The sequence below is a fragment of the Nocardioides sp. genome (assembly GCF_030019515.1).
GTDB lineage: Bacteria > Actinomycetota > Actinomycetes > Propionibacteriales > Nocardioidaceae > Nocardioides.
Map to the genome: position 1 here is coordinate 57,672 of NZ_JASEEQ010000007.1, position 113,060 is coordinate 170,731.

The 113,060-nt window shown below is 70.8% G+C and carries 111 protein-coding genes, 2 tRNA genes and 1 other RNA gene (2 of these 114 cut by a window edge); 70 read left to right on the forward strand and 44 right to left on the reverse strand.

Features of this window, described 5'->3' with window-relative positions:
- The 9 genes from QMC84_RS11475 to QMC84_RS11515 all read left to right on the forward strand — a co-directional run.
- Positions 1–1,944: the 3' portion of a LysM peptidoglycan-binding domain-containing protein gene (locus tag QMC84_RS11475; RefSeq protein ID WP_300374929.1), read on the forward strand. 1,155 nt of this gene lie to the left of the window's left edge; the window shows 1,944 of its 3,099 coding nt (coding positions 1,156–3,099); the start codon falls outside the window, past its left edge; the stop codon is at positions 1,942–1,944.
- 131 nt (positions 1,945–2,075) lie between these two features.
- A complete protein-coding gene (locus QMC84_RS11480; protein ID WP_300374930.1) occupies positions 2,076–2,681 on the forward strand; it encodes a hypothetical protein in 606 nt (201 codons plus the stop codon).
- Positions 2,682–2,706: 25 nt separating this feature from the next.
- Positions 2,707–3,834, forward strand: a complete 1,128-nt coding sequence (locus QMC84_RS11485) for a CHAT domain-containing protein (protein ID WP_300374931.1) — start codon at positions 2,707–2,709, stop codon at positions 3,832–3,834.
- A gap of 231 nt (positions 3,835–4,065) precedes the next feature.
- A complete protein-coding gene (locus tag QMC84_RS11490) occupies positions 4,066–4,971 on the forward strand; it encodes a bifunctional DNA primase/polymerase (protein ID WP_300374932.1) in 906 nt (301 codons plus the stop codon).
- Positions 4,968–5,321: a hypothetical protein gene (locus QMC84_RS11495; protein ID WP_300374933.1), complete on the forward strand. Its 354-nt coding sequence runs from the start codon at positions 4,968–4,970 to the stop codon at positions 5,319–5,321. The genes QMC84_RS11490 and QMC84_RS11495 overlap by 4 nt, the downstream gene beginning before the upstream one ends.
- Positions 5,318–6,175 (forward strand): hypothetical protein, encoded by an 858-nt coding sequence (locus QMC84_RS11500; RefSeq protein ID WP_300374934.1) that lies wholly within the window; start codon positions 5,318–5,320, stop codon positions 6,173–6,175. Before QMC84_RS11495 ends, QMC84_RS11500 begins: the two co-directional genes overlap by 4 nt.
- The gene (locus QMC84_RS11505; RefSeq protein ID WP_300374935.1) at positions 6,168–7,154 is read left to right on the forward strand and encodes a ParB/RepB/Spo0J family partition protein; all 987 of its coding nucleotides are present in this window, start codon (positions 6,168–6,170) and stop codon (positions 7,152–7,154) included. Before QMC84_RS11500 ends, QMC84_RS11505 begins: the two co-directional genes overlap by 8 nt.
- Positions 7,155–7,263: 109 nt before the next feature.
- The gene (locus QMC84_RS11510) at positions 7,264–7,845 is read left to right on the forward strand and encodes a hypothetical protein (protein WP_300374936.1); all 582 of its coding nucleotides are present in this window, start codon (positions 7,264–7,266) and stop codon (positions 7,843–7,845) included.
- Between the two features lie 6 nt (positions 7,846–7,851).
- On the forward strand, positions 7,852–8,940 hold the full coding sequence (locus QMC84_RS11515) for a M23 family metallopeptidase (protein ID WP_300374937.1): 1,089 nt from the start codon (positions 7,852–7,854) through the stop codon (positions 8,938–8,940).
- A 19-nt stretch (positions 8,941–8,959) separates the two neighbouring features.
- Here QMC84_RS11515 and QMC84_RS11520 read toward each other — a convergent pair whose 3' ends face one another.
- Positions 8,960–9,367 carry a hypothetical protein gene (locus tag QMC84_RS11520; RefSeq protein ID WP_300374938.1) on the reverse strand — a complete coding sequence of 136 codons (408 nt, stop codon included), beginning with the start codon at positions 9,365–9,367 and terminating at the stop codon, positions 8,960–8,962.
- Between the two features lie 11 nt (positions 9,368–9,378).
- Here QMC84_RS11520 and QMC84_RS11525 point away from each other — a divergent pair, with 11 nt between their 5' ends.
- The 5 genes from QMC84_RS11525 (at position 9,379) to QMC84_RS11545 (ending at position 13,602) form a co-directional block, all read left to right on the forward strand.
- Positions 9,379–9,717, forward strand: a complete 339-nt coding sequence (locus QMC84_RS11525; RefSeq protein ID WP_300374939.1) for a DUF6112 family protein — start codon at positions 9,379–9,381, stop codon at positions 9,715–9,717.
- Positions 9,714–10,445 carry a DUF6349 family protein gene (locus QMC84_RS11530; protein ID WP_300374940.1) on the forward strand — a complete coding sequence of 244 codons (732 nt, stop codon included), beginning with the start codon at positions 9,714–9,716 and terminating at the stop codon, positions 10,443–10,445. Before QMC84_RS11525 ends, QMC84_RS11530 begins: the two co-directional genes overlap by 4 nt.
- A 97-nt stretch (positions 10,446–10,542) precedes the next feature.
- Complete coding sequence (locus QMC84_RS11535) at positions 10,543–10,815, forward strand: DUF6112 family protein (RefSeq protein WP_067431206.1); 273 nt, start codon at positions 10,543–10,545, stop codon at positions 10,813–10,815.
- Between the two features lie 28 nt (positions 10,816–10,843).
- Positions 10,844–12,133 carry a conjugal transfer protein TrbL gene (locus QMC84_RS11540; protein WP_300374941.1) on the forward strand — a complete coding sequence of 430 codons (1,290 nt, stop codon included), beginning with the start codon at positions 10,844–10,846 and terminating at the stop codon, positions 12,131–12,133.
- A gap of 2 nt (positions 12,134–12,135) precedes the next feature.
- Positions 12,136–13,602, forward strand: coding sequence for an SCO6880 family protein (locus QMC84_RS11545; RefSeq protein WP_300374942.1), 1,467 nt, complete (start codon positions 12,136–12,138; stop codon positions 13,600–13,602).
- Between the two features lie 3 nt (positions 13,603–13,605).
- Here QMC84_RS11545 and QMC84_RS11550 read toward each other — a convergent pair whose 3' ends face one another.
- The 3 genes from QMC84_RS11550 to QMC84_RS11560 are packed head-to-tail and all read right to left on the reverse strand — an operon-like array spanning position 13,606 to position 15,042.
- Positions 13,606–14,145, reverse strand: coding sequence for a dual specificity protein phosphatase (locus QMC84_RS11550; protein WP_366145747.1), 540 nt, complete (start codon positions 14,143–14,145; stop codon positions 13,606–13,608).
- Positions 14,146–14,194: 49 nt separating this feature from the next.
- Entirely contained in the window at positions 14,195–14,548 is a 354-nt protein-coding gene (locus QMC84_RS11555; protein WP_300374943.1) for a hypothetical protein, read from the reverse strand.
- Positions 14,545–15,042 (reverse strand): EVE domain-containing protein, encoded by a 498-nt coding sequence (locus tag QMC84_RS11560; protein WP_300374944.1) that lies wholly within the window; start codon positions 15,040–15,042, stop codon positions 14,545–14,547. The genes QMC84_RS11555 and QMC84_RS11560 overlap by 4 nt, the downstream gene beginning before the upstream one ends.
- A 134-nt stretch (positions 15,043–15,176) precedes the next feature.
- Between QMC84_RS11560 and QMC84_RS11565 the strand changes: the two genes are divergently transcribed.
- From QMC84_RS11565 to QMC84_RS11610, 10 genes are all read left to right on the forward strand, one after another.
- The gene (locus QMC84_RS11565) at positions 15,177–15,800 is read left to right on the forward strand and encodes a sigma-70 family RNA polymerase sigma factor (protein WP_300374945.1); all 624 of its coding nucleotides are present in this window, start codon (positions 15,177–15,179) and stop codon (positions 15,798–15,800) included.
- A 59-nt stretch (positions 15,801–15,859) separates the two neighbouring features.
- Positions 15,860–16,264: a hypothetical protein gene (locus QMC84_RS11570; RefSeq protein WP_300374946.1), complete on the forward strand. Its 405-nt coding sequence runs from the start codon at positions 15,860–15,862 to the stop codon at positions 16,262–16,264.
- The gene (locus QMC84_RS11575) at positions 16,261–17,793 is read left to right on the forward strand and encodes an ATP-binding protein (RefSeq protein WP_300374947.1); all 1,533 of its coding nucleotides are present in this window, start codon (positions 16,261–16,263) and stop codon (positions 17,791–17,793) included. The genes QMC84_RS11570 and QMC84_RS11575 overlap by 4 nt, the downstream gene beginning before the upstream one ends.
- Complete coding sequence (locus tag QMC84_RS11580; RefSeq protein ID WP_300374948.1) at positions 17,793–18,848, forward strand: ArdC-like ssDNA-binding domain-containing protein; 1,056 nt, start codon at positions 17,793–17,795, stop codon at positions 18,846–18,848. Before QMC84_RS11575 ends, QMC84_RS11580 begins: the two co-directional genes overlap by 1 nt.
- Before the next feature lie 2 nt (positions 18,849–18,850).
- On the forward strand, positions 18,851–19,339 hold the full coding sequence (locus tag QMC84_RS11585) for a hypothetical protein (protein WP_300374949.1): 489 nt from the start codon (positions 18,851–18,853) through the stop codon (positions 19,337–19,339).
- Positions 19,336–21,099 (forward strand): TraM recognition domain-containing protein, encoded by a 1,764-nt coding sequence (locus QMC84_RS11590; protein ID WP_300374950.1) that lies wholly within the window; start codon positions 19,336–19,338, stop codon positions 21,097–21,099. The genes QMC84_RS11585 and QMC84_RS11590 overlap by 4 nt, the downstream gene beginning before the upstream one ends.
- Positions 21,100–21,501: 402 nt before the next feature.
- Entirely contained in the window at positions 21,502–21,930 is a 429-nt protein-coding gene (locus QMC84_RS11595) for a single-stranded DNA-binding protein (protein ID WP_300374951.1), read from the forward strand.
- A gap of 79 nt (positions 21,931–22,009) precedes the next feature.
- Positions 22,010–22,525 (forward strand): hypothetical protein, encoded by a 516-nt coding sequence (locus QMC84_RS11600; RefSeq protein ID WP_300375139.1) that lies wholly within the window; start codon positions 22,010–22,012, stop codon positions 22,523–22,525.
- Between the two features lie 118 nt (positions 22,526–22,643).
- Positions 22,644–22,940, forward strand: a complete 297-nt coding sequence (locus QMC84_RS11605) for a hypothetical protein (RefSeq protein ID WP_300374952.1) — start codon at positions 22,644–22,646, stop codon at positions 22,938–22,940.
- Positions 22,940–24,256, forward strand: coding sequence for a hypothetical protein (locus QMC84_RS11610; protein WP_300374953.1), 1,317 nt, complete (start codon positions 22,940–22,942; stop codon positions 24,254–24,256). Before QMC84_RS11605 ends, QMC84_RS11610 begins: the two co-directional genes overlap by 1 nt.
- Here QMC84_RS11610 and QMC84_RS11615 read toward each other — a convergent pair whose 3' ends face one another.
- The 7 genes from QMC84_RS11615 to QMC84_RS11645 all read right to left on the reverse strand — a co-directional run bounded on the left by QMC84_RS11615 (position 24,257) and on the right by QMC84_RS11645 (position 33,010).
- A complete protein-coding gene (locus QMC84_RS11615; protein WP_300374954.1) occupies positions 24,257–24,574 on the reverse strand; it encodes an XRE family transcriptional regulator in 318 nt (105 codons plus the stop codon).
- Complete coding sequence (locus tag QMC84_RS11620; protein WP_366145748.1) at positions 24,564–24,905, reverse strand: type II toxin-antitoxin system RelE/ParE family toxin; 342 nt, start codon at positions 24,903–24,905, stop codon at positions 24,564–24,566. The genes QMC84_RS11615 and QMC84_RS11620 overlap by 11 nt, the downstream gene beginning before the upstream one ends.
- 83 nt (positions 24,906–24,988) lie before the next feature.
- On the reverse strand, positions 24,989–26,182 hold the full coding sequence (locus QMC84_RS11625; RefSeq protein ID WP_300374956.1) for a site-specific integrase: 1,194 nt from the start codon (positions 26,180–26,182) through the stop codon (positions 24,989–24,991).
- A gap of 6 nt (positions 26,183–26,188) precedes the next feature.
- Positions 26,189–26,419, reverse strand: a complete 231-nt coding sequence (locus QMC84_RS11630; protein ID WP_300374957.1) for a helix-turn-helix domain-containing protein — start codon at positions 26,417–26,419, stop codon at positions 26,189–26,191.
- Between the two features lie 363 nt (positions 26,420–26,782).
- Entirely contained in the window at positions 26,783–27,562 is a 780-nt protein-coding gene (istB, locus tag QMC84_RS11635; RefSeq protein ID WP_300374958.1) for an IS21-like element helper ATPase IstB, read from the reverse strand.
- The gene (istA, locus tag QMC84_RS11640; protein ID WP_300374959.1) at positions 27,559–29,088 is read right to left on the reverse strand and encodes an IS21 family transposase; all 1,530 of its coding nucleotides are present in this window, start codon (positions 29,086–29,088) and stop codon (positions 27,559–27,561) included. Before istA ends, istB begins: the two co-directional genes overlap by 4 nt.
- Before the next feature lie 850 nt (positions 29,089–29,938).
- Positions 29,939–33,010, reverse strand: coding sequence for an N-6 DNA methylase (locus tag QMC84_RS11645; protein ID WP_300374960.1), 3,072 nt, complete (start codon positions 33,008–33,010; stop codon positions 29,939–29,941).
- Positions 33,011–33,132: 122 nt separating this feature from the next.
- On the opposite strand from QMC84_RS11645, the gene QMC84_RS11650 reads away from it, so the two are divergent.
- Together QMC84_RS11650 and QMC84_RS11655 are read left to right on the forward strand one after the other, a co-directional pair.
- Positions 33,133–34,266: a hypothetical protein gene (locus QMC84_RS11650; protein WP_300374961.1), complete on the forward strand. Its 1,134-nt coding sequence runs from the start codon at positions 33,133–33,135 to the stop codon at positions 34,264–34,266.
- A gap of 128 nt (positions 34,267–34,394) precedes the next feature.
- A complete protein-coding gene (locus QMC84_RS11655; protein ID WP_300374962.1) occupies positions 34,395–34,622 on the forward strand; it encodes a hypothetical protein in 228 nt (75 codons plus the stop codon).
- Positions 34,623–35,159: 537 nt separating this feature from the next.
- Here QMC84_RS11655 and QMC84_RS11660 read toward each other — a convergent pair.
- The 4 genes from QMC84_RS11660 to QMC84_RS11675 all read right to left on the reverse strand — a co-directional run bounded on the left by QMC84_RS11660 (position 35,160) and on the right by QMC84_RS11675 (position 39,164).
- Positions 35,160–35,597: a toxin-antitoxin system HicB family antitoxin gene (locus tag QMC84_RS11660; RefSeq protein WP_300374963.1), complete on the reverse strand. Its 438-nt coding sequence runs from the start codon at positions 35,595–35,597 to the stop codon at positions 35,160–35,162.
- A 140-nt stretch (positions 35,598–35,737) separates the two neighbouring features.
- A complete protein-coding gene (locus tag QMC84_RS11665) occupies positions 35,738–36,787 on the reverse strand; it encodes a helix-turn-helix domain-containing protein (protein ID WP_300374964.1) in 1,050 nt (349 codons plus the stop codon).
- A 670-nt stretch (positions 36,788–37,457) separates the two neighbouring features.
- Complete coding sequence (locus QMC84_RS11670) at positions 37,458–37,670, reverse strand: helix-turn-helix domain-containing protein (RefSeq protein ID WP_300374965.1); 213 nt, start codon at positions 37,668–37,670, stop codon at positions 37,458–37,460.
- Positions 37,671–37,883: 213 nt separating this feature from the next.
- Positions 37,884–39,164: a site-specific integrase gene (locus QMC84_RS11675; RefSeq protein WP_300374966.1), complete on the reverse strand. Its 1,281-nt coding sequence runs from the start codon at positions 39,162–39,164 to the stop codon at positions 37,884–37,886.
- A 447-nt stretch (positions 39,165–39,611) separates the two neighbouring features.
- On the opposite strand from QMC84_RS11675, the gene QMC84_RS11680 reads away from it, so the two are divergent.
- Entirely contained in the window at positions 39,612–39,881 is a 270-nt protein-coding gene (locus QMC84_RS11680; protein WP_300374967.1) for a DUF1876 domain-containing protein, read from the forward strand.
- Between the two features lie 54 nt (positions 39,882–39,935).
- On the opposite strand, the gene QMC84_RS11685 is transcribed toward QMC84_RS11680, so the two are convergent.
- Complete coding sequence (locus QMC84_RS11685; RefSeq protein WP_300374968.1) at positions 39,936–40,142, reverse strand: DUF1918 domain-containing protein; 207 nt, start codon at positions 40,140–40,142, stop codon at positions 39,936–39,938.
- 201 nt (positions 40,143–40,343) lie between these two features.
- Entirely contained in the window at positions 40,344–40,550 is a 207-nt protein-coding gene (locus tag QMC84_RS11690; protein ID WP_300374969.1) for a DUF1918 domain-containing protein, read from the reverse strand.
- Between the two features lie 323 nt (positions 40,551–40,873).
- Here QMC84_RS11690 and QMC84_RS11695 point away from each other — a divergent pair, with 323 nt between their 5' ends.
- From QMC84_RS11695 to QMC84_RS11705, 3 genes are read left to right on the forward strand one after another with little or no spacing between them, the layout of a single operon-like run.
- Positions 40,874–41,314 (forward strand): hypothetical protein, encoded by a 441-nt coding sequence (locus QMC84_RS11695; protein WP_300374970.1) that lies wholly within the window; start codon positions 40,874–40,876, stop codon positions 41,312–41,314.
- A gap of 52 nt (positions 41,315–41,366) precedes the next feature.
- The gene (locus QMC84_RS11700) at positions 41,367–41,927 is read left to right on the forward strand and encodes a gamma carbonic anhydrase family protein (RefSeq protein WP_300374971.1); all 561 of its coding nucleotides are present in this window, start codon (positions 41,367–41,369) and stop codon (positions 41,925–41,927) included.
- Positions 41,924–42,691, forward strand: a complete 768-nt coding sequence (locus tag QMC84_RS11705; protein WP_300374972.1) for a crotonase/enoyl-CoA hydratase family protein — start codon at positions 41,924–41,926, stop codon at positions 42,689–42,691. The genes QMC84_RS11700 and QMC84_RS11705 overlap by 4 nt, the downstream gene beginning before the upstream one ends.
- Here QMC84_RS11705 and QMC84_RS11710 read toward each other — a convergent pair.
- Positions 42,676–43,059, reverse strand: coding sequence for a hypothetical protein (locus QMC84_RS11710; RefSeq protein ID WP_300374973.1), 384 nt, complete (start codon positions 43,057–43,059; stop codon positions 42,676–42,678). The two genes, QMC84_RS11705 and QMC84_RS11710, sit on opposite strands and share 16 nt — an antisense overlap.
- A 136-nt stretch (positions 43,060–43,195) precedes the next feature.
- Positions 43,196–43,570 carry a hypothetical protein gene (locus QMC84_RS11715; protein WP_300374974.1) on the reverse strand — a complete coding sequence of 125 codons (375 nt, stop codon included), beginning with the start codon at positions 43,568–43,570 and terminating at the stop codon, positions 43,196–43,198.
- A gap of 156 nt (positions 43,571–43,726) precedes the next feature.
- Between QMC84_RS11715 and QMC84_RS11720 the strand changes: the two genes are divergently transcribed.
- Complete coding sequence (locus tag QMC84_RS11720; RefSeq protein WP_300374975.1) at positions 43,727–44,626, forward strand: MoxR family ATPase; 900 nt, start codon at positions 43,727–43,729, stop codon at positions 44,624–44,626.
- Positions 44,627–44,636: 10 nt separating this feature from the next.
- On the forward strand, positions 44,637–46,013 hold the full coding sequence (locus QMC84_RS11725) for a VWA domain-containing protein (RefSeq protein ID WP_300374976.1): 1,377 nt from the start codon (positions 44,637–44,639) through the stop codon (positions 46,011–46,013).
- 15 nt (positions 46,014–46,028) lie between these two features.
- On the opposite strand, the gene QMC84_RS11730 is transcribed toward QMC84_RS11725, so the two are convergent.
- The 4 genes from QMC84_RS11730 to QMC84_RS11745 form a co-directional block, all read right to left on the reverse strand.
- The gene (locus QMC84_RS11730; protein ID WP_300374977.1) at positions 46,029–47,459 is read right to left on the reverse strand and encodes a hypothetical protein; all 1,431 of its coding nucleotides are present in this window, start codon (positions 47,457–47,459) and stop codon (positions 46,029–46,031) included.
- Complete coding sequence (locus QMC84_RS11735) at positions 47,459–47,863, reverse strand: hypothetical protein (RefSeq protein WP_300374978.1); 405 nt, start codon at positions 47,861–47,863, stop codon at positions 47,459–47,461. The genes QMC84_RS11730 and QMC84_RS11735 overlap by 1 nt, the downstream gene beginning before the upstream one ends.
- Before the next feature lie 78 nt (positions 47,864–47,941).
- Positions 47,942–49,120 (reverse strand): pyridoxal phosphate-dependent aminotransferase, encoded by a 1,179-nt coding sequence (locus tag QMC84_RS11740; protein WP_300374979.1) that lies wholly within the window; start codon positions 49,118–49,120, stop codon positions 47,942–47,944.
- Positions 49,121–49,164: 44 nt separating this feature from the next.
- The gene (locus QMC84_RS11745; protein WP_300374980.1) at positions 49,165–50,625 is read right to left on the reverse strand and encodes an FAD-binding protein; all 1,461 of its coding nucleotides are present in this window, start codon (positions 50,623–50,625) and stop codon (positions 49,165–49,167) included.
- Positions 50,626–50,671: 46 nt separating this feature from the next.
- Between QMC84_RS11745 and QMC84_RS11750 the strand changes: the two genes are divergently transcribed.
- Together QMC84_RS11750 and QMC84_RS11755 are read left to right on the forward strand one after the other, a co-directional pair.
- A complete protein-coding gene (locus QMC84_RS11750; RefSeq protein ID WP_300374981.1) occupies positions 50,672–51,649 on the forward strand; it encodes a TlpA disulfide reductase family protein in 978 nt (325 codons plus the stop codon).
- Between the two features lie 65 nt (positions 51,650–51,714).
- Positions 51,715–53,259 (forward strand): potassium/proton antiporter, encoded by a 1,545-nt coding sequence (locus QMC84_RS11755; protein WP_300374982.1) that lies wholly within the window; start codon positions 51,715–51,717, stop codon positions 53,257–53,259.
- Positions 53,260–53,271: 12 nt separating this feature from the next.
- Here the strand turns inward: QMC84_RS11755 and QMC84_RS11760 are convergent, their stop codons facing one another.
- The 3 genes from QMC84_RS11760 to QMC84_RS11770 all read right to left on the reverse strand — a co-directional run bounded on the left by QMC84_RS11760 (position 53,272) and on the right by QMC84_RS11770 (position 54,370).
- Complete coding sequence (locus QMC84_RS11760; protein WP_300374983.1) at positions 53,272–53,772, reverse strand: LytR C-terminal domain-containing protein; 501 nt, start codon at positions 53,770–53,772, stop codon at positions 53,272–53,274.
- Positions 53,772–54,068, reverse strand: a complete 297-nt coding sequence (locus tag QMC84_RS11765) for a type II toxin-antitoxin system VapB family antitoxin (protein ID WP_300374984.1) — start codon at positions 54,066–54,068, stop codon at positions 53,772–53,774. The genes QMC84_RS11760 and QMC84_RS11765 overlap by 1 nt, the downstream gene beginning before the upstream one ends.
- A 62-nt stretch (positions 54,069–54,130) precedes the next feature.
- The gene (locus tag QMC84_RS11770) at positions 54,131–54,370 is read right to left on the reverse strand and encodes a hypothetical protein (protein ID WP_300374985.1); all 240 of its coding nucleotides are present in this window, start codon (positions 54,368–54,370) and stop codon (positions 54,131–54,133) included.
- A 152-nt stretch (positions 54,371–54,522) separates the two neighbouring features.
- On the opposite strand from QMC84_RS11770, the gene QMC84_RS11775 reads away from it, so the two are divergent.
- Positions 54,523–54,972, forward strand: a complete 450-nt coding sequence (locus QMC84_RS11775) for a nuclear transport factor 2 family protein (protein WP_300374986.1) — start codon at positions 54,523–54,525, stop codon at positions 54,970–54,972.
- A gap of 119 nt (positions 54,973–55,091) precedes the next feature.
- Here the strand turns inward: QMC84_RS11775 and eccCa are convergent, their stop codons facing one another.
- On the reverse strand, positions 55,092–59,108 hold the full coding sequence (gene eccCa, locus QMC84_RS11780) for a type VII secretion protein EccCa (protein ID WP_300374987.1): 4,017 nt from the start codon (positions 59,106–59,108) through the stop codon (positions 55,092–55,094).
- 222 nt (positions 59,109–59,330) lie between these two features.
- Between eccCa and QMC84_RS11785 the strand changes: the two genes are divergently transcribed.
- The 5 genes from QMC84_RS11785 (at position 59,331) to QMC84_RS11805 (ending at position 63,617) form a co-directional block, all read left to right on the forward strand.
- On the forward strand, positions 59,331–59,648 hold the full coding sequence (locus QMC84_RS11785) for a WXG100 family type VII secretion target (RefSeq protein ID WP_300374988.1): 318 nt from the start codon (positions 59,331–59,333) through the stop codon (positions 59,646–59,648).
- A gap of 70 nt (positions 59,649–59,718) precedes the next feature.
- A complete protein-coding gene (locus QMC84_RS11790; RefSeq protein ID WP_300374989.1) occupies positions 59,719–60,015 on the forward strand; it encodes a WXG100 family type VII secretion target in 297 nt (98 codons plus the stop codon).
- A gap of 70 nt (positions 60,016–60,085) precedes the next feature.
- A complete protein-coding gene (eccD, locus tag QMC84_RS11795) occupies positions 60,086–61,402 on the forward strand; it encodes a type VII secretion integral membrane protein EccD (RefSeq protein WP_300374990.1) in 1,317 nt (438 codons plus the stop codon).
- A 9-nt stretch (positions 61,403–61,411) separates the two neighbouring features.
- Entirely contained in the window at positions 61,412–62,860 is a 1,449-nt protein-coding gene (locus tag QMC84_RS11800) for a type VII secretion protein EccB (protein WP_300374991.1), read from the forward strand.
- 145 nt (positions 62,861–63,005) lie between these two features.
- Positions 63,006–63,617: a S8 family serine peptidase gene (locus tag QMC84_RS11805; protein ID WP_300374992.1), complete on the forward strand. Its 612-nt coding sequence runs from the start codon at positions 63,006–63,008 to the stop codon at positions 63,615–63,617.
- On the opposite strand, the gene QMC84_RS11810 is transcribed toward QMC84_RS11805, so the two are convergent.
- The gene (locus QMC84_RS11810) at positions 63,590–63,892 is read right to left on the reverse strand and encodes an SHOCT domain-containing protein (RefSeq protein ID WP_300374993.1); all 303 of its coding nucleotides are present in this window, start codon (positions 63,890–63,892) and stop codon (positions 63,590–63,592) included. The two genes, QMC84_RS11805 and QMC84_RS11810, sit on opposite strands and share 28 nt — an antisense overlap.
- Before the next feature lie 130 nt (positions 63,893–64,022).
- On the opposite strand from QMC84_RS11810, the gene QMC84_RS11815 reads away from it, so the two are divergent.
- From QMC84_RS11815 to QMC84_RS11830, 4 genes are all read left to right on the forward strand, one after another.
- Positions 64,023–64,802: a response regulator transcription factor gene (locus QMC84_RS11815; RefSeq protein WP_300374994.1), complete on the forward strand. Its 780-nt coding sequence runs from the start codon at positions 64,023–64,025 to the stop codon at positions 64,800–64,802.
- Positions 64,799–65,941: an ATP-binding protein gene (locus tag QMC84_RS11820; protein ID WP_300374995.1), complete on the forward strand. Its 1,143-nt coding sequence runs from the start codon at positions 64,799–64,801 to the stop codon at positions 65,939–65,941. The genes QMC84_RS11815 and QMC84_RS11820 overlap by 4 nt, the downstream gene beginning before the upstream one ends.
- Before the next feature lie 111 nt (positions 65,942–66,052).
- Positions 66,053–68,503, forward strand: a complete 2,451-nt coding sequence (locus QMC84_RS11825; RefSeq protein ID WP_300374996.1) for a heavy metal translocating P-type ATPase — start codon at positions 66,053–66,055, stop codon at positions 68,501–68,503.
- A gap of 77 nt (positions 68,504–68,580) precedes the next feature.
- On the forward strand, positions 68,581–69,177 hold the full coding sequence (locus QMC84_RS11830; protein WP_300374997.1) for a DUF305 domain-containing protein: 597 nt from the start codon (positions 68,581–68,583) through the stop codon (positions 69,175–69,177).
- A 60-nt stretch (positions 69,178–69,237) separates the two neighbouring features.
- Here QMC84_RS11830 and QMC84_RS11835 read toward each other — a convergent pair whose 3' ends face one another.
- Positions 69,238–70,785, reverse strand: coding sequence for a molybdopterin-dependent oxidoreductase (locus QMC84_RS11835; protein ID WP_300374998.1), 1,548 nt, complete (start codon positions 70,783–70,785; stop codon positions 69,238–69,240).
- A gap of 232 nt (positions 70,786–71,017) precedes the next feature.
- A tRNA-Ser gene (locus tag QMC84_RS11840) sits at positions 71,018–71,106 on the reverse strand.
- 170 nt (positions 71,107–71,276) lie between these two features.
- On the opposite strand from QMC84_RS11840, the gene ffs reads away from it, so the two are divergent.
- From ffs to QMC84_RS11875, 7 genes are all read left to right on the forward strand, one after another.
- Positions 71,277–71,366, forward strand: an RNA gene (gene ffs, locus QMC84_RS11845) — signal recognition particle sRNA small type.
- A 192-nt stretch (positions 71,367–71,558) separates the two neighbouring features.
- Positions 71,559–73,631 (forward strand): DNA polymerase III subunit gamma and tau, encoded by a 2,073-nt coding sequence (locus QMC84_RS11850; protein ID WP_300374999.1) that lies wholly within the window; start codon positions 71,559–71,561, stop codon positions 73,629–73,631.
- Between the two features lie 45 nt (positions 73,632–73,676).
- On the forward strand, positions 73,677–74,051 hold the full coding sequence (locus QMC84_RS11855; RefSeq protein WP_300375000.1) for a YbaB/EbfC family nucleoid-associated protein: 375 nt from the start codon (positions 73,677–73,679) through the stop codon (positions 74,049–74,051).
- Positions 74,052–74,651, forward strand: coding sequence for a recombination mediator RecR (gene recR / locus QMC84_RS11860; protein WP_300375001.1), 600 nt, complete (start codon positions 74,052–74,054; stop codon positions 74,649–74,651). It begins immediately after the preceding gene.
- Positions 74,644–75,225, forward strand: a complete 582-nt coding sequence (locus tag QMC84_RS11865; RefSeq protein ID WP_300375002.1) for a DUF5063 domain-containing protein — start codon at positions 74,644–74,646, stop codon at positions 75,223–75,225. Before recR ends, QMC84_RS11865 begins: the two co-directional genes overlap by 8 nt.
- 50 nt (positions 75,226–75,275) lie before the next feature.
- The gene (locus QMC84_RS11870) at positions 75,276–76,550 is read left to right on the forward strand and encodes an aspartate kinase (RefSeq protein WP_300375003.1); all 1,275 of its coding nucleotides are present in this window, start codon (positions 75,276–75,278) and stop codon (positions 76,548–76,550) included.
- A complete protein-coding gene (locus tag QMC84_RS11875; protein WP_300375004.1) occupies positions 76,547–77,596 on the forward strand; it encodes an aspartate-semialdehyde dehydrogenase in 1,050 nt (349 codons plus the stop codon). The genes QMC84_RS11870 and QMC84_RS11875 overlap by 4 nt, the downstream gene beginning before the upstream one ends.
- A gap of 53 nt (positions 77,597–77,649) precedes the next feature.
- Here QMC84_RS11875 and QMC84_RS11880 read toward each other — a convergent pair whose 3' ends face one another.
- The 3 genes from QMC84_RS11880 to QMC84_RS11890 form a co-directional block, all read right to left on the reverse strand.
- Positions 77,650–78,291: a hypothetical protein gene (locus QMC84_RS11880; protein ID WP_300375005.1), complete on the reverse strand. Its 642-nt coding sequence runs from the start codon at positions 78,289–78,291 to the stop codon at positions 77,650–77,652.
- Positions 78,292–78,383: 92 nt separating this feature from the next.
- A tRNA-Pro gene (locus QMC84_RS11885) sits at positions 78,384–78,457 on the reverse strand.
- 102 nt (positions 78,458–78,559) lie between these two features.
- Positions 78,560–79,507: a metallophosphoesterase gene (locus QMC84_RS11890; RefSeq protein WP_300375006.1), complete on the reverse strand. Its 948-nt coding sequence runs from the start codon at positions 79,505–79,507 to the stop codon at positions 78,560–78,562.
- 106 nt (positions 79,508–79,613) lie between these two features.
- Here QMC84_RS11890 and QMC84_RS11895 point away from each other — a divergent pair, with 106 nt between their 5' ends.
- Positions 79,614–80,078: a GatB/YqeY domain-containing protein gene (locus QMC84_RS11895; protein ID WP_300375007.1), complete on the forward strand. Its 465-nt coding sequence runs from the start codon at positions 79,614–79,616 to the stop codon at positions 80,076–80,078.
- Positions 80,079–80,096: 18 nt separating this feature from the next.
- Here QMC84_RS11895 and QMC84_RS11900 read toward each other — a convergent pair whose 3' ends face one another.
- The gene (locus tag QMC84_RS11900; RefSeq protein ID WP_300375008.1) at positions 80,097–82,526 is read right to left on the reverse strand and encodes a transglycosylase domain-containing protein; all 2,430 of its coding nucleotides are present in this window, start codon (positions 82,524–82,526) and stop codon (positions 80,097–80,099) included.
- A 194-nt stretch (positions 82,527–82,720) separates the two neighbouring features.
- Between QMC84_RS11900 and QMC84_RS11905 the strand changes: the two genes are divergently transcribed.
- Complete coding sequence (locus tag QMC84_RS11905; RefSeq protein ID WP_300375141.1) at positions 82,721–83,035, forward strand: WhiB family transcriptional regulator; 315 nt, start codon at positions 82,721–82,723, stop codon at positions 83,033–83,035.
- A 92-nt stretch (positions 83,036–83,127) separates the two neighbouring features.
- On the opposite strand, the gene QMC84_RS11910 is transcribed toward QMC84_RS11905, so the two are convergent.
- Together QMC84_RS11910 and QMC84_RS11915 are read right to left on the reverse strand one after the other, a co-directional pair.
- Positions 83,128–84,339 carry an ArsA-related P-loop ATPase gene (locus tag QMC84_RS11910; protein ID WP_300375010.1) on the reverse strand — a complete coding sequence of 404 codons (1,212 nt, stop codon included), beginning with the start codon at positions 84,337–84,339 and terminating at the stop codon, positions 83,128–83,130.
- On the reverse strand, positions 84,336–85,352 hold the full coding sequence (locus QMC84_RS11915; RefSeq protein WP_300375012.1) for an ArsA-related P-loop ATPase: 1,017 nt from the start codon (positions 85,350–85,352) through the stop codon (positions 84,336–84,338). Before QMC84_RS11915 ends, QMC84_RS11910 begins: the two co-directional genes overlap by 4 nt.
- 162 nt (positions 85,353–85,514) lie before the next feature.
- Here QMC84_RS11915 and QMC84_RS11920 point away from each other — a divergent pair, with 162 nt between their 5' ends.
- Complete coding sequence (locus QMC84_RS11920; RefSeq protein ID WP_300375014.1) at positions 85,515–86,297, forward strand: CoA transferase subunit A; 783 nt, start codon at positions 85,515–85,517, stop codon at positions 86,295–86,297.
- Positions 86,297–86,938, forward strand: coding sequence for a CoA transferase subunit B (locus tag QMC84_RS11925; protein ID WP_300375016.1), 642 nt, complete (start codon positions 86,297–86,299; stop codon positions 86,936–86,938). Before QMC84_RS11920 ends, QMC84_RS11925 begins: the two co-directional genes overlap by 1 nt.
- 82 nt (positions 86,939–87,020) lie before the next feature.
- Here QMC84_RS11925 and QMC84_RS11930 read toward each other — a convergent pair whose 3' ends face one another.
- Complete coding sequence (locus QMC84_RS11930; protein WP_300375018.1) at positions 87,021–87,881, reverse strand: sigma-70 family RNA polymerase sigma factor; 861 nt, start codon at positions 87,879–87,881, stop codon at positions 87,021–87,023.
- A 722-nt stretch (positions 87,882–88,603) separates the two neighbouring features.
- Between QMC84_RS11930 and QMC84_RS11935 the strand changes: the two genes are divergently transcribed.
- From QMC84_RS11935 to QMC84_RS11955, 5 genes are all read left to right on the forward strand, one after another.
- Complete coding sequence (locus tag QMC84_RS11935) at positions 88,604–89,506, forward strand: sigma-70 family RNA polymerase sigma factor (protein WP_300375020.1); 903 nt, start codon at positions 88,604–88,606, stop codon at positions 89,504–89,506.
- Between the two features lie 94 nt (positions 89,507–89,600).
- Positions 89,601–89,756, forward strand: a complete 156-nt coding sequence (locus tag QMC84_RS11940; protein ID WP_011753830.1) for a hypothetical protein — start codon at positions 89,601–89,603, stop codon at positions 89,754–89,756.
- Positions 89,753–90,217 carry a RidA family protein gene (locus QMC84_RS11945; protein ID WP_300375024.1) on the forward strand — a complete coding sequence of 155 codons (465 nt, stop codon included), beginning with the start codon at positions 89,753–89,755 and terminating at the stop codon, positions 90,215–90,217. Before QMC84_RS11940 ends, QMC84_RS11945 begins: the two co-directional genes overlap by 4 nt.
- Before the next feature lie 10 nt (positions 90,218–90,227).
- On the forward strand, positions 90,228–91,100 hold the full coding sequence (locus QMC84_RS11950; RefSeq protein WP_300375025.1) for an NUDIX hydrolase: 873 nt from the start codon (positions 90,228–90,230) through the stop codon (positions 91,098–91,100).
- A gap of 43 nt (positions 91,101–91,143) precedes the next feature.
- Positions 91,144–91,911, forward strand: a complete 768-nt coding sequence (locus QMC84_RS11955) for an MBL fold metallo-hydrolase (RefSeq protein WP_300375026.1) — start codon at positions 91,144–91,146, stop codon at positions 91,909–91,911.
- A 165-nt stretch (positions 91,912–92,076) separates the two neighbouring features.
- Here QMC84_RS11955 and QMC84_RS11960 read toward each other — a convergent pair whose 3' ends face one another.
- Positions 92,077–92,754 (reverse strand): Crp/Fnr family transcriptional regulator, encoded by a 678-nt coding sequence (locus tag QMC84_RS11960; RefSeq protein ID WP_300375027.1) that lies wholly within the window; start codon positions 92,752–92,754, stop codon positions 92,077–92,079.
- 153 nt (positions 92,755–92,907) lie between these two features.
- On the opposite strand from QMC84_RS11960, the gene nth reads away from it, so the two are divergent.
- Genes nth through QMC84_RS11980 form a run of 4 tightly spaced genes read left to right on the forward strand, consistent with a single transcriptional unit; the run spans position 92,908 to position 96,128 of the window.
- Complete coding sequence (gene nth / locus QMC84_RS11965; RefSeq protein ID WP_300375028.1) at positions 92,908–93,615, forward strand: endonuclease III; 708 nt, start codon at positions 92,908–92,910, stop codon at positions 93,613–93,615.
- Between the two features lie 28 nt (positions 93,616–93,643).
- Positions 93,644–94,255: a TlpA disulfide reductase family protein gene (locus QMC84_RS11970; protein ID WP_300375029.1), complete on the forward strand. Its 612-nt coding sequence runs from the start codon at positions 93,644–93,646 to the stop codon at positions 94,253–94,255.
- Positions 94,252–94,956: a CoA pyrophosphatase gene (locus tag QMC84_RS11975; RefSeq protein ID WP_300375030.1), complete on the forward strand. Its 705-nt coding sequence runs from the start codon at positions 94,252–94,254 to the stop codon at positions 94,954–94,956. Before QMC84_RS11970 ends, QMC84_RS11975 begins: the two co-directional genes overlap by 4 nt.
- On the forward strand, positions 94,953–96,128 hold the full coding sequence (locus QMC84_RS11980; protein ID WP_300375031.1) for a MarP family serine protease: 1,176 nt from the start codon (positions 94,953–94,955) through the stop codon (positions 96,126–96,128). The genes QMC84_RS11975 and QMC84_RS11980 overlap by 4 nt, the downstream gene beginning before the upstream one ends.
- A 120-nt stretch (positions 96,129–96,248) precedes the next feature.
- Here the strand turns inward: QMC84_RS11980 and QMC84_RS11985 are convergent, their stop codons facing one another.
- The 5 genes from QMC84_RS11985 to QMC84_RS12005 all read right to left on the reverse strand — a co-directional run bounded on the left by QMC84_RS11985 (position 96,249) and on the right by QMC84_RS12005 (position 102,226).
- A complete protein-coding gene (locus tag QMC84_RS11985; protein WP_300375032.1) occupies positions 96,249–96,668 on the reverse strand; it encodes a phage holin family protein in 420 nt (139 codons plus the stop codon).
- 21 nt (positions 96,669–96,689) lie between these two features.
- Positions 96,690–97,994: a Na+/H+ antiporter NhaA gene (gene nhaA, locus QMC84_RS11990; RefSeq protein WP_300375033.1), complete on the reverse strand. Its 1,305-nt coding sequence runs from the start codon at positions 97,992–97,994 to the stop codon at positions 96,690–96,692.
- A 153-nt stretch (positions 97,995–98,147) separates the two neighbouring features.
- The gene (gene acs / locus QMC84_RS11995) at positions 98,148–100,127 is read right to left on the reverse strand and encodes an acetate--CoA ligase (protein ID WP_300375034.1); all 1,980 of its coding nucleotides are present in this window, start codon (positions 100,125–100,127) and stop codon (positions 98,148–98,150) included.
- A 132-nt stretch (positions 100,128–100,259) separates the two neighbouring features.
- Complete coding sequence (locus QMC84_RS12000) at positions 100,260–101,864, reverse strand: cation acetate symporter (protein WP_300375035.1); 1,605 nt, start codon at positions 101,862–101,864, stop codon at positions 100,260–100,262.
- The gene (locus QMC84_RS12005) at positions 101,861–102,226 is read right to left on the reverse strand and encodes a DUF485 domain-containing protein (protein ID WP_300375036.1); all 366 of its coding nucleotides are present in this window, start codon (positions 102,224–102,226) and stop codon (positions 101,861–101,863) included. The genes QMC84_RS12000 and QMC84_RS12005 overlap by 4 nt, the downstream gene beginning before the upstream one ends.
- 254 nt (positions 102,227–102,480) lie before the next feature.
- Here QMC84_RS12005 and QMC84_RS12010 point away from each other — a divergent pair, with 254 nt between their 5' ends.
- The 6 genes from QMC84_RS12010 to QMC84_RS12035 are packed head-to-tail and all read left to right on the forward strand — an operon-like array spanning position 102,481 to position 111,472.
- Positions 102,481–103,989 carry an MFS transporter gene (locus QMC84_RS12010; protein ID WP_300375037.1) on the forward strand — a complete coding sequence of 503 codons (1,509 nt, stop codon included), beginning with the start codon at positions 102,481–102,483 and terminating at the stop codon, positions 103,987–103,989.
- On the forward strand, positions 103,989–106,046 hold the full coding sequence (locus QMC84_RS12015; RefSeq protein ID WP_300375038.1) for a molybdopterin oxidoreductase family protein: 2,058 nt from the start codon (positions 103,989–103,991) through the stop codon (positions 106,044–106,046). Before QMC84_RS12010 ends, QMC84_RS12015 begins: the two co-directional genes overlap by 1 nt.
- Positions 106,043–107,440: an FAD-dependent oxidoreductase gene (locus QMC84_RS12020; protein ID WP_300375039.1), complete on the forward strand. Its 1,398-nt coding sequence runs from the start codon at positions 106,043–106,045 to the stop codon at positions 107,438–107,440. Before QMC84_RS12015 ends, QMC84_RS12020 begins: the two co-directional genes overlap by 4 nt.
- On the forward strand, positions 107,437–109,983 hold the full coding sequence (gene nirB / locus QMC84_RS12025) for a nitrite reductase large subunit NirB (RefSeq protein WP_300375040.1): 2,547 nt from the start codon (positions 107,437–107,439) through the stop codon (positions 109,981–109,983). Before QMC84_RS12020 ends, nirB begins: the two co-directional genes overlap by 4 nt.
- Positions 109,980–110,345: a nitrite reductase small subunit NirD gene (gene nirD / locus QMC84_RS12030; protein WP_300375041.1), complete on the forward strand. Its 366-nt coding sequence runs from the start codon at positions 109,980–109,982 to the stop codon at positions 110,343–110,345. The genes nirB and nirD overlap by 4 nt, the downstream gene beginning before the upstream one ends.
- Before the next feature lie 8 nt (positions 110,346–110,353).
- Complete coding sequence (locus QMC84_RS12035; RefSeq protein WP_300375042.1) at positions 110,354–111,472, forward strand: uroporphyrinogen-III synthase; 1,119 nt, start codon at positions 110,354–110,356, stop codon at positions 111,470–111,472.
- 94 nt (positions 111,473–111,566) lie between these two features.
- Here the strand turns inward: QMC84_RS12035 and QMC84_RS12040 are convergent, their stop codons facing one another.
- A protein-coding gene (locus QMC84_RS12040; RefSeq protein ID WP_300375043.1) for a cation acetate symporter crosses the window boundary here: on the reverse strand, positions 111,567–113,060 show its 3' portion. It continues 24 nt past the right edge of the window; only the last 1,494 of its 1,518 coding nucleotides appear in the window; the start codon falls outside the window, past its right edge; its stop codon occupies positions 111,567–111,569.

Below are 113,060 nucleotides of genomic sequence, written 5' to 3' on the forward strand. Positions count from 1 at the left end.
CCAAGTCCTCCCGAGCTGATCAAGATCGAGAAGACGGCGACAGCACACGGCGACCGATCGGCATACGACATCGAACGGCTCGACGCCGCGCTCAACCACATCGCCGCTCGGTCGCGCGACGTGGACATGCCACTCCCAGCCCTGACGTCCGTTTCGCTATCTCGTGGGGTCGCAACGTTCCAATTCGCAGAAAGCGTGGAACTCGCCGCGCCGTGGAAGGGCGAGGCACAGCACTGGCAGGTCGAACTCGGCACAGTCGAAGTCGACGACGACGTGCTGTCGCCGTACCCCATGCTCGTCAGCGTCGGTCGCGACCACAGCGGAGCGCTGTGGTTGGTGAACCTCGAGCCGCTGGGCTCCATCGCTCTCACCGGCGACGACGAACACGCTCTGGCGTTCGCCCGGCACGCGGCCGCCGAACTGGCCCTGAACCCGTGGTCGGTACTCGTGCAGACCGACACCTTCGGCATCGGCGAAGAGTTGGGCGACCTCGACACCCTGCGGCTGCGCACTCACGATGCCGACGACGCTGCCGTCGACTCGGTGACGGCCGAGATTCAGACTGCGAGCCGACGGGAGGGCGACGAGCCCGATCCGTGGCAGGTGGTCATCGCCGCCAACGTCGACCTGGCCTCTGTCATTGACGCCGCTCGCGCGCAGTCGGTCGGGCGATTCGGGGTTGCGGTCGTCACCGTGGCCGCGGCTGAACCGGAGGGTGCGGCTGTCTTCGAATTCACCCCTGCGGGACGCCTCACGACGCCGACCATCGGGATCGATGTTGCCGCTGCTGGGCTGACGGCCGAGGAAGCCACGCTCTGCGCCGCCATCGTCGACGTCACGCGAGTGACGCCGACCACCGACATCCTGAACTTCGCGCAAGCCGCCGACGGCTGGCGGTCGGTCGCCGATCAGGCCGGAGCACTGCGCACCCAGTTCACGCGGCCGCGTCTGGTCGGCGCAGCCGACTCCTCGTCACTGCTGCCGGAGCAAAACGATGTCTACGTGGACGTAGCGGCGGCGACGGAGGAGGACATCAACGAGCTTGCGCCCAGCGCTATCGAGGAAGTCGCTGAGGCTCTCGCTCACCTCGACCCAACGCTGGACAAAGACGTCGCGGCATGGCTTGACGAGGACTCACGCCTGCCCCGGCTTGCCCTCCTCGGCCCGGTTCGGGTCACGGCCCACGGCAAGCTGGTCGAGCAGATCGTTAAGCGTCGTCCGTACTACTCCGAACTGCTTGCCTTCGTGGCTCTCCACCCCGAGGGGGTGATGTCGCGAACGATCGCCGAGGCATTCCACATCGGCCAACCTCGCGCCCGAACGGACGTCGGCCACCTGCGCGAGTGGCTCGGGAAGGATCCACGTACCGGCGAGTGGCACATCCCGAAGCAAGGCGACCACCCGGAGGCGGAATGGCACGGGTATCAGGTCGACGACCTGCTCGTCGACGTCGACCTCTTTCGGCGCCTTCGTGCGCGGGGACAAGCCCGCGGCGCAGACGGGATCGCTGATCTCGTCCAGGCGCTGCACCTCGTCAGCGGCAAGCCGTTCGATCAGTTGCGCGACCAGGGCTGGAGCTGGCTGCTCGACGGGGATCGCCTCCAGGACCTGATCCCCTGCGCCGTCGTCGACACAGCCCACATTGTTGTTCTCGACGCCCTCCAGCGCGGTGACCTCAGCCTCGCCCGAGAGTCAGCGGAAATCGCGTGCACAGCCGCGCCGTACGACGAAGTCAGCCGGCTGGATCTCGCCAAGGTGCTCGAAGCCCAGGGTCATGTTGGTGCGTCCGAAGAGACGCTGCGCAAGGACGTCTTCGATCGGCGCGACGACTACGAACCTCCTGTCGATCTACCCACGCGCACCAAGGAGATCGTGAAGAACAACGGCTGGGGACAGCGCCGGGCGCCGTCGGCGCCGAGATCGCCGAAACGCCCCGCTTCATAGGCAGGCACCTCCACCGTCGTGCTTGGCCCGTTTGACGCCAGCGAAGAGTGGCTCGAAACCCGCCGGTTCCGTCGGGGCCGACACCTACAATCGGGCAAGCCGGAGTTCCTGCTCCGCAAGGGAGGAAACCAGTGTCCGTTCCGTACGTTCCAATCCAGCCGGTCGCCTTCTTCATCCCGCCAGACATTCAGCTGGGCTTGGACGCAGGGAAGCTGGTTCGCTATGGCGGCATCGTTCGCAACCAGCTGGGACACATCGTCACCCACCTGAAGGAGGTGCCGGTCCCCAGCAAGGAACCCGCCATGGCGCAGCGCGTGGTGTCTCTCCTGAAGGACCGCCGGGTCGTCACGGTCATCGTCCTCGGCACGGCTACCGGCGGCGTGGCCGCGGCGCTCGCGATAAGGACCCAAGTGCGGGCACGGAAGTGCGCCAGGACCCTGAACGACTCGCTGGTCGCCTATCTGAAGGCTGCTCGCGACGGCACGCTTGATGAGGCCACGATCAGTCGCCTCATCACCGACCTGGATGCGGCGGAGTCGTTCTCAACGAACGGGCAGGTCGCCGTGGCCTCCGAACTAGTTGCCTTGGTCATGGACTACACGGGCAAGCTCGCCGAGGCCAACTCTGTTGACGTGGGCGAACTGCAGGAGGCTACTCCGGCCCCAGATGACGCCACGGTGATTGACCTGCGGCGTCACCTTGAGGTTCAGCGGAGGATCTTCGCGGGCGCAGCATGAATCACTACCGGCATCGGACCGTGTAATGGCGCGCAGCGACACGCTCCGCCGGGAGCTCGCGACCCTCGGTGACAAGAAGGCTGGATTCGCGAAGGTTGTCGGCGCGCAGGAGAAGATCGCCGCTGGCGCCCGTGAAGCAGCGCGCAAGAAGCGGGATCAAGCCCATCGCTCCAATGCCGCATCATCGGCCCGGACCGCGCTCGCCGCAGCGGAGCGTGAGGAGAAGAAGGCGGCGGCGGCGGAGGCAAAGGCCGCGAAGGCACGGAAGGATATGGCGACCGCCGACAAGAGCATCGCCGCGAAGACAACCTCGCTGCGTGCAGCCGAAGCCGCGGAGCAGAAGGCCGCGAACAGCGCTCGACGACGAGACGACACCCGCCGTCGTCGGGACGAGATCACCCACGCGCGGGCCGTCGCGACGGCGAGCGCGCCGCTCCCGCAGATCCGCTACATCGAGGTCAGGCCCCCGCGACCGGAACCACTCCGAGTCCTGTACCTCACCGCTAATCCCGACGCGATCGAGACGACGGTGACCAGTCCGGATGGCTCTGTCGTTGAGCAGGGGACGTGGCTGCGCGTGGATCAGGAGGTTCGGCAGGTCAAGCAGGGACTGCGAGGATCGAAGTATCGCGACCTCGTTGTCGTCGAGCACGCGCCCGCCGCGACGTTCAACGATCTCCTGGACGGGCTCAACGACCACCGTCCGCACGTCGTGCATTTTTCGGGGCACGCTGACACGCTCGGCGTTTGGTTGGAGAACGAGGCGGGTGACTCGGACGGCCACGACGTCGAATTCACGCTCCTGGCTCGGCTTCTCGGGGCAACCGACGAACCACCCCGGCTTGTCGTTCTCAACGCATGCGAGAGCATCGAGGGCGCTGACGCCCTCCTGCAAACAGTCCCGCTCGTGATCGGCATGTCCGACACGATCGACGACACCGCCGCCATCGTGTTTGCGAGGTCGTTCTACGCAGCCCTGGCCTCCGCACAATCGGTTGCCACCGCACTTGAACAAGCCAAAGTGCAGATGCTTGCGACCTCGATGCTTGACGCAGATCAGGTGGACAACTCCGCTCTTCCGACCTTGCGCGCACGCGACGATGTCGATCCGACGACAGTTGTCTTGGTGACGCCCTCCGACGTTGCGCCGTAAGTATCAGCGCATAGCCGCCGGACCGCGGACGGGACACCCATGGCCGCGCTCACCCTGCTGCCGCAGGGCGGCGAGCCGCACAGGCGCCGCACCTGCGCCGAAACTTTTCAACTTTAGGACGGGCCCCCTCCTGACCTGCACAAACGCTTCCTGACGAGGGCGCCCGTCCTTGGGACGGGCGGGGTCAGGACGGGCGCAAGTTGGTGCCCCCCTGGGCGCAACGTGGTCGGCATGGACCACTCAACGGATACCAAGCTCTGGTCTCCTCAGCTTGTCCGCGACCTCGCCGCACCGGACTCATCGCTGGCGTCCGCTGCGCGTGACCTGGCTGCCCACGGCATCCCGGTCTTTCCTTGCGCACCGGGTGAGAAGCGGCCCCTGACGCCTCACGGATTCCACGACGCCACCGCCGAAGCAGGCACCGTGTCCCGATGGTGGTCGGCGTGGCCAACGGCAAACCTCGGGATCCCCACCGGCGTTGCGTCCGGCATCGATGTCGTGGACGTCGACGTCCACTCTGGCGGCTCGGGCTTCGGCGCCTTCGAGAGGGCCCAGCACGCCGGCCTCGTCTCTGACTGGGCGTGGCAGGTCCGAACGCCCTCGGGCGGCCTCCACGCCTACTTCCTGCGTTGGCACGGTGAGGAGCACAGGTCATGGCAACTGCCTGGGCATCATCTCGACTTCCGAGGAGACGGCGGGTACGTCATCGCGCCGCCCTCGCGAGTTGTCGTAGCCGACGGCAGCGAGCGCGGGTACGAACTGGTCGCTCTCGCGTCCCACCAGCCTCGCTCCATAGATGGCACAGCACTACGAGACTTCCTCGAACCACCTCGCCGTCACGCGCCGCCGCCTGATCTCCCCAGCCCGGGTGCCCGTCCGGACAAGCTCGCCGCCTGGGTCGCGTCTCGACCCGAGGGCGATCGCAACGGCGGCCTGTTCTGGGCCGCGTGCCGCATGGCCGAGTCCAACTACCCGTTCCAGACGACGGCTGGGGTTCTGGGCGAGGCAGCGCAGCAGGCCGGGCTGTCCGATCGGGAGGCCGCCGCGACCATCCATTCGGCGTACCGGATCGCCACGCGACTTGGGCCGGCGAACCCTGTGGGCCCTACCCGAGCGGTTGAGGCGGTGACGTTGTGAACACCGACCCCTACGAGCGCCACCTCGACCGCCCACTGGACGCCCCCGAGCAAACCGGCGAACCGGCCGAGTCCGAGTTAAACGCGCTCGCCAAGCACGCGGATCCCTCGGTTCGACTACCGGGCAGCTCTGCCGCGCAGGAACCAGCCTCCTCGTCCGTTGCGTGGGTCCGTCCGAGTGACCTTCCGACGGCTGTCGGCTCGAAGTTCATCCGTCGCGGCATCGACCTGCAGGCCGAACTGAACCGTCGAGCCCAGCGCGCACCACGCTCCGCCGCCCGCGTCACGCGGCGCGCGATCGCGCGCCCGCTGCCGAACACACCCACCACAGATAGAGGAGTCGAGCTATGAGCGACATCCACCCGTTCGATGACCCCGAGCGTCTACGCCTGCTCCTCGTCGACGTTCATTACGGAGGCGACCGCCCGTGGGAGCACGACCCCGACGTCGCCCAGTTGATGGCGCTGACCACCCGGAAGTACGCCGACCTCGCAGCGAAGCATCACCGCGACCCGGCCGAGGCCACCGCCGCCGCGTGGGACGTCATGCGGACTCGAGCCGCCCGGATCGCCGACGACCCCTGGGCAGTGATCACCCATGCCGTGGCGCTCCACATGTTCTACGAAGAGCGCGCACAAGGACTGCTCTGCGGGACGGACCAGGTCCGCACCGACGACGTCACCGACTTCCACGACGCCGACCGCATCAGCGACCACGAGACGAACCTCGCCGACTTTCATCCATCGTTCTGGTCGTTCGACGACCTGTCAGGCGTGGATGACCCTTTGGCGGTCGATCCCGACAGTGAGGAACCAGACGAAGAGCCGACGAACGCCTGGGTCGCGCTTGAGACTGCGGTCGAGTTTTTCGTGGATTCGGGATGGTCGCGACCTGCGGCCCAGATGGCCTTGGAATGCATCGCCGCCCGCCTGATCCGCACCGGCAACAAGCGCAGCACCTTCGAGTCGCTGCGCCGGGACCCGTCGATCCGCTGTCACCTGGATATCGATCAGGACCCGTGGATCGCGGTCCTCCATGCCGTGCTCGGACACGATCAGCCGAATCTCGAACACACGGCCGCCGGGCGGGGGATTCTCAAGCGCCTCCTGACCGGTGAACGCTACGACGAACTGTTCCACCTCACTGGCATTGCCGACGTCATCGCGAACGCAGCCCCCGTCGCACCGGGACGGGCACATGCCTGAGTCCCGCGGTCGCGCCGAGCTCCAGCGAAGCATCGAGTCCATTCGGGTCGGTGTGCGCCACCGGCGCGATCCCGGCGATCTCGATCAACTCAAGAAGTCTCTCGAACGCTTCGGCCTCCTGCAGCCGATCACGATCACCACTGACGGCTTCCTGATCTGCGGGTTCCGCCGGCTCGAAGCAGCCCGACAACTCGGATGGAGCAACGTGAGGGTCTGGGTGCGGTCGGGCCTCAGCGACGAGCTGACTCTCTTGCTCGCCGAGCGCGACGACAACCTGACCCACAAGCCGCTGACGACGTACGAAGCGGCGCAGCTCTACAAGGAGATGGTGGCCCTTCTCGAAGAGGACGCAGCCCGGCGGCAGGAGGCCACTCAGTTCGGTCGCACTTCGGAGAGTTCCCGCAGGTCAGACGGTGATGCCGATTCGGCATCACCGTCCGATCTCCCCAAGGGAGCATCGCGCCGTCAGGCTGCCGAACTGGTCACCGGCTCCGCCTCGTACACCCGACTGAACCAGATCCTCGCCATGGAACGCGTGGCCGCCGACCGGGACCTATCCGCTGGGCTACGTCAGGTGGCTGCCGATGAGCTTGAGCGGATTCGCAACGGCGGCCCTGTTGATCCCGGCTATCAGCGCGTTCGAGCCGTGGTCGAAGCCGCAGAGCGGAGCATGGACACCCGTCACGTGGACGTGGACGCCGAGGCCGAAGCGAAGCGCGCCCGGGACGACGCCGATCGGCTGCGACGGATGCGCGAGAACCGCGCGAGGCGAGCTGCCGCTGCAGCGAACGCCAAGCGGTCCGTGAAGTCGTTCGCGATGGTCTGGCGGGAGATGGACGGCTGGTCGAAGCACTACGACGCCCGCCAAGTCGCCACCGAGCTCTCCGCCGAGGACTGGGCGATGTTCAACCAGGTCCTGGAAGAGACGACGACCTTTGCGCAAACGGTCAAAGCCGAGCGCGCACTCGAGCCGGCCTGACTGTCGCCAGAGAGCGAGAGGACGAGGAATGCGGATCCAACTGCCCGATACGACCGGAACTCGGTGGCGCCGCCTACTCGTAGTCGCGGCCGGAGTTCTGGTCCTCCTGGTGGCCGTCGTCAGCTACGCGGCGTTCGCGAACCGCGATCCGTCCTCGGGGGCAGGTACGAGGGCCAAACCTCCTTCGTCAGAACCGATCGCGACCCCGACCTCGTCGCCGTCACTGGACGCAGCTGAACCGGGGGCCTTCGCGCGACAAGTCGCGACGGCATTGTTTGCCTGGGACACACGGACCACGAGCACTCCTCAGTCGGTAACCGAGCAACTGGTCGCCGTGGCGGACCCGACCGGCGAATCGTCCGCAGGACTGGTCTCTGACGTCGCCAACTACCTCCCGACCGACCAAGTCTGGATCGAGCTGCGGAAGTACGAGACCCGACAGTGGATCGAGGTCGGGTCGGTCGAGATTCCGGACCTGTGGGCGACTGCCGAAGCACAGGCCGGCGACGAACTCCTGCCAGGCACCACCGCATTCACGATCAGAGGTACGCGCCACCGCGAAGGTGTTTGGGAAGGCGAGGACGTCGCCAGCCAGCACGGCGTCGCGTTCACCGTGTTCATCGTCTGCGCACCCACGTATCCGGAGTGCCACCTGCTGCGCCTGTCCAAGCTCGACGACCCGCTGGAGTGACCGCGGATGCGCAAGGCGGTCCTCGGCGGCGCACTGGCATTGACTCTCGGTCCAGCCGCCTTCCTGCTGGCAGTCGGCGCCCTGCTCAATCCCGCTGCCCAGGCCTCGTGCCTGCCATCGACGAGCAGCGCTTTCAGCAACGTCGGGAACCCGGGTGCCCCGATCCCGGAGACCTCCCATGTGGTCATGCCCTTGCCGGCAGGCACGTGGGTCAGGACAAGTGGTTTCGGTATCCGGGTTCACCCGGTCACCGGGGAGACCAAGCTCCACACGGGTGTTGACCTCGCGGCGCCGACGGGAACGCATATCCTCGCCGCGGCCGATGGGCGCGTCGTGTTCGCAGGTGCGGCAAGTGGATACGGGAACCTGATCCTCATCGAGCACAACGTAAGCGGGCGGACCGTCGCCACCGGGTACGCGCACATGTACGCCGATGGGATCCACGTCGAGGCGGGCCAGTCTGTGACAGCTGGCGAGTACATCGCCGACGTCGGCGTGAGCGGCTACTCAACAGGTCCGCACCTCCACTTCGAGGTCAGGACCGGTGGCGCCGACGGCGCGCCGGTCAACCCGGAGCCCTGGCTCGCGAGCCACGGAGCGGTCGATATCGAAGCCGGCAGCGACCCTACCTCCGCCGGCTGCACAGCCGCTGCTGGCCCGGCATCGCCGTTCAACGGCGACCGCCCTGGAAACCTCGTCGACGACCCGACGACCGACGGCCAGGTCACCGAGCGAACCGCGCACATCCTCGCCCAGATCCGGTCCAAGTTCCCGGAGAGTTCGTGGGCCTGCTGGTCGCCGCGGCCAGGCCAGCCCTCGGAGCACTCGCTCGGCCGCGCTTGCGACGGCACCTTCGGCAACGCTCTCGGCACAGCCGCGACTGGTCACGCCCTCGACTACGGCTGGAAGGTCACCAACTGGGTGAAGGACAACGCCAGAACCCTCGGCGTCGAGTACGTGATCTGGCAGGGCCGGATCTGGTCAGTCGCTCGCGCCGACGAAGGCTGGAGGAAGTACGACGGCGGCGGGATGCACGACCCCAACAGCGTCACCGGCGGGCATTACGACCATTTGCATTGGACCGCTGAGCCCTGAGGCCGGCTCCCCTAGGTTCTCAGGCCTGCGGGTGATGCTTCCGCCAGTCCTCCAGGAAATCTTCGAGAGGCTCGGGCGACGTTTTGGCTGGCCGCCGGGGCAGGTCCTGCATCGAGTCCGGCATAAACGGAGCACGCTTGCGCCACTGGCTGAAGTACCGGTGCGCCACCGTGAGTTCCACCTGCGGGCCGCGGTCGACGAACGCGGTCAGCACCTCGTCGAGCGTGGCTCCGTGCGTCACCGTTGCAACAGCGAGGTCCCTGACGGTCTGGGCAATGAGCGATGGGTACAACTTTGCGGTGTCCTCGGGCGGCTCGCCGTTGGCGTGGAAGTAGTTGGGTCGCCAGAGGTCGAACGGTCCGCCGATGGGGCACCCCTGCGGCCCATCGATCCAGTAGCCGCTGCTTCCCGGCTCGCCATGTCCCATGAGAGCGATGGTTGCACGACCTGCCGACAGATTCGGTCGCTCCCGTCCGACACCTGATGGGCATGAAGCTTCATCTCCTGCTCCCGATCGTCGGACCCGACTTCGGGGCGGTTGGCGGCTCCAGCCAACTCCGCGCGATCGTCGGGGCTCTGCTCACCTACGGCTTGATCATCTCCGTGCTCATGGTCGTCACCTGTGGCGCGACCTGGGCGATCGCATCCTCGAACGGCAGTTGGCACGCGGCGAGCAAGGCGAAGACCGGGCTATTCGTAGCATTCGGGGGCGCCGCGCTGACAGGTGGTGCGCTCGCCTGGGCCAACTGGCTGCTCGACGTCGGTGCGCAGCTGTGACCGATGAACAACTCGCCTTCGACATCGAGGCGATGCTCCGCGAATCCGCCGTCGAGGCAGCGCCCGGGTGGTCCGGAGCTCCGTTGGGCTTCACGGCGGCGTACTGGCCGGCGGCAGACCTGGAAGCGGCACACGAGCACTGGCAGTTTCTGCACAAGCTCGACCAGTCGCGAATGCAAAGCCGGATGTGGCACCGGGCGATTGCCGTGCCCGGCGGCGTCGCCGTTGGTGAGCACGGATTTGATCTCTTCACGGCCGACCTGCGCTGCGAGCCATGGACCCATCGCGAGCCGCACAGCGGCTGCCAATGCGTCGGCGATCTGGTCTACCAAGCGATCTGTGAGCCGCACGACTGGCACCTGATCGCGGGCGACGAGAACTCCGCGGTCGAGGCCTGGCACGACCATGCCTTCACTGGCTGGCGTGACCTGCCGATCGTGCCTGCCCGGCTGCGTTCCGTTGACCAGCCCGGGTTGTCGAAAGCCGCAACGAAATGGATCGCGGAGCACTACCCACCGTCAATGCAGGTCGTCGGTGCGCCCGTCATCACCGAGCGCAGCAACGGCGGAACTCGACACGTCCCAGGCCGCTCCCCCTGGGCGGGCTACGACATCTCCCACACGGCCGTGGAGCCGAACCGGAAGATGCCGCAGCTTCGATCGCGAGCCGTCGTACGCGAACCAGTTCAGGCGCAGAGGACAAGCTCCGGCCCCGCTCTCGGGGATTGAGCGGACGACGACGAACACCTGACCGACGTAAGCCCTACCCAACCTTGGAGGAACCGTGAATCAGATCGGACTGTACTCAGTGGTGCCCCTGCTCCCGATGGACATCGAGATCGACCCCAACTCGAATGGCCTGCCCGGCATCGGCCAGTTGCGCGGCATCGTTGGCGCCTCGATGACCGTGGGCCTGATCCTTGCCGTACTCGCCCTGATCATCTCCGCGGTCGTGTGGGCGCTCGGCGCCAACTCGTCGAACCCGCACCTCGCGGGGCGCGGCAAGCTCGGCGTTCTCGTCGGCCTCGGCGCCGCGATCATCACCGGCGCGTCCGTCGCACTCGTGAACTTCTTCTGGAACGTCGGCCAGGCCGTCTGACCGGCATCTACGGATCAAGGAGGCCGTGATGGTCGACGTATGCGATGTGCCAGTGATTTCCGGGGTCTGCGACGTGGCTGGCGAAGCCGCTGGCGCGCTCGTGTCCGCTCCGTTCGACTGGCTCGCTCAGGCGATGGGCAACGCAGCGGCCTGGATGTTCGAGTCGGTGTGGACGGTCTTCGACTCGACCACGATGGTCGACATCACGAGCAGCCAGTACACGAAGGTCTACAACATCCTGTTCGGAGTCGCCGTCTTCGTCATGCTCGGCTTCTTCATGCTCCAGGTGATCGGCGGGATGGTGCGCCGAGAACCGGCCGCGTTGACACGCGCCGCGCTCGGTTTGGCGAAGTCGATCCTCGGATCGTTCGTCGCGCTCGCGCTGCTGGCGATCGCTCTGGAGATCACCGATCAGCTCTGCATCGGGATCGTAAACGCCGCAGGCACCAACATGACCGAGATGGGTGATCGCATCGCTCTCCTCACGGCCGGACTCGTCGGCATCAATGTGGCGGCGCCCGGCGCTGGCGCGATCCTCACGATCTTCCTCGCGGGGCTCGCGATCGGTGCGGCGGTCATCGTGTGGATCAGCCTGCTCGTCCGGAAGGCACTCCTCCTCGTTGCCATCGTCTTCGCACCGATCGCCCTCGCCGGCTCGAGCTGGGACCAGACTCGCGGCTGGCTCGGCAAATGGGCGCAGTTCGTGATCGCACTGATCCTGTCCAAGGTCGTCCTCGTCGTGATCTTCCTGCTCGCCACAGCCCAGGTCTCTGCGCCGATCGACGCAGACCTGCAGTCGGTCAGCGAACCCATCGCGGGCGTCGTGCTGATGCTCATAGCCGGCTTCGCGCCGTACATGACCTACAAGGCGATCAGCTTCATGGGCTTCGACATGTACCACGCGATGTCGGCCGAGCAGGAGGCGAAGTCCGCGCTGAACCGGCCGATGCCGATCCCGATGAGCCGACGCCCGATGTCCGAGCCCGCCCAGGTCCTTGGCGGCGGTTCGGGTGGTGGCGGCGGTACGCCGCCCACACCAGCGGTGGCGCCTTCAGGCGGCGGGAGCATGGGTGGGTCCAATGCTGCGTCGGGAGGCGGTGCAGCAGCGATCGGAGGTGCAGCGGCGGCAGGAGGAGCTGTGGTCGGTGGCGTGATGGTCGCGCGGGAGGCCGCCAGCACCGGACCGCGAGCAGGTGCTTCCGTCGCGGGCCACGCCGATCAGCAGACAGCGGCGGCATCGCAGTCTGCGCCGCCGTCGGCGCCGCTGCCGTCTACCGCTGATTCGGTGCCTGCGGGTGCTGGACACTCAGGGCGCTGACCGTGAGCACCGCAAGTACTGGTCCGCGCGACTACGAGCTCTCGACAGTCAAGTTCTCCCGGCTGACTCGTCGCGGCGTGCTTCTGGGGTTGTCCGCAAGCCAACTACTCGTGGTCGGCGTGGGCGCAGTGGTGTTCGTCTTCGCGCTGTATTCGGGTGGCGGTGCTGCTCTGGCCTACGCCCTTCCAATCATGGCCGTCTCTGCGGGACTTGCATGGATCGGTGTTGGCGGGCGAAAGCTCGTCGAGTGGTTCCCGATCGTCGCCCGATGGGTGTGGCGCTCCAGCGGCGGCCAACTGCTCTTCCGACGTCACGTAGTGAAGCCCCGGCCGGCGGGAACGCTGGCCCTACCGGGAGATGCCGCGCGACTGCGCCAGTGGCACGACCCTGAGACCGGCGCCGTCATGGTCCATGACCCGCACCGCTCGACGCTCACCGCGATCGTCGGCGTCACACACCCCGCGTTCATACTGCTCGACCCGATCGAACAGCAGCGGCGTGTGACGAGTTGGGGACGAGTGCTCGCGACTGCCTGCCGGTCGGGTCGCATGTCTTCGGTCCAGGTCATGGAGCGCACTCTCCCCGACTCGGGGAAGGGCCTCGCGGAGTGGTGGTCTCAGCACGGCGCGCACGATGAGTCGTTCACGTCGACGACCTACGCCGAATTGATCGAGCGCGCTGGGCCGGCTGGCGAGCGCCACGCGAGCACCGTCTCGATCTCGCTCGACATGAAGGCTGCCGCACGCGCCATCAAGGCTGCTGGTGGCGGCAACCGTGGGGCGGCTGCGGTGCTGCGCCAGGAGATGGCGACGGTGACAGCCGCGTTGCGCGCTGCAGACCTCTCACCCTCAGCATGGTTGGAACCGGGCGATCTCGCTGTGGTCCTTCGCTCGGCGTACGACCCCGTCGTTGCCGGGGCCCTGGAGCGTCACGGTGACATGGGACGCGACCTCGCGACCGCCGGCCCGGTGGCGGTGAGCGAGAACTGGTCCAGCGTTCGCAGCGACTCCGCACATCACTGTGTGCTGTGGATCAGCGAGTGGCCCCGGTCGCTCGTCTACCCAGGGTTCCTCGCGCCGGTTCTGCTCTCCTCTGGAGTCAGGCGCACCTTCACCCTGCTCTACACGCCACTGCGCACAGACCAAGCTGCCCGCGACATCCGCAAAAAGAAGACCGAGTACATCTCCGACGCCTCCCAGCGACAGCGCATCGGCCAGATCGAGGACGCACAGCAAAGCGCTGAGTTCAACGACGTCCTCCAGCAAGAAGCCGACCTGACAGCGGGCCACGGCATCCTTCGTACGACGGGACTCATCGCGGTCAGCGCGCAGAATCCCGACGAGCTCGAACGAGCGGTCGCCGACATCGAGCAGGCAGCAATCCAGGCATCCTGCGAGACCCGCCGACTCTGGGGCCAGCAGGCGCAGGCGCTCTCGGCGGCTGCCCTCCCGCTCTGTCGGGCCGTCTGACCATCATGCTCCCTCTTTGAGTCGGATCCTCCGGATCACGTTGGCGACGTCGAGGTGGTTCTCGCGCCGCCACCGACGGATCCGCTGCTGCCCACCCGACCGTTCGTCTCGGCTCGCCCCGTTCTTTCGAAGCCACCAATCGAGTGCGTCCTCGGCATATCCGACGTACGCGATCGGCCTGCATCGCCGGATTCTGTCGAGCGCCTCGATCGGATCCCAACCCAGGGCGAGCATCGCCGCGAAACCCATCGAGGGACCCCTGTTGATTCCCATGTGGCAGTGGACCAGAACAGTCCCGCCACCATCGAGAGCAGCGAGGACGTGATCCGTGCCGGTGTCGAACCAGAGATCAGGCATCCTCTGTCCGCCATCGTCGACACCGAGCCAGAGGTAGTCGATGTCTGGCTTTACCTCGGCGACCCAAGCCTGGTCGTTCCACTCCAGTCGGGCGTCGACAATGGCAGTGATTCCGGCACCCTCGAGTTCATTGAGCTGACTGTGAGCCAGCGTCGAGCTTCGAGACTCCAGGTCACCCCGACCCAGAGTTCAGGGGTGACCTGGCTGGCGTTGGCATGGCGAAGTTCGGCGCTCATCATCGAGCGCCCGTGTACATGGTCGTGGTGCGCGTGAAGCTGCTCTTCCATGACCACTGGTCCATGACGTACATCGCGAAGTCGTCTTCGCTGAGTTCGATTACGTCGTCGACCGACATTCGGGCCATCGTGAGGATGCGGTCGTAGTCATCGGTGTGATCCTCAGGCTCAGGCAAGCTGAAGTACTGGTTGATTTCGCGACCTCGTCGAACGTCATGGAGTCGACGTTCGAGTTCCCTGATCCAGCGGTCTCGGTAACCCTCCAGCGCCTCCTCGAACACAGACCGGTGGCTGTCGCGATTCTCCTGGACACTCGCAACGAACTCGTCACGGTTGAGCCGTACGGTCCTCATCGGCCCAGCACCTCCTCCAGGCGAGCGAAGATGACAGTCCACTGCTCTCGCGTCACCGCGAAGGCGTTTGGCCGGTTTGCCATTCGGAAGAGATCGAAGTCCGCGAAGGCGAGGTGCTCCTTCAGTTCGTCGCGAGTGATGATCGGAGTGTCGAAGACGGAGCAGAGGCTGACTTCCGCGGAGTCGCGAAGCGCTTTCGGGCCGTCGGGATCGTTGTAGTTCTTGGCGTGTTCGAGTTCCTCGATGTGGCCGGACGCGATGCCCCATCCGATGACGCCGGACTCTGTGCCCGGACCGGAGACCCAGAAAAGGACGATGTCGTCTTCGCGGATCTCATCAGTGTGCCGGTCGATGGCGGGGTACTCGAAGTCCTCGCCCTCGTTCCAGCTTCGCTGAAGGGCCTTCGCGCTCCGCGGGCTGTACTGGACAAGCCAGGCTGGCAGGGCGGTCAAGTCCGCGCGGTTGTCGGGTGTCTCGCAACTCAATGCGCTCATCAGGGTTTCCTTTCGATCCTTTGCGGCAGGCATTCTGCCGCTCAGGGAGGAGTACGCAGCCCGAAGCGAAGCGGGGACAGGAAGTCGAAGGCTTTTCTTCGCCGCACGTGGACGCACCGGTCTACGGTTGATGCGTGGCCGACCCCGACATCCCCTGGTGGCGTGGACAATTGACCGAGGTCCCGACGATCTCGGCCGTCCGCCAGGCCATCGAGCGCATCGTTTCGGGTAAGTACTCGGGCTGGCGTGAAGGCGATAGGGAAGACTTGGTGTCGATCGTCCTGGAGAAGTACCTCCAGGAGTTCGGCAAGAACGACGAGAAATGGCCCCAGGACGAGTCCGGCGATCGAACCCTGCCGAAAGCGTGGCTTCGCAAGGTGGCTACGAACGCAGCGACCGACCTGGATCGAAGGGCGAAGGCACGACCCGCAGATCTCGTCGACTTCGGTGACGAGGAACACGAGGTCGAGTGGGATGCCCGGGCTGCGCTTCGCGATCTCGCAACGCCGTCCCTGTTGAGCGCGCGTGGCATTGCTGCTCAGCACGCACTCGACGCACTCAACGACGGCGATCGTGAGCTAGTCCGGTGGGCGTTGGTCGACGATGTCGACCTCTCTGAAATCGCGACCCGGCTTGGCAAGACGTACGAGGCCACGAAGAAGGCAGTGCAACGGGCCACTGCCAAGCTCAAGAAAGTCGTCGCCGACGATCCGGATCTGCGCGAGGCGCTCCTCGACCGGCCCGAGTATCCGCTTTGAGCTGAGGTCCCGGTCCAACACCTCCTTGATGTCCATTTCGACATTCTGGAGGCCAGCAAATGCCCACCTTCGAGGATCCGGCCGCTGACGCCGACGAGGCGCAGCAGGCACTGCGTGGTCTCGCCCACGCCACGCGCTCCATCCACGATCCGACGGACATCTATTCGACGCTCGGATCCCTCTCACGTGCCGCCGCGTCAATGAGCCAGTCGCTCCACCAGTTGGCGTCGTTCCACGATGGCCCCTCCCGAAAGACGGGTTGGGCGCCGGAGGATTCCGCCGGGGCACGCTCGGCGGCGTACCGGGTCTCCTGGGAGCTCCACCGTGCGGCCGAGATGCTCCGGCAGGTCGGCGAGACCATCGATCACGCCCATGAGGCCGAGGCGATCCTCGCCTACCACCGCGAGTTCCCTGACCAATTTCAGTCGACCGCCCCGGTCGCGGAAAACAGGATCGGCTTGTGAGCGGCTGGCAGGACGGCCGGCTCCACAGCGCCGTGCTCGTCTCACCGCGGCGTGAGCGCAGGCGCGACCGCCGGCTGAGGCGCGCTGCCGCGAAGTCCCGAATGACCGAGGACCGCGACACCCGGCGGGCGGAGGCCCGCACGAAGTCTGAGGCGATCACGGCGGAGCGGAAAGCAACGGTCGTATTGCCGAAGTCTGGTGACCGCGGGCCGGCTGCGCTTCGTACGCCTGGGCGGCTGCGAATCCCGCGTCACCAGGACACGTCGGCGACGTTGGCAGGTGCCTACCCGTTCCTCGCGGAGGGCGGTCTGGGTAGCGACGGAGTATTCGTCGGCCAGGATCTCTACAGCGGCAGCTCGTTCGTCTACGACCCGTGGGTCCTCTACGCCCGTGGCCTGATCACCGCCCCCAACCTCGTGCTCGCCGGAATCGTCGGATCCGGCAAGTCGGCACTGGCGAAGAGCCTCTACACACGCTCCATTCCCTTCGGTCGGCGCGTGTACGTCCCGGGCGACCCGAAGGGCGAGCACACCGCGGTCGCCGAAGCGGTCGGCGGCCGGGCCATTGCCCTCGGGCACGGGATGGCCAACCGCCTGAATCCTCTCGACGAGGGCCACCGCCCAGAGTCGGTCGACGACGCCCAGTGGCTCGCCCAGGTCACGGCTCGACGTCGCGACCTTCTGGGAGCCCTGGCCGAGACAGTGCTTGACCGCCGGCTGAGTCCGCTGGAACACACCGCCATCGACGTCGCACTGTCCGACGCGGTTCACTCGTCAGACGTGCCAGTGCTACCCATGGTCGTCGACCGGTTGCTCGCACCGGATCGCTCGGCTGACACGGATGGTCGGCTCGCGGAGGACGGCCGACTCGTTGGGCACGCGCTGCGACGACTGGTCGCTGGCGACCTAGCCGGGCTGTTCGACGGCCCCAGCACGGTGCGCTTCGACCCGACGCTGCCGATGGTCTCCCTCGACCTGTCCCGAGTCACCGAGAACGCCACCCTGATCTCGGTTCTGATGACTTGCGCCTCGGCATGGATGGAGTCCGCCCTCCTCGACCCCGCGGGTGGACAACGGTGGGTCGTGTACGACGAAGCGTGGCGCCTGATGTCCCATCCCGCGCTGCTGCGCCGGATGGATGCCCACTGGCGGCTGGCCCGTCACTACGGGATCGCGAACATGCTGATCTTCCACAAGCTTTCCGACCTCGACAACGTCGGCGACCAGGGCAGCGCGATGCGGGCGCTCGCCTCGTCGCTCCTCGCGAACGCGGAGACTCGGATCGTCTACCGGCAGGAGTCGGACCAGCTCGGCTCGACCGCCACGGCTCTTGGATTGACCGGGACCGAGCAGTCGCTCTTGCCGACGCTTGGCACCGGCCAGGGGTTGTGGCGGATCAAGCACCGTTCGTTCGTTGTCCAACATCAGTTGCATCCGGCCGAGCTCGAATTGTTCGACACAACGGGGCGGATGAACGCGGCCACTCCCCCACACCTGCACTCCGAGACGACCTCGGACGGAGGAATGTGATGAGGACGCAAACTCGCGGCCTTGCCGAACGGGAAGCCAAGATCGACGCCCTGCATCAGAAGCTCACCGATGCCGTCGGCGCCCTCGTCACCGGCGACGACTGGCGTAGAGCTTTGGAGTTCGCTGCCCGATTCCGGTCCCGCTCCTTCAACAACACCCTGTTGATCTTCAGCCAGCACAACGCGGCGTACCAGGAAGGCCGCGTGCCCGGTCCAGTCCCGACGTACGTCGCCGGCTTCAAGCAGTGGCTGAGCCTGAACCGCCATGTCATGAAGGGGCAGGGCGGGTACGCGATCCTCGCGCCCGTGACGGCCAGGTTCGCCTCGACGACGCCGGAGAACCCAGATTCGTGGCGACGTCTCGGTCGTGGCGAGAAGCCGCAACGGGGCGAGTCCGTGCGCTCGCGGATGATTGGTCTCAAGCCCGCTCACGTCTGGGACATCTCGCAGACCGACGGTGAGCCGGTCCCTGAACCGCCGCGCCCGGAGTTGCTCGAAGGCGAGGCGCCTGAGGGCCTCTGGGACGGGCTCGCGGACCAGATCGTGGCTCGCGGGTTCGAACTGCGCCTGGTGTCGAACGCCCGATCCATCGGTGGGGCGAATGGGCTCACCGACTACCTCTCCCATGAGGTCTCGGTCCGGATGGACATGGACGATGCAGCCCAGGTCAAGACGCTCGCCCACGAACTGGGCCACGTGATGCTCCACGGCCCCGACAACGTCGACGCTGCCATGCACCGCGGAATCGCCGAGGTCGAAGCGGAGTCGATCGCGCTCATGGTCGGTGCCGCCCACGGGCTCGACACCACCACGTACACGGTTCCCTACGTCTCGACCTGGGCCAGTGACGTGCCCGGCAAGTCGCCCGTTGAGGTCGTGCAAGCGACGGCCGACCGCGTCCGGGCGGCGTCGCTGACCATCCTCGACAAGCTGCCGACCTCGAAGGTTGGCGACGGCAATCCGCCGGGACTGGACCGCGACGCACTGAGCGCGCAGCGCGCTCCACAGTCCGTCACGGGACCAACCCGAACCCACGTCGACGTTCTCGGTCGCTGACCATGCTCAACAACACGGCGCCGTACCGACGCGACGACCACGGCAGCCTCAAGGTGCCCGTGGTGATGCCGTTGATCGAGGTCGTCATCAATGACGACGGGTACCTCGACATCCGACTCGACCGCGAGCCGTACGCGCCCGAAGGCGCGGTGACGCGCCGCGAGCTGGGCTCGATCGTCGAGTCGGTCGCCACCGACCTCGGCGCGCCGGTACGCGTCGAGGTTCATGAGTCCGACGGCACCACCTACACCGACATCGTCATGCCCGACGGCCGCGCCAGCGGCCAGACCGCGGCCGGCCAGGTACCCGAGGCGTCGCCATCCGCCTTCCTACCCGATGAAGAGGTCTCAATCGCGGTCATTCTCGGCCGGCACCAGCGCGGCGGCGACTCCTTGGAGAGCCGGCTGCCCCCGGTTCTGCTGGCGGCCCACCGCGGCCATGTCGTCTTGCTCGGACGGACCTCAGGAACCGTGAGGGTGATCGGCGAATGAACCCGCGCGGGCAGAGCGTCGACAACGACCTGGTCAACTTCGGGCTCATCGGTATCGCGGCGCTCGGCTGTCTCGCTGCTGCCCTGCGGCTCGCTGGAACCCTGACCGCCTGGGCCACCGGTGCAGGGCAGCCGACGTACGGCTGGGCGTCGGGATTGCGCGTGCTTGCGGACCCCGATCGACCGGGGAACGCCCTTGGGGCGCCGGAGATGTCACCGTGGGTCTACTGGCTCGTGGTCGTTTCGCTGCTCGCAGGCGTCGTCTGCTCGGCCTTGGTGGTGTGGCGCCGGCTCAACGGGTGGCGTGAACACAGCACTCGGGACCCTCGTCGCCTCGCGGGGATCGCGTCCTCACGCGACGTGCGCACAACTGCTTCAAAGAAGGTGCTGCTGGCGCGCGGTCGAACGCTCCGCCCCTCGCTCGACCACCCGAATGCTCCTGACGTCGGATACCTCCTTGGCCGGGCCCGAGGCGCGGAAGTCTGGGCATCCGTCGAGGACTCGATCCTGCTGTTGGGTCCACCGCGCTCGGGCAAGGGCCTGCACGTCGTCATCAACGCCATCCTCGACGCTCCTGGCGCCGTCATCACCACTGCGACCCGTCCGGACAACATCGCGGCCACGATCACGGCTCGCAGACGTCGCGGGCCGGTGGCGGTCTTCGACCCCCAGCGCCTGGCGGATGGCCTCCCGTCCGGTCTGCGGTGGTCACCTGTGCGGGGCTGCGAAGACCCACTGACAGCGATGATCCGATCGACCGGCCTCGCGTCAGCCACTGGATTGTCGACCGGTGGGGTCGAGTCGGGCGGGTTCTGGGAGGGCAAGACGCGCACGGCACTTCAGTCGCTACTGCACGCTGCCGCTCTCGACCGGCGTAGCCCGGCGGAGCTGTTCGGTTGGACGCTCTCGCCCTCGGCAGCCGCCGACGCGGTGGCCATCCTGAGCAGTGACCCTCACGCCGCACCGGGCTGGGCCGACTCGCTCGAGTCGATGATCCACTCGGACCCGCGGACCAGGGACTCGATCTGGATGGGCGTTTCCCTCGCGCTGTCCTGCCTGGCCGACCCGCGTGTCCTCGACGCGGTCTCGCCGGGGCCGGGCGAAGAGTTCGACCCCGCGAACTTCCTGACCAGCAACGGCACCCTGTACTTGCTCGCGACCGGTGCCGGCGCTGGCGCCTCCTGGTCACTGGTCGCGGCATTCATCGAAGACCTCGTCGAGACCGCACGTCACCTCGCCGCGGCCTCGCCAGGCGCCCGGCTCGATCCGCCACTGCTGATGGCGCTGGACGAGATCGGCAACCTGTCACCACTGCCGTCCATGCCGGTCCTGATGGCCGAAGGTGGCGGCACCGGCATCACCACGATGCCCGTGTTGCAGTCCCTCTCGCAGGCACGCGACAAGTGGGGCGACCACGCTGCGGGCGCCATCTGGGATGCGTCCATCGTCAAGGTCGTGCTCGGCGGCACCTCGGCCGCGCGCGACCTGCAGGACCTCTCGGCGCTCATCGGCGAACGGGACGAGCGAACGGACACCATCTCCATCGGTGACTACGGGTCGCGGTCTCTCCAAAGCTCGATGCGCCGCGTGCCCGTCATGCCCCCCGAGGCCATCCGCACGCTGCCGTTTGGAACAGCACTGGTCCTACTTCGTAGCGCGCCGCCTGTGGTGACCGAACTGCGCCCGTGGACCGCGCGCCGCGACGCCTACGAACTACGTGTCGACCGGAGCGCCGTCGAGGCGGCACTCCGACGCAGGTGACCGGGCGCCCTGCGCCAAATCACCACTCGCGCTGCTTCTGACGCGTGATGTGCCAGCAACCCGGATGCCCAGAGAAGCACGGGTGGATGGATCGAACAGCTCGCCCCTGGCTACGCATTTTCGTCAACGCGCGGCGGGCGAGCCAGCGGTTCGCGTACGGGATTTTGGTGCACATGGCGACTCCACAGTTGTGACTGAGTGGAGTGACGCCTCGCCTCTATCGACGAACGGCACGGCGGCGGTGTGCGCTGATGCGCCCGGCTCACCCGCATTCCAAGGTCCGTGGAGCCGAAGGGACATTTCGAGGATAGCAAGTCAGGCACCGCGGCGCGGTCGGGCTTTCACACCTGATTCCTGAGAGCGGACGCCATCCGAAGCGCCGCGAGATGGCAGGAGTCAGAGATGACCATCCCGACCGATTTGAGCCTCCACGGCTTCATCGCTACCGCACCCGAGCTGAGCAAGCCCGACACCAAGGACGCCCGGTTCTACGCCCGCGTCGGCGTCGAGCACTGGCGCAAGGAGGCCGACGGGTCGTTCACCAAGCTCGACCCGACGTTCCACAACCTCGTGATGTACGGCGCGTCCGCCAAGCGCGCCTACGCCCGATTCCGGGTAGGCGACCAATTCGTCGCCTCCGGCTACATCACGGAGTACGAGAAGACTTGGAACGAGCAGCCCGTGCAGCGGGAGCAGTTCGTTGCCAAGCACATCGGCCACGACACGACTTGGACCCGCTACTCGGTGGACCGTACGCCGGCGAACCAGCCCGACCCGCCGGCCGACCAGTTGACTGCGGCGAGTGAGCCGCCGCGCGTCGTCGGCCTCTGATCGGGCACGGGTCATGCCGACTGTCGACGGCCAACAGGAATCACTGCTCGACCCCGACTACGACGCGAGCATCCATCCGATGTTCAACGGCGCCGCCGAATACACCGGACACGACGAACCCGTCGAGCCGCTCCGACCGCTGAACTGGAACCTGCTGTCCAGCGAAGAGGCTGAAGCCGAGTGGCTGGACCTCAACGCTTGGGTGGACTGGCTCCGCTCGACCTACGGGCTGCCGCCAGCCGTGATACCGCCGTACTGGCACCGCCACGACGAGTTGATCTGGGAACTCTCAGCCCTGCATCTGCACTGGCTGAACTCCTACGACCCCGACGGGTCACCGTCAGCGCCGATCATGTGGCACCGCGACTTCGCCGATGCCCGCCAGAGGCTGCGCGAATGGGTGGCCACCTGCGGGACCCGCCTCGATCGCGACCGGCCTACGCGACAGACGACCTGGCCAGGCGAAGACACCCAGCCATCCGGGGTCGAGGTCGTCATCGAGGACCGCGGTGCCGACTTCGTCGAGTTCGTCGTCCAGGACATCGCAGCCCGACGACGCATCGAGGAGCGGGTGCGCGCCGCCCGGGCTGGCTGATCCACAACCGCAGGCTGACATGCGCCGTCCACAGAACTCCACGCAGGCAGCGTCCGCAGGTCGTCCCAGCGGTGAAGTCATCAACCGGGACTCCGATCCCGACCGAAAGGAACCATCCATGTTGCTCTCTCACGCGATCACACTCGCCGAGGCCCGCTCGCACCTCGCAGCGCTCGCGAGGCGCGCGTACAACGACGAGGCATCTGCCGAATACGAGCGAGTCCTGCTCCATCTCGACGTCATTCACGGCGACTACATCCCCGGCATCAGCAACGTCGACGACGAGAGCGCCGACGTCCTCTACGGGATCGCCGAGCGGGCCATCGAAGACCTCGTGGCCCATGGCATCGACGCACTCCAGGTCGAACTGCTCCTCGACATGCTCGATGCGGCCAGGGCGAAAGACGTCCCCTGATGTACGCCGAGCACGGCGGCCAGCTGCGCGCCGAACTCAGCACGCTCCTGCGCCAACACCGCGTTCAACAACGCCTCGGCGGCGCCGGGAGTCACACCATCCCCGAGACGACGACAACCGACGAACGTCGACTGCTGGGAGAGCAAATCGGGCGCTACCGCCATTCAGCGCTTGTGTGGTGCGTTCAGGCGGTCCGCGCGGCGAACCCGCGGATGAACCTCCAAGGGACCAGCACCCGGACCCGCGGTCCGGCCGAGGAACTGCGCCACCGGCTCGACGTGGCGATCTCTAGCTCGAGCGGACTTCCAGGTCTCGACGAGCTGACCGCCGAGCAGCCGATCGCGATGGTCGAGTCTTGGCGGCAGGTCGCGCGGGCCGCAACGCTCGGCGAACACGACTTCGACGCCGGCCTCGGTTACGGCCGACTCTCGCAACTCCAGTGCATGACCCTTCTCAAGGATGCCTCCGACGTGGCCCGCGGTCTCGTCGGACTCGACCGTCGCTACTCCAACATCCCCGGCTGGCAGCCACTCAAGGAGGCCGGCTGGCTCGGTCGCGCTGCCGAGACGTGCGCGACCTTCGCCGGGTACGACGAGCCCGACTACACGATCGACCTTCGCGGGTGGCAACCCCGACGCACGCTCGTCGAGGGACCGGGACTGCCCGGGCTGGCGGGCGTGCTCCAGGCCCAGCACAACCTGCTTTTCCACCTCAGCGAGTTTCCTGACGCCCGAAGCCTGCGCCTCGTCCTCGACTCCCAGCGCATCGTCTCTCGTGACGCCGCCAACTTCGATCCACTCGCGGCGACGGCCTGGACCCGGCGAGCGTCGACCTACCTCCGCCTCATCCACGAAACCAACGACATCGGCGGGACGGTCGGCAACGGCGGCCCCGCCGCCGGCGAAGCAGCCCTCGCCGCAAGCCGGATTGAGCAGGTCACCCGCGCCGTCCAAGCCGGAACAGATGTCGCCGAGCCCGGGTCCCTCCGCCACCTCGCCCAACTCGGGCGCGAGATCGACGAGCGCATCACCCAGGTGATCCAGCAAGGCGCCCGAGAGCGGATCTACTTCGCCCGCGTGCCCTTCCCTCGTGTCGACAAGGACGCGGCTGGCCTTGTGAAGCCGCCGCGGCAGCGCTACGTGCCGATGACCGCCGACGTGTGCCAGGAACTCCTTAAACTGGTGCGCAATGAACTGCGCCCTGAGGCCGAGGTGCCCCGGGCACCGAAGAGGGCTGCTGCGAGTCGAGAAGAGCTTGCAACAGCCCTCGTGCATCGACCTGAGCCGCGCCGGGCGCACTCGGGCCCGGCGATGTGATCAGGCGATTTGATACGTCTCGTCGCCGACCTGGACCTCGACACGGAGCGTCCCGCCGAGCGCATCGGCGTACCGACGCAATGTGTCGACCTTGGTCCGGTCGACGTCTCCGCGCTCAATTTCCGACACACGCTTCTGGCTGATCGCCAGGGTCTCGGCCACGTCGGTCTGGGTCATCGCGAGCATCTCGCGAAGCTCACGAAGACGGTAGGCGCGGACCTCGGCGAGCATGCGCTCCTTGTGTCGTGCGCGCGCCTCGGAATTGCCCGGGCGCTCCTTGAGGAGTTCCTCGAAGGTCTTCGCCATCTCACTGCCCACCCTTCTCTTCTCGCAGCCGTGCCAAGTGTTCGTCGTACCTGTCGTCAGAAACGGGCACGTTCTTCCGGTACCACTTCGTCCACGCCCCCTGCTTGTCGCCGGCGAGCAGCATGATCGCCCGTCGCTTGGGGTCGAAGGCAAACAGGATCCGCACTTCGCTCCGGCCAGCCGAACCCGGCCGGAGCTCCTTCATGTTCTTGTGTCGCGACCCGACGATCGAGTCCACCAGCGGCCTACCCAGTCCCGGACCGTGCTCACCGAGGATCTCGATGGCCGCACCGATCTGGTCGTAGGTGTCGTCGTCGACCTCACGAAGCCACTCTTCGATCAGCTCGACGTCGACCTCCCACGTGCCATGAGCTCACGCTTTCCCTTCTATACCGTAAAGGGTATGCGGTTCGGGCTTATCTTCGTTCACAGCTCACCCTCCGATCGCTTGGGCGCCAGCGATTCGAGGATCTGCGCCGTCACCGGATCGACCGCCTCATCGGGCTGGATGTAGTGCTCCTTGGTGATCTTCGACGAGGTGTGCCCGAGCAACTCGGCAGCGAGATCCGCCCCACCGGCGCGGTCGATCACTGTTGCGACCGTTCGCCGGAAGGAGTGCGGCGTTACGCCCACGATGCCGGCCTCGTCCAGGACAGCCCGAAGCCGCCGCCGGATGTTGTTCGCCGTCAGCGGCGTCCCGTTGCGGCTGAAGAAGATCAGGTGCTCTGGATCCTCAGGCGCGATCTTCACAAGTCGATCGCGCAGGACCGCAGCCGTGAACGATGGGACCGACACCGTCCTGGTCGACTTCAACGTTTTCGGATGCGGTTGCCGATGCGTCGGCTTCCCAGCAGGCGAAACGATCGTGCCGGAGATCCGGATCGTGGCTGGCGAACTCGTCACGTCAACGTCGCACTTGCGAATGGCGAGAACCTCCCCGATCCGGGCGGAGGTGCCCAACATGACCTCGATGATCTGTTCCAGCTGCCCGTCTGGCGGCGGACCGGCGAAGCCGGGACCACGTCGCCAACTACGGACGGCGGCGCGGATAGCGTCGACCTGTCCCACGGACAGGGCCATCGCCTGCGACGGTGGCTTACGGAGGCGCGCTGTGTCACGCACCGGGTTCTTCTGAATCGCGTCGTACCGCACCGCCAGCCCGAAGGCGAGGCTGAGCACCGTTCTGGCCTGCTTGGCCATGCTGTAGCTCTTCGCCGTGGCGAGCTTCTTGATGAACTGGTCGACCTTGCTCACGGTTATCTCGCGCAGGGTGTAGCCCTCGAACACTGGCATGACCAGCTGGCGCATGTTGCGCTCGTAGAGCGCTCGGGTGCTCGGCGCCACCTTTCCCTCAAGGTCGAGGTCGGCCAGCCAGACGTCGACGAGGTTCGTGAAGGTGCTGTCGGCTGTCAGTTCGCCAGCCGACCTGTAGGACGAGCGGTCTGCCACGATCTTCTTGAGGTTGCGCTCGGCGTCCCGCTTTGTTGTGCCAGTCGCGGAGACTCGCCGCACCTTGCCGTCGTCATCTCGGAAACGCGTACGGGCTCGGAACTGGCCACCGCTCGCCTTGACGTAGGAGATGTCGCCGAAGGTTCCGATCGGGGTCCGTGGCCTAGCCATGAGCCATCACGCTCCCTCGGGCGAGTGCCCCGGCTCGCGCTCGCGCTGGCTGGCGAGCCACGCGTGAACGTCGCTGACGAAGTAGCGGAGTTGGCGGCCGACATGGACGGCGCAGGGGCCCTGGCCGCTGAGGCGCCAGTCGTAGAGCGTTCTGACCGGCACGTGGAGGTACTCCGAGAGTTCCTCGATGCTCAGAAGCGGCTCCAGGCCGCTCAGCGTGGTTGTGGTGGTCTCCATGCTCGTTAGGTGAGCAGCGGCGCCCGCACTGTTCGGCACGTACCGTGCCGGCTCCGCAGACCTTTCGGCTCTCAGGCTCCCAGTGGGTTCCTGGACCGAGTTTGTGGACCGTAAGTGGTACGAGAATCAAGTCTCTAAATGCTTTCAGGCTCGGAATCCGTAGATTCCGAGCCTGAACTTTGTAGCGGGGGCAGGATTTGAACCTGCGACCTCTGGCTACTAGGTCAAACCACAGCAAGGCCGATCACCGCACGTCAACGGAGATCGCGTCGTCGCCAAGGTGGTCCATGTGGGCCGAGTGTCAATGGCCAAGTTGCGGTCCCCGCTGGTGGCCAACTGAAAGTCCCCACCCTTCGCTGAGGTTCAGCTGGTCTTGAGTCGTGTTCCTCCCTTCGCTCGTGCCTGTCGCATTCGGTAGGAGTCGCCGTCGGTGACGACGGTGTGGCAGTGGTGCAGGAGCCGGTCGAGCATGCTGACCGCGGTGGTGTGCTCGGGCAGGAACCGTCCCCAGGACTCGAAGGGCCAGTGCGACGCGATCCCCAGCGAGCGGCGCTCGTAGGCGGCCGCGACGAACCGGAACAGCAGCTGTGCGCCGGTGTCGTCCAGCGGCGCGAACCCGAGCTCGTCGACGAGCACGACGTCGTTGCGCAGCAGGGTCTCGATGATGCGACCGACTGAGTTGTCGGCAAGCCCTCGGTAGAGGGTCTCGACCAGTTCGGCGGCGGTGAAGTACCGGACCCGGTGACCGGCCTCGACCGCGGCGATCCCCAACGCGATGAGGGTGTGGGACTTCCCGGTGCCGGCGGGTCCGATCAGGCAGACGTTCTCGCTAGCGCGGACCCACTCCAGGGACGCGAGGTAGTCGAACGTCGCGGGCGGGATCGACGAGGCGGCGACGTCGAACTCCTCGAGTCGCTTGGCGACGGGGAACGCGGCCTGTCGCATCCGGGTGCGGACGTTGGACTCATCACGCGAGGCGATCTCGGCCTCGACGAGGGTGCGGAGGAACTCCTCGGGCTTCCACCGTTGCGTCTTGGCGGTCACCAATAGCTCGGGTGCCAGCCTGCGCATCGCGGCCATCTTCAACCGCTTCAGACCCTCGTTGAGGTCCGCGGGCAGCGGCGGCGGCGTCGTCGCGGTCACGACACCTCACCCCCATCCGTGGTGTCGATCCGGTAAGCCTCCAGCGACCTGGTGGGCACCGTGGGCAGGGTCATGACCAGCGCCTGACCGGCCGGCGCCGGACGGGGTGCGTGACCGTTGGTGGCCAGGATCGACCTGACGTCATCAGCACGCCACCGACCGAACGCCACCGCCCGCTCCAACGCTGCCAACAGCGGATCCGTGCCGTGCGCGGCACCCAGCGTCAGGACCTCGGCGATCTCGGTGCCCAGCTTGGTCACCCCGGCTGCCGCAGCACCGGTCAGGAACTGCTCAGCGACCGGACCCAACGCGAGGAACTCCCGCTCGACGGTAGTGCGACCACGCGCCGCCCGGTTCGGACCGGCCGGCCGTGGGCGGTCGTAGTGGGCATCGTCGATGCTGACCTCGCCTGGCGCGACGAGGGCGTGTTCGGCGTGGACCTCCCCAGTGATCGGCTCGACCACTCGTAGGACACGGTCGCGTTCGTCGACCAGCAACGTGACGACTGTGCCGATCAGCCGGTTCGGGACCGAGTAGCGGGCCGATCCGAACCGGATGCAGGACAGCTTGTCGACCTTGCGGCTGATCGGCTTCGGACCGACCTCGAGCCGTAGTGACGGCAGCTCGCCCAGCAACTCGGCCTCGGTGGCCAACCGCTGCTCGGGAACGGCATGAATTTCCGAGTGCACCGCCGTGTTGACCTCTGCGCACCAACCCGCGGCACGCTCGTTCAGGCCTGCCAGGCCGTCGGCCCACGGGTCGTCGTCGAGCTCGAGTGGCACCAGGAGGTCGTCCTTGGCGTAGCCGACCAGGTTCTCCACGATGCCCTTGGACTCCGGGTCCGCGGCATGGCAGAAGTCAGGCCGGAACCGGTAGTGGGTCGCGAACCGGACATAGTCCGGGGACGGGACAACAACGTTCGCGACGACCCCGCCCTTCAAACAACCCATCCGATCAGCGAGCACCGTCTTCGGGACACCGCCGAGGACCTCGAAGCACTCCGCCAGCATGCCCAGGGTGGTGGCCTGCTGCTCATCGGCGGCGAACCGGACAAACCGGAACCGCGACCACGCGAGCACCGCGCAGAAGACGTGGACCTTGCGTCCGGCGACGATCTCCTCGCCCCAGTCGATGGCCAGCACCTCACCCGGCGACCAGATCGCCGGACGACGACCACTCGCACGCGCCTGGCCGTGGCGCCACTCCCGCTTCGCCGTCGCGACCAGACGCCGGAAGTTGCGGTCCGAACCCTCGTAGCCCGCCGCCCGCGCCGCCGGCAGCAGCCGCTTCGCGCTGATTTTTCCGAAGGTCTTGGCGACCGCCTCGGCGACCAGCTCGGCGACCTCGTCATAGTTCCGCGCCCGGACCGGCTTCGCCGGCACCTGGCCAGCCCCGAAAGCCTCGTGGGCCTCGATGATCCGTCGCACAGTCTTGTGTGTCGTGCCGCAGATCGCGGCCGCCCCTCGGTAAGTGCCTACATCTCGGTAGGCGGCAATCACGTCCATTCGTTCCTTCGCGTTCTTCAATGGAGGCCCCTGCGTGGTGCTCGATGGTCTGGTTGGCACCGCCACCGTCACCACGCAGGGCCCTCACCGTCGGTTACGACACGACGCGAAGGGTGGGGACTTCTATCTGGCCACCAGCGGGGACCTCGACTTGGCCACCAGTGGGGACTTTTTCATGGCCACGGACACTCGGTAGCGAATTGCATGCCAACGCCGCCCGATTGACTGCGGGGACAAATCCGAACGATTTCGTCGGCGCAGACGCCTTCGCCGTCGTGACTCGCCGGCTGTCCGACGCGCGCTACTTGGACCTCTCAGGCCCGTTCTCAACGTTCAGTTCTGCGCAAACCGTGGCGCTAGAGATTCAGGGTGAGTTCAGCGACGACGAGAGCGACGACTACTTCGTCGAGGTTCGCCCGCTCTTATTCGGCGAACCCTACTTGCGCATTGTCGGGCGGAGCAGGTAGATGCCGTCCGCAGACGGCGGTGTGGCGTCCCAGTGGCTGCAGGCAGAATGTGCTGTCGGTTCGTCGTAGAACGAGTCGAGCCTCGCGCGCCTGGTGACGGTCTTTGCGGGGCGGTCAGGACGCGGCGACTTCGGCGTGCCGTTCGAAACAGGACCCGTTGCCGATCCGCCTCCGTGAGCCTCCGCCTTGTGGTCCTCTGGCTCGGTCCCCCTGGCTGATGGGGCGGGCGTTGACGAGTTCTACTCGCACGATGGCAAGCGCCTCGCCATCGGGGATCAGCTTGACCGCATGCGCGTGATGCGCCCTTATGGTGATACCCAGAGTGAGTTGGAGATCTCTAATCAAGCCGATCGATTACGGAGGCGCGTCCATTGCAGGTGCCTGGTGGAGGGCGTCGGTGTGGTTCAGGACCCAACCGCGTCTAGCGGCTCAGGGACGAGGCCCAGGACGACCGAGTCGATCTCGTCCAGAATCGAACCCAGCCGATCCTTGATCATCGAACGCGCAGTCGTGAAGTGCTTTGCCCCAGCGATATCAACCTCGCTGGCAACGCGCTCGGCCTCGCGGGCAAGCTCGACCAAAGCCCTATGTTCCGCGTCTGCCGAGCTGTACACCGGAATTGGAATAGCGAACACGTACTTATCAAAGTGTCGCGCTCCGAACAGCCCAATCGTCTGGAGCGGCTTCACCCGTTCAAGTAAGGCTCGGGAGTTCAGGATCGCAGTTAGGTATAGCGCTTCGGACTCGCTGCTGGCCGCGCTCCAGTACAGCCCAAAATCGATGATCGCTCTCTCGTCAGTCACACGGGCCGCAGCCAAATTCGATCCAGCTTTTGTGTAGACGACCCGGTGGGTCGCGGCGGGGATCTGTGCAGACAGTTGGCCGTGAAAGTCGATCCGCTCCAGCAGGGCAGAGGAGTCCGACGCAGCCCTATTGGCCGCCCAGAGGGCTTCTGCAGCCCGCCACCACTGACGCAAGCCGTCGTGTTCCTCAACTTGGGCGGCAGTCATGATCGAGTCGTTGCGGATCGGCAGCACGGCGCGTCGAGGATCGCGAGTTCGGAACGGCAGCACGCTCTCGCCGAGGTAGACGTCGCGCAGGAAGGACCGCTCAACCGAGGCGTGGAGCGACTGCACCTCGCGCCATGGCTTCTTCTCGAGGTTGGTACGCAGCGACTCGACCGAGACGCGTCCGGCTCCGGGGCCTAGCGGGCCTGCAGGAGCATCCGTGGCGAATAGGAGGACAATCGGCGCCAACACCGCGCCCTGCCGGAACCGCTTCTTGTAAGCGGACGGCTCAGGTGCCGACTCGGAAGATTGCTGCAGAACTCGCCCGGGGGAAACCTGGAACTGGTCGGCTACGTCGCGCCAAGCACCTGTGCTAACGCGCAGGCGGGACCGCCACTCAAGCACGTTGGCCGACATGCGGCGCGCCGACGGGGCCCGACTCCCTCGGATGACGCACGACACCATGGGGAATCCGGTGGGCGCCTTTGAAAGGTCCCACGATTCGTCGAAGGCGACGCTGAGTGGACCGTATGACGGAGAGCCCCAGGACCCTGCTCGGAATCCGTCATGCGGTTGGCGGGTCATCGTGCCATGGGGCATCACAAGCGCGAAGTTTCCAGTTGGTCGCAAGTACAGCTCGATGGTCCGGACGGCAAATAGCGTCGAGAGGTCTCGCGAGGCTGCCCCGAGGCCACCGGACAGGAGCCCTCGAGCCTTTGAAAGGCGCTTGAAGCGAACCTGCATGGGCTTCGTCATCTTCGCGTAGCGGAGCCACGGCGGGTTGCCGACAATGACGTCCACTTGGTTCGCGGGGTCTGACAGCCAGAGCGGCCTGATCAGGTTCCGCACGTAGTAGCCCCAGATGTGATCACGCCCGCTGGCGTGTAAGCGCCTCATGGTGTCGAAAGTTTCGACCAACCGATCCGTGTCGTTCTCGTGAACGCCCAGTTGGAAGAGCACTGGCAGGATGAGGTCACGGCTATTCTTGGTGGACGCCTCCCGGGCACGCTCGGCCATGACGGTGACCAGTCGATCAAACTGAGACGCATCGCTCAACACCGATCGAGGGAAGACCAGGTCGTCGCCGAACAAGGCGCCGCCGCCGCCTTCCACGAGGTCGTCACCTGTAGTCGAAACCGAGATCTCGTCCAGCCCTCCGAGCAGATCAGAATGCTGTTCCCACTGGATCGAGTCACCGAGGTACACGGGGATGTTGATGGCCGAGCGGTCGTCGGCCGACAATCTGTCGCGCCCGATCGCAAGCAGGTACGTCACACGAGCGAGCGTGACCGCGACCGGGTGTACATCCATGCCGATAACGCGGTGTGTGACGGCCTCAACGGCCGCGGAAGGCGACATACCGGCGGCCTCCGCGGCAAGAAGGAACCGTCTGATCGCGTGGAACAGGAAGGTTCCAGATCCACAGGCAGGGTCGAGAACCCGCTGTTCTAACGGTTCGAGGATGGCCGACTCGACGACCCGATCAGCCAGCCAATCAGGTGTGTAGTACTCGCCGAGGCCGGCGCGCGAGGCCGCCGGAATTACGGACTCGTAGAGCGCCTTCAGCACGTCGTGATCGACGTGACTCCAGTCAAACCGTCCGATTCGGTCTGCGAGGACCGTGATGAAGCTCGCGCCACCCTCGACGTCAAGCACCCAATCAAAGAAGTCCGCTTCCACAACCCCGTAGATCAGTGAGTCTGCAAATGCGGTCCCCCGGGCCAGCGTGTGCGGTGTTAGCGAACCTCGCCGTGACACGTCGAAGCCCACCACTGCGTGCGCAATGATCTCTGCTGACAGGACAAGCAGGGTGTGATCGATGAACAGCTCTTCGTCATCCTCGAAGCCCTTTCCGAAGGCCGTCCGCAAGAGCTTGGCCCAGAGCTCACGCTTGAGAATCACCTCGTGCTGACCAGCCGACTTCTGATAGAGCGCCTTCAGTGTGGCGTGGTCTAGTAGGTGCGCCGGAGACTCGGCGCCTAGCCGGCGCCTGATCTCGATTGGCGAAGGGGAGATCTCGATATCGGTGGCGAGTACAGCCTCGAGCCAACCCCGCAGGCGTTCATCGTCAGGGTCTTGAGCGCTAAGGCTAAGTGTGGCCACTAGGCGGAGCTCACCACCCGCAAGGTGATACAGCCTCCAGTCCGTGCCATCGGTCAGGATCCCGACATATCGGGTGCCGAGCACGCTGGAGCGGGTAGCAACGTATCCGGCAAGCTGGACCTCTGAATCCTTCAGAACTCCGGGAGCGCGGAGGTCCTTCTTCACCTCGATCACCGCGTGGCCGATCTCTACGTCGAGCCGACGTCGCGTTCCGTCCGCTGCCGGAACCTCGAGCTTCGCCACATGGTCGGGAGCGATGTTTAACCCGCCGGAAGTGAGAAGCAGGTAGATGTCCGCCTGCAAGTCGGCTTCTGTGCGGTTGGCGTCTCTCGAAGCGAGCCGCGATACGACGTCGGCGGGCGTCACAGGCACTAGTACTCCCGGGTTCTTGATTCGGCGAGCGCGAGCCTAGTCGTCGGCGCCCCCACTACCGCTGAACGCCGCCGGTGTGAAGACTGAGGCCACCCAGCCGCGTCGAGGAGCCAGGTATGCCGTATGCAGCGCAGGTCCATCCACAGGATGTCAGTTCGGGTCGAGTGGGCGAGGTCCTGCGTGGCATCTCAGGGGCTGCTGCGTGCGCCCAGTACTCGGCGATTGACGCAGCCGTTGCCTACGCGTCAGATCGGGGTGTCGTTCTGCTTGAACAGGAGCTCGCGACCAATCAATGGTGGTTTCGAGCAAGCAAGCGTTTTCTGGTCAGCATCGACTACGGGATCACCGATCCGCGGGCACTCCGCCGCTTGTCTCGGATCGCGGGTGCTGAGGTCCGTGTGCCCAACGCGCGGGCGGTGCTCGGCTCTCGCTCGCTCAAGCCTCCCAGCACGTTTCATCCAAAGGCATACCTGTTCCGCGGGACGTCGTGGGGATCTCCATCAGCTCTCGTCGTGGGCTCGGCAAACCTGACCGTTAGTGCACTGGTGACAGGCTCGGAGGTCGCTACTAGCCAGAGCTGGTCGGGGACCCTGTCGCAGCCCAGCCGCGCACTGCTCGAGCAGGCTCGAGCCTTCTCTGAGTGGTTCGACGACGCATGGCACGCAGCCGACCCCCTCGACCAGGTGCTATCTGAGTATCTGGAGCGCTATAGGACGACCCCGAAGCCGCGCGGGTCTGCGGAGGACCGGACGCGAGCTGTCAAGGTCTACACGGCGCCCGCGGCGACTAACGTCGCCACGGGCACCTACGCCGTCCAGCTAATGGCGGCCCGTGCCTATTGGATTGAGACGGAAACGTTGTACAAGAACCTTCACCATGCCGGGAGTCAGCTCGATATGCCTCGAGGTACTCGGGTGTTCTTTGGGTTCGGTTCGGAAGCCAGTGCAGCGAGGGGGGTCCTAGGTTACGTTGCCCTGCAGGTCCCCGGATTCAGGGAGGTTGAGCGCTCCGTGAAGGCGGCAGGTAATCAGATGGATAAGGTGAACCTCCCCGTTCCTGGAACTGATGGACCGCCGAGCTACGAGCACTCGATCCTGATCTTCGAGCGCGACGGTACGGCCAACAGCGGGGTGCCGAAGTTCAAGCTGACTGTCACGGATGATGCTGGCCTGGCCCAGCGGAAAGCGTCAGCCGCGAACTTCGTGGACCTACAGATGAAGGGGAACCGACGGTACGGACTGCTCTTCTGAGACCCGGCGTCTGACGGGACGACCCGACGGGGGCGACTCGTAGCCGTAGTGCGCAGAAGCTCTGTCCCAGAGGGCCGCACAGACGGCGGTACGTTCGCTATCCCAGCAATCTCCGTTGGAGGCATCGCGTGAAGCTGCATCATCGTCACCCTTCCCTGGCCGCAGAGCGGCTGGCGGTGGCCCTCGAAACGGGGGTCGTGACGCCCGACGTCGCACCCCTCGTCGCGATCGCCAACGCACTGAGGATCCCCGAGCGTGGGCACGAGGAGCGTCACGCAGAGACGAAGGCTCGGATGCTGCGCGCCTACGACTTGGCGGCAACCGGCGGCGACGCCGGATCCCGCGACGGCTGCTAACTGGTCCACGCCAATCGGCCGTTAGCCGGCCTGACGGCCAGCGCGGGTCGCCGCCTGCCGAGCGAAGCTGGCTGAGTCAGTCGCCGCGTGGCTCTCAATCGAGACCAGCCGCGAATCAGCGTGAACTCAGCGCCGCTCTCGACACACTGACCGGCGCAGCGCCTGAGCTGAGACGACGTGTGCTCCACTTCGGCCGCCTGCCGAGGACAGGTGCGAGCGGTCGGTGCGGTCGCCGGTCCAAGATGACGGGTCGGTGGCAGATCGTTGGTGCACCCGGGGGTTGTGGTCATGGGGGGATGTGGCCGCCCCAGTCGCACCGCGATCGCTCTTGGCGTCGCCGGTGCCGCTCGGGAGGAACTGGACCGTCGGTGCCCGTCACGGTCAAGCGGGACGCCTCCGCGGCCGCCGTGGCCGGCCGCGGGGCTGGGAACCAGGGAGGAGCCGGCGCCAGCAGCACCCCCGCCGCTATCTGCCAGGCAGGCCTCGTCGAGGAGCACCTCAGCGTGGTTTGACCAGCTGGCGGAGAGCGAGCACGAGTCAGGAGTCTGCGAATCGATCGAGGACGTCTCGGCGCTCGGTGCGGGCCTCACTGATGAGGCGATCTCGAAGACTGGTTCGACCCTCGGCAGAGAGCCGCCCGATCGCGAGCTGGTTGACGCTGACGCCTTCCTCGGCCGCGTCGATGGTCAGGCTTCGGTGGAGAGACGACGGCATGCGAAGCAGGACCTTGCCGTTGTACGGGCGGTCCGCGAGCGACTCGGGGACCGGCTTGCCGTCCTCGCGGAGGTCGGCGACAGCCTGGTCGATCAGCGCGCGGAGCCCCCGAAGCGCCTCGCAAGGGTCGGCGCCGAGCCAGGAGAGACCTGGACCCCACTCGAGGGCGGTGGCGATGTACTCCTCGTCCTCGGGCGACCAAACGACTCGATAGGCGTAGTGCGGCACCGGGTCCGTGCTCTGCTCGCTCTCGACGCTCATTGGACTCCTCTTGCCCTGATCCATCAGCTGAATGGCCGCATGAGATGATAGCGCGGGAGTTATCATCCTGTTTGAAGCCCGGACGGCCGTCGGGCTACTGCCAATGGCGTCCGTCGGGCGCCAGTTATCAAGCCACACGTCTACGCGGCTTCGGCGAGGGCGTCTCGCACGATCTTCCAGACCCCGCCGATGCCGTCTGCGGCGATCCTGGTCAGGTACTGGCCCGGAAACTCTGCGCCAAGGTCTCGAAGGTGATCCCACACCACCGGTGCGGCGCTGGCAGGCTCGCATCGATAGCCGTCGGGGGTCACGGCGTACAGCTCGTCTGCGTGGTCTGCCAGTACTTGCTCGAGGATGTCGCGATCCTGTTGGTCGGTCAGGTGTCCACACACGTCGCTCCACCAGAGACTCCTGATGAAGGCGCACCTCTCTTTGTCAGTGCTTTTGCTCTTGAGGCAAGCGACCAGCCAGGACCGCGGCTTGGTGATGCGGTCTCGACCGCTCCGATAGCCCAGGGCGTCGAGCAGGTCGTCCAACTGGCGCTCGCCGAGTGCAACCTGGGCCTCTCGAAGCAGCGCGTCGTCGGCGCCGATCGTCGCGTCCGCCGACGGCGATAGCCCTGCATCAGTAGTCTGATGGTTCACCATGGTGGTCCCGCTGGTGGTTTGCCTGACGCCAGTGTCAGGTCGTGGTGCCAGAACTGTCAGGTCGTTGGAGTCAGAACTGTCAGGTCGCACGGTGTCTCCTGTCATCCCTGACGGGGTGCGCGTCGGTGACGGGCAGTCGGGCATCGATGCGGACCGGACAGCCTTCGCCATGACGCCCTTCCTGCCGGCGGCGCTCGCAGCGTCCCGACGACGATTCACACCGGCCGCGCCGGACGCAGCGGCCCACCTCTCACGTGTCTCCTCGGTCATCGCAAGCTGGTAGACGATGGGCCGCCGGTCGGCGGGGATCTTGGCGGCGAGGCGCTGGTCGCCCTCGCTCAGGTAGCCCTGATCCACGAGGTCGGCGATATGTCGGCGCACCGTGCGATCGGTGCAATTGAGGGCGCTGGCGATCCTAGGAATGCCGGGGTAGGCGTGAGCCGAGCCTTTGTCGGCGTGCTCGGCGAACGTGATCAGCACCAGCTTTCGCGTGCCGGTCAAGCGGGTCTCGTTGATCGCCCACTTGACCGCCGGGATGCTCATCGGCCCGCGGGGGTCGGGTAGATCGCGACGGTAGACGTGCAGGGTGACATGGTGCTCCAGGTTGGTTGAGATCGGTGGGTCGTCGTCGGATTGAGCGCCCGGCCAGGGGCGCCCCATAGGGCCGTGGGCTTGTCATGTGACGCACGGCGTCCGGGTGGCGGACGGTGCGACCGTTGCGGAAGCGCTGGGCCGGGCTCGCTCTGGCGCGGGGCCCGGGACTCCGTGGGGTCCCGGGCCTCACTCGCGTCCGCGGCGAGACCGGTTGGCTAAGCGGCACCTGCGACGGGGCTGTCGAGCGCGTCGTCGTCTGCGTCGGCGCCGACCCACCGGCGCATCTTGAAGGGGCGCCCGTCGTTTCGGGACCTGGAGCCTCTGCAGGGCTCCCACGACTCGGCATCCACCATCGACTTGCCGTCGCCCGTGTGGACCCCCCACATCGAGGAGTACCGGGACGGGTGGATCTGGACGGGTGACTCGTCGTGGCGAGCGCGGACTCGGTTCACCGATACGTATCCGTCGTTGACCTCGGCGTCGGCCCGGCACAGGGCCAGGAAGAGAGCGTGTGCGTCCTGACCGTCAACGTGTGCGCGGTGACCGACAAGAGCAAGAACCTCGGCCATCGGGGCCGGCTCCCACCGAGGGTCCGCCGTCCCACCTGCAGCAGCCGCCATCAGAGCATCGCCCCGACGGTGGGGATCTGCTGGAAGAGCGCGTCAACGTCGTCCAGATCGACCATGATCACACGCGAGCCGAGCCGGTACCCCGGCAGCGAGCCGTCGGCGATCCGACGCCTGAGCGTCTTCGTACAGGTGCCTGCGTACTCGGCGGCGGCCGGCAACTTGGCGCGCCGCGGCCGAGTGCATGTGACGGTTGGGTGCTTCATGGATTGACTCCGATCGCTTGACAGCCACGGTGTTGTGAATGTCGAGCCGGATCAGACCCGCGGGCTGCGGTTACTGTCTTGGCCTAAGGAGTCCGAGGGCGTCCGATGGCGTCCTCAACGGCCTGGTTTAGGGCGCTCGGGTCGGAGTTTCCCCAGGTCAGCGCGGGTCCGGACGTGCCCCAATGTGACTTCCGCCACTTTCAAGGAAACGTGTTACGTTCGGTCACGTGCGGCGGTGGCCGCCCGCTCCGCGCGAGCCGAAAGACGCCGACCGAGGTCACGGTCGCGTTCCAACCGGCTGTGCTGGTAGCGCATCGCCATGGACGGCGTGCTGTGGCCGAGGCGATGCATGAGCTCGGCGAGGCTCGCGCCCTCCTCGCCGGCCATGCTCGCGCCGGTGTGTCTGAGGTCGTGAAGGTCGAGGTCGGGCCTGCCTGCGCGGCGACGCGCCTCTCGCCAACCGAATCCTGCGCGCTCGATCTTGCCGTCGCGGCCGAGGACGGCGGTGCGCCCGTTCAGGGTGGCCTCCGACAGGTGGAGTTCCGGGTCTCGGGCCGAGGGGAAGAGCAGGCCGTCGTCACCCGGGGCGGTGTGCTCCAGCAGGTGCTGTCGGACTGCGGGCAACATGAACGCCGGGATGGACACCGTGCGAATTCCGGCGTCTGTCTTAGGCGCACCGACAACCGCGGCGGTTCGGCGTCCTCGCTCGGCTTCGCCGGTTCTGGCCCGGACAACGCCACGCCCGACCTTGACCCAACCGAACGCCTCGCCGTCGTCGTCACGGCCGAGGACGACGTCGGATCGGCGGAGTTCGCGCAGCTCACCTGAGCGGAGTGCGCACCAGGTAGCCAGCAGCAGCAGCAAGCGTAGGCGCTCGGGCATCGCCTCGACCATCAGCGCCAACTCGTCGAGGGTGGCGGGTTTCAGGTTCCTCCGGCTACTGCGCACCCCGGCACCTCGCAGCTGCGCTGGATTCTTCGCGAGCAGCTCGTCCTCGATGACCGCCGTGTTCAAGATGGTCCGCAGGGTCGTGTACGCGTGCGCCTTCGCTGCGGGCCCAGCGTCGAGGTCGTCGTACCACTCGCGGACGTCGGCCCTCGTGATCTGGTCCAGCGGGACGTCTCCGAACCGTGGGTACACGTGCACGCGCAGGGAGGAGCGGTACTTGTCGCGGGTCAGCGGACGGAGTGGCTGGCCCTGGCTGTTGCGCCTCGCCTCGATCCAGCGATCCGCGTAGGCCTCGAGAGTCGGCAGGCGCCTCGCCTCCGCCGCGCGAAGCTCATCCTCTAGCCGGATCTTTGGCGGCCGCCACGTCTCGGGGTGTTCGACTCGCTGCCGTTCGGCTGCCAACCAGGCCTCGGCGTCGATGCGCGCCGTGAACGTCATCGGCGCGGAGACCGTCTCGCCAGTGGGGCCGGTGTAGCGGGCTTGGTAGCGACCGCTAGCCAAGCCGCGGATGCTGCCGAAGGATCGCTTTCTGGCACGCCGCACCATGCTCGGCTGCTCCTCTCGTGCCATTAGTGTGCCAGTTGGGACGGTCCACCTGTCCGGGAGAGTCCAACAACGAGACTCGTTGGGGGCGTCTATCTGTGCAGGTCAACCACATTATGGTCGCGACCTGTCCAGATGGGTACAGATTCGAGATTTGGCATAACGGATTCTTCAAATCCCTCCGCCACCGCCAGCCATGTGAGTTGATCACGTCGGAACCCCCGTCGAGCGAGTGCTCGGCGGGGGTTGCTTCGTTCGAGGCCCGGAGCGGGACCTCCCCCCGTGCGACAAGTGCGGTGGCTCGGATGAACCAGGTTGATCCCAGCCACCGCACTCCGCCGGCCGTTGGTGACCTTGGCCTCTTGCCCGGTTCCGCGACCGGGTGCGTCGATGGAGTCCTGGGACGGCGGCGCCGTCGCCGCCCTCGACCGCGCAGGACGAGGAGGAGCCATGCACGCCAAGACCTGGTCGGTGGAGATCTTCATCGGGGAGCACGACGGTCAGACCCGGGCGGAGGCCCGGCTCGCCACCGAGCCGTCGGCGACCCGCCTGACCGGCTGGGGGATCGCGCGGCTCAACCCCGCCGACCCCGAGGTACCGGAGATCGGCGCCGAGCTCGCGACCGCGCGGGCGCTCGCCGACCTGGCCCACCAGCTGCTCGAGACCGCGGCCGTCGACATCGGCGCGGTGACCAGCAAGCCGGTGCACCTGGCCCACTGAGGTCCGCGGAGTCGTCCCGGCCGCTCGGCAGCGGCCGGGACGACGCCTGCGCTCTCAGCCCTCGTCGGCCCCGTGGTCGAGGTGCTGGACCTCGGCGTCCGGGCCCGGATAGGTGAGGGACTCGTGGCCGCTGTCGGCCCAGCGGACGACGTACGGCGGCGCGCCGTCGGAACCGCGGACCTCGACGATCTCGCCGTCGCGAAGTGCTTCACCGACGTGGGTGCCGTGGATGACGAGGTGGTCGCCCTTGGTCGCGTGCATGGTGACTCCTTCCCTGGTGCTCCTTGGTGCTCCTTGGCCGCGTCAGCGTGGAGGGAAGGTCGCCCGGTGGTGCGGGCGGCGCCCGGCGCACTGCACGACGGGTCGGTCCTGGCCCGACGGTAGAAGTGTCACCCCGGGGCCGAGCAGAGGCGAGTGGCCCGCGAACCGCGAGACCTTGGCCCCTGACGCTGGCAGTCCCGGTCAGCCCCTGCCAGGCGCGTGCACGAAGTGCTGGATCCAGGAGTCCGGTCCGGGATAGGTAAGCGAGACGTGGCCGTCGTCGGTCCAGCGGACGAGGTACGGCGGCGCCCCCTCGTCGCCGCGGACGGCGATGATCTCCCCGTCGCGCAGCGGCTCGCCGGAGCGGGCGCCCTGGACGAGCAGCCGGTCGCCCTTGATCGCATACATGGTCAGGTCCCCCTCGGGTCAGTCCTCCGCCGACGCTAGGGGCGGCTCGCGGCCGCGGGCAGGGCCGGCCGCCCCCGGTCTTCGAGACCTTTGCCTCTGCCCCCCGGGCGGAATGGCGAGGTGTCATGGGACTACGCGGTGAGAGGAGCCGAACTGGACTCGGGTCGCGGGAACCGGGTGCAAGCCCGGGCACCGGCCCCGACCGTCGCCGTGTCAAACGGCCTAGCTCCTCTCACCGCTTTCCGGTGCGGCCCGACGGATGATCGTCGCGGTCGCGACCCTGGACGTCGGAACCGTTGCGCTCCGCCGGCCGTCCCTTCCCCATGCGTCCCGCACTCGTACTGCTCCTCGCCGCCCTCCTCGGGCTGGCGGTGGCGCCGTACCCGCAGCCGCCGGCGGCCGCGTCCTGCGTGGCGCCGTACCTCCTCGAGGAGGGCCACCTCGTGCTGGACCGGGGCCGGCCGACCGAGGTGGTGGGCGAGGCCTTCGTGGACGGCTGCCGCGACACGATGAGCTGCTCGGGCGTTCCCGGGTGCGAGAGCTGCGAGTACGACGACCCCGAGCCGGTGCCGTACGACGACGTCGCGCTCCGGCTGCGCCAGGGCGGACGCACCTGGCTGCTCGGCAGCGTCGACGCCGACAGCGCCGAGGACGGTCGGGCCGGACGGGTGACCTGGCAGGTCGACCTGCCCCCCGGCGTACGTCCCGGACCCGCCAGGCTGGTCGCCGACCATGCCCGGCCCGTGACGGTGCGGGTCCGCTGAGCCCGTCGTCACCACCGACCGGTGGTGCGGCCGGTGGTGTGGAATGGCCCCCATGGTCTGCTTCGAGTTCGAGGGCAAGCGCCCCACGGTCCATCCCGAGGCGTTCGTCGCGCCGACCGCGACGCTGATCGGCGACGTGACCGTGGAGCGCGGCGCCAGCGTCTGGTACGGCGCGGTCCTGCGCGCCGACATCTGCACGATCGTGGTCCGGGAGGGCGCGAACGTGCAGGACAACTCGGTGCTCCACGCCGCGCCCGGCGAGACGCTGGTCATCGGCCGCGACGCGACGATCGGTCACGGGTGCGTCGTGCACTGCCGCGAGGTCGGCGAGCAGGCGCTGGTCGGCAACGGGTCGACGCTCCTCGACCGCGCGGTCGTCGGTCCGCGGACGCTGGTGGCGGCCGGCTCGGTCGTCACCCCCGGCACCGAGCTGCCGGGCGGGATGGTCGCGGCCGGCGTACCGGCGCGGCCGACCAAGCCGATCGAGGGGACGTCCTCGGAGTTCTGGGTCGAGCAGAACCCGCCGTACTACCGCGAGCTCGCGCAGCGGCACCGCACCGGCGTGGCCCCGGTGGAGGTGGTCGCGGAGGTGGTCGAGGAGGTGGAGCCGTGAGCGTCCGGGTCGAGGTCGAGGGCCCGGTGACGACCGTCGTGATCGACCGGCCCGAGGCGCGCAACGCGGTCGACGGGCCGACGGCGGCGGCGCTGGCCGCGGCGTTCCGGGCCTTCGACGAGGACGGCACGCAGAGTGTGGCGGTCCTTCACGGCGAGGGCGGCACGTTCTGCGCCGGCGCCGACCTCAAGGCGATCGGCACCGACCGCGGCAACCAGGTCACCGAGCCCGTCGACGCCACCGACGGGCCGATGGGCCCCACCCGGATGCGACTGGGCAAGCCGGTGATCGCGGCCATCGAGGGGTACGCCGTCGCCGGCGGGCTGGAGCTGGCGCTGTGGTGCGACCTGCGGGTCGCCGCCGACGACGCGGTGCTCGGCGTCTTCTGCCGCCGCTGGGGCGTGCCCCTGGTCGACGGCGGCACCGTGCGGCTACCGCGGCTGATCGGCACCAGCCGGGCCCTGGACCTGATCCTCACCGGTCGGGCCGTGGCGGCCGAGGAGGCCGAGCGGATCGGCCTGGTCAACCGGGTGGTGCCGGCCGGCCGGGCGCGCGCCGAGGCCGAGGCACTGGCCCGCTCGCTCGCCGTACTCCCTCAGGAGTGCCTGCGGCAGGACCGGCTCTCGGTGCTCGAGCAGGAGGGCCGCACCGAGCCGGAGGCGCTGGCCGGTGAGCTCCGGCACGGCCTGGTCTCCCTGGCGGCCGGAGCCCTCGACGGGGCCGCCCGGTTCGCCGCCGGGGAGGGGCGTCACGGACGCTTCTGAGTGACGCCCGGAGGGAGATCCTCGAGGCAGACCGCGACCAGCTCGGCCGCGCTCTCCTCGTCCTGGTGGACCTGCCAGCCGCGGTCGAAGGACACGAGCAGCAGGTCGCCCGTGCCGGTGCGGATGAGCGCCGAGGCCGGGATCGTTCCGTCGCCGAACCCGCTGGGCGAGCAGTGGTGCCGGTCGATCGCCTCGCGGGCCCGGTCCGTCCTCGCGCCGCTCGAGGGCTCCTGCGGGTCGGCGCCGAGGTCACCCATCCGACTGAGCAGAGCGACGGCGAGCATCACGCCCAACAGTGCGCCGACGAGCAGGCCGCTCACGGCTCGGCTGGTCAGCTGGAGACGGCCGGGGGCTCCTCTCGGGTTCATCCTCTCTCTCCTGCAGGCATGACGGAGGAAGGACCCGCTGGCCCCACTTCCGTGCGGACTCGGCTGATCGGCAACCGTCGGGTCGAGCACCATGCCCGGGCCCCGGGGTCGCGTGGGTCACGCGTCGGGGAGCGGATCACTGGTCAGGAGCATCCCGGGGGTGCTCGGGCGCCGGGTCGAGACAGACCGCAACGAGCTGCGCGGCCCCGTGCCGGGTGTAGACGGCCCAGCCCTCGTCGAACGAGACGTGCCGCAGCCGGCCGGCGCCGGTGCGGATGACGGCGGAGGCCGGCGTCTCCTCCTCGAACCCGGTCGTCGAGCAGTCGTGCTTCGCGAGGACCCGGGCGACCGGGGTGCTCGCGTCGGCGGCCGCGCCGATGCGGTGATCGGCGTACTCCGGGCCCGGCGGAGCCGGTGACGTGAACAGCCCGGCGACGAGGACCGAGGCGACCGCGGTCACCTTGACGATGGTGAGCCCGACCCGTGCGGGGCGCGGGATTCCATGCTGCACGGGTCCTCCTCATGGGCTGCGACGGGCACGGGCATGACGGATCAGGGCAGGTCTCATCGACGTGCCGTCCCCTCGGCCGGCGTACGTCCCCACCTGGAACATCCAACGAGCGGAGCCCCTGGGAGGTGACGGCCCGAATGGGTGAGGATGGTCGGCATGCCGCAGCCCAACTCGTGGTTCGCCACGCCCGCCGACGTCGCCACCCGCCTGGCGGCCGCCGGCTACCTCGCCGACCCGGCGACCGCCACGACCGCCTACCTCGCCGGCGCGCTCGAGAAGCCGCTGCTGGTCGAGGGGCCTGCGGGGGTCGGGAAGACCGAGCTCGCCAAGGCCGTCGCCCGGGTGACCGGCGCGGAGCTGGTGCGACTGCAGTGCTACGAGGGCCTGGACGAGGCGCGGGCGCTCTACGAGTGGAACTACAAGAAGCAGCTGCTGTCCATCCAGGCGGCGGCCGCGATCTCGTCCGCCACCGCATCCCCCACCTCGGCCAAGGACCTCCTGGACCACGAGATCTTCAGCGAGGAGTTCCTGCTGACCCGGCCGCTGCTGACGGCGATCCGTCGCGAGCAGCCGACCGTGCTGCTGATCGACGAGGTCGACAAGACCGACGTCGAGGTGGAGGGGCTGCTCCTCGAGGTGCTCTCGGACTTCCAGGTCACGATCCCCGAGCTGGGCACGGTGCGCGCCGTACGACGCCCGTTCGTCGTGCTGACCTCCAACGCCACCCGGGAGCTGTCCGAGGCGGTCAAGCGCCGCTGCCTCTACCTGCACCTCGACTATCCCGACGCGGAGCGGGAGCGGGAGATCGTCACCTCGCAGGTCCCCGACCTCGACGGGCGGATCGCGGCCCAGCTGGTCGCCACGATCGGCCGGCTGCGCGACCTGGATCTCAAGAAGGCGCCGTCGATCGCGGAGTCCGTCGACTGGGCCCGCACCCTGGTCGCCCTCGAGATCGGCGACCTGGACGACAAGGCCGTCGACGACACCCTGGGCGTCGTGCTCAAGCACGCCTCCGACCAGGAGCGTGCCGTCAAGGAGCTGCGGCTCCGGAAGTGAGTGCCCGCCGATGAGCCTGGTCGACCGCCACATCGCGTTCCTGGAGTCCCTGCGGGGCGCCGGGATGTCGGTCTCGCTCGCCGAGGACCTCGACGCCCTGCGCGCCCTGGGCGCCCTGGACTGGGACGACCGCGCGACGGTGCGGGCCGGGTACGCCGCCACGCTGGTCAAGAAGCAGTCCCAGCGGCCGACCTTCGACGCGCTGTTCGACGTCTACTTCCCGCGGATGGTCGGTGCCGGCGTCGGCACGGGCGACGTGCAGGACGAGGACGAGGAGTCCGGCGGCGTCCGCGACAACGCCGAGGCGCTGGCCCGGTTCCGCGACCGGCTCGCCGAGGCGCTGGCCGGCGGCGACCGGCAGGCGATGGTGGCGCTGGCCGCCGAGATGGTCGCCCGCTTCGGTGCGATGCCGGGCCGGGGACCGGGGCTGTCGTCGTGGTCGGCCTACACCGCGCTCCAGCGCGTCGCGCCGGGCGAGCTGGTCGACCGCCTGGTGCAGGCGCTGCTGGGGCAGGGTCGGCTCGAGGACGAGGCCCGCCGCGAGGCGGGGCGCCGGCTGGGGTCGTTGACGAGCCTGGTCGAGGGCGACGCTCGTCGCCGGATCGCCGAGGAGAAGGGTCCCGAGCACGTCGCGAACGTCACGGTCCGGCCGACCATCGACCGGCTCGACTTCACGGCGGCTCGCAAGGCGGACCTCGAGGAGATGCGGCGCGAGATCTACCCGCTGGCCCGGCGTCTCGCGACCCGGCTCACCCAGGAGCACCACGCCCGGCGGCGCGGTCCGCTCGACTTCCGGCGCACCATCCGCGCGGCCGTGTCGACCGGCGGGGTGCCCCTGACCACCCACCACCGGCCCAAGCGCCCGCACCGCACCGAGCTCGTCGTGCTCTGCGACGTGAGCGGCTCGGTGGCGAACTTCGCCCGGTTCACCCTGCTCCTGGTCCACGCCCTGCAGGACCAGTTCGGGTCGGTCCGCGCGTTCACGTTCATCGACCACGTCCACGAGGTGACCTCGCACTTCAAGCCGGGCGCCGACCCGGGCGAGGTGATGGCGGGCCTCGCCGCGAGCACCGCGCACGCCGCGCTGTGGGGCCGCACCAACTACGGCCGGGCGTTCACGAAGTTCGAGGAGCAGCACGCCGACGCGCTCGGCCCCAGGTCCGCGCTGCTGATCCTCGGCGACGCGCGCTCCAACTACAGCGACCTGCACCTGGACGTGCTGAAGCGGCTGGCCGGCTCGGCGCGGCACGCCTGGTGGCTGAACCCCGAGCACCGCCGGCACTGGGACACCGGCGACTCCGCCGCGACCAGGTACGGCGAGGTCGTGCCGATGGTGGAGTGCCGGAACCTCGCCCAGCTCGGCGAGTTCGTGCACGACATCCTCTGACCACGTGCCTCGGGGCTAGGGCCGCCGCACGATCTGGAAGATGTGGCTCTCGACGCTGGCGCCCGGCCCGCCGGCGGCGCCGAGGAAGCCCTGGGCGTGCAGGCTCGCGAGCTGCTCCTGCACGGACGGGTCGGCGGAGCCGTCCACGGCCGCGGCACCCGCGAGGTAGTGGCCGTAGCCATGCGCGTCGACGATGCCCGTGGGGTCGTCCTCGAAGGTGACCGTGACCTGCTCGACCGAGTCCGGGTTGGGTGCGCCGTCGAGCGCGGGCACGACGTCGCCGTAGTGCTCGAGCGACAGCACGTGGCTGCCGGCCGGGAACCCGTCGACCTGCGCGGTCGGCGCGCCGGCCGTGACCACGTTCGTCACGTTGAAGTCGCTGCCGTGGCCGAGGATCGCGGCCGCCTCCATCCCGCCCAGCGAGTGCCCGACGAGCAGCACCGGGTCGTGCGGGCCGATGCCGGCCTGCGCCATCGCCTGCAGGATCCCCTGCTGGTAGACGGTCTGGTGCCCGGCGTCGGAGAGCAGGTCGGTCCCGGCGTCGCGCACGTCGCCGTCCTGGGTCCACGGCAGGGTCGCGATGTCGTCGGTGCCGGGCAGGTAGACGATGTGGCGCACCCCGTCGGTGCCGGCGTCCAGCGTCTGGACCTCGATGGTGCCGTTCAGCGGGGAGTCCGGGTCGGGCGAGAGACCGGCCACCGTCGCGAGGTGGGAGACCAGCCCCTCGACGTCGGTCGGCTGCCCCTGGTCGGTGCCCACCTCGGGGTGCAGCTCCGCCACCCCGGCCTGGCCCTCGGGTCCGTAGAGCAGCGCGAGCAGCCCGGCGCCAGCCGCGGTGTCGGGGACGACGAGCGGTACGCCGAGCGGGCCGCCCGGAGCCAGTGGCGTGCTGCCGTCCCAGAGACCCTCGAGGAGGCCGCCGCCTCCGTTGACCGCGTGCTGCACCACGCCCGGGTGGTCGACCACCCAGTCCTCGAGCCCGCCCTCGAGCTCCTGTCGGACAACGGGCGGGACCAGGGGCGCGGTCGCGGCGAGGACCGGCACCAGCACCGGCGCCGTCGCGCCCAGGGTGAAGCCGACGGACCGGCCCACCGCCCGGTCGAGTTCGTCGACCGCGGCACCGACCAGGGCGTCGGTCGACTCGAAGGCCGTCACGACGGCGCGCACCGCCAGCGCGTCGGCCTCCCAGCCGAGGGACTCGACCAGGACCCCGTCCGGGCCGGTGGTCGCGGCGAGCACGGCGGCCTCGGCCTCGGCGAACGTCAGCGGCGCGAGGACCGCGGACTCGGCGAGGTCGGGGTTCGCCATCGTCTGGGCGCCGAGCGCGGCCCAGCCGCGCAGCCGGCTGCCGGCGTCGTCGTACGCGTCGGCCAGGGCGCGGACGGCGGCGTACGTCGCGGCCAGGCCCGCTGATCCGCCGGTGACCGAGGTGATGTCGGCGCTCATCAGCCCAGTCCCGGCAGGTCGACGCCCAGCCACTCGCGGCTGCCGGGCGGTGGTGGGACGAACCGGTGCAGCACCCCGTCCAGCGCGTCGGGGACCAGCCGGTCCTTCAGCCCGGAGAGCAGCCCGCGCACCTTCCGCTCGATCGCGGCGATCAGGTCCTTGACCCGATCCACCTCCCGGGCGTGCCGGTCGAGGGCGTCCGCGGCGTCCTCGTGCAGGGCGGCGGTGCGCGCGAGGGCGGCGGCGCGGTCGCGCGCATGGCTGCGCATCGCCCGGGCGGCCAGGCCCTCCCACGGCACCTGCTCGGCCCGCGCGACCAGTCGCGCGGCCTCGGTCCGGATCTCGTCCGCGCGCTCGCGCAGCCGGGCGGCGAGTGCCCGGATGGTGTCGGTGTCCCCGTACATCTGGTCCCCCTCGGTGTGCTCCCTCGGTGTGCTCCGTGGTCGGGAGGAGGCTTGCCGGGACGCGGGTGTGGAGAAACCTCAGCGGTCGAGCACTGTGGAGAGACGTTCGAGGGCGAGCTCGATGTCGGCCCCGGGGCCGGCGAAGCTGAGCCGGACGAAGCGCGGCCCGTCGACGGTGTCGAAGTCGATGCCGGGGGCGAGGGCGACGCCGGTGCGCGCGAGCAGCTCGCGGGCGAAGCGCATGGTGTCGTCGGTGAGGTGGCCGACGTCGGCGTACACGTAGAACGCGCCGTCGGCGGGCGCGAGCTCGGTGATGCCGAGCCGGGGCAGGCCGTCGAGCAGCACCCGGCGGTTCTCGGCGTACCGGGCGACGTGGCCGTCGAGCTCGGCGTACGACGCCTCGTCGAACGCGGCCAGGCAGGCCCGCTGCGCGATCACCGGCGGGCAGATCGTGAAGTTGCCGGTGAGCACGTCGACGGCGCGGCGCAGCCGGTCGGGCGCGAGCATCCAGCCGATCCGCCAGCCGGTCATCGAGAAGTACTTGGAGAAGCTCGAGAACACCACCGCCTCGCGGCTGGTCTCCCAGGCGCTGCGGGCCAGCGGCTCCGCGCCGGCGAGCGGGGCGTACTCGATGCCGTGGTAGATCTCGTCGCTGATCAGCTGGATGCCGCGCTCCTCGCAGTACGCCGCGAGCGCGGCCAGCTCGCTCGGGAGCAGCATCGTGCCGGTCGGGTTGGCCGGGCTCGCGACGACCAGGCCCCGGATGTCGGTCAGGGCGTCGAGCTGATCGACCGTTGGCTGGAAGCGGGTCTCGGGGCCGGTCGGGATCTCGACCACCTCGCACCCGAGCGCGGTCAGCACGTTGCGGTAGCAGGGGTAGCCGGGCCGCGCCATCGCCACCCGGTCGCCGACCTCGAACGCCGCGAGGAACGCCAGTAGGAAGCCGCCGCTGCTCCCCGTGGTGACCACGACCTGGTCGGGGTCGACGTCGATGCCGTGCATCCGCCGGTGGTGGCCCGCGATCGCCTCGCGCAGCTCGCGGATCCCGGCCGCCGGCGTGTAGCCCAGCGGGTCACCGGAGTCGAGCAGCCGCTTGGCCTCCTCGCGCACCGGCGCCGGCGCGCCCGTCATCGGCTGGCCGGCCAGCAGGTTGAGCACGTCGCCGTGGGTGCGCTGCCGCTCCGCCGACGCCGCCAGCAGGTCCATCACGTGGAACGGCGGCACGTTGGCTCTCGAGGCGACCTGGAACCTGCTCACGGCGTCGACCCTACGGTGAGCGCCGAGGCTGCGGGGTCCGGCTGTCAGCAGCCGAACCCCGCAGCCGCCCGCCCGGCGCGGCGGCCGAAGAACGACCCCTCGCCGAGCTGGGTGCCCGAGCAGTAGCCCTTGCCGTCCTGGGCGAGGTTGGAGGCGCAGGCGCCGGCGGCGTACAGCCCGGGGATGACCGTGCCGTCGGGCCGCTGGGCCTCGCCGTCCACGCTGACGCGGAGCCCGCCGAGGGTGAAGCCGGCGTACATCGCGTGGCCCAGCCGCAGGTCGAAGACCGCCCACGGACCGGTGCCCTGCGGCGCCAGCCACTCCGGCGCCTTGTGGAAGTCGACGTCCTCGCCGGCCTCGGCCAGCTCGTTGTAGCGCTCCAGGGTCTTGGCGACCGACCCGGCCGGCAGCTCCAGCGCGTCCTCGAGGTCGGAGATCGTCTCGAAGCCGTCGATGAGCGGCACCAGCGGGAACCTCGGGTACTCGACGTGCTCGCTGTCGACGATGAGGTACGCCGTGGAGTCGGGCTGCTCCATCACGAACTGCGAGGTGCGCGAGTGGTAGGAGTCCTCGGCGCAGAACCGCTCGCCGAGCCTGTTCACGAGGAAGCCGGTGATCAGCGCGGACGGCGGGTAGAACGGCGCGGTGATGAACGGCTCGTCCATGTGCTTGAGCTCCGCGCCGACCGACGCGCCGAGCCGGATGCCGAGGCCGTCGTCGTACGTCGACCCCAGCGTGAACGGCTTCTCCGCCAGCCGGGGGGTGTGCTCGGCGACCATGTCCGGGTTCATCACGAAGCCACCGGCGGCGATGACGACCCCACCGGCGGCGACGTACCCGGTCTCGGCGAACGACCTCCAGGCCAGCCCGCGGACGGTGCCGGACTCGTCGGCGACCAGGTTGGTCGCACCGGTCTCGTAGCGCACCTCGACGCCGGCCTCCTCGACCCGCTCGCGCAGCAGGTCCATCACCATCCTGGTGCCCTCGGTGTCCCCGGGCACCGGCACCTTGTGGCCGCGGGGTGCGGGCCGTGCCTGCTCCGGATAGGGCCAGACCTTCTCGTTGCCGGTGTACATCAGCCCCTCGGTGCCAGGCTGGATCACGGCCTTCTCGGGGTAGTAGCTGCGCTCGAACTCGAAGCCCAGCGCCTCCAGCCAGTCGAAGTGCTCGACGGAGTCCTCGCAGTAGGCGCGGATCTTGTCGTGCTCGGGCTCCTTGGAGACCGCGACGAGGTACTTGTACATCTCCTCGGGGGAGTCCTCGTGCCCCGTCGCGCGCTGCACGGCGGTCCCGCCACCGAGGTAGAAGTGGCCCCCGGACATGCTCGAGGTGCCGCCGTGCACCGCCGCCCGTTCCAGTAGCAGCACCCGGGCCCCCGCGCGGGCCGCCTCGAGCGCGCCGCAGCCGCCGGCGATCCCGAACCCCACGACGACGACGTCGTACGACGGCGCGCCGGCCAGCACGTCGGCCGGGAGGACGGCGGGGATCTCGGTGCCTCTGCTCATGGGAAGAATCTAGAACAAGTTCCAGTTTCGTGCGATCCTGTCCGTCGTGCTGACCCTGATCGACGCGGACGGCGAGGAGCACGAGCTCCCGGGCGGCCTCGACGACGAGGCGGGCCTGGTGGAGGCCCTGGGCTGGGAGGTCAAGCCGGAGGGGCTGTGCCGGGACCGGACCTGCGTGCCGCTGCGGGGCCGCCCCGCGGTCGACGCACTGGTCGACGCGCTGGGCCTCGTCGTCGCGCGCGACCGTGAGGTGATCGCGCTCGCACCCTCGGCGGCGACGCGCGGTCGGCAGCTGGCCGGCGGCATCGCGCCGCCGCTGACCCTGCGCGGCGTGGACGGCGCCGAGCTGTCCTTCGACGCCCACTCCGGCCACAAGCGGGTGCTGGTGGTCTGGGCGTCGTGGTGCGGCTGCCGCCACGAGCTCGGCGGGTGGCAGCGGCTCCAGGACGAGCTGGCCGACGCCGGGCTCCGGCTCTTCTCGGTCGCACTGGACGCGGACCCCGAGGACGCGCGGCCCTGGATCGAGGCCGCGGCACCGACGTACCCGGTCGCGGTCGACACCGCGCACGTCACCGCCGAGCGGTACGGCATCACGAACGTCCCCTCGGTCGTGTGGGTCGACGAGCAGGACCGGATCGTCAAGCCGCCGACCATCGCGCCCGGCGACGACCAGTTCGTCGAGTTCACCCGGATCGAGAGCGCCCGCCACCACGACCTGCTGCGCGCCTGGGTGCGGGACGGCACGCTGCCCGAGAGCGCCGGGGTCGCCCCGGTCGTGCGCACCGACGCCGAGCAGCTCGCCCTCGCCCACCGCCGGATCGCCGCCCACCACCAGCGCAGGGGGCGCACGGAGGCGGCGAAGGCGCAGCTCGCGCTCGCCCAGGAGCTGGCGCCCTGGGACTGGACGGTGCGCCGCGGCGGGATCGCGATGACCGGCGGCGACCCCTTCCTCGGCGGGGAGTTCACCTCGTTCTGGGAGGAGTGGGACGCCGCCGGACGACCCGGCTACACGCCCACCGGCTGACGCGCGCGGCGCGCTGCGGGCCGTCGCACCGATAGACTGCGACCCCGCCCCGCGACGAGGCCGAGGTGATCCGCTCCGTGTCGTTCGACGTCCACGATCTCGACACGTTCATCCTCGTGGGCTCTGCGGTCACGCTGCTGGCGATCCTGGCGGTCCGGGTCTCCACCGGCGCCGGCCTGCCGAGCCTGCTGATCTACCTGCTCATGGGCGTCGCGCTCGGCGAGTCGGGCGTCGGCATCCAGTTCGAGAACTACGAGGTCGCGCACGCGGTCGGCTTCGCCGCGCTGGCGATGATCCTCGCCGAGGGCGGCCTGACCACGAGCTGGTCCGAGATGCGTGGCTGCATCCGGCTCGGCGTCTCGCTGGCCACGCTCGGCGTGGCGGTGTCGGTCACGGTGGTCGCCATCGGCGGGCACTACCTGCTCGGCATGCCGTGGGGGCTGGCGGTCCTGCTCGGCGCGGTCACCTCGCCGACCGACGCGGCCGCGGTGTTCTCCGTGCTCCGCGTGGTGCCCCTGCCCAAGCGGCTGACCGGGACCCTCGAGGCCGAGTCCGGCCTCAACGACGCCCCGACCGTCGTCCTGGTCACGCTGATCTCGAGCGGGGCGGTCGAGGACAACGGCGTACCCGCCATGGTCGGCATCGTCGCCTACGAGCTCGCGATCGGCGTCGCCCTCGGCCTGGCCGCCGGGTACGGCGGCGCCTGGCTGATGCGCCGGGTGGCGCTGCCCTCCTCGGGCCTCTACCCGCTCGCGGTGCTGACGCTGGCCTTCCTGGGATACGGCGCCGCCACGTTCGTGCACGGATCCGGCTTCGCCGCGGTCTACGTCGCGGCCCTGGTGCTCGGCAACTCCGACCTCTCGCACCGGGCGGCGACCCGCTCCTTCGCCGAGGGGCTCGCCTGGCTGTCCCAGATCGGCCTGTTCGTCACGCTCGGACTGCTGCTCTCCCCGGGACGGATCAGCCTCTCGACCGTGGGGCTGGCCATCGTCGCGGGCCTGATCCTCACCTTCGCCGCCCGGCCGCTGTCGGTGCTGGTCAGCGCGGTGGTCCAACCGCTGCCGTGGCGTGAGCTCTCGTTCGTGTCCTGGGCCGGACTGCGCGGCGCGGTGCCGATCGTGCTCACGACCATCCCGCTGGCCGAGGGCGTCGACCACGCGGATCGCCTCTTCGACCTGGTCTTCGTCATGGTCGTCCTCTTCACGGTCCTGACCGGCCCGACCCTGCCGCTCGTGGCCCGGATCCTGCGGGTCGCCCGGCGCTCGGAGCCGCGGGGGCTCGAGGTCGAAGCCGCGCCGTTGGAGCGGATCGCGGCCGACCTGCTGCAGGTCTCGATCGCCCCGAGCTCGCGGATGCACGGCGTCGAGGTCGGCGAGCTCCGGCTGCCGCGCGGCGCCTCGGTATCGATGGTGATCCGGGACGGCAACACGCTGGTGCCCGAGCGGCGTACCGTCCTGCGGCACGGCGACGACCTCCTGGTCGTCACGCCGCGCAAGCTGCGCTGGCAGACCGAGGAGCGGCTGCGCCAGGTCAGCGAGCGCGGCCGGCTGGCCCAGTGGCTGGTCGAGAGGCCGGCCCGCAAGCAGCCGGACCGACCGCTCGGCCCCTAGAACCTGGCCTGGCTAGCCCACCGGCGGGCTGCAGATGGTGGCGTCGTCCTGGGCCGCCACCGAGCGGCGCCCGTCGACCAGGTCCCGGAAGCCGTCGCCGACCACGACCGCGACGCCGACCCCTGGTCCGTCGCGCCGTTCGATCTCGACGTCCGGGCCGAGCCGGCTCGCCACCAGCCGGACGGCGGGGTTCTGCGGCTCCAGCGTCCAGATCTGCACGACGTCGACCCGGGCGCTCACGTTGCCGCTGTTGCCCTCCGCGAACCCGTCGTCGGTGAGCAGCTGCATGGTGCGTCCGGCCAGTCCCTCACGGATGCCGGCGTTGTAGACGCTGACGGTGACATCTTGGGCGAACACCTTGGTGCCGGCCTCGACGGTCCGGTCCACGCAGATCGGGGTGTCGACCTTCGCCGGGAGCGGGTCGGTGGCCGCGGACCAGCCCCAGAGGGCGGCCGCCACGAGGAGCAGGCCGAGCACCGAGATCGTGATCGCCGACCGAGCCCCCTCGCGCATCAGTCCTCCAGGCTGTGGACCCGGGCGTGCAGGACGTTGCGCTGCTGGAGCGCGGCGCGCAACGCGCGGTGCAGGCCGTCCTCGAGGTAGAACTCGCCCCGCCACTCGACCACGTGCGCGAACAGGTCGCCGTAGAACGTGGAGTCCTCGTCGAGGAGGGCCGCGAGCTGGAGGGTGTCCTTGGTCGTGACGAGCTGGTCGAGGCGGACCTGCCGGGGTGGCACCGCGGCCCAGGCACGCGACGAGAGCCCGTGGTCGGGGTACGGCCGCCCGTCGCCGACGCGCTTGAAGATCACGTCGCGACTATAACGAGGGGCTCCGCGGCCCCGACCGCGCTCGCCGTCGGTACGCACCCGGGTCAGGCCGACCAGCGCACCGCGTCGTCGAAGTAGTCGGCCAGGGCGTGGACGCCGCGCAGGTCACCGCGCTCCGCCATCAGGCTGGTGAGCCGCTCGGCGTGCCGCAGCCGCAGCCGGGTGCGCTGGTCGCCGACCCGGTCCAGGTCCCCGCCGTGGCGACCGCCGTGGTGACCGCCGGGCGGGCTGGGACGGTCCATGTCCCGCTGGTCCCGCTGGTCCCGGTCGTCCCGGTCGTCCATGTCGGCCTCCGTCGATCGTCGGGCCGCTCGAGGCGCGAGCGGCTTCGGCATCCAGCGTGCCGAAGTCCGATGCCGGGGAGGTTGACTCCGCGTTAACCCCTGGTCAACGGACGACTTACCAAGGATCCGAAACTGGAATACGTTCTAGTTTCGTGGATGACATCGACCGGATCTGCCAGCTCAAGTACCGCTACCTGCGCACCCTGGACACCAAGCGCTGGGACGAGTTCGCGGACTGCTTCCTGCCTGAGGCCACCGGCGACTACAACGGCCTGGTCTTCGCGGACCGCGCGGCCCTGGTCGCCTACATGCGCGAGAACCTCGGGGAGGGGCTGCTCACCCTGCACCAGGCCCACCACCCCGAGATCGCCGTCGAGGGCGACACCGCGACCGGCCGGTGGTACCTCCAGGACAAGGTGATCGTCCCGGCCTTCAAGTTCATGCTCGAGGGCGCCGCGTTCTACGAGGACCGCTACGCCCGGACCCCGGACGGCTGGCGGGTCGCCCACACCGGCTACCGCCGTACCTTCGAGATGACCTACGACCTCGCCGACCTGCCCGGCCTGAGGATCAACGGCCCCGGCGAGCACACCCACGTGTGAGGGAGGCGGGTTTCATCGGCCGGCCGATGAAACCCGACCCTGGACGACAAAGCTTCATCGTCCAGGCACGAGTTCTGTCGGCCGGCCGATGAACCTCGCAACGGCGCGGCGGACCGAGGTCACAGGCTCGGCTCGCACCACGCCAGCTGGACGACCTCGGCGCCGCGGTCGCGGGTGACCAGCCGGCCCCGGCCCGGCGGTGCTGGCTGCGGCTTGTGGCTGCCGAGGAGGGGGCCCTCGTCGGGGCTTCCGGAGAGCAGCAGGCCCGGCATCGCGAGGTCGCGCAGCGACTGGATCACCGGCTCGTAGAGCGCGCGCGACGCGCCGCCGGAGCGCCGGGCCGCGACCAGGTGCAGGCCGACGTCACGGGCCTGCGGCAGCAGCGGCAGCAGCGCCTGCACCGGCGAGTTCTGCTGGGTGGCGACCAGGTCGTAGTCGTCGACGAGCACGAACACCTCCGCGCCGCTCCACCAGGACCGGTTGCGGAGCTGGTCGGGGGTGACGTCGGGGCCGGGGAGGCGCGACTCCAGGTACGACGCGAGGTCCCGGATCGCCGGCTGCGCCAGGGTGGCGGAGGTGAGGTAGTTGAGGAGGTACTCCTCGGGCACCTCGCCGAGCAGCGAGCGCCGGTAGTCGACGACGACCAGCTGCGCCTGCTCGGGCGTGCGGGTGCGCATCACCTCGCGGGCGTAGCCGCGCAGGAGCGCGCTCTTGCCGGACCGGCCGTCCCCGAACACGAGCAGGTGCGGCTCGGCGTCCGCGTCCAGCGCCACCGGGCCGAGGTCGGCCTCGTTGACGCCGATCAGGAGGCGCCGGTCGTCGGCGCCGGGCCGGGCGAGGGCCCGAACGTCGTCCAGGCCGATCATCTCGGGCAGCAGTCGCAGCTTGGGCCCGGACGGGCCCGTCCAGGCGGCGGCGACCCGCTTGATCAGGTCGCCGACCCCGTCGCCGAGCGACTCGACGTCGGCCGAGCCGTCGATGCGCGGCAATGCGGCGAGGAAGTGGAGGCGGCTGGTCGTCAACCCCCGGCCGGGCCGCCCGGTGGGCACGAGCGTCGCGGTCCTGCGGTCGATCTCGGAGTCCATCGGGTCGCCCAGGCGCAGCTCGAGGCGGGTGCCGAACAGGTCTCGCACGGCCGTCCGGAAGTCGGCCCACCGGGCGGCGCCGACCAGCAGGTGCAGCCCGAAGGTGAGGCCGCGGGTCGCGAGCTGCTGGAGCTCGAGCTCGAGGTCGTCGAAGTCGGCGCGCAGCGTGCCCCAGCCGTCGACGACGAGGAAGACGTCGCCGTACCCGTCGTCCACGCGGCCGGCGGCGCGGCGCGAGCGGTAGGTCTCGATGGAGTCGATCCCGTGGGCGCGGAAGTGGGCCTCGCGCCGGTCGACGACGCCGCGCACCTCCGCGACGATGCGGCGGACCACGTCCGACTCCGAGCGGGTGGCGACGCCCGCGACGTGCGGCAGGTCCACGAACGGCGAGAACGTCCCGCCGCCGAAGTCGAGCACGTAGAACTGCGACTCCTGCGGGGTCGTGGTGAGCGAGATGCTCGCGACCAGCGTCCGCAACAGCGTGCTCTTGCCGCTGCGCGGCCCGCCGACGACCGCCGCGTGGCCGCCCGCACCGCCCAGGTCGACGGTCAACGTGTCGCGCCGCTGCTCGCGGGGCCGGTCGGCCGTGCCGAGCGGGACGACCAGCCCGCCCAGCCGGCGCCAGTGCGGGGAGACGACGCCGAGCCGGGGGTCCTCGGTGAGATCCGGCATCAGGTCGTCGAGCGTGTCGGGGACGTCCAGCGGCGGCAGCCAGACCGGGTGGGCCGCCGGGCCGTGCCCGGCCATCCGACGTACGGCGAGGTCGAGCAGCGACTCCTGGTCGCCGGGCTGCTCGACGACCACGGGCTCCGGCTCCGGCTCGGCCACGTCGAGGGCCAGCACCTCGGCGATCGTGAAGGGCAGGATCCCCTGCACGCGACCGCCCTCGTCCCGGCGTACCCGCGCCCGGCCCGCCGGCGGGCCGGACACGTAGGCCGCCTTGAACCGCAGCATCGTGGCCTGGTCGGGCTTGAGGTAGCCGAGCCCCGGGTCGGCCGGCAGCTCGTAGGCATCGGGGACGCCGAGGACGGTGCGGGACTCGGCGGCGCTGAATGTGCGCAGCCCGATCCGGTAGGACAGGTGCGACTCGAGTCCGCGCAGCCGGCCCTCCTCGAGGCGCTGCGACGCGAGCAGCAGGTGCAGGCCCAGGGAGCGGCCGAGCCGGCCGATCGCGACGAACAGGTCGATGAACTCCGGCTTGGCAGACAGCATCTCGGAGAACTCGTCGACGACGATGAACAGCGACGGCAGCGGGTCCAGGTTCTCGCCGCCGGCCCGGGCCCGCTCGTAGTCGCGGACCGAGGCGTAGTTGCCGGTCTCCCGGAGCAGCTCCTGGCGGCGCACCATCTCGCCGGACAGCGCGTCCTGCATGCGGTCGACGAGGGTCAGCTCCTGGGCGAGGTTGGTGATCACCGCCGAGACGTGCGGCAGCTCGGACATCCCCGCGAACGTCGCGCCGCCCTTGAAGTCGACGAGCACCATGTTGAGCTGCTCGGGGGAGTGCGTGAGCGCGAGGCCGAGCACCAGCGTGCGCAGGAACTCCGACTTGCCGGAGCCGGTGGCGCCGATCACCAGGCCGTGCGGGCCCATGCCCTGCTGGGCCGACTCCTTGATGTCCAGGTGCACGACCGAGCCGCCCTCGCCGAGCCCGATGGGCACCCGCAGCCGGTCGCGGGCCGGGCGCGAACGCCAGGCCGTCGCCGGGTCGAGGGTGTGCACGTCGCCCAGCGCGAGCAGCTCGAGATAGTCCGCCGCGCCGGCGATCTCGCCGGCGCCCAGCTCGGCGCCGCCGGCGGCGATCGTGTGCAGCGGCGTCAGCCGGCGGGCCAGCGCCTCCGCGGTCGCGACGCTGCACTGGTCGGCCCGGGCCCGGATCGGCTCCTCCCGCAGCCGCAGCGCGAGCACCGGGTGCCGGCCGTCGGCCGCCGGCTCCGCGGTGAGCTGGATCCGCAGCCGGGTGGCGTCCTCGAGCTCGTCCCACCGGGCCGGCAGGTCCAGCAGCGTGACACCGTGCAGGCCATCCGGAGGTACGACGTGGTTGCCGGGCGGTAGCTCGCCGCCGTCGATGACGAGCAGCAGGTGCGGCGTCGCCGCGCGCTCGTCGGCGCCGAAGCGCGGTCGCTCGCTCAGGTCGGGCGGGAGCAGCGCTGCCAGGTCGGAGGGCGAGGTCGACACCATCCGCATCGGACCGACGGCGTCGGTGAGCCGGCCGCTCTGGGCGTGCGGCAGCCACTTGAGCCAGTCCCAGTGCGCCAGGTGCCGCTCGGAGGTCAGCACCGCGACGGCCAGATGGTCGGGGGAGTGGAAGGCGGTGGCGGAGCAGATCAGGGACCGGGCCAGCGAGCGGGCCGGCTCCTCCGGGCCGCACACCTCGATCCGGTCGAAGGCGCGCAGGTCGATCGAGGCGGGCAGGTCGGGCTGCAGCCGGTGCACGACCAGCAGCCGGTGCAGCGCCGACGCCGCGGCGGGGTCGACCTGGTCGATCGGCGTGCTCTCCGGCGGGACCAGCTCGAGGGACAGCGGCTGGGCGCACACGCCGTACCGCACGTGGAGGAAGGTCGGGTCCGAGGTCGCGTGCTCCCAGACCCGGGACCGCTCGCCGGCGAGCGCGGGCAGCGCCGAGGGGTCGGGGTGCTGCCAGGTCAGGGCCCGGCGCTGCTGGTCGGCGGCCTCGCGGGCGACCTCGCGGATGCCGGAGAGGTAGCGCAGGTACGCCGTGCGCGAGCCGGTCACCTGCCGAGTGCGCTGGGTGCGCTGCCGGTCCACCTGCACCCCGACGAACCCGATCGTCGCGCACAGGAACATGCCGGCGGCGATGAGGCCGCGACCGCCGTTGGTGCCGCTCATGCTGACGACCAGCACGATGGAGCCCACGCTCCCGAGCATCGGGATCGCGTTCATCAGCACGCCGCTCGCGCCCTCGCTCGGGTCGAGCCGAGGGGCAGCCTCGAGCACGATGCGGCCGGTCGGCAGCTCCGGTCGCTCGGGGCGCGGATGCGGCGGCGTCGTACCCAGCGTCGTGTCCAGAGGCTTGCGCAGCGTCGTGCTCACGGGGAGGACCTACCCGACCGGCGCGCGCCCGACGCGTCCCTGGCCCGGCCTGTGGACGAGGTGCCTGCGGGGGTTCTCCACAGCCCGTGTGGGAGGCCGTTTCGGTCGCGACGGCCTCGGGCAGACGACCCGTGTCCGGCTCGGGCCGACACCGAGCGGATCGCCCGACCGCATCAGCGATTCTCGAGCGGCGACGTGCCGCCGGGGGAAGGAGTTGGCGACATGTCACACGCACCGGAGATGGGACAGGGCGAGGGGACACTCAGCCGTGCCGCCGGCCTCGTGGCCGAGGCCAGGGGAGACTTCGACGTCCTGAGCAAGAGCCTGGAGCGACAGATCCTCGCCCAGCAGAGCGCCTGGGTCGGGTCCGGCGGTGCGGCGTTCTTCGCGCTGCACCTGGCCTGGACCGAGAAGCAGCGCGTGATCACCAGCGCCCTCCACGAGTTCGAGGGGTCCCTGGCCTCGACCGAGCGGGACTTCACGCGCACCGACGAGACCCAGTCGTCGACCTACCACCGCGTCGCCGGCCGCCTCGGCTGAGACCACCGCACCCCACGACAACCCCACGACATCCCCCACGACATCCCCCACGACATCAGGAGTGAAGGACATGGCTCTCGACGGACTTCGCGTCAACCACGCCGGCCTCGACACGGTCGCCGACGACCTCGGCCAGGCCGTCAGGCGGATCGACGACCGGCTCAACCGGCTCGAGTCGGAGCTCGCGCCACTGCGCAGCGACTGGACCGGCAACGCTCAGCAGGCCTACACGACCGCCAAGGCCACCTGGGACCGCGCCATGCAGGAGATGAAGGGCTTGCTGCAGGAGACCAGCAGCACCGTGGCCCGGTCGAACGCCGAGTACCGCGCCGCCGACCGGCGTGGCGCGGCGTCGTTCGAGATCTGAGCGGGCCGCACCGATGAGCCCGGTGGCGTCCAGGAGTCCGGTGCCGGTGGGCAGGCGCGACCTACTGCGGGTGAGCGTCGCGTCGGCGACCCGTCGGGTGGACCTCCTGCTGCCGGGCTCCGTCCCGGTCGCCGAGCTCGTCCCCGAGCTGGCCCGCAGCGTCGGCCTGCTCGACCCGGCGACCGTCTACGCCGGCTACCGCCTGGTGACGGTCGAGGGGCGCGAGCTCGCCACCGACGCCGGCCTGATCATCCAAGGCGTCGAGGACGGCGGTGTGCTCACCGTCGCGGCCGGCGTCGACGACGAGCCGCCGCGCGCCTACGACGACGTCGTCGAGGCGATGGCCGACGTGGTCGAGCACGACCTCAAGCCCTGGGAGCCGGCATCGGGACGCCGTACCGCCCTGGTCGCGGCCGGGCTGCTGATGGCCCTCGGCGCGGTGGCGCTGCTGATCCAGCGCGGCTCGCTGCTCGCCGCCGTCGCGGCCGCCGTCGTCGCGGTCGCGCTGACCGCCGGTGCCGTCGTGCTCTCCCGGGCGCGACGGGAGACCGAGGCCGCGGTCGCCGTCGCCTGGATGGCGACGGGGTACGCCGCGGTCGCGGGGTTGACGCTGGTGACCGACGACGACCCGTTCTTCGGGCTGCCCGTCGCCGCCGCGGGTGGCGCCGTCCTGCTCATCGGCCTGGCCTGCCTGGTCGGGCTCGGCGAGGGCCGTGCGCTGGCGATCCCGCCGGTCGTCGTCGGCGCGATCCTCCTCGCCACCGGACTGGTGACGCGGGTCGCGGAGCTCGAGCCGGCGGTCGTGCCGACGATCACGCTGGTCCTCGTCGTCATCGCCGGGAGCGTGCTGCCCTGGCTGGCCCTCGCCGTCACGGGCACGCCGGTCGACCAGATGTACACGGTCGCGGACATCACCGCCGAGCCGCGGCCGGTCGACCCGGCCCGGGTCGCCGCGGATGCCCGCGCGGCCCACGGGATCCTGGTCGCCGTCTCGGCGACGGTGGGCCTGCTCCTCGTCGTGGTCGCGCCGCTGGCGGTGTCGCTCGGGGTGGCCGGGACGGTCCTCGCTGCGCTGTGCTCCCTGGTCGTGATGCTGCGGACCCGCCAGTACCGCACCGGCTCCGAGGTCCTGGTCGGACTGGTCTCCGGCGTCGCCGGGCTGGTGGCGGTGGCGGTCTCGATGCTGTGGCTGCACCCGACCTGGCGCCCGACCGCCGCGGTCGTGCTCGCCGCGACCGGGGCGGCGCTCCTCGCGCTCACGATGCTGCCCGCGACGCCGTCGGTCCGCCGCGGCCGGCTCGGCGACCTCGCCGAGACCGTCACCCTGCTGGCCCTCCTGCCGCTGCTCGTCGTGGCCGCCGGCCTGTTCGACGCCATCCGGTCCTGAGGCCTCGACATGGCCACCAAGAAGGACCTCGTCGAGGCGTACTCCTTCGGCCGGCGCCGGCTCGTCACGGCGTTCGTCTCGGGCGCGCCGGGTGGCCGCGAGGTCGAGCCGAGCCGACCGGGCCGCACCATCGTCGGCGGTCTGGCGCTCGCGATGCTGCTCGCCGCGGGGGCGGCGATCGCGGGCGTCCTCGCCCCACGGACCCCCGACGGCTGGACGACCAACGGGCTGATCGTCTCCAAGGAGACGGGGCAGGCCTACGTGATCCTCCCGGGCGCCGACGGGTCCGCCCCCGAGCCCGGGGAGCAGGTCGAGCTGAGGCCGGTCATCAACATCACCTCGGCCACGCTGATCCTCGGCGCCGACGTCGAGCCGATGCTGATCTCCCAGGACACGATCGACGACCAGCGGATCGGCGACGACATCGGCATCCTGGGCGCGCCGGCCAGCCTGCCCGCGCCCGACCGGCTCGTCGAGACCGGCTGGACCTCCTGCACCGGCGACGACCGGGGGATGCGGGTCCGGGTGGCCGTCGACCCCGACGTCCGGCCCGCGCCCGACGCCGCCCAGGTCGTCGAGGTGGACGGGTCGTTCTACCTGATCGCCTCCGAGCGGCTCGGCGACGACCCGGCTGCGGCGTACGCCCTCCGGCTCCCGGGCGGAGACACCGTCGACAACCTGCTCGGCGCCCTGGACCTGCCGGCCCGGGTGTTCGCGCCCAGCGTTCCTCGTGGGTGGCTCGACCTGTTCCCGTTCGGCGCGGCACTCGACTGGGAGAGCTTCGGGCTCGGGGGCGTCGGCGAGCGACCCGACGCGTGGGACGCGGCCGGAGTGCCGGGCCGGGCCCGGGTCGGTGACGTCCTGCGCGACGCCGACGGCGACGCCGTGGTGCTGACCGAGGACGGCCCCGCCGACCTCGACCCGTTCGCCCTCGCGGTCTACGCCAACACCCGCACCCCTGGCCGCGGGACGCCCCGGGTGCTGCCCGTCGACCGGTTCCCCGACCTCGCCAGGACCCGACTCCCCGGCCCGGACCGGCGCTGGCCGACGGCGCCGGTCGAGGAGACGGTGACCGACCCCTGCGCCGTGCTGGTGGCGGCCGGCGAGGGGGCGGCTGTCGTGCAGCTCGCGCAGGGCCCGGGCACCGGCTTCGACGCCCGCGACGTCCTGCCCGGGCACGCGGAGGTGGGCGTCGACCCGGGCCGCGGCGCGTACGTCCTGTCCGCCAGCCCCGAGGGCGCCCGCGATCCGCAGCCGGTCGTGATCGACGCGAAGGGGCGCGCGAACCCGCTCGACGGCGACGGGACCGCCGACCTGCTCGGGTACGCCGACTTCCCGGCGCCGGTGGTCCCCGACACCTGGGTGAAGCTGTTCGGTGCCGGCGTGCCGCTCTCGCAGAACCTCGCGCTCTGCCCGCCCGCCCCGGCCGGTGCCCAGGACGGCCCGTCGTGCGCATGACCGCCGCCGCCGCGACGGCCGCTGGGGTGGCCGTGGTCGCCGTGGGGGCCGGGCTGCTCGGCGGCACCCCGGCCGATAGCGAGCCACTCCGGCTGCTCGGGATCGAGAAGGCGCAGAACCTGTTCGCCGGGACGGGCGGGCCGGCGTGGTGGTGGTCGCCGCCAACGGCAACCGTCCCGACGAGGGCGGCTTCCTCTCCGCCGAGCTCGGCGGCGAGCCCAGCGGGGCGCCCGTGACCGACTTCGTGCTGCCCGGCTCGGACACCGACCTCGCGGCACCGACGTACGGCCTCCTGTCGGTGGCGGTCAACGGCGCGACCTGCGTGGTCCCCGAGGTGGCGACGTCGTGGTCGGCCGCCGAGGTCAGCGGCGTGCTCGCGCTGCTGCGCTCGCGCTATCCGCACGACCGGCCGGCGCAGGCGGTCGCGCGGCTGCTCGACACCGCCAACGGCACCACGGCCGCGCCCACGCGGCTGACCGGGGTCGGCGTGGTCCAGCCCCTCCAGGCGCTCACGCGACCCCTCGACCCGCGCCCCGACGGCGCGGTCAGGTCACCACGGTCGAGCACGACGCGGTGCGTGCGCTCGCCCCCGAGCGCCCCGCGGACCTGCTTGCCGACACCCGCACGACGCGGTGTGGTGGGTCTGATCGGCGGCGGCGGCCTCGTCGTCGTGCTGCTGCTCCGCCCGGTCCTCGCGCGGCGCCGGAGCCGTGCTGACGTCCAGCCCGGTCAGTGGGTGCCGCGGTCCGGACGGTGACTGTAGCGCCCGGACCCGCGCAGCACCGCGCTGCGCGCGTGGTACTCGTCCTCGTCGATCTCGCCGCGCGCGAACCGCTCGTCGAGGATCTGGATCGGGTCGCGGTGCTCCGGCGCCCACTCGCCGCCGCTGCGGGTGCCCCGGAACAGCGCGATAACGGCGAACACGACCAGGCCCCAGAAGCCGACCATGAAGATCGTCATCAGCACCCAGCCGCCCCAGCCCGTGCCGTCGTGGTACCAACCCATCATCGTCCTCAGCTCCTTCGCAGACATCCTCTCGAACCCCACCGTGCGCCGTGAACCCCGGGTTCGTCGTCGTGGTCACGTCAAGGTTTGCTGAAGATGCCGGCCGGTGCCGGTCCGAGCGCCGTTCCGACGATGGCCGGCTGTCAGGATGGGCGACATGGTCGATGGCGGCACCGCAGGGACGCCGGGCCGTTCGCCCCGCTCCGACGAGCCGGCCCGTCCCGGGTCGGGGCAGCGGGCCCTGGTGGTCGAGGACGAGCCGGAGCTGGCCCGGCTGGTCGGCAGCTACCTCGAGCGTGACGGCTTCGAGGTCACGGTCGTCCACGACGGCCTCGAGGCGGTGGCGCGCTCGCGCGAGGTCGACCCGGACGTGGTGGTCCTGGACCTGGGCCTGCCCGGACTGGACGGCGTGGAGGTGTGCCGCCGGCTGCGGACCTTCTCCGACGCGTACGTCGTGATGCTGACCGCCCGCAGCGAGGAGGTCGACACCCTGATCGGCCTGTCGGTCGGCGCCGACGACTACCTGACGAAGCCGTTCAGCCCCCGGGAGCTGATGGCCCGCATCCAGGCGATGCTCCGGCGGCCACGCCCGCTCGGCCACGCGGCGGGAGGCCTCGACACGGACGGCGGGACGTCCCTGCTCTTCGGAGACCTCGCGATCGACCTCGACGGGCGCGAGGTGTGGCTCGAGGACCGTGCGGTCCCGCTCACCCGCACCGAGTTCGACGTCCTCGCCACCCTGGCCCGGCGGCCGGGCATGGCGTTCAGCCGACGCCAGCTGATCGACGCGGTCTGGGGGCCCACCTGGGTGGGCGACGAGCACCTCGTCGACGTCCACGTCGGCCACCTGCGGCACAAGCTCGGCGACGCCGCCGCGGAGGGCAGGTATGTCCGGACCGTCCGGGGCATCGGCTACCGGATGGGCCGGGGCGAATGACCCGGGCCGGATCGGGCGCGGGCGCCTCCCCTCGCGCCGGGCGGTCCTGGCCGCGGTTCGCCACCCGCCTGGTCGTGGCGCAGGCCCTGGTGCTCGTGGCGGGCGCGCTCACCACCTGGCTGGTCGCGTCCGTGGTCGGTCCCGGCATCTTCCACGACCACCTCGAGCAGGCCGGGGTCGCGCACAGCGCCTCGGAGACCGAGCACGTCGAGGACGCCTTCGCCTCGGCGCTCCTGATCTCGATCGCGCTGGCCCTGGTCGTCTCGGTGCTCGCCGCCCTGGCCGTCTCCTGGTACTTCAGCAGGCGGGTGCAGCGCTCGATCGGCAACGTGGCCGACGCGGCCGCTCAGATCGCTGACGGTCGGTACGGCGCCCGGGTGCGTGACCCGGGACTGGGCGGGGAGTTCTCCATGCTCGCCACCAGCTACAACCGGTTGGCGACCCGCCTGGAGGCGACCGAGACGACCCGGCGACGGATGCTGGCCGACCTGGCACACGAGCTGCGCACTCCGCTGGCCACCGTCGAGGCCCACCTCGAGGCTGTCGAGGACGGGGTCCGGTCCTTCGACGCCGACACCCTGGCCGTGATCGGCTCCGCCACCCGCCGGATGCGCCGGCTTGCCGAGGACGTCGCGGCCGTGTCCACCGCGGAGGAGGGCAGCCTGCAGATCGAGAAGCGGCCCGTCGCGGCCGTGGGCCTGGCGAGGGCCGCGGCGGACGGGGTGCGCGACCGGTTCGACGCCCAGGGCGTGCGGCTGCAGCTCGAGCTCGCGGACGCCGGTCGGATCGAGGTCGACCCGGAGCGGATCGGCCAGGTCCTCGCCAACCTCCTCGACAACGCGCTCCGGCACACGCCGGCCGGCGGCACCGTGACGCTGTCCTGCCGGCGCATCGAGTCCTGGGTCGAGCTCCAGGTCGCGGACACCGGCGAGGGCGTGGCGGCCGAGCACCTGCCGCACCTCTTCGATCGCTTCTACCGCGCCGACGCCGCCCGCGACCGGGCGCGTGGCGGCTCCGGCATCGGCCTGGCGATCGCCAGGGCCCTCGTCGAGGGGCACGGGGGTGGCATCTTCGCGGCCAGCGCCGGTGCCGGGCGGGGCACCACGTTCACGGTGCGCCTGCCGGGGGCGGAGCGGTAGACGGCGCTCCCGTGCGGCCAGACGGGTTGTGATTATACCCCCCGGGGGTATAGTGCCACTCGTGGTGCGTAGGCCGCACCACGACCACCCACGTCGACACGGAGGTGTCCGATGGCCACGCCGGTCCAGCACGAGCAGGCGCACGAGCACGGGGCGCCGGGCCGTCCCGGCACCGCCACGGCGGTACTGGAGGTCTCCGGCGTCCACTGGGCGAGCAGCAAGAGCGTGGCCGAGGCCGTCCTGTCCCGCCGGCCCGGGGTGCTCTCCGTCGAGGCCAACCCGGTGGCGCAGACCGCGACGGTGACCTACGACCCGCAGCGCACCGACCTGGCCGGGTTGCGGGACTGGGTGCGCGAGTGCGGGTACCACTGCGCGGGCCGCTCGGTCCCGCGGCACGTGTGCGACCCGATGGCCGAGCCGGTCCCGACCGAGCGGGCGGCGCGCCACGACGAGCACGGCACCGAGCCCGGCGCAACGGCGTACGGGGGACACGAGCACGGGGGGCACGAGCACGGGGGACACGAGCACGGGGGACACGAGCACGGGGGACACGAGCACGGGGGACACGCGGGGATGTCGATGGCCGACATGGCCCGCGACATGCGCAACCGCTTCGTGGTCGCGCTCGCCCTGTCGGTGCCGATCGCGCTGTACTCGCCGATGGGGCGCGACATGCTCGGCTTCCACGCGCCGACGCCGTTCGGGGTCCGCGACGACGTCCTCACCCTGGTCCTGTCGCTGCCGGTCGTCCTCTACTCGGCCTGGATCTTCTTCGACGGAGCCTGGCGGGCACTGCGCGCGCGCACCCTGGACATGATGGTCCTGGTCGCGGTCGCCGTCGGCGCCGGCTGGCTCTACTCCCTCGGCGTGACGCTCACGGGCGGCGGCGAGGTGTTCTACGAGGCGGCCACGATGCTCACCGCCTTCGTGCTCCTCGGTCACTGGTTCGAGATGCGCGCCCGTGGCGGCGCGAACGACGCCATCCGGACCCTGCTCGACCTCGCCCCGCCGGCGGCCGAGGTGCTCCGCGACGACGAGGTCGTCCAGGTGCCCACTGCCGACGTGGTCGTCGGCGACCTGCTGCTGGTCCGCCCGGGCAGCAAGATCGCCGCCGACGGCCAGGTCGAGGATGGCGAGTCCGAGGTCGATGAGTCGATGGTCACCGGTGAGTCGATGCCGGTCCCGAAGGGACCCGGCGACCTGGTCGTCGGGGCCACGGTCAACACCACCGGCACGCTGCGGGTCCGGGCCACCAAGGTGGGGGCCGACACGGCGCTCGCGCACATCGTCGCGCTCGTCCAGGAGGCACAGAACTCCAAGGCGCCGGGCCAGAAGCTCGCCGACCGCGCCGCGTTCTGGCTGGTGCTGCTCGCGCTGGTGGCCGGCGGCGCGACGTTCCTGACCTGGCTGGCCGTCGGCCGTCCGGTCGCCGAGGCCCTGCTGTTCGCCATCACCGTCGTCGTGATCACCTGCCCCGACGCCCTCGGGCTGGCGACCCCGACCGCGATCATGGTCGGATCGGGCCTGGGCGCGAAGCGCGGCATCCTGTTCAAGAACGCCACCGCGATCGAGTCCGCCGCCCGCATCGACACCGTCGTCATGGACAAGACCGGCACCCTGACCCGGGGCGAGCCCGAGGTCACCGAGGTCGTCGTCGCCGCGGGCGTCGACGAGCACCGTCTGCTGGCGCTGGTCGCCGCGGTCGAGCGGGAGTCGGAGCACCCGCTGGCCCGGGCCGTGGCCGAGCACGCCGACCACGTCGGCGTACCGACGCTCCGGGCCACCGGCTTCGCGAACGTCGCCGGGCACGGTGCGGTCGCGGAGGTCGACGGCCACCGGGTCGTCGTCGGCAACCTGAGGCTGATGGACCGCGAGGGGGTCGACCTGGGTGCGCTGGCCGAGCAGCGGGGGACGATCGCCGGTGGCGGGCGCACTGCGGTGCTCGTCGCCGTGGACGGCGCGGCCCAGGCCGCCATCGGGCTGGCGGACGCGGTCCGTGCGACCTCGGAGGCCGCCGTGGCGGCCCTGCACGAGGCGGGAGTGCGGGTCGTCATGCTCACCGGCGACAACGAGGCCACCGCCCGGCGGATCGCCGACCAGATCGGGATCGACGACGTCATCGCCGAGGTGCTGCCCGAGGACAAGGCCGCCAAGATCGTGGAGCTGCAGCGTCAGGGGCGTCGGGTCGCCCACGTCGGAGACGGGGTCAACGACGCCCCCGCCCTGGCCGCCGCCGACGTCGGCATCGCCATCGGTGCTGGGACGGACGTGGCCATCGAGACGGCGGACGTCGTGCTGATGCGGTCGGATCCGCTCGACGTCCCGACCGCGCTGACCATCGGCCGCGGAACCCGGCGCAAGGAGCTGCAGTCGCTGGGCTGGGCCATCGGCTACAACGCGATCGCCCTGCCGATCGCGGCCGGCGTGTTCGAGCCGTCGCTGGGGCTCACCCTGCGGCCCGAGGTCGCCGCCATGACCATGTCCGGCTCCAGCATCCTGGTCGCCGTGAACGCGCTGCTCCTCAAGCGCCTGCGCCTCCCCGATTCCGAGCGCACCGCATGAGGTCTCTAGGGTCGGGCACCTGCGCTCCCGTCCGGCACCGTCCTCGCACCCCCGACCGCTCCCGGAGAGGCTCCCCGATGGCCAAGACCCTGAACGCCCTGGTCGCCGCGCTGGCGACACTGCTCGCACTCGCCGCCTGCGGCGGCCAGGACGACGCCGAGCCGGCCACCCACACCGCCGCCGACGGCCAGCGGTTCAACGACGCCGACGTCGCGTTCGCGACCGACATGGTCCAGCACCACGCCCAGGCCCTGGCGATGGTCGACCAGACCCTGGGGCGGGACCTGGGCCCCAGACTCGGGCGGCTCGCCGAGGGCATCCGGGCCGCGCAGGGCCCCGAGATCGAGACCCTGACCGGATGGCTGACCGACTGGGACCAGCCGGTCCCCGAGACCGTGCGCGACCACGCCAACGCGCACGGCGGTCACGCCGAGATGGACTCCGACATGCCGGGGATGATGTCGCAGGAGCAGATGGACGACCTCGCCGCGGCCACCGATGCGGAGTTCGAGGAGATGTTCCTGACCATGATGATCGAGCACCACGAGGGCGCGATCGACATGGCTCGGGCCGAGCAGCGCGACGGCCTGCACGAGGGCGCCGTCGCCCTCGCCGAGCAGATCGGGTCGGCGCAGGCCCGCGAGATCGAGACCATGCAGCGGATGCTGTCCTGAGGGAGGCGGGATCGACCGGACGCCTGCGTCTCGACCTGCGCAGGCTCAGGTCGAGGGCGCTCAGATCCGGGCGTCCATGTCCTGGTAGCCGGAGTCCTCGCGGGTCCCGCCCATGCCGTCACCGACCTCCCGGTAGTCGTGGATCCAGGTCACCGAGCGGACCCACTTGACCATCTTGTAGCCGTGCATCGACTCGGTGCGCAGCCGCAGCGGGGCGCCGTACATCTCGGGCAGCGGCCCGCCGTTCATGCCCCAGGCGAGGATCGTCTCGTCCTCCATCGCCATCGCCTTGGTGAGCACCGTGTAGTACGGCTCGACCGGGCGCCCGTCGTGCATGTGCTGGGCGGTGCCGAAGGACTCGATCATCACGTAGTTCGCGTCGTCCAGCGGCTCGACCTGGGCGAGCACCTCCCGCAGGGGGATGCCCGACCACTTCGCGATGCCCGTCCAGCCCTGCATGCAGGTGTGCATGGTGATCTGGTCCTGCGCCGCGATCTCCTCGAGCTCCGGGAGCGAGAAGGACCGGGGCTCTCGGACCAGGCCGCCGACCTCGAGCCGGAAGTCGCGGAAGCCGTGGTCGCGCAGCGCGAGCCACTCCGGCGACTGGCTCAAGTCCGGTGGGCGGGTGTTGACCCAGTGGAACGGCGAGATGTCGTCCTCGGTGAAGACCTGGCGGGTCCGCTGCCGCGACGTCATCGGGTTGAGCACGAGCTTCTTGACCGGTGCCTGCAGGCCGTAGAGCACCCGCTGGCTCCTCCGCACGTCGATCAGCGAGACGTACGACGCCGCGATCCACAGCGCGACCACGACGACGACCCCGATGATCACGCGGGTGACGGCCTGGCCGACCAGGGCCGCGTCGTACTCCTCGCCCATCATCATGTGCACCAGGTTGTGCTCGCGGTGCACCACGAGCACGAGCGCGACGTGCAGGACCGCGAACACGACGAAGATCGCCATGCCGATGAAGTGCAGGGAGCGCGCGGCCTGGCGACCGCCGAAGAGCTTCGGGTACCACGGGTAGCGCCCCACGACGGCCGGCGACATGACCGGGCCGGTGATGATCATCAGCGGCGCGAGCACGAACACCACGAACGTGTACATCAGCTGCTGCAGCGCGTCGTACGGCTGGAAGTGCTCGATGGAGGGGACCCCGAAGCCGGCGTAGATCTTCAGCGAGTCCCAGGCCTCGGGGAACACGCTCCAGGAGGTCGGGATCAGGCGTCGCCACTGGCCGGTGCCGAACAGCAGCACCACGTAGATCAGGCCGTTGAGCACCCACAGGCTCGTGATCAACCCGTGCCAGGCGCGGCCGATGCCGATCTTGGCCCGGCCCGGCAGGCTGATCAGCGGGTGCAGGTCCCGCTGGTCGTCGCGCGCGGTGAACGCGCCGATCTCCGAGGGGACCTTGTCCTTGGTGAACTTCAGCCACTCGGTGTCCGGTCCGCAGTCGTTGCGCCAGTAGAGCCGCGGGTGCGAGGCCAGGATCTCCCAGCCGGAGCGGACCAGCAGCCCGAGGAACAAGAAGTTGACCAGGTGCGTCACCTGCAGCCACCACGGGAAGCCCAGCTCCGTGGACGAGGCGGCCAGTGGCAGAGGGAGGATCATCGTGCGCTCCGTTCGGCGGTGCGGCACGTACGCCGCGGGTGCGAGACGCACCTCGACCATAGCGACGCCCAGCGCCGATCTGGACCGGGCCGGCCACGCGGGACTGTGAGTTGCACCGCGTTCGTGCGGCCCTGGCCAGGGTCCCCTACGTCGAGCGGTGCTACTGGAGCGTGCGGTGAGCGAGGCCGGCGCCGACGAGGGACGGCGCCGCTCGAGGAGCGGCGCCGTCCGGTGGCGGAGGATAGGGGATTCGAACCCCTGAGGGCTGTTAACCCAACCCGCTTTCCAAGCGAGCGCCATAGGCCACTAGGCGAATCCTCCGCCGAGGAGAGTACCGGGCGGGGGTCGGTGGGGCGAATCCGGCCAGCGGGTACGACGGGGCCGGCCCAGGCGTGCGACGGGGGGTGCGGCGCGGGTGCCGTCTGGGTGCGACCGGGCGTACGCCGGGCCCGTCTTGGCCCGCTCCCGAGCCCTCACCTAGACTCGGCGCCAACCCCCCGTGTGGCGGCACCCCACCCAATCCCCCAGGGCCGGAAGGCAGCAAGGGCAAGTGGGCTCTGCCGGGTGCGCGGGGGGCCTCTCACTTCCCGGACGCTCCCCCTCCGGCGGTGCGCCCGACGCGTTACAGCTGGCGGGTGGCCGGTGTCGACCTGCGCCGCTACGGGGTGCCGGAGCCGGATCTCGAGACGGGTCGCGTCGCCCCTCCTCCATCTCCCGCCCGGATCGACACCTTCGCGGGCTCAGGTGTCGGGGCGTGCGGTTAGGGTTCATGCGTGGAGTCACCCCTCGCGCTGTACCGCCGCTACCGGCCCGAGACCTTCGCGGAGGTCATCGGGCAGGCGCACGTGACGGAGCCGCTGCGGATGGCGCTGGCCAACAACCGGGTCAACCACGCCTACCTGTTCTCCGGCCCGCGCGGCTGCGGGAAGACCACCTCCGCCCGGATCCTCGCCCGAGCGCTGAACTGCGACCGGGCGCCGGTGGCCGATCCCTGCGGGGAGTGCGACAGCTGCCGCGACCTGGCCCGCGGCGGCCCGGGCTCGATCGACGTCATCGAGATCGACGCCGCCTCGCACGGCGGTGTCGACGACGCGCGCGACCTGCGCGAGAAGGCGTTCTTCGCGCCGGTGCGCAGCAAGTACAAGGTCTACATCATCGACGAGGCCCACATGGTGAGCCCGCAGGGCTTCAACGCGCTGCTGAAGCTCGTCGAGGAGCCGCCGCCGCACCTGCGCTTCATCTTTGCGACGACCGAGCCCGACAAGGTCATCCCGACGATCCGCTCGCGCACCCACCACTACCCCTTCCGGCTGATCCCGCCCCGGCTGCTCTCGTCGTACCTCTCCGAGCTGTGCGTGAAGGAGGGCGTGGCCATCGACCCGGCGGCGCTGCCGCTGGTGGTACGCGCCGGCGCGGGCTCCGCGCGCGACACCCTGTCGGTCCTCGACCAGCTGCTCGGCGGTGCCGGGCCCGGGGGCGTCACCCACGAGCTCGCCGCGGGCCTGCTCGGCTACACGCCCGACACCCTGCTCGACGAGGTCGTCGATGCGTTCGCGGCCGGTGACGGCGCGGCCGTCTTCGGTGTGGTCGACAAGGTCGTCGAGACCGGTCAGGACCCGCGCCGCTTCACCGAGGACCTGCTGCGCCGCCTGCGCGACCTGGTGATCGTCGCCGCCGTCCCCGACGCGCCCGCGACCGGCCTGATCGACGTCTCCGAGGACCAGGGCGAGCGGCTGGTCGCCCAGGCCGCCCGCTTCGGCGCGGCCGAGCTGAGCCGTGCGGCCGACATTGCCGCGACCGGGCTGACCGAGATGCGCGGCGCGACCGCGCCCCGGCTGCTCCTCGAGCTGCTCTGCGCCAGGATCCTGCTCCCTGGAGCGGATCACAACACCGACGGGGTACTGGCCCGGCTCGACCGGCTCGAGAAGCGGCTGACGATCACGGGGGTTCCCACGCCGTCCGCGGCCGCGCCCGCCCCGCCGGCCCAGGACCGACCGGCCCCGCCCCCGGCGCGGCCCACGGCTCCCGACCCGGCGGCCGAACGACCCGAGCCCGCGCCCGCCCCCTCGGCGCCGGCCGCGCCCGGTCCCGAGGCGACCCCGGCGACTCCTGCGACCGGTGCGGCCGCACCGGCGCCCGCGCCCGACACCGCTCCCGACCCGGTCGCCGAGCCCCCGGCCACCGTCACCCAGCAGCCCACCCAGCAGCCCACCCAGCAGCCCGCCGACGCTCCGGCGGGGGCTCCGGCCGCGGCCGCGGGCGGTCTGACCCTGGTCGACGTACGCCGGCTCTGGCCCGACATCGTCGACGCGACCAAGCTGCGCCGGCGGGTCGCCTGGATGCACCTCACCCAGAACTGCCAGGTGGTCGGCGTCGACGGCCAGACCCTCACGCTCGGCTTCACCAACGCCGGCGCGCGCGACTCCTTCGTCAACGGCGGCTGCGACGAGGTGCTGCGCCAGGCCGCGGTCGACGTGGTCGGCGCCGACTGGCGGATCGAGACGATCGTCGACCCCGGCGCCCGCGCCGACGCCCCCGTCGTCACCAAGCCCGCCGTCCCCGCCGACGATCCGGTGCCCGCGCCGGACGCCGGTCCGCCGGAGGACGCGGTCCCGCCGCCGGAGGCGCGACGCACGAGCGACCCCGAGTCGATCGCGGCGGCCCGGGGGGCGATCCAGCAGACCCGCAGCGGCGACGAGCCCCGCTCCGAGGGACCGGACTGGGCCGCCGCCGACGCCGACGCTCACCCCGACGACCTCGACGCCGACCAGCAGGGCATGAGCACCGCCGAGCTGCTCCAGCGCGAGCTCGGGGCGCAGATGATCGAGGAGATCCGGCACCAGTGAGCCCGCACCGCCAGTGATGACCCAGCCAGGACCAGAGGTGAGCCCATGAGCCAGAACCCCTTCGAAGCCCTCGGTGGCGGGGGGTTCGACATGAACGCCCTGCTCCAGCAGGCCCAGCAGATGCAGGAGCAGCTGCAGAGCGCCCAGGAGCGCCTCACGGAGACCGTCGTGGACGGCACCGTGGCCGGCGGTGCGGTGACCGTCAAGGTCAACGGCGTGGGTGAGCTGGTCGGGGTGGAGATCAAGGCCGGCGGCTTCGACGGCAGTGACCCCGACGACCTGTCCGACCTCGGCGACATGATCGTCGCCGCGTACCGCGACGCCAAGGCCCAGGCCGACGCCCTCGCCGGCGAGGCCCTCGGCCCGCTGGCCGGTGGCGCCGAGGGGCTTTCGGGCACGCCGGGTCAGCTGGGGTTCTAGTTGTACGAAGGCATCGTCCAGGACCTGATCGACGAGCTCGGCCGGTTGCCGGGCGTCGGTCCCAAGGGCGCGCAGCGGATCGCGTTCCACCTGTTGCAGGCCGACCCCGCCGACGTACGCCGCCTCGCCGACGTGCTGATCGAGGTGAAGGCGAAGGTCAAGTTCTGCAGCATCTGCTTCAACGTCTCCCAGGACGACCAGTGCCGGATCTGCCGCGACCCGCGCCGCGATCCGTCGGTGCTGTGCGTCGTCGAGGAGTACAAGGACGTCGTCGCCATCGAGCGGACCCGCGAGTTCCGCGGCCGCTACCACGTGCTCGGTGGCGCGATCTCGCCGATCGACGGCGTCGGCCCCGAGCAGCTGCGGATCCGCGAGCTCATGGTGCGCCTGGCCGACGGCACGATCACCGAGGTGATCCTGGCGACCGACCCGAACCTCGAGGGGGAGGCGACTGCGACCTACCTCACCCGGATGCTCAAGCCCATGGAGTTGCGCGTGACGCGACTGGCGAGTGGACTGCCCGTAGGCGGTGATCTGGAGTACGCCGACGAGGTGACCCTGGGCCGCGCGTTCGCAGGAAGGCGATCAGCAGATGACTGAGACCGAGACCGAAGAGTTCGCCCAGCAGATCGCCGACCAGGTCGAGAGCTTCCTGATCGCGTTGCAGGCCATCGCCCGCGAGGCCGACGGGGGCCGGGCGATCTCGCTGCTGCTCCTGGAGATCAGCCAGGTGCTGCTGGCCGGCGCCCGGCTCGGCGCCCAGCGCGACTTCAAGCCCGACGGCGAGTACCAGCCCGACGTGGGGCCCGAGCCCGACATCGACGAGATGCGGCTGCGGCTGGCGTCGATGCTCGACAGTGTCGACACCTACAGCTTCGTGTTCGACCCCTACGTGCCCGACGTGGTGGAGAGCCAGCTCTCGGACGACCTGACCAGCATCGCCACCGACCTCGAGAACGGGCTGCGCCACTACCGGCTCGGCAACGTCGACGAGGCACTGTGGTGGTGGCAGTTCTCGTACGTCGCCTCCTGGGGGAACCTCGCCGGCGCCGCGCTCAACGCGCTGCTCTCGGTGGTCGCGCACGACCGCCTGGACGCCGAGTTCACCGGCGAGGACGAGCAGTTGGCGCTCGCCGATGAGATGTTGGACGGCGGCGAGGTCACCCCTCGGTAGAATCGACCGCTGGAAGCAACCGAGCCAGCACTCGAGCAGAGGGACCAACCGTGGGCATTGTCGTCCAGAAGTACGGCGGATCGTCGGTCGCGGACGCCGCCGGCATCAAGCGGGTGGCCCAGCGGATCGTCAACACCCGCAAGGCCGGCCACGACGTCGTCGTGGTCGTCTCGGCGATGGGTGACGAGACCGACAACCTCCGCGACCTCGCCGAGCAGGTCACGCCGCTGCCGCCGCCGCGGGAGCTGGACATGCTGCTGACCGCCGGCGAGCGGATCTCGATGGCACTGGTCGCGATGGCGATCGCCGCGCTCGGCTACGAGGCGAAGTCGTTCACCGGGTCGCAGGCGGGCGTGATCACCGACTCCGCGCACGGCAAGGCGAAGATCATCGACATCACGCCCGGCCGGATCGAGAAGGCCATCAAGGACGGTGCGATCGCGATCGTCGCCGGCTTCCAGGGCGTCTCGCAGGACACCAAGGACGTCACCACGCTCGGCCGGGGAGCCTCGGACACGACCGCGGTCGCGCTCGCCGCCGCGCTCGGTGCCGAGGTGTGCGAGATCTACAGCGACGTCGACGGCGTCTTCACGGCGGACCCGCGGATCGTGCCGGCGGCCCGCAAGCTCGCTCGGGTGTCGACCGAGGAGATGCTGGAGATGGCGGCCTCCGGCGCGAAGATCCTGCACCTGCGGTGCGTCGAGTACGCCCGCCGCTACGACATGCCGATCCACGTGCGCTCGTCCTTCTCCCAGAAGGAGGGCACCTGGGTCATCCCGGACAGCCAGTCAGGAGACGAAGAGATGGAGCAGGCGATCATCGCCGGCGTCGCCCACGACCGCAGCGAGGCCAAGATCACCGTCGTCGGGGTTCCCGACAAGGTGGGCGAGGCGGCGCGCATCTTCGAGGCGCTCGCCGCGACCGAGGTCAACATCGACATGGTCGTCCAGAACGTGTCGGCCGCCGCCACGGCGCTCACCGACATCTCCTTCACGCTGCCGCGGGCGGACGGGCAGACCGCGATGGGCGCCCTGGCGCGGATCCAGGACGAGGTCGGCTACGACAAGCTGCTCTACGACGACCAGATCGGCAAGGTCTCGCTGATCGGCGCCGGGATGCGCTCCCACCCCGGTATCACCGCGCGGTTCTTCGCGTCACTGGCCTCCGCCGGCGTGAACATCGAGATGATCTCCACCTCGGAGATCCGGATCTCGGTGATCGTCGACGAGGCGCAGGTCGACGAGGCGGTGCGGGCAACCCACACCGCGTTCGACCTGGACGTGGAAGAGGTCGAGGCGGTCGTGTACGGCGGGACCGGCCGATGAGCGCCCCGAAGAGGCCGATGCGCATCGGCGTCGTCGGCGCCACCGGGCAGGTCGGCGTCGCCGTGCGCCAGATCCTCGAGCAGCGCGACTTCCCGATCGCGGAGATCCGCTTCTTCGCCTCGGCCCGGTCGGCCGGCACCGTGCTGCCCTTCGGTGGCCGGGAGGTCGTGGTCGAGGACGCCTCGACCGCCGACCCCACCGGCCTGGACGTCGCGATCTTCTCCGCGGGCGCGTCGACCTCGCGCGCGCTGGCGCCGAAGTTCGCCGCCGCCGGCGTGACCGTGATCGACAACTCCTCGGCGTTCCGGATGGACCCCGACGTCCCGCTCGTGGTCGCCGAGGTGAACCCCGGCGCGCTGGCGGAGGTCCGCAAGGGCATCATCGCCAACCCGAACTGCACCACGATGGCCGCGATGCCCGTGCTCAAGCCGCTGCACGACGAGTCCGGGCTGGTCCGGCTGATCGCCTCGACCTACCAGGCCGTCTCCGGCTCCGGCGTCGCCGGCGTCGAGGAGCTCGCCGGCCAGGTCGCCGCGGCGGGCGACAAGGCACGCGAGCTCGCCTACGACGGCGAGGCGGTGGCGTTCCCCGAGCCGCAGAAGTACGTGCGGACCATCGCCTACAACGTGCTGCCGATGGCCGGCTCGATCGTCGACGACGGCCGGAACGAGACCGACGAGGAGCAGAAGCTGCGCAACGAGTCGCGCAAGATCCTCGGCATCCCCGACCTGCCGGTCTCCGGGATCTGCGTGCGGGTGCCGGTCTTCACCGGCCACTCGCTGGCGATCAACGCCGAGTTCGAGCGGACCATGACGCCGCAGCGCGCCGCGGAGCTGCTCGCCGACGCGCCGGGCGTGCAGCTCTCCGACGTGCCGAACCCGCTCCAGGCCGCCGGCAAGGACCCGTCGTACGTCGGCCGCCTGCGCCAGGACCCCGGCGTCGACGGCGACCGCGGGCTGGCCCTGTTCATCTCCAACGACAACCTGCGCAAGGGTGCCGCCCTCAACACCGTCCAGATCGCGGAGCTGCTCGCCGCGCGCACCTGACGCATCTGCTCGGTGCCCCCGCAACGGCCGACAGTTGCGTCAGGTGCGACGGGTCAGTCGACGCGGGCCGGGCCGGTGAAGGTGCGGGTCACCCAGTGGGCGAGCGCGAACGTGGCGGCGCTGATCAGCGGGATGACGACGACCATCGGGCGGTCCATCAGCGAGTCGACCAGGAACACCAGGGCGAGCACCGAGGTGAGCCCGACGGCGAGGAAGCTGGTGCTGCCGGGCTCGGGAACCCGCGCCAGCCGCAGCAGCAGCGCGCCGACGACCACCATCACCACGAGGATCGCGATCAGCAGCCCGTAGCCCGCGTTGCCGCACGAGGACGTGCCCTGGACGCTCTCGCACAGCCGCAGCGACGCCCAGGTCAGCCCGACGATGCCGAGCCCGACCACGACTCCGGTGAGCAGCACGACCGGCATCCCACCGGGGCCGCGGACCCGCCGCTGCCGCGGGGCACGCGGCTCGGGCACCGGCTCGGGCTCCACGTCCGGCCCTCGCTCCGGCTCGTCCGCGACGGGCGGGCGGGACTCCTCGATCAGCGGCTGCGTCTGGTCCGGCTCGGGCCGCGGCTCAGGCGCCGCCGGGTCGGGAGTCCGCCCCGCACGCCGGCGACGGCGCCAGCCCAGGCCGGGCAGCTCCAGCGACGGCTGGACCTTGCCGGCATCCTGCTCGGGCTCCCGATCGGCCATGACGGGCAGTGTGCCACGACCGGGCCGGGACCGGACGGGTCCGAAGATGCAGCAGGCCCGGATCCGCACAGCGGATCCGGGCCGGCACACGGTCGGGCTGACAGGATTTGAACCTGCGGCCTCCTCGTCCCGAACGAGGCGCGCTACCAAGCTGCGCCACAGCCCGATCGCGGATCCGGACGGCGTCCGGGCCACGAGCAGGGGCAACCATACCCGAGCGTGACGGGCGCCTCGAAATCGGCCTCCACCGGTGGACGCCGACGGGCCGTCAGTCGCGGGCGACCAGGGTGAGCAGCGTGGCCTCGGGCCGGCAGGCGACCCGGATCCGGGCGTACGGGCTGGTGCCGAGCCCGGCCGAGACGTGCAGCCACGCCGAGCCGGGATCGCCGGGAGCGGACGAGGCCGGGTGGCGGTGCAGGCCCTTGACCCGCTCGGGCTCGAGGTCGCAGTTGGTGGTCAGCGCACCGACACCGGGCACGCAGACCTGGCCGCCGTGGGTGTGCCCCGCGAGGATCGCGTCGTACCCGTCAGCGGCGAACCGGTCCAGGACGCGCAGGTACGGCGCGTGCGCGACGCCCAGGCGCAGGTCGGCATCCGGGTCGGCCGGACCGGCGACCAGGTCGAGGCGGTCGTAGCCCAGGTGCGGGTCGTCGACGCCGGCGAACGCGATCCGCAGCCCGCGGACCTCGACGGTGGTGCGCGTGTTCGTGAGGTCCACCCAGCCGCGGGCGGTCAGCTGCTGCCCCAGGTCGCGCCACGGCAGCTGGGCACTGTCGGTGTGCCGGGTGCCGTCGTCGGGCAGCAGGTAGCGCAGCGGGTTGCGCAGCGTCGGCGAGAAGTAGTCGTTGGAGCCGAACACGAACACCCCCGGCGCGGACACCAGCGGTCCGAGCGCGTCGAGCACGACCGGCACCGACCCGCGGTGGGACAGGTTGTCCCCGGTGTTCACGACCAGGTCCGGGTCCAGGCCGGCCAGCTGCCGCAGCCACTGCTGCTTCCGGGTCTGGCCGGGTGTCATGTGGATGTCGCTCAGGTGCAGGACCCGCAGGTCCCGGCTGCCCGCGGGCAGCAGGGGCACCGTGACCCGGCGCAGTGTGTAGGCGCGGGCCTCGGCGAGCGCGTACGCCGTGAGCGCCGCTGCGCCCACTACCCCGGCCACCGCCCCGGTGGCGGTCGTGCGCAGGGCGACGCGACGTACGGCGGGCAGGGAGCTCACGGCGCAAGGCTGCCACAATGACGATCATGAGCGAGTGGAGCAAGCGTCTCGTCCCACACAGCGCGACCTGTGCCTCGTGCGCGCACGAAGCGTCGGGAGTGCGCGCATGAGTGCGCTCAAGGACCGCCTGCGCGCCGACCTCACCGCCTCGATGAAGGCCCGCGACGAGGTGCGGTCCTCGACCCTGCGGATGGTGCTGACCGCGATCACCAACGCGGAGGTGGCCGGCAAGGAGCACCGCGAGCTCTCCGACGACGACATCATCGGCGTGCTGTCCACCGAGGCGAAGAAGCGGCGCGAGGCCGCGACCGCGTTCGGCGAGGGCGGCCGTGCCGAGATGGCGGCGAAGGAGACCGCCGAGGCGGCCGTGATCGCCGACTACCTGCCGGCCCAGCTCGACGAGCAGGAGATCGCCGACCTGGTGACGTCCGCGATCGCCCAGACCGGCGCGGCCGCCGAGGGCATGCGCGCGATGGGCAAGGTCATGGGCATGATCCAGCCTCAGGTCAAGGGCCGGGCCGACGGCGGTGCCGTCGCCGCGGAGGTACGCCGCCAGCTCGGCGCCTCCTGACGCCGGGCTCGGCCCCGCTCAGCGGCCGTGCCCGTTGCCGTTGCCGCCACCGTGCCCGTTGCCGCCACCGCCGCCGCCACCGCCGCCGCCGCCGTTGCCGCCGCCACCGCCACCGCCACCGCCAGCGCCGGGAGGCGGAGGCGGCGGGACGCCGGTGGACTCGTAGACGATGACCACCGAGCCCTCGGGGGCGGACGAGCCACCGGCGGGTGAGGTGTAGGCGACCGTCCCGGCCGGGTTGGCCGACGCGGCCGTACCGCCCTCGATCGCGTTGAAGCCCGCCGCCTCGAGGGTGCTGACGGCCTGGTCGACCGACATGCCCGAGGTGGTCGGGACCGTGGTCATGACGCCCTCGACCTGGGTCGCGGACGGCGCCACGAAGTCCTCGTAGTCGAGCTTGTCGTCGACGACGTGCATGGCCTGGGCCCACATCGGGCCGGCGAAGCCGGAGCCGGAGACCGAGGAGATGTAGTTGCCACCGATCACCTGGCCGGCCAGCGCCATCGGCCGCTGGCCCTGCTTGGTCGCACCGGCGATCATCGCGGCGGTCGCGATCTGCGGGGTGTAGCCCACGAACCACACGGACTTCCCGTCCTGGGTGGTGCCGGTCTTGCCGGCCGAGGGCACGCTCAGGCCGGTGCCGCCGAAGTCGTAGCCGAAGCCGCCGGGCTCCTGGACGCCGCGCAGCACGTCGTTGACGGCGTCGGCCGTCGCCTGGGGGAGCGCCTGGGTGCAGTGGGAGGGGTACTCCTGGATCACGTTGCCGTTCGAGTCCTCGATCGCGGTCACCGGTCGCGAGTCGCAGTGCACGCCCCGGCCGCCGAACGTGGCGTAGGCCTCGGCCATCTCCAGCGGGCTGGCGTTCGCGATGCCGAGCGTGAACGTCGGCACCCGCTCGGCGCCGTACCCGTGGGCGTCGCCCTTGGGGTCGGTGAGATCGACGCCGAGCGCCTTGGCGATCTTGAACGGCTCGCACACGCCGGTGACCCGCTCGAGCATGGCGTAGAACGTGTTCACCGACTCGCGGGTACCGCGGTAGATGTCCATCGTCCCCGACGAGGTGGAGCTGGAGACGTCCCACTCGCCGACGAAGCCGGGCTGGCCCTCGCAGTTGGCGAAGTCGGCCTGTGGCAGGACCATCGACGGCGGCGCGTTGAACGTCGTGCTCAGCGGGATGTGCTGGTTGACCGCGGCGGCGAGCACGAACGGCTTGAACGTCGAGCCGGCCTGGAAGCCCGCGGAGTCGCCGTACTTGGTCGGCACCGTGTAGTTGAGGAAGGTCTCGCCGGCCGCCTCGCTGCGGCCCATCGGGCGCGACTGCGCCAGCGCCTTGACGTCGCCGGTCCCGGGCTCGACCATCGCCAGCGCCCCGACGGCCTGGTCGCCCTTGTCGACGTGGTCCCGCACGGCGGTGTCCGCGGCCTGCTGGTCCCGCATGTCGACCGTGGTCCGGATCGTCAGACCGCCGGTCTTGAGCAGCTGCTTGCGCTCGGCGACCGTCTTCCCGAGCTCGGGGTCGTGGAGCAGCCAGTTGGTCGCGTAGTCGCAGAAGAAGGGCGCGCGCGAGTAGAGGCAGCCGTTCTTGGCCGGGACGACGTGCAGGCCGAGCTTCTGGTCCTTGGTGCGGTCGGCCTTCTGCCGGCTGATCACGTTGAGCTCGGCCATCCGGTCCAGGACCACGTTGCGTCGCTCGAGCGCTCGGTCGGGGGAGTTGGTCGGGTCGTAGCCGGTGGGGTTCTTCACCAGGCCGGCCAGCATCGCGGACTGGCGCAGGTCGAGGTTCCGGGCGTTGACGTTGAAGTAGTGCCGCGCGGCGGACTGGATGCCGTAGGTGCCGTCGCCGAAGTAGGCGATGTTGAGGTAGCGCTCGAGGATCCAGTCCTTGGAGTACTTCTGCTCGAACGCGATCGCGTAGCGCAGCTCGCGGAGCTTGCGCGCGTAGGTGTCGTCGGTGGCCTCCTTGCGCTCCGCCTCGGTCTTGGCCTGGGTCAGCAGCGTCATCTTCACCATCTGCTGGGTGATCGACGAGCCACCCTGCACGACGCCGTTGCTGGCCTGGTTGGTGATCAGCGCTCGAAGGGTGCCCCTGAGGTCGAGGGCGCCGTGCTCGTAGAAGCGGTAGTCCTCGATCGCGACGATCGCCTTGACCATCGTCCGCGAGATCTGGTCGAGCGAGACGTTGACCCGGTTCTCGTCGTACAGCGTGGCGATCACGTCACCGTCGGCGTCGACCAGCCGGGTCTTCTGCGGCAGCGGGTCGGTCTGCAGCTCGGCGGGGAGGTTGTCCATCGCCTCGGAGACCTGCCGAGCGCCGACCCCCAGCACCCCCGCGAACGGGATGGCGAGACCGGCGACCACGACGCCCATCACCGCGGCGACGGCCAGCATCACGGCTACGTGGGAGGCGACCCGGGAGGCTGGCAGGCGTTCGTCGCGCGGCACAGGCATGCCGACCAGGGTACGTGAGCAGACGAACCCCAACCCATTCGTAGCACAAGGTGACTAGTCAGTTTGGACTATGCGGATTGGGTCGGATGTGTCTGCCCCCCGCCTGAAATGTTCCTTAACTTCTTTACCGAGGGGATTCATCCCGGGTAGACGTCATGGGGACGCCGCCTATCTCGGACTGATGTGGGGACATCATCATGTGGGTTGAGGATTGGGCGTCCATGGCCGCGTGCCGTGAAGCGCAGCCGGACCGGCTGTTCGTGCGTGGGGCGGAGCAGAACAAGGCGAAGCAGTTGTGCGCCGGCTGCCCTGTGCGCACCGAGTGCCTCGCCGAGGCGCTCGACAACCAGATCGAGTGGGGCGTCTGGGGGGGCATGACCGAGCGTGAGCGACGGGCGCTCCTGCGGCGCCGTCCGAACGCCTCGTGGCGTGCGGTGCTCGAGGCGGCCCGTGACCAGGGCGCACCGGCCGCCGGCATCCAGCCGGTCGCCAAGCCCGTCGGCGTCTAGCAGGGACGCGCCAGCGGACCTGCTGGTGGTGGTCGAGCGAGCCGCGCGACCGAGCGTGCGAGGTCGCGACCGGCGTGTCGAGACCCAGTCGCTCAGCTGACTCCTGAGCCACCGGCGAGCAGGTCGCCCACCTGGCGCAGCCCGTCGAGGTCGTGGACGTCGCCGGCGAGCGCCGGCACCACCGCCGTGGGCACCTGCGGGTGCGCGGCGGCGAACCGCTCGCGCAGCAGCACCTCGCGCTCGACGATCCGGGTCTGGTCGGCGTGCAGGCACAGCAGCCCGGCGGTCAATGAGCCCGGGTCCTGCTTGCGCAGCCGCTCCGAGGCGGCCATCGCCTCGTCGGCCGAGAGCGAGCCCGGCGGCACCGGGGTCGCCCGGTTGACGATCAGCCCCGCCAGCGGCATGTCGTCCTCGCTGAGCCGCTCGACGAAGTACGCCGCCTCGCGCAGCGCGTCCGGCTCCGGCGCGGCCACCACGAGGAACGCCGTGCCGTCGGCCTGGAGCAGCCGGAACGTCTGCTGCGCCCGGACCCGGAACCCCCCGAAGAGGGTGTCGAACGCGGCGACGAAGGTCTGCATGTCGCGCAGCACCTGTGCGCCCAGGATCCGGTTGAGCGCGTTGGTGATCAGCCCGAGCCCGGCGGTCATCATCCGCGCCGGTCCCCGTGCCGGGGTCAGCAGCAGCCGGATGAAGCGCCCGTCGAGGAAGCTCGAGAGCCGCTCCGGCGCGTCGAGGAAGTCGAGCGCCGACCGAGAGGGCGGGGTGTCGACGACGATGAGGTCGTAGCTACCGTCGCGTCGGGCGTCGGCGTGGATCTGCCCGAGCTTCTCCATCGCCATGTACTCCTGGGTGCCGGCGAACGAGCTCGACAGAGCGATGTAGAAGGGGTTGTCCAGGATCTGGCGGGCCTTGTCCGGGTTGGCCTGGCTCTCGACCACCTCGTCGAAGGTGCGCTTCATGTCCAGCATCATCGCGTCGAGGCTGCCGCCCTTGCGGTTGCCCTTGGCGTTGGTGCGTAGGCCGCTGACCGGCCGGGGCGTGTTGTCGAGCTGCTCGATGCCCATCGACTGGGCCAGCCGCCGGGCCGGATCGATGGTCAGGACGACGACCCGGCGGCCGCGTTCGGCCGCGCGCAGCGCCAGCGCCGCCGACGCGGTCGTCTTGCCGACGCCGCCCGAGCCGCAGCACACGATGATGCCGGTGCCGTGGTCGTCCAGGAGCGCGTCGACGTCGAGGGCGGGTGCCGGGCTCGGAGCCGTGGCCAGCGGGCCCACCCGGGTGCGGGTCTTGCGCGCGGTGCTCATGCCAGCCCCTGGTTCTTCAGGTCGGCGGCCAGCTCGTACAGGCCGCCGAGGTCGACGCCCCCGGTCAGGCGCGGCAGCTCGAACGTCGGCAGTCCGAACGAGTCGACCACCGCGCGCTGCGCGTCCTCCAGCTCCCGCCGCTCGGCGTGGTCGCGGACCTCGGCGACCAGGCCGGCCACCAGCGAGGCCCCGCCGGCCACGCCGGAGCGGTCCAGGTCGGCCTCGACCCGCGCGGTGTCGAGGCGGCCGGCGACGGCGGCCTCGAGGTCGGCGGCGGTGATGTCCCGGGGCCGCACCTGGTTGACGATCACGCCGCCGACCGGGATCCGGGCCCCGCGCAGCTCGGCGATCCCGTCGGCCGTCTCCTGCACGGGCATCTCCTCCAGGACCGTGACCAGGTGGACCAGCGTCCGCGGCGAGCGGAACAGCGTCATCACGGTGTCCGCCTGGCCCTTGATCGGCCCGACCTTCGCCAGCCCGGCCAGTTCCTCGTTCACGTTGAGGAACCGGGTGATCCGCCCGGTCGGCGGGGCGTCCAGCACGACGGCGTCGTACCGGGTCGCGTTGCGGTTGCGGCTGTTGCGCTGCACGGCCTCGAAGACCTTCCCGGTGAGCAGCACGTCGCGGACGCCCGGGGCGATCGTGGTCGCGAACTCGATGACGCCGAAGCGGTCCAGCGCGCGACCTGCGCGGCCGAGCTTGTAGTACATGGCGAGGTACTCCAGCAGCGCGGACTCCGGGTCGATGTGCAGCGCGTGCACGACGCCGGGCGCGCGACCGTCGTGGTGCAGCCCGGTCGCGATCCGGCGCTCCTCGTAGGGCAGCGGGTCGACGTCGAACATCCGGGCGATCCCCTGCCGGCCCTCGACCTCGCACAGCAGCACCTGCTGGCCCTGGGAGGCCAGGCCGAGCGCGAGCGCCGCGGCCACCGTGGACTTGCCGGTGCCGCCCTTGCCGGTCACCACGTGCAGGCGCACGCGCGACCAGTCGGGCGTGTTCGTGGACGAGGCCATGGGGCTGAGCCTAGGGCGTGGCCCTGAATTCTCGGCCGTCGCGAGCGGCGCGCAGCAGGGCAGGCCACCTGGGATCGAGAGCCACGCCCTGAGTGGCGTGGGGCGGGCCCTAGGATCGACGAGACCCGGGTCACAGCAGGTGCCGGGGGAGGAGGAGTTGGCGTGGACAAGGTGGTGGCGTCAGCGGCAGCGGCGGTGGCGGACATCTCGGACGGGTCGACGTTGTCGGTCGGTGGGTTCGGGCTGTGTGGGATCCCGTCGGTGCTGGTCCGGGCGGTTCTCGACGGTGGCACGCGGGATCTGGAGGTGGTCTCGAACAATGCCGGCGTGGACGGGTGGGGTCTGGGCCTGCTGCTCGGCGCCGGTCGGCTGCGGCGGGTGGTGGCGTCGTACGTCGGGGAGAACAAGGAGTTCGCCCGGCAGTTCCTGGCCGGTGAGCTGGAGGTGGAGCTGACCCCGCAGGGCACGCTCGCGGAGCGGATGCGTGCGGGTGGCTCGGGGATCCCGGCGTTCTTCACCGCAACCGGGGTGGGCACGCAGGTGGCCGAGGGTGGGCTGCCGTGGCGCTACGACGCGGCGGGCAATGTCGTGAAGTCCTCGCCGCCCAAGCAGACCCAGGTCTTCGAGACCGCGGAGGGTCCCCGGGAGTTCGTGCTCGAGCACGCGATCGTGGCGGACTTCGGACTGGTGCGGGCCTGGAAGGGCGACCGGCACGGCAACCTGGTGTTCCGCGACTCGGCGCGCAACTTCAACCCGTTGGCGGCGATGTGCGGGCGGGTCACGATCGCCGAGGTCGAGGAGCTGGTCGAGCCGGGCGAGATCGACCCGAACCAGGTGCACACGCCGGGGGTGTTCGTGCAGCGGGTGGTGGCGCTGAGCCCGGAGCAGGCCGCTGACAAGCGGATCGAGAAGCGGACCGTGCGTCCGCGAGAGGAGCGTGCGTGATGGCCTGGTCGCGTGAGGAGATGGCCGCGCGGGCGGCCTCGGAGCTGCACGACGGGTCGTACGTCAACCTCGGGATCGGGCTGCCGACGCTGGTGCCCAACTACGTCGGCGACGACGTGGAGCTGGTGCTGCAGTCCGAGAACGGGATCCTCGGGGTGGGCGCCTACCCGTGGGAGGGCGAGGAGGACCCGGACCTGATCAACGCGGGCAAGGAGACGGTCACGCTGCGCCGCGGGGCGTCGTTCTTCGACTCCGCGACCAGCTTCGGGATGATCCGCGGCGGCAAGATCGACGCCGCGATCCTGGGCGCGATGCAGGTCTCGGAGGCCGGGGACATCGCGAACTGGATGATCCCGGGGAAGATGGTCAAGGGCATGGGCGGCGCGATGGACCTGGTCCACGGCGCCAAGCGGGTGATCGTGCTGATGGAGCACGTCGCCAAGGACGGCTCCTACAAGATCGTGAACGAGTGCTCGCTGCCCTACACCGGCAAGCGTGTGGTGCAGCGGATCATCACCGACCTGTGCGTCCTCGACATCACCCCAGCCTCAGCGGGGGGCGGCCTCAAGTTGGTCGAGCTCGCGCCGGACGTCACCCTCGACGAGGTCCGCGAGAAGACCGAGCCGGAGCTGGTCGCCTGATGGCAGCCGGGCGGCAGCCGCCCACGAGGTTCCAGAGCCTGTGCGTCGACGAGGTCGACCCGGCGCCGATCGGAGCGCTGGGCTAGGCGATCGAGCCGAGGCCCTCGCGAGCGCGGGTGGCGGGGAGGGTACGACGAGCGGCATACCGCGCCGCGACGGCGCTGGTGTAGGCGAGCCGGCGCCGGGCGGCAACGCCGTCGGGGTTCGAGTGCGGCGTGACCAGGTGCGGGTCGAGGGCCTCGGCGAGGGCGTCGCGCAGGAGCACCAGCGCCTCCGCCCGCAGCTGCGAGATCCGCGACTCGCTCACCCCGAGCTCGGCGGCCAGCTCGGCCATCGGGCGTTGCTCGATGAAGTAGCCGCGCACCACGTGGCGCAGCCGCTCGGGAAGCTCCTCGACGGCTGCCGCGAGGTACTGCGAGCGCTCGACCTGCAGGGCCGCCTCCTCGGGCCCCGGATCGCGCCCGACCAGCCTCTCGACGAACCCGGCGTTCGGACCGGCGTCGAGGGGGAGCACCACCGCGCGAGCGACCTCCGAGTCGGCGTGGCCGATCTCCTTGGGGGTGATCCCCAGCGTCTCGGCGACCGCCGCGTCGTCGGGGAACTCGCCGAGGGTGGCGGCCAGACGGACGCGTGCCGCCTCGATCTCCCGGGCCCGGCGGCGCACCGAGCGCGAGGCCCAGTCGACCGAGCGGAGCTCGTCGACCAGCGCGCCCCGGATCCGGGTGCTGGCATAGCCGGCGAACGGTACGCCCCGCTCCGGGTCGAACCCACGAGCCGCCTGGACGAGGGCGAGCAGGCCGGCGGAGTGCAGGTCGTTGCGGTCCATGTAGGACGGCACCCGCGCCATCGTCTCGCGCACCAGGTGCGCCACCAGCGGCACGTGCTGGACGGCCAGCTGATCGCGCTCGGCGATCGCCAAGGGAGTGGAATGACCCGAGTTCACGGGAGTAGTGACTCATATCCGGACCGGTCATGACGCGAAAACAAGGGGAATGGTCCCGGAGACCACCCACCCGGTCGACATCGTCTTCCGAGGCGTGCCGATCGACCCATCTCGGGCTCCCCCGAGTGGGCCATGCCGACACTGCCGTCGACCGCCGCGACGGGCCATGCCCGATGACCCGGCCGGACTACCGGCCGGCTGCACCTTCGAGGCGGGCCGACGTCCTGTTGTCCCTGTGCCCGACTGGCCCGTTCCTGCCCCGCCTGGGGCTGACCGTCGCCCCCAGGCTCGCGTCCGCGGCGACCCGGGTCGGCTCGCCGCCCATCATCTGTTGTCCGCGGGTCGATCCGGTGCGCGACACGCGGACGTCGACCCGGTGGCCGTCGATCGACGACCTGCTCGCTACCGGCACGCACACCCTCAGGCGGGCCGGCGCCGGACTGTCGGCGTCGCCGAGACGTCCGGCCCGGATCCTGGCCACCGTGGTCCGACGCCGGAAGCCAGGACGTGGCTCTCAGTCCCATGGCCTGCTGCGCGCCGCCCATCGCTCGCGACGGCCGAGAATCGAGAGCCACGCCTAGCCTCCTTCGCCGTGGGCGCGCGGGGCTTCCGGTGATCTGCGGGCACAGGTCTAGCCGTCCTCAAGGTGGTGGTTGGGAGCGCCGAAGCCCGAGATGACAACGGCGTGAGCCGCCATCGCTTCCCCAGGAGAACAGCGCACCATGACCGATCCGGAGGTCAACGAGCCCAACAGGTTCACCGCGTCAGACCGTGGACCCTCCCGTCGACTCGGGACCGCCGACGCGGACCGGCTGGCCGTGGAGCACGTACCGCTGGTGGCGCACGTGGTGTACGAGACGCTCGCGAGGGTGCCGTCGTACGTCGACCGCAACGACCTGCGCTCGGCCGGCCTGCTGGCCCTGGTGGCCGCCGCTCGGTCCTTCGACCCCGAGCGGGGGGTGCCGTTCGCCCGGTACGCCATGCCGCGGATCCGTGGGGCGATGGTCGATGAGCTGCGCTCGGTCGACTGGGCCTCGCGCTCGGTGCGCCGCCGGGCCCGGGAGATCGAGGAGGCGCGGGCCCGCCTGGCCGCGACGCTCGGCGAGTTCCCGGACGACGAGACCGTCGCCGCCGCGCTCGGGATGACCCTGGACGAGGTCAACCGGGTCGACTCCGAGGCCGCCCGGGGGACGGTGCTGCCCCTCGACGCCGGCGCCCAGCAGGGGCTGGCCGAGGTCCTGCCGGTCCGCGAGGCGGGTCCGGAGGAGCGGGCCGTGCACCTCGAGCGGGTGCGCTACCTGGCCGACGCGGTCGAGGAGCTCCCCGAGCGGATGCGCGTCGTGGTGCGCGGCTACTTCCTCGAGGAGCGCCCGATGGCCGAGCTGGCCGCGGAGCTCGGGGTCACCGAGTCCCGGGTCTCCCAGGTCCGGGCCGAGGCGCTCACGCTGCTGCGCGACGCCCTCGGTGAGGCCTTCGACCCGCACCTCGCCACGCCGCACCCGAACCCGGCCGGGGTGGCCGCCCGGCGCCGGCTCGCCTACACCAGCGCCGTCGCCGCACGGTACGCCGCACGCCGCTCGATGCCCGCCCGCCGGCCGCACCGGGGGCTGGAGTCCACCGCGTAGACGCCGCCGCTCATCAGCGTCCTGGAACCGGGCCGAGCCCGGTCGCGTCCGTCCCCGGGCGGACCCGGCGTACGCCCCGAGTAGGGTGCCGGACATGACCAAGTGGGAGTACCTGACCGCCCCGATCCTGACGCACGCGGCCAAGCAGATCCTGGACAACTTCGGCGCCGACGGGTGGGAGCTGGTGCAGGTCGCTCCCGGGCCGAACCCAGAGAACCTCGTCGGCTTCTTCAAGCGGCCGCTGGCATGACGTCCCCCGAGGAGCGGCTCGCCGAGCTCGGCCTGGCCGTGCCCGAGGTCGCCAAGCCGGTGGCGGCGTACGTGCCGGCCGTGGTGTCCGGCGACCTGGTGTTCACCTCCGGCCAGCTGCCGATGCGCGACGGCGAGCTGATGGTGACCGGGAAGGTCGGCGGCGAGGTGAGCCCCGAGGAGGCGGCCCTGTGCGCGCAGCAGTGCGCGCTGAACGCCATCGCGGCGGTGAAGTCGATGATCGGCGACCTCGGCCGCGTCGCCCAGGTCGTCAAGGTCGTCGCGTTCGTCGCCTCCACGCCGGACTTCACCGGGCAGCCGCAGGTCGCGAACGGCGCCTCGGAGCTGTTCGGCAAGGTCTTCGGCGACAGCGGCGTGCACGCGCGCTCCGCCGTCGGTGTCCCGGTCCTGCCCCTGGACGCGCCCGTCGAGGTCGAGATCGTGGTGCGGGTGGCCTCGTGAGACCGGCACCGTGAGGATCCCGATCCCGCCGATCCCGCTCCCGGCGCACGTCGTCGAGCTCGCCCGCGAGTACGCCGACGGCACGCGTGAGCCGGCCGAGCCGCGGGAGGCCGCGACGGTGATCCTGATGCGCCCCTCCGAGCACGGTCCGGCGGTGTACTACCTGCGCCGGCACACCTCGATGGAGTTCGCCGGGGGCATGTGCGTCTACCCCGGCGGCGGGGTGGACCCGCGCGACTTCGACACGACCGTCGCCTGGGCGGGCCCCAGCCCGGCGGAGTGGGCCGAGCGCCTCGGCTGTGACGAGGAGAGGGCGCGGGCGCTGGTGTGCGCCGCGGTGCGGGAGACCTTCGAGGAGTCCGGCGTGCTGCTGGCCGGCGCCTCGGCGCAGGAGGTCGTCGCCGACACCACCGGGGCGGACTGGGAGGCCGACCGGCACGCCCTGGAGTCGCGTGAGCTCGCGATGACCTCGTTCCTCTCCGCCCGTGGCCTGGTGCTGCGCACCGACCTGCTCGGCGTCTGGGGCGGCTGGCTGACCCCCGCCTTCGAACCGAAGCGCTATCGCACCTGGTTCTTCGTCGCCCTGCTGCCCGAGGGCCAGCGGACTCGCGACGTCTCGACGGAGTCGGCGTCGGTGACCTGGCTGCCGGCGGCCGACGCCGTGGCGCAGGCCGAGCGCGGCGAGATGCTGATGATGCCGCCGACGTACCTCACCTCGCTGGAGGTCGCACAGCTCGCGACCCCGGAGGAGGTGATCGCCGCGGCGCACGGGCGGGTCGTCGAGATGCACACGCCGGTCGTCGAGCCCCTCGACGACGAGGGCTGGACGCTCTCCGTCCCGGTCCACCACCGCTCGATCCTGGCCGCGCACCGCGGCGCCTGACGTGGGCTGGTCCGGCGGGGCCTTCGGGTCGCGGGGGACGTGCGTGCTCGCGCCGAACCCCGACCTGATGACGCTGGACGGCACCAACACCTGGGTGCTGCGTGAGCCCGGGGCGCGCCGCTCGGTCGTCGTCGACCCGGGCCCGGCGATCCCCGCCCACCTCGACGCGGTCGCGTCGGAGGCCGGCGAGGTCGGCGTGGTGCTGCTGACCCATCACCACGCGGACCACGCCGAGGCGGCGCGGGAGTTCGCCGAGCGGATGGGGTGCGGGGTCCGGGCCCTGGACCCGGCGTACCGCCTGGGCACCGAGGGCCTCGGCGACGGCGACGTGGTCTCCGTCGACGGGCTGGAGATCCGGGTGGTCGGGACACCCGGGCACACGGCCGACTCCCTGTCCTTCCTGGTGCCGGCCGACGGGGTCGTCCTCACCGGGGACACCGTGCTCGGGCGCGGGACCACCGTCGTCGCGCACCCCGACGGCCGGCTCGGGGCCTACCTGGACTCCCTGGACCGGCTGCACGCGCTGGCGTCGGCCCACGAGGTCGCGTCGATCTGGCCCGGGCACGGCCCGGTCATCGCCGACGCGCTCGGGGTCCTGGACCACTACCGCGCCCACCGCAGGCAGCGGCTCGAGCAGGTGCGCGCCGCGCTGGAGACGCTGCGGGCCGCGCCGCACCCCGAGGGGCTGGCCGCGGACGAGCTGCCGCGTCGGGTCGTCGAGATCGTCTACTCCGACGTCGACCCGGTGCTGTGGGGTGCTGCCGAGCTGTCGGTCCGGGCGCAGCTGGCCTACCTGGCCGAGCACCGCTGACGGCGTACGCCGGCCTTGCGGCCGGTCCGCCACGGCCGGCCCGGGGGAGTGGGGGTCAGTGCGGGGTCGGCCTCGGGGGCTGGTGGGCAATCCCTGCACTTCTGGGCCGAAGTTTCGGCCGAACAGTGCTGGTTTCCCCGGGTACCCGGGGAAACCGACCCGGGCCTAGCGGGCGCGGCGGCCCAGACGCTCGACGTCCATGATCACGACCGAGCGGGGCTCGAGGCGCAGCCAGCCGCGGGAGGCGAAGTCGGCGAGCGCCTTGTTCACGGTCTCCCGGGAGGCGCCGACCAGCTGGGCCAGCTCCTCCTGGGTGAGGTCGTGGTGCACGTGCACGCCGTCGTCGGCGGTGCGTCCGAACCGGTCGGCGAGGTCGAGGAGCGCCTTGGCGACCCGGCCGGGGACGTCGGAGAACACCAGGTCGGCGACCACGTCGTTGGCCTTGCGCAGCCGGCCGGCGAGCTGGGTGAGCAGTCCGCGGGCGACGACGGGGCGGCCCTCGAGCCAGCGCAGCAGGTCCTCGTGGGACAGCGAGGCGAACGTGGCGTCGGTGACGGCGGTGACGGTGGCCGAGCGCGGCCCCGGGTCGAAGAGCGAGAGCTCGCCGAACATCTGGCCGGGGCCGAGGATCGCCAGGAGGTTCTCGCGGCCGTCGGAGGAGGTGCGGCCGAGCTTCACCTTGCCGTCGAGCACGATGTAGAGCTTGTCGCCGGAGTCGCCCTCGTGGAACAGCACGTCGCCGCGGCGCAGCTTGCTCTCCGTCATCGACGCGCGCAGTGCGGTCGCGGCCTCGTCGTCGAGCGCACTGAACAGCGGCGCCTGACGGAGTACGTCGTTGTCCACGGGATCCTCCTCGTGAGATGGCCCGCAGCACACGGGTTACGCGCTGATCCTATCCAGTGGGAAAGGTCACAGGAACAACCGCCCGGCATATGTCGGGGTGCGCCGGCCGGTCACCGGTCCGCGCCGTCGGCGGCTCGCCGTACCCTTGGGCCCGTGCCCGAAGCCCCCGAGCCCCGCACCGGTCTGGTCCGGCGCGCCCGCAAGATCGACCGGGTGCTCGCCGAGACCTACCCCGACGCCCGGTGCGAGCTGGACTTCGACAACCCCTTCGAGCTGCTCGTCGTGACCGTGCTGTCGGCGCAGACCACCGACAAGCGGGTCAACGCGGTGCGGCCCACCCTGTTCGCCGCCTACCCCGACGCGAAGGCGATGGCCGGCGCCGACCGGGCGACCCTCGAGGGGATCGTCGGGCCGCTGGGCTTCTTCCGCGCCAAGACCGAATCGCTGCTCAAGTTGGGCGCCGCCCTCGTCGAGCGGCACGGCGGGCAGGTGCCGCCCCGGCTCGAGGACCTGGTGCAGCTGCCCGGTGTCGGTCGCAAGACCGCGAACGTCGTGCTCGGCAACGCCTTCGGGATCCCCGGCATCACCGTCGACACCCACTTCGGCCGGCTCTCCCGTCGGTTCGCCTGGACCGAGGAGACCGACCCGGTCAAGGTCGAGCACGCCGTCGGCGCCCTGTTCGAGAAGCGCGACTGGACGATGCTCAGCCACCACCTGATCTGGCACGGCCGGCGCGTCTGCCACGCCCGCAACCCCGCCTGCGGCGCCTGCCCGGTCGCGCGGTGGTGCCCGGCGTACGGCGAGGGCCCGACCGACCCCGTCGCCGCGGCGAAGCTGGTCAAGACCGAGGGCCGGGCATGACCACGCCACGGCTCTGCGGGGCCCCCGGATGAGACGGGTGCTCCTGGCCGCGCTCGCCGTGGCCCTGCTGGTGCTGAGCGCCTGCGACTCCACGGACCTGCCGAAGCCGCCCGGCCAGGCGAAGGTCGACGTCGACACCCCGGCGCTGCGGGCGATCCGCGCCGACGCCGGCATCGAGCCGTGCCGGCCGGGGGCGGGTGCGCCGGTCGACGGCGGCCTGCCCGACGTCACCCTGTCCTGCCTCGGCGGCGGGGCCGACGTCGAGCTCGCGTCCCTCCGCGGCCCGGTGGTGGTCAACCTGTGGGCGTCGTGGTGCGGCCCGTGCCGGCGGGAGATGCCGATCTACCAGCAGTTCTACGAGAGGTACGGCGACCGGGTCGGCGTCGTCGGCATCGACTACAACGACGTCCAGCCGCAGGCGGCGCTCGAGCTCGCGCGCACGACCGGCGTCACCTACCCGCTGCTCGCCGACCCCGGCTCGAGCCTCGAGGGCACCGACGCCTTCCCGACCATCCCCGGGCTGCCCTGGGTCGTCCTGGTCGACGCCGACGGCGAGGTCGTGCACAAGCAGCCGATCGAGATCACCAGCGTCGACCAGCTCGTCGACCTGGTGGACGAGCACCTCGGGACCGACCTGTGATCCCCGACTGGCTGGTGCCGGTGCGCGACGGCGCGGCGGCGATCTCCGCCGACCAGCTCACCAGGTTCACCCCGCCCCCGGGCGGCGACGCCCGGACCGGGGCGGTGCTGATGCTCTTCGGTGAGGGCGAGCGGGGCGGCGAGCTGCTGCTCACCGAGCGGGCCCACGACATGCGCTCCCACCCGGGCCAGGTGTCCTTCCCCGGCGGCTCCCTCGACCCCGGCGAGACGCCGGTCGAGGCCGCGCTCCGCGAGGCCGAGGAGGAGGTCGGGGTGGACCCGGCCTCGGTCGAGGTGTTCGGCCGGCTGCCGGAGCTGTGGCTGCCGCCGAGCAACTTCGCGGTCACTCCGGTCCTCGGCTGGTGGCGCGTCCCCGGCGAGGTGAGCATCGTCAGCCACGCCGAGGTGCATGCGATCCACCGCGTGCCGATCGCTGAGCTGCTCGACCCCGAGCACCGGATCACGGTCCGCCACCCCCGAGGCGGCTACCAGAGCCCGGGGTTCCTCATCGGCCCCGACCACGACGTCATCCTCTGGGGCTTCACCGGCGGGATCATCGCCCGGCTCTTCGACTTCCTCGGGTGGACCCAGCCGTGGGACGAGTCGCGCCTGCGCGACCTGCCGTCGTACATGCTGCAGGCTGACCCACGACGCGGTCGGCTCCTCGACATCGAGGACGAGGACGAGGAGGAGGACGGGTGAACCTGCTCGACTGGCTCCTGGTCGTGCTCGTCCTCGCCTATGCCCTCTCGGGCTACTGGCAGGGCTTCATCACGGGCGCGTTCGCGACCGGGGGGCTGCTGCTCGGCGGCCTGTTCGGCGTCTGGCTCGCGCCGGTGGCGCTCGGCGACGCCAACCCCTCCCTGATGGTCTCCCTCGGGGCCCTGTTCGTCGTGATCCTGTCCGCGTCGCTGGGCCAGGCCGTGCTCCAGTTCGCCGGCGCCCGGATCCGCGAGCGGATCACCTGGCAGCCGGCCCGTGCCCTGGACGCCATCGGGGGCGCGCTGCTGAGCGCCGTGGCGGTGCTCGTGGTCGCCTGGGCCCTCGGCGTCGCGATCTCGGGCTCCCGGATCGGTGGCGTCACCCCGCTGGTGCGGGGCTCGAGCGTCCTCTCCCACGTCGACGAGGTGATGCCCGCCAGCGCCGACGGCGCGCTGCAGGCCTTCAACGACGTCGTCGGCACCAGCTTCTTCCCGCGCTACCTCGAGCCGTTCGCCCCGGAGCGGATCGTCGAGGTCGGCCCCGGCCCCACCCGGCTGCTCAAGGACCCCGACGTCGAGCGGGCCGGGTCGAGCGTGCTCAAGGTCCGCGGCACCAACGAGTGCGGCCGGGGCGTCGAGGGGTCCGGGTTCCTGTACGCCGGCAACCGGCTGATGACCAACGCGCACGTCGTGGCGGGCATCGACGACCCGGAGGTCGTCGTCGACGACGAGTCGGTCCCGGCGGACGTCGTCTACTACAACCCCGACATCGACGTGGCGGTGCTCTCCTTCGACAGCGGCGACCTGCCGGCGCTGCGCCTCAACCGGGGCGCGGGCGCCCCCGACGGAGTCGCGATCCTGGGCTATCCGCAGGACGGCCCCTACCACGTGGAGCCCGCCCGGATCCGCTCCGAGCAGCGGCTCCGCTCGCCCAACATCTACGGCGACGGCGCGGTGATCCGCGAGGTGTTCTCCCTGCGCGGGCGGATCCTGCCGGGCAACTCCGGCGGCCCGATCGTCTCCTCGGCCGGCGACGTGGTCGGCGTGGTGTTCGCCGCCTCGGTCACCGACCACGACACCGGCTACGCGCTGACCGCCGGGCAGGTCTCCGCCGCCGCCGCGGCGGGCCTGACCAGCTCCAGCCAGGTGTCCACCGGTGGGTGCGCGGGATGACCGGGTAGAGGTCGGCGGGTACACCACCGGGTCCCGACACGCCGGTCGCGGCCTCGTTCCTCAGCCGCGCGGCCTGCTCGACCTCTCCGCCAGAGCGTCTGCCGCTGACGCGGCGTCCGCTCAGCTGCGACCTTTGAGCGCCTTGGGGATCTCGCGGCCCTGCTCGATCGCCCGCTCGGGGGCGCGGACCTGCTTGACCTTGCGGATGCCGACGAACACCATCAGGCCCGCGAGCAGCAGGTAGAACCCGAACACGATGAGGAACGCCCAGTGCAGGGCGAGGCCGTCGCCGTTCCAGTTGATGAAGTACGCGATGGCGACCGACAGCATGATGATCGCGAGGACCGCGACGAAGCCGGCGGCCGCGAAGAGGCCGATCCCGATGCCGCCGGCCTGCACGCTGACCTTCAGCTCGGACTTGGCGAGCTGGATCTCCTTCTGGATCAGCGTGGAGATGTCCCGGCTGGCGTCGTGGACCAGACGGCCGATGGTCGGATCGCCCTCATCCGGAGGTGCAGCCTGGACCTGGTTGCTCGCCATGTGGCTCACCCTACCGAACGCTCACCCCTCGCCCGCGTCCTCCTGGTAGACGTCGGGTACCCCGTCGGCGTCGAGGTCGAGCTCCTCGACCTCGACGATCCGCCGGTAGGAGCGGTTGCGCATCCGGAGTACCCCGGTCGCGAGGATCGTGGCGACCAGCGAGCCGACCAGCACGCCCACCTTGACGTGGTCGTCCTGCGGGGTGCCGCTGCCGAACGCGAGCTCGCCGATCAGCAGCGAGACCGTGAACCCGATCCCGGCGAGCATCGCCAGGCCGATCACGTCGACCCAGCTCAGCTGGTCGTCGAGATCGGCGCGGGTGAAGGTCGCGAGCAGCCAGGTGGAGCCGGCGATCCCGACCGCCTTGCCCACGACCAGGCCGGTGACGACGCCGAGCGCGACCGGGTCGGAGAGGGCGTCCACCAGCCCGTCGAACCCCCCGACGGTGACCCCGGCGGCGAAGAACGCGAACACCGGTACGGCGACGCCGGCGGAGATCGGCCGAACCAGGTGCTCGAGGTGCTCGGCGAGCCCGGGGCCGTCCTGGCCGTCCGAGCGCAGGACCGGGACGGTGAACCCCAGCACCACTCCGGCCACGGTCGCGTGCACGCCGGACTCGTGCACCAGCACCCACGCGACCACGGCCAGGGGGATGAGCAGCCAGCCGCGGTGGATCCGCCGCTGCACCAGCATCGCGAAGGCCAGGACCGGAATCGCGGCGGCCGCGAGGTAGGCCAGGTGCAGCTCGTCGGTGTAGAAGAGCGCGATGATCGTGATGGCCAGCAGGTCGTCGACGACCGCCAGGGTGAGCAGGAAGGTCCGCAGCCCCGTCGGCAGGTGGGTGCTGATGACGGCGAGGATGGCGACCGCGAAGGCGATGTCGGTCGCCGTGGGGATCGCCCAGCCGCGCAGGGCCCCGTCCCCGCCGAGGTTCCACAGCACGTAGACGAGCGCGGGGGCCGCCATCCCGCCCATGGCGGCGACCACGGGCAGGGCCGCGCGGCGCGGGTCGCGGAGGTCGCCGGCCACGAACTCCCGCTTGAGCTCGAGGCCGGCCACGAAGAAGAAGATGGCCAGCAGGCCGTCCGCCGCCCAGGCGCCCAGGCTGAGGTCGAGATGCAACGCCTGCGGACCGACCCGCAGGTCGCGGAGGTCGGCGTACGAGGCCGACCACGGGGTGTTCGCCCAGATGATCGCCACGGCGGCGGCGGCGATCAGGAGCAGTCCGCCGGTGGTCTCCGCGCGCAGGATGTCGGCGGTCCGGGAGCTCTCCAGGAACGAGCCACGCGAGAACAGGCGCGGGCGGGTCGGGCGGCGTTCGGTCACGGGGGCTCCTCGGGGTCGTCGGTCCACGTGCCGACCAGACTTCCCGGCTCACCGACCCCCACCCTACGCGCCGACCCCGCCCGGGCCCCCGCCCACGCCACCCGCCCGAGGCCTCCGGGCGGGTGGCGACGCGCGGCTACGGGCCGCTCGAGGTCACTCCTCGGTCCTGCCCTCGTCCTGCTTGGCGGAGATCAGGTCCATGACCGAGGAGTCGGCGAGCGTGGTGACGTCGCCGACCTCCCGGCGCTCGGCCACGTCGCGCAGCAGCCGCCGCATGATCTTGCCGGAGCGGGTCTTGGGCAGCTCGGGGACGATCATGATCTGCCGTGGCGTCGCGATCGGCCCGATCTCCTTGCGGACGTGCTGGCGCAGCTCGGCGACGATGTCGTCGCCCCCGTCGCCGGCGTCCTCGCGGAGGATCACGAAGGCGCAGACCGCCTGGCCGGTGTCCTCGTCCTTGGCGCCGACGACCGCGGCCTCGGCGACCTTCGGGTGGGACACGAGCGCGGACTCGATCTCCGTGGTGGACAGGCGGTGGCCCGAGACGTTCATGACGTCGTCGACCCGGCCCAGGACCCAGATGTCGCCGTCCTCGTCCTTCTTCGCCCCGTCGCCGGCGAAGTAGTAGCCCTGCTTGGCGAAGCGTGACCAGTAGGTGTCCTTGTAGCGCTGGTCGTCGCCCCAGATCGTGCGCAGCATCGCGGGCCAGGGCGAGGTGAGCACGAGGTAGCCGCCCGACCCGTTGGGGACCGGCTCGCCCTCGTCGTTGACGACCTCCGAGGAGACGCCCGGGATCGCGGTCATCGCCGAGCCGGGCTTGCCGGCGGTGACGCCGGGCAGCGGGCTGATCATGATCGCGCCGGTCTCGGTCTGCCACCAGGTGTCGATGACGGGGGTCCGGTCGCCGCCGATGACGTGGCGGTACCAGATGTAGGCCTCGGGGTTGATCGGCTCACCCACGGAGCCGAGGATCCGCAAGGAGGACATGTCGAAGCCGTCGGGGATCTCGCGGCCCTGCTTCATGAACGAGCGGATCGCGGTCGGTGCCGTGTAGAAGATCGAGACCTTGTAGTCCTGGATGATCTGCCACCAGCGGCCGCGCTCGGGGCTGTCCGGCGTGCCCTCGTACATCACCTGCGTGGCACCGTTCGCCAGCGGGCCGTAGACGACGTAGGAGTGGCCGGTGACCCACCCGATGTCGGCGGAGCACCAGTAGACGTCGGTGTCGGGCTTGAGGTCGAAGACGGCCCAGTGGGTGTACGACGAGCCGACCAGGTAGCCACCGGTCGTGTGCAGGATGCCCTTCGGCTTGCCGGTGGTGCCCGAGGTGTACATGACGTAGAGCGGGTGCTCGGCGTCGAAGGACTCCGGGGTGTGCTCGGTCGACGCACCGCCGACCGCGTCGTGCCACCAGACGTCGACCGCGTCGTCCCACGCGACCTCCTGGCCGGTGCGACGCACGACGAGCACCTTCTCGACCGGGTGCCCGCCGGCCGCGGTCTTCGCGCGCGCGTCGTCGACCGCGGGCTTGAGCGCGGAGGCCGACCCGCGGCGGTAGCCGCCGTCGGAGGTGACCACGACCTTGGCCTGGCAGTCCTCGAGTCGCGAGGCGAGCGCGTCGGCCGAGAACCCGCCGAAGACCACGGTGTGCGGGGCGCCGATCCGGGCACAGGCGAGCATCGCCACCACGGCCTCGGGGATCATCGGCAGGTAGATCGCGACCCGGTCGCCGGTGCGCACGCCCAGGTCGGTCAGCGCGTTCGCCGCCCGGCAGACCTCGTCCTGGAGCTCGGCGTAGGTGATGTCCCGGGTGTCGTCGAGCGGCTCCCCGACCCAGTGCAGCGCGACCTTGTCACCGCGCCCGGCCGCGACATGCCGGTCGACGCAGTTGTACGCCGCGTTGAGCCGCCCGCCGACGAACCACTTGGCGAACGGCGCGTCGTCCCAGTCCAGCACCCGGTCCCAGCGTCGGTCCCAGTCCAGGCGCTCGGCCTGCTCGGCCCAGAACGCCTGCGGGTCGGCCGCGGCGCGGTCGTAGGCCTCGGCCGTCAGGTTCGCCGCCGCGGCGATCTGCGCCGGCGGCTCGAAACGGCGCTCCTCCTTGAGGAGGTTGGACAGGGTCTCGTCGCTCACATCTGCTCCTGGGGGTCGGGCGTGGATCGGAACGTGCTGCGTGACTGTGGCACGAGCCACAGTAGGACGTGGCCGGGCGCCCGGCGACCTGAGTCGCCGGGCACCCGCCCACAGCCGGTGGTGCTGGGTGGGTCAGTGCCGGACGGCCTGCTCGGCGCCCGCGCCGGTGAAGGCACGGACCTCGAGCTCGGTGAACCGCGCGGCGGTGTCCGGCTCCTGGGAGGTGACGGTCCCGAGCCAGCCGAAGAAGAAGCCGAGCGGGATCGAGATGATGCCCGGGTTGCTCAGCGGGAAGTACGACCAGTCGTGGCTGGTGAACAGCGCCGTCTCCGAGCCCGACACCACCGGCGAGAAGAACACCAGGCCGACGCTCGAGATCAGGCCGCCGTAGATCGCCCAGGTGGCGCCCCGGGTGTTGAAGCGACGCCAGAACAGGTTGTAGATCAGCGAGGGCAGGTTCGCCGAGGCGGCGACCGCGAAGGCCAGTGCCACGAGGAACGCGATGTTGAGCTTCTGCGCCGGGATCGCCAGCGCGATCGCGATGCCGCCGATGAAGAACGCCGAGATCCGCGCCACCCGCACCTCGTCGCGCTCGGTGGCGGCGCCCCGCTTGAACACGGTCGCGTAGAGGTCGTGCGCCACCGACGACGCGGAGGTGAGCGTCAGGCCGGCGACGACCGCGAGGATCGTCGCGAACGCGACGGCGGAGATCAGCGCCAGCAGCACCGCACCCCCGGTCGTCCCGTCGCCGCCGCCGACGGCTTCGGCGAGCAGTGGCGAGGCGAGGTTGCCGCCGGACGCGGCGACCGCGCTCCCGGCGCTCGTGTCGAGCAGCGCCGCGGCACCGAAGCCGAGCGCGAGCGTCATCAGGTAGAACGCGCCGATCAGCCCGATCGCCCAGAGCACCGAGGTGCGGGCCGCCTTGGCGCTCGGCACGGTGTAGAAGCGGATCAGGATGTGCGGCAGGCCCGCCGTACCGAGCACCAGCGCGAGGCCGAGACTGAGGAAGTCGATCTTCGAGGTCGTGTCGATGCCGTACTTCAGGCCGGGCTGGAGGAACGCGTCGCCCTTGCCCGTGTTGGCCGCCGCCGCCCCGAGCAGGTCGGAGATGTTGAAGTTGAACTTCGCGAGCACCAGGATCGTGATCAGGATCGTGCCGCCCATGAGCAGCACCGCCTTGACGATCTGCACCCAGGTGGTGCCCTTCATGCCGCCGACGGTGACGTAGAAGACCATCAGCAGGCCGACGCCGACGATCGTGAAGTCCTTCGCAGCCTGCGAGTCGGCGCCGAGGAGCAGCGCGACCAGCGCGCCCGCGCCGACCATCTGCGCGAGCAGGTAGAAGATCGAGACCACCACGGTGGAGGTGGACGCCGCAGTCCGGACCGGGCGCTGCCGCATCCGGTAGGCCAGCTGGTCGGCCATCGTGTAGCGGCCCGAGTTGCGCAGCAGCTCCGCGACCAGCAGCAGGGCGACCAGCCAGGCCACCAGGAAGCCGATCGAGTAGAGGAACCCGTCGTACCCGTAGAGCGCGATGGCGCCCGAGATGCCGAGGAACGACGCCGCCGACATGTAGTCGCCGGAGATCGCCATCCCGTTCTGGAAGCCGCTGAAGGAACGGCCGGCGGCGTAGAAGTCCGCGGTGCCCTTGTTCTGCCGGCTCGCCCAGAACGTGATGCCGATGGTGATCAGCACGACCCCGATGAACAGGATCGCGGTCAGGGTGTCAGAGCTCATCGGGCACCTCCGCCGAGCCGGTCGTTGTACTTCTTCTCGAGCGACCGCGCGATCGGGTCGACGTTGCGGTTCATGTAGCGCGCGTACAGCCACGCGATCGCGAACGTGGTCAGGAACTGCAGCAGCCCGAACACCAGGGCCAGGTTGATGTTTCCGCTGAGCTCGGTGTTCATGAAGCCGGTCGCCCAGTTGCTCATGACGACGTAGAGCAGGTACCAGGCGAGGAAGGCGATGGTCGCCGGGAAGGCGAAGCCGCGGTAGAGCTTCCGCAGCCGGTCGAACTCCGGCGACGCGTGCAGCTCGTCGTAGACAGGATCGTGGCGATGCGCTTCGCCGGTGGTGGTCTGATCGAGGTCGGACACTGGTGGCACCCTTCTCCGTGAGGGATGTGATCGCGGTCACGGTAGGAGTGCCTTGCCTGCTGAGGTGAGGGGTGCGTCACAGCTGCGCGGCGAGTGGGGCGACCTCGTCGGTGAGCGGTCGGTCCGGCACGACGAGCGGTCCGGGCGGACCGGTCCCGTCGGGTGGTGGGCCGTGTGAGGCCGTGAGGACATGTTGACCTGGCCGGTACGGCGGCCTGAGCCGCGCGAAACCTGCGCTGCCGAGGCTGGCCCGCATGACCCTCTCCCACCCTGAGACCGACGTCGCCGTGGCGGCGCACACCCCGCGCCGGACCGGCCGCTGGATCGACGACTGGCGTCCCGAGGACCCGGACTTCTGGGCGGACGGCGGCCGGCAGGTCGCGCGCCGCAACCTGCTCTGGTCGATCTTCGCCGAGCACCTCGGCTTCTCCGTGTGGCTGATCTGGAGTGTGAGCTCGGCGTTCCTCGTCTCCGTGGGCTTCACCTACACGCCCCAACAGCTGTTCCTGCTGGTCGCGCTGCCCAACCTGGTCGGCTCCCTGCTGCGGCTGCCCTACACGTTCGCGGTCCCGAGGTTCGGCGGCCGCAACTGGACGATGGTCAGCGCCGGGCTGCTGCTGGTGCCGACGATCGGCTTCGCCGTGGCGGTTCAGCACCCGGAGACGCCGTACTGGGCGTTCTGCCTGATCGCGGCGACCGCCGGCCTGGGCGGCGGCAACTTCGCCAGCTCGATGGCGAACATCAACTTCTTCTACCCCGCCAACAAGTTGGGCGCCGCGCTCGGCCTCAACGCCGCCGGCGGCAACCTGGGCGTCTCGCTGATCCAGCTGTTCCTGCCGGTGATCGTCGGCGGCGCCGGCATCTTCGGCCTGGTCCACGCCTCCGCGAGCGGCATCAGCCTGCAGCGGGCGGCCTACGTGTACGCCGGGCTCGCGGTGGTGGCGACGCTCGCGGCGTACTTCTTCATGGACAACCTGTCCTCGGCCAGGTCCAAGCCCCGCGAGCAGCTCCAGGTCGTCAAGGAGCGGCAGACCTGGGTGATGGCGTTCCTCTACATCGGCACCTTCGGGTCGTTCATCGGCTACTCCGCGGCGATGCCGCTGCTGATCAAGCTGAACTTCTGGGTCGCCGACCCGGCCCCGCTCGGCACCGGCATCTACTTCGCCTACTACGCCTTCCTCGGCGCCTTGGTCGGGTCGGCTACCCGCCCGTTCGGCGGCTGGCTGGCCGACCGGTTCGGCGGGGCGCGGGTCACGCTCGCTGCGTTCGGGGCGATGGTCGGCTTCACGCTCGCGGTGCTCTGGACGCTCACCCGGCTCACGCCCAACCCCGACCAGAGCGCGGCCATCGCGCAGGACAACCGGTCGTGGTTCCCGTGGTTCCTCGCGTTCTTCCTCTGCGTGTTCGCCGCCACCGGCATCGGCAACGGCTCGACGTACAAGATGATCCCGGCGATCTTCCGCGCCCAGGCCGAGCGGGCGACGCCGGCCGGGTCGGCGGAGCGGGCTGCGGCGCTGCACGCCGGGACCAAGAAGGCGTCGGCCGCGATCGGCGTCATCGGCGCCGTCGGAGCGATCGGCGGCTTCCTGATCCCGATCGCGTTCAGCTCGCCGTGGGTCGACCAGCCGATGGAGGCGACCAAGGGCGCGTTCGTCGCGTTCACCGGGTTCTACGTCGTGTGCGCGGCCGTGACGTGGGCGGTCTTCATCCGGCGGCCGCACGAGGCGAAGGCGCACGTCAGCCTGGCCAACGCGGGAATCTGATGACGAGGACCCACTGTCCCTACTGCTCGCTCCAGTGCGGGATGACCCTCTCTCGTACGGGGCAGCGCACGGGGCGCAGCCTCGAGGTGCAGCCCTGGCCGGAGTTCCCGGTCAACGAGGGCGCGCTGTGCCGCAAGGGCTGGGCGGCGACCGCGCTGCGCGGTCACCGGGAGCGGCTGACGAGCCCGCTGGTGCGCGACCGCGCCACCGGGGAGCTGCGTGCGGCCGGCTGGGAGGAGGCCCTCGACCTGGTCGCCGGCCGGCTGCGCGAGCTGCAGGGCGCGCACGGCCCGGACGCGGTCGCGGTGTTCGGGGGCGGGGGGCTCACCAACGAGAAGGCCTACCAGCTCGGCAAGCTCGCCCGCGTCGCGCTGGGCACCAGCCAGATCGACTACAACGGCCGCTGGTGCATGTCCTCGGCCGCGTCGGCCGGCAACCGGGCCTTCGGCATCGACCGGGGCCTGCCGTTCCCGCTGGCCGACATCGAGCGCACCGACGTGCTCGTGCTCGTGGGCTCCAACCTCGCCGAGACGATGCCGCCGGCCGCGCGGCACCTCGACCGGCTGCGCGCGAACGGCGGCCGCGTGGTGGTCGTCGACCCCCGACGCACCGCCACGGCGGAGCGCGCCGACCTGTTCCTCCAGCCGGTGCCGGGCACCGACCTGCCGCTGGCGCTCGGCCTGCTGCACCTCCTCGACGCGGCGGGCGCCGTCGACGAGGAGTACGTCGCCGCGCGGACGACCGGGTGGGAGGAGGTCCGCCGCTCGCTGGCCGCGTGGTGGCCCGAGCGCGTCGAGCGGGTCACCGGCGTCGAGACCGCGCAGCTGCGTGAGTGCGCCGCGCTGCTGGCCGGGGCCGCGCGGGTCACCGTGCTCACCGCCCGGGGCGCCGAGCAGCACGCGCAGGGCACCGACACCGTCCTCGCCTGGATCGACCTGGCGCTGGCGCTCGGCATGCCCGGCAAGGCGCACGCGGGCTACGGCTGCCTCACCGGGCAGGGCAACGGCCAGGGTGGCCGCGAGCACGGGCAGAAGGCCGACCAGCTGCCCGGCTACCGGATGATCGACGACCCCGCCGCCCGCGACCACGTCGCGCGGGTCTGGGGCGTGCCGGCCGCATCGCTCCCCGGGCCGGGGCGCTCGGCGTACGAGCTCCTCGACGCGCTCGGCACCGACGGCGGACCCCAGGCGCTGCTGGTGTTCGGCAGCAACATCGTGGTCTCGGCGCCCAACGCCACGCACGTCGCCTCGCGGCTCGCCGACCTCGACCTCCTCGTCGTCGCCGACATCGTGATGAGCGAGACGGCGGCCATGGCCGACGTGGTCCTCCCGGTCACCCAGTGGGCCGAGGAGACCGGCACGATGACCAACCTCGAGGGCCGGGTGATCCTGCGCGAGCGCGCCGTCGCGCCGCCCGAGGGCGTGCGCACCGATCTCGAGGTGATCGCCGGCCTCGCCGAGCGGCTCGGGTCGCCCATCGCGTTCTCCACCGACGCCGAGGAGGTCTTCGCCGAGCTCGGCCGGGCCTCGAGCGGCGGCCGCGCCGACTACGCGGGCATCACCTACGACCGGATCCGCGAGGAGCACGGGGTGTTCTGGCCGTGCCCGTCGACCGAGCACCCCGGCACGCCGCGGCTGTTCGGCTCGGGCTTCGCCACGCCGGACGGCCGGGCCCGGTTCGTCGCGGTCGAGCACCGCGGCCCCGCCGAGCCGACCGACGCGGCGTACCCCGTCCACCTGACGACCGGCCGGGTGCTCGCGCAGTACCAGTCCGGCGCCCAGACCCGCCGGGTCCGCGAGCTCCCCGACGACGGCCCGTTCGTCGAGCTGCACCCGATGCTGGCGGACCGGATCGGTGCGTACGACGGGGCGCCGGTCGTCGTCACCACCCGGCGCGGCGAGCTCAAGGCGCCGGCGCGGGTCGTCAGCACGATCCGCCCGGACACCGTGTTCGTGCCGTTCCACTGGGTCGGCGCCAACCGGCTCACCCACGACGCGCTCGACCCGGCCAGCCGGATGCCGGAGTTCAAGGTCTGCGCCGCCGCGGTGAGCGCATGAGCACCCGCGAGCGGGTCGTGGTCGTCGGCGCCGGGATGGCGGCCGTGCGGCTGGCGGAGGGGCTCACCGGCATCCACGACGTCACGCTGCTGGGGGACGAGCAGCACCCGCCGTACAACCGGATCCTGCTCTCCGCGGTGCTCGAGGGCACCCACGACCCGGACGGCATCACGATGTCGCTGCCCGGCACCGTCGACCTGCGGCGCGGCGCCCGGGTGGTCGAGATCCACCGCGAGGAGCGGGAGGTCGAGCTGGCCGACCGGAGCCGGGTGGCCTACGACCGCCTCGTGCTGGCCACCGGCAGCATCCCGACGCTGCCGCCGATCCGCGGCCTGGTGCGGCTCGACGGGCGCCTCGACAGCCGGGTCCACGCGTTCCGCAGCCTCGAGGACTGCCGGCGGCTGGACGAGGCGGTCCCGGGCGCCCGCAACGCCGTGGTCGTCGGCGGCGGCCTGCTCGGGCTCCAGGTCGCCCGCGCACTCGGGGTCCGGGGCCTCGATACCGAGGTCGTCGAGGGCGGGGACCACCTGCTCCGCAGCCAGGTCGACGCCAAGGCCGGCGCGATCCTGGCCCGCGACCTCGGCAGGCTCGGGACCCGCGTCTACACCGGCGCCCGCGCGGTGCGGCTCACCGGCACCGGGCTGGTGCTCGACAACGGCTACGTGCTCGAGACCGATCTGGTGGTGCTCACCGCCGGGGGCCGGCCGTCGACCGCGCTGGCTCGCCGCGCTGGCCTCGACGTCCGCCGCGGCGTCGTGGTCGACCACCACCTGCGCACCAGCGACGAGCGCATCCACGCGATCGGCGACTGCGCCCAGCACGGGCTGCAGGTCACCGGCTTCGTGCCGCCGGCCTGGGAGCAGGCGACCCTGCTGGCCCGGCACCTGGCCGGCGAGCAGGTCGCGTACGCGGGCAGCCGCAACGTCGCCCGGCTCCGCGCGACCGGCCTCGACGTGGCCGTGCTCGGCGACCCCGAGCACGCGGTGGGGCAGGTCGTCGAGGTGTCCAACCCGGTGACCGGCACCCACCGCCGGCTCGTGGTCCGCGACGGCGTGATCGTCGCCGCGACGCTGGTCGGCGACCTGTCCCGGATCGGCCTGATCACCCAGCACTACGACCGCGGCACGGTCCTCGGCGCCAGCGAGCCCGGTGACCTCCTGATGGGGGAGCGCCCGGCGGGCCCGGTCGTGCTCCCCGACGACGCCGAGGTCTGCGCGTGCGCCGGCGTCAGCGCCGGCGCGATCCGCGCCTGCGCGTCCCTCGCGGATGCCCGCGAGACCACGCGTGCCACCACTGGCTGCGGGGGCTGTGCCCCCGCGGTCCGCCAGCTGCTCGCACAACGCACGTCCCCGGGTCCAACCCTCGGGACCACTCTGGAAGGAACCCCCCGATGAGCCCCAGGCACCGCAAGACGCTCGTGGTCGCCGGCCACGGCATGGTCGGCCACAGGCTCGTGCAGGCCGCGATCGAGCGCGGCCTCACCGAGACCCACGACATCGTCGTGGTCGGCGAGGAGAGCCGCCCGGCGTACGACCGCGTCGCGCTCACCTCGTTCTTCGAGGTCGGCGCCGACGAGCTGTCGTTCCTGCCGAGCGGCGAGTACGACGACCCGCGGGTCCGGCTCGTGCTCGGCACCACCGTCGACGGGTTCGACCCCGAGACCCGCACCGTGCTTCTCTCCGACGGCCAGGTGATCGCGTACGACGAGCTGGTGCTGGCCACCGGGGCCGCGCCGTTCGTGCCGCCGGTGCCGGGTCACGACCTCGACGGGTGCTTCGTCTACCGCACGATCGACGACCTCGAGGCGATCCGCGACGCTGCGGCGACCGCCACGGTCGGCGCGGTCATCGGTGGCGGGCTGCTCGGCCTGGAGGCGGCCAACGCCCTGGCCCAGCTGGGGTTGGAGACCCACGTCGTCGAGATGGCGCCGCGGCTGATGGCCGTGCAGGTCGACGACGCCGGCGGCGCCATGCTGGTGCGCCACATCGAGAAGCTGGGGCTGCACGTGCACACCGGCGCGCGGACCGAGCAGGTGCTCGGCGAGGAGCGTGTCGAGGGGCTCGCGCTGGCCGGCGAGGAGCCGGTCCCCGCCGAGGTGGTGGTGTTCTCGGCCGGCATCCGTCCGCGCGACCAGCTGGCCCGCGACGCCGGCCTCGACGTCGCCGAGCGCGGCGGCGTGCTCGTCGACGAGCGCTGCCGCACCTCCGACGAGCACGTCTGGGCGATCGGCGAGTGCGCCGCGCCCGACGGGCGGATGTACGGCCTGGTCGCCCCGGGCTACGCAATGGCGGAGGTCGTCGTCGACGCGCTGCTCGGCGGGCCGGGTGCCTTCACCGGCGCCGACATGTCCACCAAGCTCAAGCTGCTCGGTGTCGACGTCGCGTCGTTCGGCGACGCGTTCGCCGCGACCGACGGGGCGCTCGAGCTCGTCTACGCCGACGCCGTCCAGGGCGTCTACAAGAAGCTGGTGATCTCCGCGGACGGCCGCCAGCTGCTCGGCGGCATCCTCGTGGGCGACGCCTCGGCGTACGGCGTGCTCCGCCCGATGGTCGCCTCCGGCATCGCGCTGCCCGACAACCCCGAGGAGCTGATCCTCCCCGTGGGTCGCGGCGGCGCGGAGATCGGACTGCCGGACGAGGCGCAGGTCTGCTCGTGCAACGACGTGACCAAGGCGCAGATCCTCGAGGCGGTCGGCGAGGGCGGCGCCTGCGACAGCCCGTCGTGTGTCACGAAGTGCACCAAGGCCGGCAGCACCTGCGGGTCGTGCAAGCCGGTGGTGAAGAGGGTCGTCGAGGAGTTCTTCGCAGCGCAGGGCAAGGTCGTGGACAAGAGCCTGTGCGAGCACTTCGCGATGACCCGGCAGGAGCTGTTCGATGTCGTCGCGGTCCACGGCTACACGCGCTTCGACGACATCATCGAGGCCCACGGCCGGGGCCGCGGCTGCGACATCTGCAAGCCCACCGTGGCCTCGATCCTCGCCTCGCAGCTCAACGGGCACGTGCTCGAGGGCCCGACCCGCACCCTGCAGGACACCAACGACGCCTACCTCGCCAACATCCAGCGCAACGGCACCTACTCGGTCGTCCCGCGCATCCCCGGCGGGGAGATCACGCCGGAGAAGCTGATCGTGATCGGGCAGGTCGCGCAGGACTTCGGGCTCTACACGAAGATCACCGGCGGTCAGCGGATCGACCTGCTCGGCGCTCGGATGGAGCAGCTGCCCGCAATCTGGCGGCGCCTGGTCGACGCCGGCTTCGAGTCCGGTCACGCCTACGGCAAGTCCCTGCGCACCGTGAAGTCCTGCGTCGGGTCGACCTGGTGCCGGTACGGCGTGCAGGACTCCGTCCAGCTCGCGATCGACCTCGAGCTGCGCTACCGCGGGCTCCGCTCGCCGCACAAGCTCAAGGGCGGCGTCAGCGGCTGCGCCCGCGAGTGCGCCGAGGCGCGGGGCAAGGACTTCGGGGTCATCGCGACCGAGAAGGGCTGGAACCTCTACGTCGGCGGCAACGGCGGCGCGACCCCCGCCCACGCCCGGCTGCTCGCGGGCGACCTCGACACCGAGACGCTGGTCCGCTACCTCGACCGGTTCCTCATGTACTACGTCCGCACCGCGGACCGGCTCCAGCGGACCGCGCCGTGGATCGACTCGCTCGACGGCGGGCTCGAGCGGGTGCGCGAGATCGTGGTCGACGACGCGCTCGGCCTGGGCTCCGAGCTCGAGGCGGCGATGGCGCGGCACGTCGACGGCTACTTCGACGAGTGGAAGGAGACGCTCGACGACCCCGACAAGCTGGCCCGGTTCGTGTCGTTCGTCAACGCCCCGGACACCCCGGATCCGCACATCTCGTTCCGGTCCGAGCGGGAGCAGGCGGTGCCCGAGGACTCCTCGGGGCCGGTCTCGCTCGGCACGACGATCCCGGTGGGAGCGCCCCGATGAGCACCTCGACCGACGCCACCGTGCTGACCGGGTACACCCTCGTGTGCCGCGTCGACCAGATCGAGGTCGAGGGCGGCGTCGCGGCCCTCGTCGACGGCGTTGCGGTCGCAATCTTCCGGACACACGACGGAAACGTCTACGCGATGTCCAACTACGACCCTTGTTCTCGTGCCTCGGTGCTGGCACGGGGGATCGTCGGAACCCGCGGCGAGATCCCGTACGTCGCTTCGCCGATGCACAAGCAGGCCTTCGACCTGCGCACCGGGCAGTGCCTCGACGACGCGGCGGTCCGGGTCCCGACGTACGACGTCCGCGTCACCGACGGCATGGTGCACGTCGGCGGCCCCCGCCAGGAGACCTAGGACCGATCGTGACCGACAGCCTTCCCCTCGCGGGCTTCCGGATCGGCGTGACCGCCGCCCGGAAGGTCGACGAGCAGGTCGCGCTGCTGGAGCGGCGGGGCGCCACGGTGGAGTGGGCGCCCGCGCTGTCGCTGGACCCCAACCACGTCGACGACGAGCTGCTGCGGGCGGCCACCGAGGAGGTGCTCGCGGCGCCGGTCGACATGTTCCTGGCGACCACCGGCGTCGGGATGCGGGCCTGGTTCGACGCCGCGGAGCGGTGGGGGATGCTGCCGCGACTGCTGTCCTCGCTGGAGTCCGCGGAGATCCTGGCCCGCGGACCCAAGAGCGTCGGCGCGCTGCGCCGCCGCGGGCTGCGGGAGCTGTGGGCGCCGGAGTCGGAGTGCTTCGAGGACGTGCTCGAGCACCTGCGTGGCCGCTCCCTCGCGGGCCTGCGGATCGTCGTGCAGGAGCACGGCCAGTCGCTGTCGATGGTCGCGCACGCGTTGCGCCGGCAGGGTGCCGACGTCACCACGGTCACCGTCTACCGGGTCGTCCCCGCCGAGGACCCGGGGCCGATGTTCGCGATGGTCGACCTGATCGCAGCCCGGTCGCTGGACGCCGTCACGTTCACGTCTGCGCCGGCGGTGGCGGCCCTGATGGAGGCGGCTGCCTCGACCGGCCGGCGCGACGACCTGGTCTCGGCGTTCCAGGCCGACGTGCTCGCCGCATGCGTGGGACCGGTGACCGCGGCGGCGTTCGAGATGTGGGGTGTGCCGACGATCTACCCCGACCGCTCGCGGCTCGGCGCGATGGTCAAGCAGCTGGAGGCCGAGCTCCCCTCGCGGCGCTCGGGCCTCGTGATCGGGCTGGTGGGCGGCCACCGCCTGCTGCTGCACGGCGAGGGCGTGCTGCTCGACGGCGCCGACGTGCGGCTCTCCCCCGCCCCGGCCGCCGTCCTCCAGGCGCTGGTCGCCAACCCGGGCAGCGTCGTCTCCCGGCGGGCGTTGCTCGCGATGCTGCCCTCCGGCACCGCCGGGTCCGAGCACGCCGTCGAGATGGCCGTCGCCCGGCTGCGTGCGGCCCTCGGCACCCGCACCGTGCAGACGGTTGTCAAGCGTGGCTACCGGCTGGCCGTCGCGTCCTGAGCCGAGCCGCCGCCCCCGCGTGTCACGCGGGGGCCGGGCTCTGGTGGCCCGGTCCTCAGCGGTTCCCGGATCCGACAGCCTCGCGTGGCACGGGTCAGCCGCGGTCGAGGTCGAGGGTCTCGGGGGTGTGCAGCCGCACGAGGAACCGGCCGGCGTGGGTGGGGATCCGGTGGGTGGTCAGGAGCGAGACGACGATCATCGTGGTGAGCGCGAGCGGGAAGGTCCAGGCGGCGGGCTGGCCCATCAGCGCGTCGGCCCAGCCGGAGGGCCGGGAGGTGCCGAGGGTCCAGGCGATGGCGACGCCGCTGCCGAGCCCACCCGCCAGGAGCCCGGTGATCGCGCCGGGCGGTGTGAGCCGGCGCCACCAGATCCCGAGCAGCAGCAGCGGGCAGAACGTCGAGGCGGCCATCGCGAAGGCCAGCCCGACCGCCCGCGCGACGCCGAGGTTGGGCGCTGCGAGCGCCACCACGCACGGCACCGTGACCGCGACCACCGCGCCCAGGCGGAACGCCGCCACGCCGCCGAGCCGCCGGCCCGCCCACGGGCGTCCGGTGACGTCCTGGCTGAGCACCCCGGCGACCGCGATCGACAGGCCGGAGGACGTGGAGAGGAACGCCGCGAAGGCGCCCGCGGTCACCAGGCCGGTGAGCAGCTCGCCCGCGGGCCCGTCGAGCATGATCCGCGGGAGCTCGAGCACCAGCGCGTCCGAGCGCCCGGACTCGGCGAGCTCGGGCGCATAGACCCGCCCGAGGGCGCCGTACAGCGGCGGCAGGAGGTAGAAGACGCCGAGCAGCGCGAGCACGACGAGCGTCGTACGGCGGGCGGCGCGGCCGTCGGGGTTGGTGTAGAACCGGACCACCACGTGCGGCAGCCCCATCGTGCCCAGGAACGTCGCGACGATCAGGGAGTAGGTGACGTAGAGGCCCTGGTTGCCACCCGCGGCGAGGGGCATCGACCAGCCGTCCGCCCCGGCCCGCAACGGTGTGGAGTCGCCGGCCCACACGACGAGCAGCACCGCCCCGGGAACCAGGAGCGCGGTGAGCTTGAGCCAGTACTGGAAGGCCTGGACGAAGGTGATGCTCCGCATCCCGCCGGACGTGACGTTCGCCAGCACCACGAGACCGACGATCACCGGGCCGACCCAGGTGGGCGCCCCCAACGTCGAGCGCAGCGTGATGCCGGCGCCCTGGAACTGCGGCAGCAGGTACAGCCAGCCGATGGCGACCACCAGCAGCGAGCAGACCGCGCGCACCGACCGCGAGCCCAGCCGCGCCTCCGCGAAGTCCGGGAGCGTGTAGGCGCCCGAGCGGCGCAATGGCGCGGCCACCAGCACCAGCAGCACCAGGTAGCCGGCCGTCCAGCCGACCGGGTACCAGAGCATGTCGGCGCCGAAGGTCAGCACCAGCCCGGCGACCCCGAGGAAGGAGGCGGCCGAGAGGTACTCGCCGCCGATCGCGCTGGCGTTCAGCCGCGGCCGGACCGTGCGCGAGGCCACGAAGAAGTCGCTCGTCGTACGCGAGAACCGCAGCCCCCAGGTGCCGATGACCAGCGTCGCGATCGTCACCACCGCGACCGCGACGATGCCGGG

Bases quoted from the DNA above. Each gene is read 5' to 3' on its own strand.
- QMC84_RS11485 (WP_300374931.1), top strand. From the start codon at position 2,707: ATGGCGCGCAGCGACACGCTCCGCCGGGAGCTCGCGACCCTCGGTGAC.
- QMC84_RS11490 (WP_300374932.1), top strand. From the start codon at position 4,066: ATGGACCACTCAACGGATACCAAGCTCTGGTCTCCTCAGCTTGTCCGC.
- QMC84_RS11500 (WP_300374934.1), top strand. From the start codon at position 5,318: ATGAGCGACATCCACCCGTTCGATGACCCCGAGCGTCTACGCCTGCTC.
- QMC84_RS11505 (WP_300374935.1), top strand. From the start codon at position 6,168: ATGCCTGAGTCCCGCGGTCGCGCCGAGCTCCAGCGAAGCATCGAGTCC.
- QMC84_RS11515 (WP_300374937.1), top strand. From the start codon at position 7,852: ATGCGCAAGGCGGTCCTCGGCGGCGCACTGGCATTGACTCTCGGTCCA.
- QMC84_RS11520 (WP_300374938.1), bottom strand. From the start codon at position 9,367: ATGGGACATGGCGAGCCGGGAAGCAGCGGCTACTGGATCGATGGGCCG.
- QMC84_RS11535 (WP_067431206.1), top strand. From the start codon at position 10,543: ATGGACATCGAGATCGACCCCAACTCGAATGGCCTGCCCGGCATCGGC.
- QMC84_RS11540 (WP_300374941.1), top strand. From the start codon at position 10,844: ATGGTCGACGTATGCGATGTGCCAGTGATTTCCGGGGTCTGCGACGTG.
- QMC84_RS11555 (WP_300374943.1), bottom strand. From the start codon at position 14,548: ATGAGGACCGTACGGCTCAACCGTGACGAGTTCGTTGCGAGTGTCCAG.
- QMC84_RS11560 (WP_300374944.1), bottom strand. From the start codon at position 15,042: ATGAGCGCATTGAGTTGCGAGACACCCGACAACCGCGCGGACTTGACC.
- QMC84_RS11570 (WP_300374946.1), top strand. From the start codon at position 15,860: ATGCCCACCTTCGAGGATCCGGCCGCTGACGCCGACGAGGCGCAGCAG.
- QMC84_RS11580 (WP_300374948.1), top strand. From the start codon at position 17,793: ATGAGGACGCAAACTCGCGGCCTTGCCGAACGGGAAGCCAAGATCGAC.
- QMC84_RS11585 (WP_300374949.1), top strand. From the start codon at position 18,851: ATGCTCAACAACACGGCGCCGTACCGACGCGACGACCACGGCAGCCTC.
- QMC84_RS11590 (WP_300374950.1), top strand. From the start codon at position 19,336: ATGAACCCGCGCGGGCAGAGCGTCGACAACGACCTGGTCAACTTCGGG.
- QMC84_RS11595 (WP_300374951.1), top strand. From the start codon at position 21,502: ATGACCATCCCGACCGATTTGAGCCTCCACGGCTTCATCGCTACCGCA.
- QMC84_RS11600 (WP_300375139.1), top strand. From the start codon at position 22,010: ATGTTCAACGGCGCCGCCGAATACACCGGACACGACGAACCCGTCGAG.
- QMC84_RS11605 (WP_300374952.1), top strand. From the start codon at position 22,644: ATGTTGCTCTCTCACGCGATCACACTCGCCGAGGCCCGCTCGCACCTC.
- QMC84_RS11610 (WP_300374953.1), top strand. From the start codon at position 22,940: ATGTACGCCGAGCACGGCGGCCAGCTGCGCGCCGAACTCAGCACGCTC.
- QMC84_RS11625 (WP_300374956.1), bottom strand. From the start codon at position 26,182: ATGGCTAGGCCACGGACCCCGATCGGAACCTTCGGCGACATCTCCTAC.
- QMC84_RS11630 (WP_300374957.1), bottom strand. From the start codon at position 26,419: ATGGAGACCACCACAACCACGCTGAGCGGCCTGGAGCCGCTTCTGAGC.
- QMC84_RS11650 (WP_300374961.1), top strand. From the start codon at position 33,133: ATGCCGTATGCAGCGCAGGTCCATCCACAGGATGTCAGTTCGGGTCGA.
- QMC84_RS11660 (WP_300374963.1), bottom strand. From the start codon at position 35,597: ATGAGCGTCGAGAGCGAGCAGAGCACGGACCCGGTGCCGCACTACGCC.
- QMC84_RS11665 (WP_300374964.1), bottom strand. From the start codon at position 36,787: ATGAGCATCCCGGCGGTCAAGTGGGCGATCAACGAGACCCGCTTGACC.
- QMC84_RS11670 (WP_300374965.1), bottom strand. From the start codon at position 37,670: ATGAAGCACCCAACCGTCACATGCACTCGGCCGCGGCGCGCCAAGTTG.
- QMC84_RS11675 (WP_300374966.1), bottom strand. From the start codon at position 39,164: ATGGTGCGGCGTGCCAGAAAGCGATCCTTCGGCAGCATCCGCGGCTTG.
- QMC84_RS11680 (WP_300374967.1), top strand. From the start codon at position 39,612: ATGCACGCCAAGACCTGGTCGGTGGAGATCTTCATCGGGGAGCACGAC.
- QMC84_RS11685 (WP_300374968.1), bottom strand. From the start codon at position 40,142: ATGCACGCGACCAAGGGCGACCACCTCGTCATCCACGGCACCCACGTC.
- QMC84_RS11690 (WP_300374969.1), bottom strand. From the start codon at position 40,550: ATGTATGCGATCAAGGGCGACCGGCTGCTCGTCCAGGGCGCCCGCTCC.
- QMC84_RS11695 (WP_300374970.1), top strand. From the start codon at position 40,874: ATGCGTCCCGCACTCGTACTGCTCCTCGCCGCCCTCCTCGGGCTGGCG.
- QMC84_RS11700 (WP_300374971.1), top strand. From the start codon at position 41,367: ATGGTCTGCTTCGAGTTCGAGGGCAAGCGCCCCACGGTCCATCCCGAG.
- QMC84_RS11710 (WP_300374973.1), bottom strand. From the start codon at position 43,059: ATGAACCCGAGAGGAGCCCCCGGCCGTCTCCAGCTGACCAGCCGAGCC.
- QMC84_RS11720 (WP_300374975.1), top strand. From the start codon at position 43,727: ATGCCGCAGCCCAACTCGTGGTTCGCCACGCCCGCCGACGTCGCCACC.
- QMC84_RS11725 (WP_300374976.1), top strand. From the start codon at position 44,637: ATGAGCCTGGTCGACCGCCACATCGCGTTCCTGGAGTCCCTGCGGGGC.
- QMC84_RS11730 (WP_300374977.1), bottom strand. From the start codon at position 47,459: ATGAGCGCCGACATCACCTCGGTCACCGGCGGATCAGCGGGCCTGGCC.
- QMC84_RS11735 (WP_300374978.1), bottom strand. From the start codon at position 47,863: ATGTACGGGGACACCGACACCATCCGGGCACTCGCCGCCCGGCTGCGC.
- QMC84_RS11745 (WP_300374980.1), bottom strand. From the start codon at position 50,625: ATGAGCAGAGGCACCGAGATCCCCGCCGTCCTCCCGGCCGACGTGCTG.
- QMC84_RS11760 (WP_300374983.1), bottom strand. From the start codon at position 53,772: ATGCGCGAGGGGGCTCGGTCGGCGATCACGATCTCGGTGCTCGGCCTG.
- QMC84_RS11770 (WP_300374985.1), bottom strand. From the start codon at position 54,370: ATGGACGACCGGGACGACCGGGACCAGCGGGACCAGCGGGACATGGAC.
- QMC84_RS11785 (WP_300374988.1), top strand. From the start codon at position 59,331: ATGTCACACGCACCGGAGATGGGACAGGGCGAGGGGACACTCAGCCGT.
- QMC84_RS11790 (WP_300374989.1), top strand. From the start codon at position 59,719: ATGGCTCTCGACGGACTTCGCGTCAACCACGCCGGCCTCGACACGGTC.
- QMC84_RS11800 (WP_300374991.1), top strand. From the start codon at position 61,412: ATGGCCACCAAGAAGGACCTCGTCGAGGCGTACTCCTTCGGCCGGCGC.
- QMC84_RS11810 (WP_300374993.1), bottom strand. From the start codon at position 63,892: ATGTCTGCGAAGGAGCTGAGGACGATGATGGGTTGGTACCACGACGGC.
- QMC84_RS11815 (WP_300374994.1), top strand. From the start codon at position 64,023: ATGGTCGATGGCGGCACCGCAGGGACGCCGGGCCGTTCGCCCCGCTCC.
- QMC84_RS11820 (WP_300374995.1), top strand. From the start codon at position 64,799: ATGACCCGGGCCGGATCGGGCGCGGGCGCCTCCCCTCGCGCCGGGCGG.
- QMC84_RS11825 (WP_300374996.1), top strand. From the start codon at position 66,053: ATGGCCACGCCGGTCCAGCACGAGCAGGCGCACGAGCACGGGGCGCCG.
- QMC84_RS11830 (WP_300374997.1), top strand. From the start codon at position 68,581: ATGGCCAAGACCCTGAACGCCCTGGTCGCCGCGCTGGCGACACTGCTC.
- QMC84_RS11835 (WP_300374998.1), bottom strand. From the start codon at position 70,785: ATGATCCTCCCTCTGCCACTGGCCGCCTCGTCCACGGAGCTGGGCTTC.
- QMC84_RS11855 (WP_300375000.1), top strand. From the start codon at position 73,677: ATGAGCCAGAACCCCTTCGAAGCCCTCGGTGGCGGGGGGTTCGACATG.
- QMC84_RS11865 (WP_300375002.1), top strand. From the start codon at position 74,644: ATGACTGAGACCGAGACCGAAGAGTTCGCCCAGCAGATCGCCGACCAG.
- QMC84_RS11875 (WP_300375004.1), top strand. From the start codon at position 76,547: ATGAGCGCCCCGAAGAGGCCGATGCGCATCGGCGTCGTCGGCGCCACC.
- QMC84_RS11880 (WP_300375005.1), bottom strand. From the start codon at position 78,291: ATGGCCGATCGGGAGCCCGAGCAGGATGCCGGCAAGGTCCAGCCGTCG.
- QMC84_RS11895 (WP_300375007.1), top strand. From the start codon at position 79,614: ATGAGTGCGCTCAAGGACCGCCTGCGCGCCGACCTCACCGCCTCGATG.
- QMC84_RS11900 (WP_300375008.1), bottom strand. From the start codon at position 82,526: ATGCCTGTGCCGCGCGACGAACGCCTGCCAGCCTCCCGGGTCGCCTCC.
- QMC84_RS11910 (WP_300375010.1), bottom strand. From the start codon at position 84,339: ATGAGCACCGCGCGCAAGACCCGCACCCGGGTGGGCCCGCTGGCCACG.
- QMC84_RS11915 (WP_300375012.1), bottom strand. From the start codon at position 85,352: ATGGCCTCGTCCACGAACACGCCCGACTGGTCGCGCGTGCGCCTGCAC.
- QMC84_RS11925 (WP_300375016.1), top strand. From the start codon at position 86,297: ATGGCCTGGTCGCGTGAGGAGATGGCCGCGCGGGCGGCCTCGGAGCTG.
- QMC84_RS11935 (WP_300375020.1), top strand. From the start codon at position 88,604: ATGACCGATCCGGAGGTCAACGAGCCCAACAGGTTCACCGCGTCAGAC.
- QMC84_RS11940 (WP_011753830.1), top strand. From the start codon at position 89,601: ATGACCAAGTGGGAGTACCTGACCGCCCCGATCCTGACGCACGCGGCC.
- QMC84_RS11945 (WP_300375024.1), top strand. From the start codon at position 89,753: ATGACGTCCCCCGAGGAGCGGCTCGCCGAGCTCGGCCTGGCCGTGCCC.
- QMC84_RS11970 (WP_300375029.1), top strand. From the start codon at position 93,644: ATGAGACGGGTGCTCCTGGCCGCGCTCGCCGTGGCCCTGCTGGTGCTG.
- QMC84_RS11985 (WP_300375032.1), bottom strand. From the start codon at position 96,668: ATGGCGAGCAACCAGGTCCAGGCTGCACCTCCGGATGAGGGCGATCCG.
- QMC84_RS12000 (WP_300375035.1), bottom strand. From the start codon at position 101,864: ATGAGCTCTGACACCCTGACCGCGATCCTGTTCATCGGGGTCGTGCTG.
- QMC84_RS12010 (WP_300375037.1), top strand. From the start codon at position 102,481: ATGACCCTCTCCCACCCTGAGACCGACGTCGCCGTGGCGGCGCACACC.
- QMC84_RS12015 (WP_300375038.1), top strand. From the start codon at position 103,989: ATGACGAGGACCCACTGTCCCTACTGCTCGCTCCAGTGCGGGATGACC.
- QMC84_RS12020 (WP_300375039.1), top strand. From the start codon at position 106,043: ATGAGCACCCGCGAGCGGGTCGTGGTCGTCGGCGCCGGGATGGCGGCC.
- nirB (WP_300375040.1), top strand. From the start codon at position 107,437: ATGAGCCCCAGGCACCGCAAGACGCTCGTGGTCGCCGGCCACGGCATG.
- nirD (WP_300375041.1), top strand. From the start codon at position 109,980: ATGAGCACCTCGACCGACGCCACCGTGCTGACCGGGTACACCCTCGTG.